This window comes from Pseudoalteromonas sp. EB27 (assembly GCF_001974875.1).
Lineage (GTDB): Bacteria > Pseudomonadota > Gammaproteobacteria > Enterobacterales > Alteromonadaceae > Pseudoalteromonas.
On the sequence record NZ_MTQD01000004.1, the window covers coordinates 1 to 115,343 of the forward strand.

Below are 115,343 nucleotides of genomic sequence, written 5' to 3' on the forward strand. Positions count from 1 at the left end.
CGGATAAAGTACCGTCTCTTCATTGGCTGTACTATAGTTTAGCGAAATTGGGAGGGTGGTATGACAGTAAAAGAAATGGTCGAGTTGGCGTAAAAGCACTCTGGAAGGGGTGGTTGAAATTAGCAGACATGGTCGAATCTGCCGAATTGTTAATATCAATTCAGCAGACAGAAAAGTTGTGATCAAGAGACAGGGATGTAGGTAAGGGGCGTGAGCAGGACGCGGAAGCTTTGCTCGGTTTTTACTTATTCTTACATGGATGTAAGCCAGTAGAATAAAGCAGGAGCAGTTATCGAGCCCACTAGGTTACAAACTTCGCGCCGCGATTAAATCGCCCCTAGATTGAACAAATTTTAATCCTGAAAGGTCAACAGGCCCTTACGGACGTGCTTTAAACCAATTAAGTAAATCTTTAAATTGATCATCACGCGCACTTGGGTGGGTAAGCATATTAATATGATCGTAATCAAAATTATGCCCGTGTTTACGACCGTAAATTCGCATTTGTTGAATGCCAGGCCCAGATTCGTCCATAAATTTTTGAATATCGATTGGTTGAGCTAGTGCTTTGTCTTTTACCGCAGCAATATGAAGCGTTGGCGGTAAATGCAGGCTGTTTAGCGCTTTTGCATAATCAAAATTATCATCAGAATCTATCCATGGCTTCTTTTTAGCCCATTGCATACTTTGATAATGCGACTTTTGAGTTTCGTTATCGCTTCCCCACTTATAGCCCTTAGCATTTAAATAACCATGTTTTTTAGCAAGTAAAGGCGCCATAAAATACCAAATTAAATTGGCTTGTAATAGTTTTTGAGGATGATTATTAAATAAAGAACGCTTAGAGCCAAAATACACACACGCTTTTACATCATTAATATATTGAGGGAAACGTGCAAACGCGCTGTTCATTAATACTCCGCCCCAAGAGTGAGCAACCCAGTAGTCAGGCTTCTTGCCTTCAATCAACTCTATTTGCTTAATAAACGCTGGAATATCTTCTAAAATGGCTTCAGTTTGCCCGTACTTAGCGTCACTTGAAATAACCGGTTTACTATCACCTCGGCCACGTAAATCGGCCACATAACATCTATATCCATGCTCAGCCAAAAAAGGGGCAAGTCCTTTATTCGAATGGGTATAAAAAATTTTACCGTTTTCTACAGCTCCATGCATAAAAAATACGACAGGCCCTTGCTGATTTTCATCGCTAATACGGCGTAAATGAAGTGTTTGTTGATCAGCTAAGTTAATAATTATTGATTGCTGAGAAATCGTCACAGTTATTCCTTTTTATTATTTTCAACTCATCCTACCAGTAATATTAAATATACCAAAGGAAATGTCTGCACTTTACTCATCAGCATTTGTTACAATCACTACATCATATCTGTTGTTAAAATGAAGCCATGAAAGAAAATAAAGCACGTTCAAAATTACACCCTCGTAACCTACATAAAAATGGGTACGACTTCGATTTATTAACAACAGAGCACCCTGCTCTACTGCCCTTTGTTATAACAACACCTGCAGGTACTAAAAGCATTGATTTTAGTGATAACAAAGCCGTTAAAACACTAAATCAAGCTCTTTTAAAAGCACATTATAATATTGATTTTTGGGATATTCCCGAGCACAACTTATGTCCACCTATACCTGGGCGTGTTGACTACATTCATTACTTAGCCGACTTATTAAGTGATGATAATCAACAACAAATACCTTTAGGTAAGCAAATTAAAGTACTTGATATTGGTACTGGCGCTAATTTAGTTTACCCGCTTACTGGTACAAGTGAATATAAGTGGCATTTTACAGGGACTGATATTGATGCAACCTCAGTAAAAATAGCAAAGCAAATTGCTCAGTTTAATGGTTTAAAAATAACCCTAAAACAACAAAAAAACGCATCACATATTTTTAAAGGCGTTATAAATCAAAAGGATTTATTCCATTTAACACTTTGTAATCCTCCGTTTCATGCCAGTGAAGAAGAAGCGACTAAAGGTAGTGAACGTAAATGGAAAAACTTAGGCAAAACACCAAGTAACGCGCTTAACTTTGGTGGCCATAATAATGAATTATGGTGCGAAGGCGGTGAAGTACAGTTTATCTCTAATATGATTAAAGAAAGCGAAGACTTTGCAGAGCAAGTACTGTGGTTTACGTCGTTAGTATCCAAAAAAGATAATATTGCAGCCCTTGAAGAAGTATTAAAAGCCCACCCAATAGCACAATATAAAATAGTTGATATGGCACAAGGTCAAAAAATTAGCCGCTTTATTGCATGGAGCTACTTTGATAAAGAAACTCGTGAACAAATTTGTAGCGAGCTGGCTTAGTACCAATTTTATTAAAAACAATAAAAAGGATAAGGCAATCATGATAGATTTTCGCTCTGATACAGTTACAAAACCAACAAACACAATGCGCGATATTATGTACAACGCACCGGTTGGTGACGATGTATATGGCGATGATGAAAGCGTTAACCAACTAGAAGCTTATGCGTGTAAGCGTTTTAACTTTGAAGCCGCACTTTATTGTAGCTCAGGTACACAAGCCAACTTACTTGCAATAATGGCGCATTGTGAGCGAGGTGACGAATACATTTGTGGCCAAAATGCGCATAACTATAAGTTTGAGGGCGGCGGTGCAGCTGTTTTAGGGTCTGTGCAACCACAGCCTATCGAAAACGATGCTGATGGCAGTATACCTTTTAGTAAAATATCGGCGGCTATAAAACCAGACGATTGCCATTTTGCAAAAACGCGATTGCTTAGTTTAGAAAATACCATTGGCGGAAAGGTGCTGCCTCTTGAGTACTTAGCCCAAGCTCGTGACTTTGTTAACACACATAATCTAGCGCTGCACTTAGACGGCGCACGAGCATTTAATGCCGCAGTTGAGCTAAATGTTGATATCACTGAAATTACAAAACACTTTGATTCAGTTTCTATTTGTTTATCTAAAGGCTTGGGAGCGCCCGTAGGCTCTTTATTAATAGGCTCACCAGCACTTATTAATAAAGCAAGACGATGGAGAAAAGTACTTGGTGGCGGTATGCGCCAAGCCGGAATGCTTGCAGCCGCTGGGCAGTTTGCACTTGAGCACAATATAGAGCGCTTAAAAGACGATCATGCAAATGCACGTTATTTGGCTCAACAATTAAGTGAAATCAGTGGCTTTACTGTCGATATGAGTAACACCACTAATATGGTTTACGCAACATACACTAACAGTATAAACATTGAAGAGATTGCTGAGGCACTTAAACAACAAGGTATATTATTTAGCCCAAGCAAGCAGCTTAGGCTAGTAACGCATTTAGATATTACGCGCGAAGATATTGATACATTTTTAAATGCTTTGTCGGCCCATATTTAACGCGGCTTTATAATGTTTGCGGCATACCGAAACATATCGGTCATTGCCGCCAATTTCTACTTGGTTACCATCGGCTATTGCTTCACCATTTTCATCGGTACGAAGTACATGGTTAGCTTTACGCCCGCAGTGGCATACAGTTTTAAGCTCAACTAACTTATCAGCCCACGCAAGTAAGTATTGCGACCCTATAAATAGCTCGCCTCTAAAGTCATTACGCAGGCCATAACACAATACCGGTATACCAAGTTCATCAACCACATCGGTTAATTGCATTACTTGTTCTTTTGATAAAAATTGACACTCGTCAACTAATACACAATGGCGTTTTTTATCATTGTTGAGTGATTGAATAAGATCAAAAACATCTTTGCTAGCATCAAATACATGCGCATCAGCTTGCAAGCCAATACGAGACGATACTTTACCCACGCCTTGTCTATCATCAATGGCCGCAGTAAGGATGACAGGTTCCATGCCACGTTCTTTATAGTTAAATGCAGATTGTAATAACGTGGTTGATTTACCTGCGTTCATTGCAGAGTAGTAAAAGTATAATTGAGCCATTGCGGTGCCATTTTATAAAAAGTGCGCTTATGCTACCTTAATATTAAATTAATACCAATTTACAAACGCGAATTTAATGAGGTTATTTAGGTGTTTGTAAGTATTTAATATACACAGGTGCACTTTCAAATTTTGATAACCATTGCCACATTTGCAAGCTTAGAGTGCTATTTTCTTCGTAGAATTTTTTTGAAAAAATAAGGTAACCATGGCTGGTTTCGTACGGTGGGTAAATAGGTTTAACATTTTTACTTTTATAAGGGTAACTCGACACTTTTAAGCCATCTACTTGGCATAGATCGACACTCGCCTGCACCACGCCCTTATCTAGCAACTCAAAAGCTTTGCTCTTAGAGAACGTATTATGAATAAAAAATGGTTCTTCTTTTAACGCGCTATTTAGCCCATAGCCATTAGGAATAGCTATCGTAAATGCTTTATTTTGAAATACTTCGCGAGTCTCCCATTCTTTATGAAATTTATAACGCCCTATAAGGCAGCTACCAAATTCACTTACTGCATACTCTTCTTGTAACTTACCTTGTTCATCAACAGGGTAAACAGCAACATTTTCTCGTCCTGTGCGGTAACTTGCAATAACAGCATTCACTCGATTAAATTCTAAATCGTTTAAGCATCTACGCCATGGCTTTCTAACAAATTTAATCTCAACACCATCAATCGCTTTATCTAATAAGCTTAAAACCTCCACTGAGGCCTCAGGTTGATCAATAGGTATAGCCTTATCAACACCTAAAAATAGTGGTGCTGCGTTTTTATCTTCATAACAAAAAAGTAATTCTTTGGCCGTAACGCCATTGCAAAACACAATACACTTCAAAACAAAAATATAAAGTAACGTTCTAATTTTCATAGTGATTTTTATTTATAAACTAAATCTACAGTGTAGTATGTAGTACTAAACATACAAAATATTCGTTAAATTAATTTACATTAATCCTTCGTGTTTCAGCAACCATAGTTTTCTATCAAGCCCACCTGCATAACCCGTTAACTTTGCATTTGCGCCAATAATTCGGTGACAAGGCACTATAATACTGATCGGGTTTTTACCATTAGCAGCACCTACCGCCCTCACTGCTTTTGGGTTATTGAGTTGGTTTGCAATATAACCGTATGTTTGCGACTGTCCAAAAGGTACCGTTAATAATGCTTGCCATACACTGTGCTGAAATACCGTACCGCTTGTATCAAGTGGTACATCAAAAGTAGTGCGACTTTTTGCAAAATACTCTTTTAACTGCGCAGCGCAAATAAGCACCGCCTTGTTAGTGACTTGCTCAAATGGCGTATAAGGGTGTTCAACTGGTGGATAAAACCCAACATAACTCACGCCTTTTTCGGTCGCTTGAATAATTATGTCGTCTATTGGGCTCGAAATTGATGTTTGAATTATCATTATAATTGCTGCCAAAGTTGAAAAGTTAAGTAAGATCGAAAAGGAGCGCAATTAGCAGGCTCAAACGGGTTTGCCGCTGCTTGTGCTTTTTTAACACCTAAATCACCATCAAGTAATATATCGGGTTGGCTTTGTCCTCGCAGCTTTGCATAATTTACTGTCCAAGGGCCAATTCCTTTTAAGCTAAGCCATTCATCTAAATCGTCATTTTCAGGATTTAGTGCACAAAAATGGGCTAAATTGTGCAGTGCATTTTTGCGTGCTTGTGGCATTTTAAAAAAAGCAAAATCACTATCAGCAACAATTTTAGCTGTGGGGAAGTAAACAGCATCACCCTCTTTTTCGCCTAATTCATCAACTAACTTTGTTACTAAATTATGCGCCGCAGTAACACTGACTTGTTGTCCAAGTACTGCCCTTATCCCTGCTTCAAAACTTGACCAAATCCCCGGAAGCCTGAGCCCTTCACACACTGTAAATGCATTATTTATATTAGCGCTTAAATGCATTTGAATTAAATTAATATCGGCGTCTAAATCAAGCACACGGCGTATATTATTTATAACAGGTTGTAAGTACGACGTATTATCTATATTGATAGACACACTAAAGTGGTTTTTACTCGCTATAAATTCAGCGGTAAAACTTCCTTTATATTGCTCACTTGCAAAAGTACGTCCGTAGCTCGTTTGCGTTATCCACTCCATTGGCTTTATCAAACGCCTTTGCAAAAAGCCCTGCAAAGCAGGCCAATTATAAGGCGGCCTAAATGGTAACGTTAATGTGAGTGTTGACGTTGGTTTTTTATCGCTACTACGTAGCTTCGAGGGAGCTATATTTAACTGCTGTAAAAATGCATCATTAAAGCGCCTAATGCTTTTAAAGCCTGCGGAAAACGCTATTTCGGTAAGGGGTAAATGTGTTTCTTGAATCAGCTTTTTAGCAAAGTGACATTGGTTAAATAATCGATATTGCGTAATCGACACACCAAAATACTGCTTAAACAACTGTCTTAAATAACGACTACTTACACCTAAACGAGCTGCTAATTTTTCGCAGTCGTACTCGTCATTTTGATCTATTAACTGTTTTGCTCTAAGTGCAGTCGTTTTTGTACCCTGCCATGCTGCGCTGCCAGGGGCACTATCAGGCCTGCAACGAATACAGGGTCTAAAACCGTCTTGCGCCGCGTTATGGGCAAACTGATAATAAACAACGTTTTTTTCGTGAGCCGTTGGTGCAGGGCAAATAGGTCTGCAATAAATACCGGTACTTTTTACCGCTACGTAAAAAAGCCCGTCAAAACGAGGATCGCGGCTCTGACGTGCTTTTTGCCAATGTGAATTATCCATAAGCGGCTCTATAAATTAACCTTATAGAGCCTAGCTTATACAAAAAAATTCACATTACTAGCCATATTCGGCACTCAACCAATAGCCAATAAATAACGCCTTTGTACTTCTTGCCAATTAATCACATTATAAAAAGCGGCAATATAGTCAGGACGCTTATTTTGATACTTCAAGTAATAGGCATGCTCCCATACATCAAGTCCCAAAATAGGGATATTCCCGTGCATTAAAGGGCTATCTTGATTAGCGCTATTTTGTATAATCAGCTTTTTATCTGGCGTGACACATAACCATGCCCAGCCACTACCAAATTGGCTAATTGCCGCGGCTGTAAATTCCTCTTTAAACTTATCAAAACCGCCTAGTTGCTCATTTATAGCCTGAGCCACAATACCTTCAGGTTTACCGCCTCCTTGTGGGCTCATTACTTGCCAAAATAAGCTGTGATTAAAATGCCCTCCTACATGCTCTTGTACTGCTTTTTGCAGATTACTAGGCAGGCTGTTTATTCCCTTAAGTAATTTTTCAACATTTACGTTTTCATACTCAGTATCTGCTAAAGCAGCATTGGCTTTATTGATATACGTTTGATGATGCAGTGTGTGGTGAATATGCATCGTTTTACTGTCAATATGAGGTTCTAATGCATCGTATTCATAATCTAGTTTAGGTAAAGTAAACGTCATAAATAGTCCTTTTTAGTGCAATTGTTTATTTGAAGGTGTGTTTGAGCTTAAACAAAAATTAACTTGCTCAATCAGTTCTGGAAGAGAAGGGTACCGGCGTGCAAATGACACAAGTTCAGAGGAAGTTTTAATGTAATGATGCTTACTCACTTTTTGTATATCGTAATGAGTATGCTTTGTTAAAGAACAAAGCGTTAGGTGTATTTCGCATAGCCATTTACATGCATTTTCTGGCTGCTGCATAGCTATATAGGTATCAGCTAAATTATGCGACGCAACAACAAGTGCGGGTATACAATGCTCAATAGCATAAATGGCATTGTTATTAATCTGAGCATATAAAAACTGCTGAAGGAGATGATCCGCAAGCGTTTTGGCTAATAAGTATTTATCGCGTGCTTCGAGTAAAGCACCCTGCTCAAATGCATAATTGCCTTGCATTATGTTCGACTGCCAAGGGCTTAATGCTTGCTCAAGATAGAGTAGATCTGGGTGGGGCTGTTTTTGACCTGAGATCATATAATCATCTGCACATTTAATTATTGAGTGTGTATTTAACTTACACACCCAACAACCCAAATGCAAATGATTTTCATTAACTATTTGGCGAAATCTAATAATTCCTGCCCTGCTAAGCGATATATAATCCATTCGTTTTGAGGCTTTGCGCCAATACTGTTGTAAAAATCGATAGCGGGTTTATTCCAATCAAGCACCACCCATTCAAAACGACCACAGTTATTACTAATCGCCTTATTAGCTAAGTGCTTCATAATGGCTTTGCCTGCACCATTGCCACGACTATCTGGGCTTACATATAAATCCTCAAGGTATAGGCCATTTTTACCTAACCAAGTAGAGTAATTATAAAAATATACTGCAAAACCAATTGGCTCATCGCCCTCTAAACAAATTATGCTGTGGGCTGTTGCCCCTTCGCTAAACAAAGTATCTAAAATTGCTTGTTCATCGGTTTTTACCGCATCCGGTTCTTTTTCGTATATGGCAAGTTCGGTAATAAAGTGCAAAATTGTTTTTGCGTCACTTGGTTTTGCATCACGTATTATAACGGGTTGGCTCATTGTATTTTTACCTTAAATATACTGCTCTAATTTATCTTTTAAAATATCTAATTGAATAGGTTTACTCAAATAATCATCCATTCCAGCTGTAATACAACGCTCTTTATCGGAGTCCATTGCATTAGCGGTGATAGCAATAATTCTAATATTTTTGTGTTGTTCACCCGCTAATCCTTTGCGAATAGCCGCGGTTGAAGCAAAACCATCCATAACAGGCATTTGGCAATCCATAAGTACTAACTTAAAGAACCCTGAATCGTGAGCTTTTAATATATCAATTGCCAGTTGACCATTCCCGGCAATCGTAACATCACAATTAAGCTTTTTGAGCATTAATTTAGCCACCTGTTGGTTAATGGGATTATCTTCTACCAATAATATTTGAGAAGACTCCTGTACCTTTTCTTTTTTGAGTGACGAAATATAACCTGACGTAACGAGTGGAAGCGCTTCTCCTGCTCCATTACTCGTAATAACGGACAGTGCAGAAATTAAATCAGCGGTGGTTACTGGTTTAGGGAAATATGCCTGAAAACCAGCATCAGAATAGCGCTGCGCGCCTTCCATACCAGCAATACTAGTCATCATTACAAGTGGCATTGATTTATAATGTTCATGTGCTTTTAATGCTTTACAAAGCTCTATGCCATCCATTCCTGGCATTTGCATATCAAGCACTGCAATATCATACATGCAATTTTCGCTTTTATATTGCTGCGCACACATATCAAGTGCTTGGTGTGCGTCACATGCCAGAACAACTTTCGCGCCCCAGTGTTCAAGCTGCTGTAAAATTACTATTCTATTTGTTTCGTTATCATCAACAACTAAAACAGTTAATTCTTCCATATTAATATTAGGAATATAACGTTCTTTTTGATCTCCCGGTGTTAGCATTATAGAGGCAGTAAAGGTGCTTCCTTTACCTGCTTCGCTAGTGACAGAAATAGCTCCTCCCATTAACTCGCAAAGTTGTTTACAGATGGCAAGCCCTAAGCCACTGCCCCCGTACTCACGCGTTGTTGATGCATCTACTTGAGAAAACGGAGTAAATAATTGCTGTTGTTTGTCTTCACTTATTCCTATGCCTGAGTCTTTTACACTTACAACAAATTCTAAACCTTGAACCACTTTATTAATTTTCGCACTTACCACAACCTCGCCTTTAGCCGTAAACTTAACGGCGTTACTCAGTAAATTAGTAAGTACTTGGCGAATTCGCCCGGGGTCACCGCATAATTGCGAAGGCTCCAAGGCTAACAAATCTAAAATTATTTCAATGCCTTTGTCTTGAGCAGTAAATGCTTGCGCGGCAGCAACTTCGCCAATTAAATCTCGTCCATTAAAGTTAATCTCTTCAAGTTCGATTTTACCAGCCTCGGCTTTAGAAAAATCTAAAATATCGTTAATCACGGCTAATAAAGAATGTGCGCTTGTTTTGGCAATGTCTACTTTTGTCTCTATTGGCTTAGGTAATGATTCTAATTGAACAAGCTCTAGCATACCGAGCACACCATTCATTGGCGTTCTTATTTCGTGGCTCATAGTTGCTAAGAATTGACTCTTAGCAAGCGCTGCATCTTCAGCCTTAACAAGCGCTACTTTTAACTCCTCACTGATTACTTTACGCTGCTGAGAAACTAAAGAGCTTCCCACTAAAGTAGCTAATGATCGAAGATACGTTTCTTCGCTTTGCGTCCAATTGTGGTGCTCGCCTACCGTTTCAGCACACAAAATACCTAAATTACCATCGCCAGTTGCTATCACTGCATCAAGCATCGATTTAATATTTAGTGGTTTTGCATACGCTTCTATAAAATCAGCAGTTGCTGGGTGCGTATAAACATCATCAATAGCTACTAAGTTTTGCTTATAAATGGCGTTATAATATTCAGGGTAGTCTTTAGCAGTTAAAACAGCATTTGTATCTACAAAACCTTGCCCTTTAATGTATAAACTATGACATGTCATCACATCTCGTTTATCGTTAAAAATCCATACCGAAGCGCGAGCAATATCTAGCACTTCACACATAGATTTAACTGCTAACTTTTTAACTTGTTCTACATTACTGTTTTGTACTTCAGGGGCAACAGTAAGTGCGGCTAAATTTTTGTTATACCTGTTTGTTTTTTCGCTTTCGAGTTCAAGTCGCTTATGCGCATCAATACTTTGAAACGAGCCAAAAACACGTATGCATTTTCCATCTCTAAGCTCTGCTTGGCCCATTGATTTAACCCAACGCTCCTGCCCCGAATAAGTTAAAATAATAAGCTCAACACTCCAACTTTCACCTAAAGTCACAGCGCATTCAAACAAGGTACTTATAGTGTCTCGGTGTATTCCTGGTTTATAAAAATCAATTGCGGTATCTATGCTAGGCTCATAACCCTCTGGTACCTCATGAATAACTTTAACTTCATCAGACCAATAAAGCGTATGCGCCTCTAAGTCAATTTCCCATGCGCCAATCTGACCTTGCTTACTCATTGATTCGAGTAAATTTTGCTGACGATTTATTTCTAATTGAGTATTGTAACGATCCGTAATATCTAAAATAAACCCATCTAAATACAATATGTTGCCATCATCTGCGTAAATCGCTTGGCCTTTTTCGTTTACCCAATGCAAGGAACCATCGCGAGCTGTAATTCTATACTCAACAGACCATGGTTGCTTGGCGCCGACACAGCTTAATATTTCAGCTTTTATTTTTGTAGAATCGTCTTTGCATATTAAATCAAAAAAGTTAATGGCTTCGCTATGTATCAACTCATCAGGCGAATAGCCTGTTATTTCACTCGCTTGGTCGCTCATATAAAGCATGCTTAATTTGTCATCAAATTTACATCGATAAATAATGCCCGGTATATTTGATACTAAAGATGCAAACCTATCTCGACTTCCTTGCAGTTCATGCTGTGTAGATTTTTGATCAGATATATCTAAATGCGTACCTATCATACGTTTTGGAGAGCCATCGGTATTCCACTCAACTATTTTTGCAGTATCGAGAACCCAGATCCAATCTCCATTTTTATGCTTCATGCGGGCTTCGCTAACATAATAGTCAGTCTCGCCGGCAAAATACGCTTGAAGTTTTCTCTCCGATATAGCTAAATCATCAGGGTGAGCAAAGGTATACCAAGTATCTATAGTGCATGGTTCAAGCTCGCTGAGTTTGTAACCTATAATCTCGGCCCAGCGATTATTAAATGTCACTTTTTTAGAATCGATATACCAATCCCAAATACCCACGGCTGTTGAGTCAATCACTAGTTGTAACTGTGTTTTGTGCTGTTCAAGCTCCAACTCTTGTAATTTAAGTGCTGAAATGTCGGTACGAATAGCGATATAGTTTTGTGGTTTACCGTTTTCATCTAAAAATGGCACGATGGTCGTATCTACCCAATAAAAATCACCATTTTTAGCTTTGTTACATATTTGCCCGTTCCATATGTCGCCATGTTTAAGGGTTTTATACATATTTTTAAAAAATTCTTTTTCGTGTTTTCCCGAATTTAAAAGGCGATGGTTTTCGCCTATTAATTCATGCTCATCAAAACCACTAATCTCACAAAATTTCTTATTTACAAAAGTGATAGTGCCATGCAAATCGGTTACAGCAACAATTGCATGTTCATCTAATGCGCTTTTTTGTTCAGCTAATTGTTTTAATGCAATTTGAAGTGCCGAACGTTGTTTTTGCAATATACTTTGTTGCTCTGCTTTTACGTCCACTAACTTACGAAGACCTAATGAAAGCTGATTAAACTCTATACTGTCGTTTATTATTGGAACTTTAACCAAATCGCCTTTTGTAATATTTTCAACAATTTTAGCTAAGTCAATTAAAGGCTGAGAAAGCCGGCGACCAAACCACCAAGACAGCGTTAATATAAGCAATAACGCCCCCGTATTAGTCAATACAGCAAGCTGCTTATAATAATTGGCGCCTTGTAGTGCGACTTCTTTTGGTTTTGATACGAGTAGCTGCCAGCCAGATTCATTTAAAAACTCTAATGAATTAATATACCCATATAAAGTGACTTCATTCTTATCACTATAAGTAAAAACACGTTGTGTTGGTGATCCGTTTTGAGAGAAAAATAGTGGTTGGGTATCGTCTGAATTATTACTTTTTTGAATTTTATTTTTGTACATAACATAAAATGTTATGTCTTTATTAGCAGCGTGTATTTTACTTAAATTATTTAATAAGCCGTTTAAATTTATATCTGCGATCAATATTGTTTGTAACTTATTTTCATCATTTAATACCGGCAAGCCAATAATATGATAGTCGCGCCCTGAGGCAGTCATTGACTGAAACTGAATCTTGCCTGTATTTTTAATACCTGTGCGTATGTCGTCAAAGCGCTGCTCTTTAATAACATCAAAAAAAGGTGATAAAGGTCGTGAGTTAACAAGGTTTATATCTATAAGCTCTACATGATTAACGAAGTCATACTGCTCAACAAATTGATTTATTAATTTTTGTTTTTTAGCAGAGCTAATATCAAGTTGTGACCTAAGCAAATATAAATCTTTAACATGGTCTGCAAACCAAATATCAGCAAATTGCTTGCCTATATTATTAAGTTCGTTAAGTTCGGTGTCTGCATTTTGTTTAAGGGTGCGATTTACGTGTTCAAGACTAAACCACGTAAGTATACAAAGTGGCACTAAAGCTATAATTATAAAGGTTATAATTAACTTACTTCGAACAGATTGTCCTTTACCTGTTAATTCACCAAAGTTTAAACCTTTGTCCATGCTTAATACCCAGCAGCTTTTAATCATTTAATATTACTTACATTAATGCACTAAATATATAAAGACGCAAGTTTTGAGCCGTAAACTCCTTAAAAAATCGACATTTAGCGCGACAAACTTAAATTTACGCATTTAAGAAAATACGCCTTTATCATTAACTTAAAATTACGTTCATGTACGCGACAACTTCTGTAGCTGTTTTAAACCACCCATGATATAAGCAATATTCAGTCAATGTATTTGAAGGGATTATGGCAATGGCGCACGATCATTCACATAGTCATGTAGACGAAAACCAAAGTAATAAGCAGCTCACCGTTGCAGTTTTTATTAATGTATTACTAACCATAGCCCAAGTTATTGGTGGGTTATTTTCGGGCAGTTTGTCACTGATAGCAGATGCACTTCACAACTTAAGTGATGCCGCCGCTATATTTATAGCCTTGATTGCACGAAAAATCGGTAATAAACCAGCTGATGACACTCATCACTTTGGCTATAAACGCGCTGAAATACTCGCCACTCTTTTTAATAGCAGTACACTAATAATAATTGGTGTGTATTTAATTTTTGAATCAATTTCGAGTTATTTAAACCCTCAACCAATTAATGGTTGGATAGTTGTGTGGGTGGCCGCAATAGCGTTAGTGATTGATTTAGCAACAGCGTATTTAACCTATCGAGCTGGTGCAAATCACAGTATAAATATAAAAGCAGCCTTCATTCATAACGTATCAGATGCAATGGCATCTATTGTGGTAATCATTGCTGGCACCTTAATTATTTTATATCAATGGTATATTGTTGATTTAATCGCCACTGTACTTATTTCTATGTATGTAATTTATCATGGCATTTTACTTTTAAAACAAAGCTGCAAAGTTTTAATGCAAGCAGCGCCTGACAACATCGACACACACGCAATATCGGATGCTATTAGTAGTAAATTTAATATCGAATCGGTAACCAGTATTAAGCTTTGGCAATTAGACGATAAAGAAAGCTACTGCGAGCTTATTATTAGCACTCAGCAAGCAATTAATTTGCAAGCCATAAAAATATTCTTACACGATAATTATAGTATCGAAAATTGCATAATAGAAATCCAACCAAATACATCACTATTTAATTGAAAACAGCTCGTATTATCATTTACAATATTAGCATTAACTCATAATGAGATACCGTTTTTGAAAATTTGGTTACGTAGAATTCATTTAGGCCTTGCCCTTATTAGCGGACTATTTTTATTAATAGTGAGCTTAACCGGTGCTGTTATGATTTATGCAAAAGACATTCAGCACTTAATAGAACCCGCAAAATGGCAAGTAGCACCACAAGCTACTTTTATGCATTACGATGAGTTGATACAAAATGTACAAACTCAAACTAAGCAAAAAATTACTTTTTTTATGCCAGAGCAAGCACCGAACGCCGCATGGCAGTTTAGATTAGCTAATAAACACTACGCTAGTGTTAATCCCTATTCAGGGAGTGTACTAAACGTCTATGAATCAACCGATACTATTTATGGGTTTGCCCAAGGCTTACATCGCTGGCTGTTGTTTGAAAACAGTAAGGGTGAAAAAACCTTTCGAAATTGGATGTCGGTATGTGCATTGCTGCTGCTAGTAAATGTATTACTTGGTTTTTACTTATGGGTAAAACCAAAAAACAGAGTTAAACGTTTAGCTATAAAACCAAAAGCCAAATTTAGAGTGCTCATGTATCAATTACATACAGTACTTGGTGTTTACTTTTTTATACCCCTTATGCTTATTGCTTTTACTGGCATGGCATTTAACTGGAAAACACAAACTCAATCTGTATTAGAATTTGTAACGTTTAACAAAGTAGAGCAAAGACCTAAAGCGCCAAAAATAATCCCCCTTTCTCAAGCTGTTTTAAATTATAACGAAGCAATAAAAAATGCCGAGAGCGTATTCCCTGATGGCAAAACATATAGAATTTACTTGCCTAAAAAAGATGACGAAGCAATTGCACTGAGAATGCAAAACCCTGGCGAAAGCCATGCTTACAGCTGGGTTTGGACTAACCCATTTACTGGTAAAGTATTAAACTCATTTGACGCCAGTAAAACCAACTTCACAACACAAGCATGGAACTTTAAGTATAAATTTCACATTGGTGATTTTGCAGGTCCTATAGTGCAGTTTTTATGGTTATTAATAGCCCTTTCACTCGCATTTTTTATTGTAAGCGGTGTGTATTTTTGGTTAAAACGCCACAAATGGAAATAAATCTCATTAACACTTGCGTCATTAGTTGATAATAATTACCATTACGCAACTTATTATCAACTAAGACCCTCCCATGTTAAAAACTTCGCTTTGCCTTATTGCTGTTGCAATAAGTGCTAACACGTTAGCAAATGAAAATAATAAAAATGAATACACTTCTGATCAGTTAGAGCATGTGATTGTATCTGGCAGCCGAATATCAGAAAGCATTGACGAAGTACCAGCCTCAATTACCGTTATTAATCAGCAACAAATACAGCAGCATTTAAAAGTAAGCTCAGAGCTGGGGAGTTTACTCGCGCAAATGGTTCCAGGCCTTGCACCTAACACTGGCAGCTCAAGTAATTCAGGACAAACACTGCGTGGTCGCGCGCCATTAATAATGATTGATGGCGTACCGCAATCAACCCCTCTTCGTAATGGTTCATTAGGTGTAAAAACGTTAGACGCAAGCGCAATAGCGCGCATTGAAGTCATAAAAGGAGCAACCTCTATTTATGGTAATGGTGCCTCAGGTGGCATTATTAACTACATAACAAAACAAGCGCGTAGTGATGGTAAACCGGAAGGCGAAATAAGTATTTCAAGTCGCTTTAGCGCTGTTAAGTTAGCAGAAAGTGGCGGCGGTAGAATATCAGCAGCAGTGAACGGTAAACTTGATAAATTAAGCTATCTACTAACAGCAAGCTATGAAGAAAACGGCGTACAACGCGATGCACAGGGCGATATTTTAGGCTTGCAATATGGTTTATCTGATTCTGAAACTCAAAACTACTTTACAAAGTTAAGTTACGATTTTGACGACGAAAAACAACTTCAGTTTAGCTACAACTTTTACAGTTCACAACAAAAAACAGACTTAGGCGATGTGACTGGCGATGGCAATATAGGGGAAAAAACATACGCTATACACGTCCCTTTAGAGCTTCAAAAACAAGGTAAACCGCAAGGCCCAGAAGGCAACGAGAATATAACCCTAAAATATGTTGATTACGCGTTGTTTGAAAACACACAAATGACCCTCGATCTATATAAACAAAATATAGAAAACGTGTTCTTTTTCTCAACCGCGTTAGCGAATCTTGATGAAGGTTACAGCGGTGGTCAATCGGTTATTAAGTCAGATAAACAAGGTGCACGAGCCACGTTTAATAGCCAGTTTGATTTTGAAAATATAACAGCCACCCTAATCTACGGCATTGATGCCTTAAACGATAAAACATCGCAACCCTTAGTAGATGGCCGTGTGTGGGTGCCAGAAATGGACATGGAAAGTATTGCCGGCTTTTTACAAACAAAATGGGTAATAAACGATGATATTATTGTAAAAGCAGGCGTAAGAAACGAAAGCATCGATTTGAGCGTAAGTGACTATCAAACATTAAAGCTGTGCAGAACCGAATCACAATGCTCAGTGCCATTGAGTGTGCGTGGCGACAGTATTAATTACGACGCGACAACCTATAACGCTGGTATAAAATACAATTTAACAGAGGCGTTTAGTCCGTTTTTTAGTTACTCACAAGGCTCTGACATTTCTGATATTGGTCGCCTACTTCGTTCTGCGACCGTTGAAGATATTGCGCTTATTCAAACCCAAGCTTCAATAATCGATAATTACGAAGTTGGTTTTACCTCACAGTTTGAAAACGTGCGTTTTGAATTTGCACTTTACAGAAGTACCTCAGAGCTTGGTACAAGTAGTGAATATAATGAAGTAACGGGTGTTTACGAACCCGTGCGTGCACCACAAGAAATATGGGGTTACGAAGGACTAGTTAACTACACTATTACCCAAGACCTTAAATTAAGTGCTACTTACAGCTATGTTGAAGGTAAAAACACCGAGACAGATGACTATTTAGGCGCAAGCCAAATTAGCCCACCTAAAGCAACAGCTAATGTAACATGGCAAACAAATGACGAACTATCACTTGCAATGAGCTTTTTATACGTAGGCGACAGAAAGCGCTTTGATAAAAACGCACAAGGCCAATACTCCGGCGATCAGGGCCCTGTTAGTAGCTACAACACATTTAACTTAAGTGGCCAATACAATGTTAACGCCAAGTGGAGTGGCTATTTTGGAATAGAAAACCTTTTCAATAGTGATTACTACCCAGCCCGCGCACAAGCATATACTTACGGTGGGTACAACATTAAAGGATTAGGCACAACTGCAACATTGGGTGCTACATACCAATTTTAACAAATAAACACACACTATAGGCATGCCCTGCATGCCTATATGCTTAACCTGAGCTCTGGTTAAGAGATTTACTGACGTATAGAATCATGGAGATATTTAAATTGATTTTCTCTAGCCAGAGATTCTCAGTGAAAACAAGGCGACTTTACGCGTCAATAGCTAGCCTATTGCAAGTAAATTCAACGCAGTTAGCGCTGAAAATAGCTGCTCGAGATAGATTTATTATCCAGAGTTCAGGTTAATTAACAAATCCCACATAAATAGACGTCTCACTTTTTTATTTAAGGCGTCTATTAGATGCTAATGCAAATAAAAAACTGTCCATAAACCAAGCAGTAACGCAAACTTAAATGAGAATCAAAACCAATAGTAACGCAATGATTTTTATAGAGAAAACTTGCAATATAGGCTATTTGTACTACACTACATACAATTGAAATAGTTAAGGCGATTTATCATGAAAGGTAATCAAAAAGTAATCGATGCGTTTAATACATTGTTAGCTAACGAATTAGCAGCAATCGACCAGTATTTTATACACTCGCGCATGTATGACGACTGGGGTTTAAACAAACTATACGAGCGCCTTAACCACGAAATGGAAGAAGAAAAAGATCACGCAGACTGGCTTATTAAGCGCATCTTGTTTTTAGAAGGTGTACCAAATATGACTAAACGCCGTGATTTACTTATCGGTAACGACGTAAAAAGCATGATGCAAAACGATTTAACACTAGAACTTGAAGTAGTTGCGTGTGTTAAAGACGTTATCGCAATATGTGAAGAACAACAAGATTATCAATCTCGTAGCATTTTAGAAAAACTGTTATTTGATACCGAAGAAGATCATGTTTACTGGTTAGAGCAACAACTTGGCTTAATTGATAAGATTGGTTCTGAAAATTATCATCAAGCACAAATGGCTTAGTAGGAGCATAGTATGAAAGGCGATAAAGACGTTATTGCAGCGCTTAATAAAGTACTCGCTAATGAGCTTGTTGGTATTAACCAATACTTTTTACATGCACGCATGTTTAAAGATTTTGGCTTCACTCAACTAGACAAAGCAGATTACAAAGTATCTATTCAAAAAATGAAAAACGCCGATCGTTTAATCGAACGTATTTTGTTTTTAGAAGGTTTACCTAATCTTCAAGACTTAGGTCGTCTGCGTATTGGTGAGAACAGCGAAGAAATGATTGCAGCTAACATGAGTTTTGAACTTGATACTATTGGTGAGTTACAAAGCGCAGTTAAACTGGCTGAAAGCAAAAAAGATTATATTACCCGTGAAGCCCTTGACCACATTTTAAATGAGCAAGAAGAGCAAATTGATTGGTTAGAAACCCAACAATTACTTATTAAAAATACGGGCATTAAAAACTACTTGCAGTCTCAACTGTAAATAGTAACAAGCATAAAAAAAGCAGCTAAAAAGCTGCTTTTTTTATATCTAAATTTTATATGTAATTAAGCAACTTGATCCGTCACATCCGCAATTTGTATAAGTCTGCGATTAAGGATTTTTTTAGTACAACCACAACACTTACCGCATTGGCTGCCTACTTTAAGCTCTTTAGTTAATTCACGCATGGTGGTTGCACCATCGTCAATTGTTTGCTCAATTTTTTTATCAGTCACACCGTGACATAGACAAATATACATGAATACAAACCACTCTCAATTACATTTAGTATGTGCATATTAATCTAAACAAAAATAGTTATCAATTGTTATTTGAAAAAATGTGTATTATTTGAATTTTTTTTTGGCCAGCGCCACTTAAATTGAGAATTCGCGGTAGCTTGAGAATAGTTTGAATTTCAACCAAGGTGTGGCACACAGATTGAGATGTATTAATTAAAGTTCACCTTAAATGTAAGTAAAATTCGGTTTAGCTAAATATTTGAATGGTTGCAAATTGATTACATTAAGGCTTTAAAAACCTTTATGTATAAATACGGAATTTATGGAGCGGTGATTTCCGGTTTGTGCCAATAGCGGTCATTCACGCGTAACTCGTTTCTGCCCCTTTCTGCGTTAGTTTGATTACTCGGTGGCAGATCGAGCCACTGACATCGAAGTACTTTTCCTCATGGGTGGCGATTGAGGGGCTGTGCTCGGAATCTCCCATAGATACGCAAATTGCACTTCAGATATTGCGATCCCAAAAAACGCATAACGATGCGTTTTTTGGTGTGTAGGTGTTGGGTTATAATTGATACTTAGCCTGCCATCTCATAACACGCGCTTTGTCACGATTTTCATAGGCCTGAATCGCTGGTAATAGTTCTAAGTTGAACTCTCTTTCGTTGTCATTAGCTATCGCCGTGAGAAGCATTGTGTACCAGGCTGTAATTCCCCCCTGAGGTGGTGACTTAAACTTTGGAAAGCGAGGAGTAACACCTTCTCCATCTATCCATTCATTTGGCAAATCGGGTCTGAGTATCAATGCTCGTCCAAGACCAATGGAGTCCGCTGCATTTATAGATAAGGCATCTATTACCTGCTCCCGTTTTTTAAAACCGCCAGTCACTACTAAAGGAATACTTGTTAAGCTTTTAGCCTTTATTGCAAAGTCAATGAAGTACGGGCCGCTTGAAGCACTGTCAGAGCTGGATTTTGCTCCAGGAAAATAAGAACCGCCGCTTATCTCAATCAAGTCGATAGACGTTTTATTAAGGATGCGAATAACTTCTAGAGCGTCGTCTTGAGATAATCCTCCTTCTAGTTGATCAGAAGAGTTCATCTTGATGCCAATAGGAAAAGTCCCCCCCACCGCATCTCGGACTTTCTCTATTATCTCTATAACGATTCTGCTACGTGCTTGTATTGAACCGCCATATTGGTCTTTGCGGTGATTGAATAGCGGAGACAGAAATTGGCTAAGCAGAAAACCATGACCTGCATGTATCTGAACACCTGTGAACCCTGTTTTTTTAGCAATCTTCGCAGCTCTGGCATACACATCTGGCAATAAAGATACTTCTTTCTCTGACATACCTGCACATTCAAATTCACTTATCTTAAGAGGTGATGGACCTTTGGGCTGGCTAAGTAGTTTGTAAGCCAGTCCTCCTGCATGACCTAACTGAGGCCATATGTGGGCATCATTAATCGATGCGCGGGAGGTTAACATTTGTAAATCTTTTAGGTTGGATTGATTAGTTAATACCAGGTTTCCTGGTTTTTCAGGGAACCTGGGATCTACCTGCACTTCACCAATGACGGATAACCCAATACCACCCTCTGCCCATCGTTCATAGAGTCGAGACTGAGCTTCAGTAGGGTTCCCTTCACCGTCAGCGAGTGAGTCAGACATTGCTGACTTTATTAGACGGTTTTTGATGACTGCGCCACAAGGGAGCTCTAAAGGAGGATCAAGTAAGTTCGCGGTGTGTAATGGCTGGGTCATATCTACCTCTCGGGGCACCAATACTTATGTACGGTGTTAATTAATAACGGTAGAGACATTGTCCCCGATTTTTACTAAACTAAAAAGATAGCAATAGTTCAAACACTTTTAAATATTATTTAATAATGAATACATCAGATCTCAATCTATTCATACGAATAGTGGAAACAGGCAGCATAACGGAAACCGCAAAACAACTGAGTGTCACTCCTGCGGCAGTCAGCTCTGCGCTTAAAAGACTGGAAAAAAAGTTGGATATACAGCTACTTATCAGAACCACAAGGCAATTAAGGATCACACCTCAAGGCGAACAATTTCTGTTTCATTGTCGCCAGGCATTAGCCAGTTTGGAGCAAGGTCGTATAGCTGCACATCAGACACAAGGTAAGGTGAGTGGTAAGCTAAGGTTGTCCGTTTCATCTGACTTAGGGCGCAATACTCTTTTACACTGGGTAGAAGAGTTACTGGATGAACACCCTTTATTGTCGATTGACCTTACGGTTGGCGATTCAATTTCAGATTTTTTTCTCGACCAAGTTGATATGGCACTTCGTTATGGGAAGCTAGAAGACTCATCGATGGTTTCATTTCATATCGCCACCATGAGCAGGATCACCTGCGCCTCTCCATCCTATATATCTAAACATGGTGAGCTAACGCATCCTAACAGCTTAAAGGAGCATAATTGCTTATTGCACCGTCGAGCTGGTCGTTTATTGAACAGTTGGGAATACGCTGGTCATTCTGGCTCATACAAAGTCAAAGTGGATAGCAATCGAGTCAGCAATGATACTGACATTGTTCGTAAATGGGCTGTTAGTGGTAAAGGGATAGCGTATCGCTCCCAGATAGATGTCCATTCAGAACTTCGGAGTGGGCAACTTGTACGGCTTTTACCAGGCTTTGAATCACCACCTGTTGAGTTAAATCTAATCTGTCCAAGCAGAGAGCAGGTTAGCCCCGCTGTTATTGCTTTTCGGGAACTGCTCAGGAAGAAAGTGGCACAAATCGTTTCGTGATGGTGTTTCGTGGATTAATATACAGTATTGCAGCAAAAAATAATTCACTCCCAAAATCGACCATGCTCGAAACTGTCCAGTTCCGCGCAAACCGACCACCGCTGACAACGGTGGTCTTTGACGTTTTGAGATACGAGAAGTTATCTGAAAGCGGGGTTCTAGGTTATTTACTCTGACGAGCTTTTGTCCAAAAACGAGTTTATCTGACCGTCTGCTTCTCGCTCTTTCCTGACTATCAACTAATTACCAAAAGCCAACTTTATTACTCCCGAATAAAAACTATATTCGATTCTTAATATTTACCGCACAAAACTTTTGTGGAATAATGCCCGCCTCTTAGGGGAGTAGCCCGCTCAGTAATGAGTAAACTTATCAACATAATTGCACCTCAAGTGCATGGTAAGTTTGTAATGTTGTAGCAAGCGTTATCGGCGAGACCTAGGTAGACACTATCCTCATGGCGGGAGATAGTTGTTTGCCTTGGTTTAGTATTCCCGCCTGTAAGAATCAATAATGGAAGTTTTTTTAACCTCAACCGTCACTGTCACACTTGCCGAAATAGGCGATAAAACCCAGCTTTTATCGCTCCTGTTAGCCGCCCGCTTTCGTAATAAAGGCGCGCTTATTCTTGGTATTTTAGCCGCAACCTTACTCAATCATGGTTTATCAGCATGGTTTGGGCAGTGGTTAAGTAATAGTTTTTCTTCTGAATATTTACCTTGGCTTGTTAACATAAGCTTTATTGTAGTTGGCCTTTGGCTATTAGTTCCAGACAAAGACGAAGCTGTAAGTAGTAAATACGATAGCTACGGGGCTTTTTTAGTCGCTTTTGTATTATTTTTTATTGCAGAAATTGGTGATAAAACACAAATAGCGACGGTGTTGCTAGGCGCACAATATCAGTCTGTGTTTTGGGTAACGGTAGGAACCACGTTAGGTATGCTAATTGCTAATGTCCCTGTTATATACGCCGGAAATGCATTACTAAAAAGAATATCTTTAAACACCGTACGTGCTATTGCTGCTTGTGTGTTTGTATCATTAGGTATTTATGGCTTAGTTACAATTTAATAAATATTAAAGCTCGCAACTGTTAATTTAAGTGCGAGCTTTAATTTTTTTCTGCACGTTATTTATGCATTATTTACACAGTAACATCCCTTGGTTTGTGTAATTAAGAGGTTTGAGTTAAAACCTGCAGCTAAATTAGTGACCACAGTTTCAACAAAACCACTTCCCTGAGCACAAGCTAATCCTTCGGAGAGCGGCCCTGCATAAACAAATTCACCCGCTTTGTTAATAATAACAGCAGCAGGCGTTGCCGGAATAATGTGTTTAAGAATTGGTGTTAATTCAACTTCCACAATCTTTATGCCTTTATTCGTAGCAAAAGAAGTTAGCGATGAAATATGTGGCTTAGCCTGTATAGTACACCCGCAGTTTTTTTCTGTTATAAGCACTAAAGACGGCTCACCACTATCAATCCAATCCAATTGCTTTTTAAAATTAATAAACCAATGTTTTTGCATTAAAATTTTTGAGCTATCAAACGGTTTAAGCTGCTCTAATTGAAAATAAACTAACCCTGTAACAACGCAAATAAGCCATGTAGCTATAAGCGAAAATACGAAAGAGTTAGATTTATTTAAACTTGGCAATGCTTTGCTCTAACACATCAATACTTACATCTATTAACTGCACCTTAGCGGTTAACTGCTGCACTATTTGCGTATCTTGGTACTGATTTTGTCGCATAGTATCAGTACTGCTTGCTATTAATTCAGTATTACCTGCCTGCTCAGCTACAACTTGTGCAACTGAATCAGAACTTGAAGATACTGCGGCTATTTGCTCGCTCATTGCTGAAATATTTTCTTTCATTGCAGCACTAATACTTGTTAAATCAACTACAAAATTCACACACTGACTCATTGATTGTGTTGACGTTTTACTATTATTAACAAGATCTTTTAATGTTAGACTAATTTTATCTGTTGTTGCTTTACTATGGTTAGCCAAAGATCTTACCTCATCAGCAACAACAGCAAAACCTCGACCATGTTCGCCTGCACGGGCAGCTTCAATAGCGGCATTTAAAGCAAGTAAGTTTGTTTGCTCAGCAATACCTGATATCTCATTTAGAAGACCTGAAATAACATCACCCGCAGCCACTAAGAGGTTTATTTTTTCTTCAGTATGGTTAAGTAGTGTTAACAGCTCTCTACTTTTAGCATCTGTTTGAAGAACTTCTTTTAATGCGTCGCTCGCAGCTTGTGTAATATGGTCTACTTGACGCTTTAGCACCTCACTTTCTTCTTCTACAAGTTTAAAACCATTAGCAACTTGAGCGCCAGAATTAGCAATATCATCAGTTTGTTGTGTACGCTGCACTGCACCACCGGCAAGCTGATCATGAACATGTATAAGCTCTTGTGAGTTTTTTTGCAGTGATTCAGATTGAGTTTGTACCTGCTTAATAACATCCGATAAGTAATCTAGTAACGTGTTAAAACCTGCTACAGCTTCACTTTTAGTATCATCAGCGCGAAGAGAGAGTTTTATGTTTTCAGGGTCTTTCATTATTTGCTCTGTCGCATAACTTAAAGATAGAGCTGCACGACGTTCGCGTTGCAACATTATGGCAATGTAGCCTGCAACTAACACTTCAACTATTGCGTATCCAGCATGAATAAGCACCGTAGTAAAAGCAAGCCTGTCAGGATCAAATACATAAAATCCTGTATTTTGAGTTTGTAAATAATAAAAAGACAAATGATGAACTGCCACGAATACAATTGCAGTAATAAACACTCGCCACTGTACAAAAACAATTAACATGGGCATTAAAATAAATATTTCAAAATGGACTTCAATCAACCCAAAAGTTTGTTGTATGTGCAAAAAAGAAAACATCATTATGGCTGCAGCTATCACATGCGGGGTAACAGGGCTGTCCCCTTGTGTGTTTAAAAGCCATATAGGTAATAAACACAATGGCAAACCTATCATAAAGGCCTGCGCTAATGTGTCGAAATACAAGCCAATAGCGATAGACTCGACAAACAAAAGACTGAAAATAATTGTAAATAACCGGCCAATACTAGACATAAAAACCTTAAAATTGTTGTTTGCATTGTTGTTTTATAAAGCAGTCTGCAATATACGTGTAAAAACGAGTTTCAGTTCACTGAACACAATAATAAACTACCGACACATCAAAAAGTAATACATTTGATTTACATTATATACATGTGGTCTACTTAATTATAGGCAGTATTTTTTTAAACGTAGGCGTTGCTGCTTTTTTTGTCCATTGAAAAATAACAATTTCAGCGCATGAAATTACCGCACCCGCTTGGCGTAATTGCTCAACTGCCAAGTTTTTATGTTGCGGATTTCTCGAGCCAATACCATCGTGTACGACAATAACCTCAAAACCATTTTCTATTAAATCTAAGCATGTTTGTAAAACACATACATGCGCTTCAGTGCCCACAACAACAACCTGCTTTTTATCATGGCTTTTTAACTTATCAACAAAGCCGAGCTCTGCACATGCACTAAAGTACGTTTTATGAAAATACATAGCATTAGGTAATGTATTTTTAATTTGCTGATTAGTCGCGCCCAACCCTTTGACATATTGCTCAGTTATTAAGACCGAGACGTCGTGAATAATACCTGCCTGCGCTAACTGCAATGTACTTTTTAAAATATTCGGAAAATCTTTAATTGCAGGAGCAAGCAACTCTTGTAAGTCTATTATTAATAATACGCTGTTTTTTACATCAATATTAGATAAAACCACTATACTCTCCTCATGAACATTAACTGTTATCTATTTAGATTAGCTCACTATTTGAAAATAGAACTTTTAACTTTACGTATATTATTTGTAATTAAAAAATAAAAACTTATGCTATATTTACTATCTAGCTAAGTATCATCCTATCCTCCACTGAGAGTGTTTATAAGTGCGTTTGAGCAAAGTTTTTTTTCCTATCACCATTATTTTTTTACTATGCATTCAATGTACTTTTGCATCACAGAACTATGCTCAACAATTACAACGTATTTCTACTGACGAAGGTCTCTCGCAAAGTTACGTTTTGCAGACACAAGAAGACGAAATTGGCTATATTTGGATAGCTACCCAACAAGGTTTAAATCGCTTTGACGGGTATAAAGTAAAAACTTTTAATGGTGGCTTTGGCTTAGATAAACACTATATTTATGCGTTATTTAAAGCCGAAGACGGAAAGATTATCGTTTCAACTGATCTTTCTGGTGCGTTTATAATAGATCCCCTCACTTTAAAAACCGAAAAAATCTATTCAGGTCAAATAGATAAAGAACAAAAGATGTTTTCTCCAATCTCCGCAATGACCCAAAAACAAAATACTTTTTACTTCGCCATAGATGGTCAAATATATACATTTGATGAGACGAGCAAACGCTTTGCACTTAAACTAGCTCTACCAAATGAAGGTGACTACATTAGGTCATTAACGATATATAAAAATACTTTATATATTGGTACAAATGATGGCTTATACACGGCAAATATAGATAATTCAGAACTTGTAAAAATCCCTCTTCATCCCCCTGAAAAAAATACGATAGATAATGTAAACGTCAAATTCTTAAGTGTTGATAATGAATTAGGATTACTTGTTGGTACTGTTGAAGGCATGTATCAATTAGCATTCGATAATAACAAAAATATATCTGCAGCAAATATTACAACTTTAATCCCTGATTATAATATATGGGATTATGCCAATACTGTTTACGGGGAGTTTGTAGCAACCGAAAGTGGATTGTTCAGTTATCACCGCGAAACCAAAGAACTAGAGTTCATTTTAAATTATGAAAAAAGTAAGTTTAATATTAGTGAAAACTCAATCAACGACCTAATGATTGATAAATCGGGTGTACTTTGGCTAGCTTCTAGAACCCAAGGAGTGTTTACTTGGCCAGTCAAAACTCAACGGTTTAAACATATTTTTTTACCTGGGAATAATACTGTTCATGCTGCTTATCAAGATAAAAATAATATTATATGGCTAGGGACCGAAGATGGTATTGCGCGCTACGACCAAGTTACAAATAAAAGTAAAGTATATTTAAGCTCGACCGACTCAAAAGCTATATATGGAGCATCTGCCGTTTATGATATTTTTCCGTCTTCAATTGGCGATAATCAATTCCTTTGGCTTGTTACTTTCAACGGGTTCAAACTTTTTGATAAGCAAACAGGTAAAGTTATTGAAAACCAAGACACAGAGAATGATGTAATTAACCGATCAAACTTATTTGGCTTTTCCCAATTATCTGCAGACACATATGCATTTATGTCTGATGATAACTTTTATCTTTTTAATGAAACAACCGGAAAAACAAGAATTATTAAGGGACTCAAAGAGCAAGTCGACCCTTTATTTTCTTACGCTTTTTATAAACACCTCGACACACATCCTGAAGAGTTTGTGCTTGGTACATCAAAAAGTTTTTTTAGGTACAACGAAAAAACGAAAACTTTAACGACTATATTTCAGTCTTTTAATCCTAAAGAAGATATTTTTTACACTGTAGAAAACTTTTACTTAGACTCAAAACGGAATACTTTATGGTTGGCAACCACCCAGGAAGGCTTAATTGGTGTTGACCCAGTTACTTATGAGAGAAAACACTACATAGGATTAAAAAATTCATTTAATACTGACTCTATCTATTCATTACTTCCTGATCAAAATGGTTTTTTATGGGTAAGTAGTAACAATGGTTTATACCAAATAAACCTAGATACACTCATTGTGGTGAGTTATTCAGTAAAGGACGGATTGAATATAAACCAATTTACTCCTGTAGCTGCAACAACGTTAAATGATGACAGGCTAATTTTTGGCAGTAATGTCGGAGCTCTAGTCTTTGACCCTCTAGACTTTGATGAAGAAGAGTTATTTAAAAAAAATAATGTAGCGATTACCGATATAAATCTTTTTACCAAAGAGCTCAATTATTACCCTCATCAATATCTTAGCCAACCACTTGAGCTCAGTTATGAAGATATGGGGTTGACGGTTAGTTTTTCTAACTTTTCTTACCCCAATATAGACAAAGCGTATTATAAGGTAATTCTTTCAGGGCCAACATCTCTTACATATGAAGACTTACAATCTAATCAAGTGTTTTTCACAAAGCTCCAACCGGGTAGTTACTCACTAAAAATATCAGCACATAATCGCGATGGTATTGTTACAAGCGAAACAGCCACACTTAACATCAACGTAGCCTACGCACCTTGGAAATCGCCCTTTGCTATTGCCGCCTATGTAATTTTAATACTTGCCGTATTGTTTTTCATTTTCTGGCAATACCGCAGCCGCCGAGTTGCAATTGAACGAGCCCATAGAGCCACTATTCATTCACAAAAACAAACAGAACTCGCACTTAAAAATAATAAAAGCGGTGTTTGGGATTATAACTTTAAAGATAATTCTGTAAATACACTTAGAGGAAGTGAGCTAGGTTACTCAGACTTACCTGAACGCGTACACATAGAACAATTTTTGGCGCTAATACACCCTGATGATCGACGTCGTTTTGAAAACCAATGGGAAAACTACTTCAAATACAAAAAACAACAAAACTGGCAAGCAACCTATCGCTTACAGCACAAAGATGGCCATTGGTTATGGTATCAAGATACAGGTCAAGTTATATATGATCCTCAAACAAATGAGCCGTTATATGTTTCTGGCATATATACTAATATCACAGCGCAACGTGCTAACGAGCAACAAGCAAAAATTTTAGGTGAAGCGTTCAGCCAAATAAATGACTGGCTCCTTATACTCGATAAACATTTAATGCCATTTTCTGCGAACAACAGTTTTATTGAAACATTTTCAAATGAAAAAGTAGCCACTAAAATTAGTCCTAAATTGTTCATAAAAGCGATTGGTAAAGATAAGTGTAAAGAGTTTGCTGGTATTTTAAAAAAATTAAAACCGACAGAAAACTGGCAAAGTGATGCTTATATAAAAACAGCGAGAAATAACGAACATCCAATTCATATAAGTGCCACAGCAGTTACAAAAGATACTGCAAGTTACTATGTGGTGGTTATTACAGATTTAACCGAGCAAAAACGTGCTGAAAACGAATTGCGCTATTTGGCTAACTTTGATCCTCTAACGCATCTCCCAAATCGTAGTTTAATGTATCAAAACATTGAAAAAGCGATTAAATATGCCGATGAAAGTAATACACAATGCGCATTATTATTTATTGATTTAGATAAGTTTAAACCTGTTAATGACTCTTTTGGCCACGCAGTTGGCGATAAGCTGCTGTGTAATATTACCCAAAGAGTGAACGGTATGCTCGGCGCAAACGCAAAACTTGGCCGACAAAGTGGTGATGAATTTTTAGTGCTGATTCAAAATATAAAATCGCTTCAGTCTCTTCGCGATACAGTAAGAAAAATTAGTAATGAGTTAGCTAATAAAGTAATTATTGAAGACTTCTCTATTAATATTTCAGCCAGTATTGGCGTTGCTTTATACCCATTCGATGCTGTAACCACCGATTTACTTATCCGTAATGCTGATGTAGCCATGATGCACGCTAAACAAGGCGGGAGAAACGACTTTAAGTTTTTTAGCGATGAAATGAATGAGCTGATAAAACAAAAGTTACTGCTCGAAAATGATTTAAAAGATGCAGTGAAAGACAACCGATTTTTTAATCACTATCAGCCTATCATCGACATAGAAGAAAAAACGATAAATGGCGTGGAGTTACTCATGCGCTGGAACAATCAAGGACAGTTAGTATCGCCTGCACTTTTTATTCCTGTCGCAGAGGAAACCGGTTTAATAGAACTCCTTACTGAGCAAGCATTGCAACGAGCTCTTATTGAACTTGCACCTATACTCAGCGAAAACCCATTGTTTTACATATCTTTAAACTTATCGCCTAAACACATTTTAAAAACAAACATAACCCAAAGGTTAATGTCTATATTAGCGGACTCTCAAGTTAATCCAAGACAATTAAGACTTGAAATAACAGAGAGTATTTTACTAGAAGATAAACTCAAAGCAGCCAAGCAGCTACATAACTTAAAAGCTGCTGGCTTTAAATTACTACTTGACGATTTTGGTACAGGTTACTCGTCACTCACCTATTTGAGCCAATTTCCTATTAATGTTATTAAAATAGATCAAAGCTTTGTAAACAGTATCGGTATAGATAAAGGTGATGAGTCAATTATTAAGACCATTCTTTCATTGGCCGAAAACCTAGATCTTTACTGTATTGCAGAAGGAGTAGAAACGCGCGAACAGATGAACTTTTTAGCTGGAGTTGGATGCAATGTACTGCAAGGTTACTACTTTGCAAGGCCAATGGATGCTAAAGACTTACGTAAAAGCGATTGTTTTAGCAATATCATTGATTTGATTTAAAACATTAAAAGCGTGCTAATCAGTTTTACACGCTTTTATATTAATTTGTATTAATGAATGTGATGGCATTCGTGGCTTTCAATTTGTAATACACTATTGTGTACATTAAATTTTTCAGCTAACAGTTGTTCTACTTTCATACGACATGCTTCATCGTGTTTTTCAATAGTACAATGTTCTTTAAGGACAACGTGTGCGCCTACTACTACACCCTTATATTTTCGCGTAACAGTGACGTTATGGACATTGTGAACATGCTCCATATCTGTAATCTCACTTTCAATATCTGCTACTTTAGGGAGTTTGGCCTTATTTAAGCGTAAACCTTTTATACAACTAATAATGACCTTAACACCGGTAAACAACACGAAAGAGGCGATTAACATGCTCGATAAAATATCGATTACAACCCAGCCTGTGAAATATATAAGAATACCGGCAACAAATGTCGATACTGTCGAAATCAAATCAAAGAATGAATGTAAAAATACCGCGTAAACATTAATACTCGCTTTGCGGCCTTTATATAAAACCCATGCAGCAGCACCATGAAACAAAAAACCAATAGCAGCAATAACCGACATTAAATAACTATTAATAGCCAGCTCATTTCCTTCATGCTGGTGTATATAGCGCTCACCACCTTCATACAAAATAATTAAACTTATTGCTAGATATAAAAACCCGTTCACCAGACCGCCTAGAAGCTCAGCTCTTTGATGACCATCGTTATAGGTTTTAGCAAAATGAATAGCGAGACTTGATGCAATCAGTGCGATGAATAACGAACTATTGTGAACAAACAAATGCCCCGCATCGGCAAGTACAGCAAGCGAATTAGAATAATAAGCACCTATAACCTGAATTACCATAAACGAACACGTAATTGCTAGCGCAATAAGTAACCGACGACGAGAAGCTTGATGTGTAGTGATTTCTGTCATGAAATGCTTGAATAACCTATACTTAAAGTGCAAATAAGCCAAAGATGGCTTAGAGTAGAAAGGGTAATGATATACAGTATCAATTATAATACGTACTGCCCTCAAACGCACTAAAAACTTAGTAAATCAAAAAAAATGTGCTAATAATTAGTAGGTAAAAACAATAAAAATACAATAGATAACAATTTAATTGTGGCTTAAGCACATGGAGAGTTAAGTGAGTAATAACCGACCAGATGAAATGTGGCAAAACATGAAGTTACTGCCATTTTGTATATTACTTTATGATGCCAATGAAGATATATTCAAAGTTAACAGTCAGGCACTGAGTTTATTTGACTTAGAAGAGCAACCACATTTTAAAAAAAACGATTTTGCACATATCACTTTAACCAATCATCACAGTAAAAAAGAACTGTTAATCGAAGATCTATTCTTAGACTATTTTACAGCAAATAATCAATGCCAGTTTGCTTTATCAAAACAAACATCTAAATTACTACTCAATGTAAAATTTTCAAAATTACCTAACTCACATTCAATTATTATCATTGATATATTAAATAACAATGTCGAAGAACAATATGATTTTGATAATATTATTTCGAACATATCAACTGACTTAATTGATATTCAAAACGACGACGTTGATAAGCATATCAACTATGCATTAAAAGCTATTGGTACCGTATGCCACGCAGATAGAAGTTATTTATTTAAGTTTGCCGAGGACGGTAAAACAATAAATAACACTCACGAATGGGTCAATAACGATATACAAGCATTTAAAGACGACTTACAGGACCTTCCAAAAAGCGATCTCCCTTATTTTTTTACTTTAATGGCCCGTACTCACTTATTTAGAGTTAACGATGTAACGTTGTTACCTATTCAAGCAACGAGCGAAAAAATAATTTTTCAGCGACAAAAAATAAAATCAGTACTTTGCATCGGGTTACGTTATGACAAAGAGCTCGTTGGCTTTATAGGCTGTGATTGCGTTGTTCAAAAGAGAAACTGGACTGATTTAGACCTTATTCGCCTAAGGTTAGTAGGTGAAATGCTTGCTAATGCTTTCAAAAATTTAAATTACAAGCAAGAGCTACAAAAAACTCAGCAGCAACTCATTAATGCTAACCATAAACTCAACAAGCAAGTTAATACTGATGGCCTTACAAACATTGCTAACAGACGCTGTTTTGATCAAACTTTAAAATGCGAAATAAAACGCGGCGCACGTAATAAAGAACCCATTAGTTTAATAATGTGTGATATTGATTTTTTTAAGCGTTATAACGATAACTATGGGCATCAGCTCGGTGACGAAGTGTTAAAACAAGTTGCCAAAGCGCTGCATGATCTTTGTAAACGTGAAGGTGATTTAGCCGCTCGTTTCGGTGGTGAAGAATTTACGATAATTTTACCTGCAGTCGACACAGATCATTGTCAAAGGTTTGCTGTTCTTATTCAGGAAAAAATCGCAGAACTCGCAATTGAACATAACTTTTCAAGTGCTAGTAATTACCTCTCTTTGAGTATTGGATTTTATAGCCTTATACCCAATCAAAAAACAACATCTAAAGAAGTAATAACTAACGCCGACATAGCCCTTTATAACGCAAAAGAAACAGGCAGAAATAAAATAGCCAGTTTTTAGAAAACCGACTAAGTCGGGGCGCTACAGTGAGTTTTAGTGGTTAAAAGTTCACTGTAGTGATAATCTATACACGCTGAAATTATAAACAATACAACCACTCAGCGTTTAATTATTATAAGGAATGTTTAAATGGATCCAGTCACACAAATTCTCGATATGGTTTTTACTGTTGAGGCTTTTTTACTTGTTTTTGTTATCGTGCTTTTAAAAAGTAGCGTTAAATTTGTACCACAAAACCGCGCCTGGTTAATCGAACGTTTTGGTAAATACCAATCAACTAAAGAAGCCGGCCTTAACTTTATTATTCCATTTATTGATAGAATCTCGGCTGATCGTAGCTTAAAAGAACAAGCTCAAGATGTACCATCGCAGTCAGCTATCACTAAAGATAACATCTCACTTATAGTTGATGGCGTACTGTACTTTAGGGTACTAGACCCATACAAAGCAACGTATGGCGTTGACGACTATACGTTTGCAGTGGTACAACTTTCGCAAACAACGATGCGTTCAGAATTAGGTAAAATGGAGCTTGATAAAACATTTGAAGAGCGTGATTTACTTAATACCAACATTGTTGCAGCTATAAACCAGGCATCTGAGCCTTGGGGTATTCAAGTACTTCGCTACGAAATTAAAGATATTGTGCCACCTAACTCTATTATGGAAGCGATGGAAGCACAAATGAAAGCTGAGCGTGTTAAGCGTGCTCAAATTTTAGAGTCAGAAGGTGACCGCCAAGCAAATATCAATGTTGCTGAGGGTAAAAAGCAAGCGCAAGTACTTGCCGCTGAAGCCGACAAAGCCGAGCAAATTTTACGCGCTGAAGGTGAAGCAACAGCAATTACAACTGTTGCTGAAGCACAAGCAAATGCACTTATTAAAGTTGGTGAAGCTGCAGATACCGAGCAAGGTCAAAAAGCAATTCAGCTAGACTTAGCAACTAAAGCAATTGCAGCTAAAGAAGCGATAGCTCGTGAGTCATCAATTGTATTACTGCCAGACAACGCGACAGATGCAAGCTCAATGGTTGCCCAAGGTATGGCAATTATTAATAGTTTAAATAAAAAGAATTTGGGTTAATAACTAAATAAAGAGGTTTGTATGGATTTTATTACGCAAAATTTACCGCAAACACTTATGGTACTTGGTATTGTTGCTTTAATAATAGAAGTAGCAGTACTTGGCCTTTCTACATTTATTTTGTTGTTTTTTGGATTATCGTTATTCCTCACAGGATTATTAATGAGTTTTGGTATTTTACCTGACTCATTAACAACAGCCCTTTGGAGTAACACAGTTGTAACAGCGGGCTTAGCCGTTGCACTTTGGAAACCATTAAAACAAATGCAAAATCGCGTAGATAAGAAGCAAGTGAATAGTGATTTTGCTGAACTTACTTTTGTACTTACTAGCGATGTAACAGAACAAGGTTTAACTACCCATCAATATTCAGGTATTAGCTGGAAGCTTAAAAGTGAGCAACCAATTATCGCAGGTACTGAGGTTGTAGTAACCAAAAAAGAAGTGGGTGTTATGTGGGTTACGCCTAAAAGCTAATCATCACTTTAAATACAAGCACTATGTATAATAAATTACAGTAAAACGGGCGGCTCAAACTGCCCGTTTTTTATGCCTGAGATTTGAAATACAGTGCCTTGTTCACTAGCAGTATTATTAATCGTTTCATCAAATGCCGATGTTACAAGTAAAAACTCAGCATTTTCACCACCAAATGCAGTGCATGTCGGTTTTATTGCACAAAGCTTGATTGTTTTAATTAGCTCACCGCCTGGGGATAAACATATAACACACCCCATTCCCCACACAGCTAGCCACAAATTACCTAATTGGTCGGTTACACAGCCATCGGGGTCAACATCAGTATCATTAAATTGATAGAAAACACGTGGCTCAGAGCAAGGTTCGCCAGTTTGCTCATCCAAATCTAATACATAAATACAACTCGTTAAAGAGTCGCAGTAATAACCGCGTAAACGTGGCTTATCAAAGCACAATCCATTTGGGATACTCAAACCACTTACAACGACTTTAAGCTGGCGTTTATAATAACGGTATATTTTACCATCAGCTTTTTTAGCATTTACGTCCATTGTACTTAACCAAAAGCCACCCCATGGATCAGCGCGGCCGTCGTTTGAACGCCTATTTAGCTCTGTATTTTCAATATTAAAAATAAGATGGCGAGTGCTCGAATTAATATGGTATTTGTATAAACCTGTACTTGTACCTAGCAACAAGTGCTGCTCATCAATCCACGCTATTGCACTGAGTGTATCGGGCATATTAATTGTTTTTAGTTGGCTTTCGCTGTGTATTTTTTTGCTTAAAAGTAATTTTTTATTTATGTCGACCCAAAAAAAAGTATTCAGCATAGGGTGCCAAAGAGGACTTTCTGCAAGCTGATTCTGTGTGCTTTCAAAAATGGTTACGCTAGGGTCAAACATAAATACTTATTCTTTATTATTAACAAAGCCTTGTAACCCAAACCTTACCAGAAAACAGTTGATTTCGCGATGTGTACCTGGCTTTAATTTATTAACACGCCCTAGTGACTGCAAAATCAATATCATTGCACCACCGGCTAATTTTAAAGTTGGGCGTACCACTAAAAAAGTTTGAAATACTTAATAGTGGTTACAACATGGGAGTTAATACTGCAAAGGCCTTTTTAGCTAAAGATCTGCATTATTTAACCTAATAATTGCGGTGCTTTACCTGCAATAACTGCGGTTAGTAAACCAGCTAACATAGCTCCCACAACGGTGCATATTGCACCGCCTAAAATACCGTAAACACTCATAAAACATATCAGCGCTAAACCAAATAGCAGTGTACTTAAAAATGTTTTAACCAATAATGTAAGTGTGTTTTTGCGTATATTGAGCATCATTAATAGTAAACTCACCATCGCAATTGTAATTAGTAGCTCGTTCATGCGGGTTGTACCTCAACTTGTAATTTTTGTGTGTTTTTTATTTTTAAGGCACCAAACATACACGCGATACCCACCACCATAAAGCTTATATCTACTACCGCAACAAGCGAGCTATTAAGGTTAATAACATTGCTCACGCCAAATACGATGTTAAGCGGCAGCACCAAAGCAAGCGAAGCGCCGCATAGTAAAAGAGTCAGCTTAAAGTAGTTTTTATAACCTATGGGTAATACACTTAAGAGTAACCATGCCAACCACGTATAAAAGAACACGGGTCCAAAAAAGCTATTTTGCGCCACACCAACAACGCTATAATTAAGTACAACTTGCACAGGAAATAGCACAAAGCTTGCTAATACCAAGCCACCACAACTGCCTATAATAAAGCGATTCCAGCGTGCATATGCCTGCATACTCAGTGAAGGACTACTGCCACGTGTACGCTTTGCTAGCCACATCATCATGCCCGAGATAGGTAAAAGCGCAGTACTTAAACCAAGTAATACCCAAAGCAGTTTGACAAAGACCCCTGCAAAGTTTCCAAAGTGCAGCGGAAACATCAGCTCAATTACTTTTATTGAAACACCTGAAATATCACCAAAACTACTCATCGACTGTACAAACTCACCATTGCCTTGGTAATGCAGTAACTGAGAAGCAACAGCCTCGCCACCTAACAAACGCAAATATACCTGCGCATTCGCATCGTTATGCGCCATTATTGTGACATCTCTAATTATTGCTTCAGGGTAACGACTATGAGCATGCTCTAAAATAGTGTCTATTTTTGTAGGTTGCTTAATGTGGCTAACTACAGGCTCAGGAATGGCGGTAAACGTTTCTATTAACTTATCTTGATCGCCACCAAAGCTCACAAAGGCAGCTGCTGGTAGTAAAATAATGGTCGCGAGCCCTAAAAATGATCCTGTAAAACCAATCACAATATTAAATACGCTGCCCCAAATACCTATAACCTTATGAGCATCGCTTATTGCAATATCTAACCCTTTATCTCGCCTAAACGTAAAGAGCTCTTTTATCAATTTGCGATGAATAAACAAGCCTGTCACTGCACTTACTAAAAGCGTTAAACCTAAAAACCCAGTGAGTATTAACCCAATTGGTCGCCCTAAATGCAAATCTGCATGAAACTCACCTATATAAGTTGGCGCATCGGTTTTTTTATTGGCGTAAAACTCTTTACTAGGCCCATAGTAAGTATTTTCCAGCACCAGTGTATTGGGATGAAATTGAAATACTCTAGCCACCTCTTGGTCGTAATTTTCATCGCCATGGTGAGATTCAAATACCAACGTTAATAAATGAAAGTTATGCCCACTTGGTAAAAACACATGAATGTTTTCGCCAAATTCACTAGGTACTTGTTTATGATATTCGTTTACTAATCTATTAATTTGCGCGCTGGCAACGTGTTGGCTAGATTGTAGTTCTGGATTAGCCCATATTTTTAACTCAGGTCGCGACAGAACTGCTAACGCCCCACTAAATGCAACAATAAATAGCAGCACCGCAGTAATAATTCCTACCCAGCTATGTAATAAATACAGCTTTTTTAAAGTAATCGACTTCATCCCTGCCCCTGCGTTAACGCCCAAAAACTCAATAAACCATGTAATACACACAATGCAATCATGACTACAAAAGGTTGCCATACTTTTTGCGCCAAATACGCATAAATAAACAGCGCAGTCCAAATAACAGGAAAGAGTAAAATAGGTAGTAATATTTGTTCATTCATTTGAAACGGTAAATAGGTTGTCATACCCGGAATCATTATTACCGCTGTAACTAGCGCTAATACACACGCAATTAAGTGCCTTCGCCGTGTAGCTGTAAACGTTTTTTTATTATTCATTATTCGCTCAATAAATTTGCCCAAATATATACAAAACAGCATATGCAAATGATAACAATTACCATTATATTGTGCATTTAATGTTTAATGCAATTTATTAAACAAATTAAGTCTAAAAACACTGTTGGTTTGCCTTAAGAGCTTTTATGCTACGCCTCGCAATTTAGGTACGCAGTAATGCGTCATTTCAGTTAAGCCGAGTTCGGGCTTTTTAATTTTTCAGGAAGCAGTAAACCGTGGATATAATTAACGCGATTATTTTAGGTATTATTGAAGGTATAACAGAATTTTTACCCATATCATCAACTGGGCACTTAATTGTAGCGTCAAAGTGGTTAGGCATTGAATCAACAGACGCTAACCTCGCCTTCGAAGTAATTATCCAGCTTGCCGCCATTTTAGCGGTACTAGCCAACTATAAAGATAAGTTTAGCCCTAAACATTTCAATTTATGGGTGAAAGTTGCCATTGCATTTATTCCTTTGGGTATTATTGGTTTTATATTTAGTGATGTAATAAAAACACTGTTTAGCGTACCAGTAGTAGGTGTTATGTTTATTGTAGGCGGTGTGATTTTTTTACTATTAGAGCGCAATTATAAAGAGGCTCAATGCACAACTACCGATGTAACCCAAGTTACTTATAAACAAGCCCTTTGGATTGGCGTAGCACAAGTATTTGCGTTAATTCCAGGGACTAGTCGTGCTGGAAGTTCTATTGTTGGTGCCATGTTATGTGGTTTAAACCGAAAAGCCAGCGCTGAATTTTCATTTTTACTTGGTTTACCTGTACTTGCAGCAGCCTCAGGGTACGACTTACTTAAACATTACCAACTGTTTAGCTTAGATGACCTAACTGCCCTTGCAGTTGGCTTTTTAACGTCTTTTATAGTCGCTTATTTTACTATTAAACTATTCATACGCTTTCTAGAAAATTTCACTTTTGTTAGTTTTGGTCTTTACCGAATCGTATTTGGTGTTATTTTATTAACTATAGCCTACACATAAGAGAACATTATGACCGAAAAAATAAACGAAGAAGCACTCCACGCACTTAAAATAGCCTTTACTTACATGCCTAAAGCGATTGAAGTGACAAAGTATGAATATGGCGAGCGCTACCAAAGCGTACTTGATCACATTGAAGCTGTACGTGAAACGCTACTTCTTAACGATGTAGACCCGGAAGAAGTTGGCGGCGATATAAATCCTGAGTACACACCAAACTCAACCTACTAAATACAAAACACTGAGCATTATATAATCATCATTACACTCAGCGTTATATTAATGCTCTATTATTCTACAAAACATAAGGTTATAAATTTAAAGTGTACACATCAGTTTTAGTTATCATCGATAAAAACTGCTAAACTTACTTGGTAATTAATAAATATGCCTTTAATTGGCTTTTATATTGTATAAATTGAACAAAAGCTTACGGGGTGTTTTCTTTTGAATTTTTTAAGACGTTTTCACGATATCGTTTCGAATCAGTCGTTTGATTTTCAAACCAAAATCAATAAACTTTTAATCTTTGGATTAGAAGTATTCGAGCTAGAGCTAGGCATTATTAGTAAAGTAGATGAAAACAGTTATACCGTTTTATATGCCATAACCCCCGACAACTCACTTTTACCCGGTACTGTGTTTGACTTACAAGGCACCTATTGCGTACATACGCTATCTGCTGGCTCCGCACTTGCTTTTCATAAAGCCTCTCAAAGCGCAATTGCAAACCACCCCTGTTATATAAACTTTCAGTTAGAGTCTTACATTGGCGCGCCAATAAAAATTGGTGATAAAATATTTGGTACCGTCAACTTTTCATCCGCAAAAGACTCTCTCGCTTTTAACGATGATGCTTACGACTACATCGAATTATTTGCGCAATGGCTAGGCTCGGAATTTGCTCGCGCACAAACTAAAGAACAACTCATAAAAAATAGTAATACCTTATTAAAGCTTGAGCACGTTGCAAATATAGGCACCTGGGAAGTTGATTTAATCTCTGACAAAATCACCTGGAGCGAACAAACATACCTCATACATGAAGTAGATGAACAATTTCAACCACAAATGAATTCTGCAATCGAGTTTTATAAAGAAGGCCCAAGTCGTGAAGGCATTACTCGCGCTGTAGAATTAGCCATAGAAAAAGGCAAAAAATGGAATTTAGAGCTAGAGGTTATAACAGCTAAAAACAACCATTTGTGGGTGGCTACTTTTGGCGAGGCTGAGTTTGAAGGCGAGCGCTGCATAAGGTTATTTGGCACCTGCCAAGATGTAACCGAGTCAGTCAAGCTTCGAGAAGAGCTTAAACAAAAGCAAGCTCAAGCAGAGCGCTTACTTGAAGACAGAAGCATGCTCTTTGCTAAAATCAGCCACGAATTAAGAACCCCTCTTAACGGCATCACAGGCATGCTAACCACATTAATTGATGAACATAGTGAAGAAGTACGTGCTGAAAAAATAAAAATAGCACTTAGAAGTGCTGATATTTTGCTCAGCATTATTAATGAGGTGCTCGATTTTTCTAAAATTAATCATGGTGAGCTAAAGCTAGAGCCTACTGACTTTTTGTTAAAAACAATTTTTACCGATTTAACTTCTTTATACACACCACTATTTAAAAATACGCATGTAACGCTACAAGTAAATAATACAATTGATGATAACTGCTGGGCTTTTAGTGACAATACTCGACTAAGCCAGATTGTTTCTAATTTATTGAGTAATGCACTTAAATTTACTGAAAATGGTTCAGTTACACTAAACACCAGCCTTTCTAAAGTTAAAGCTAAGTTAAGTTTAAACATTGAAGTGTCTGATACAGGCCGCGGAATGAGTAAAGGCTTTTTAGAGTCATTGTTTTCTCCTTTTTCTCAAGAAGTAGACGCTAAAAATTCAAAAGGTGGCACAGGCCTTGGGCTTGCAATAGTAAAAGAGCTTGTTGAATATATGGGCGGCAAAATAAAGGTAAAAAGTACACCTAATAAAGGCACTACGTTTTTAGTAAATATTCCTATAGAGCCAGGTAAAGAGCAAAAACAAGAAAGCCTTAAATCAAACTTAGACACTAACGGCAGTGACTTATCTGTACTTGTTGTTGATGATAACGACATTAACAGATTAGTTTTACATGCCTCGCTAGATAAGTTGAATATTAAAGCAGACTCAGCCGTTGATGGCCAAGATGCAGTATTAAAATGTCGCCAAAAACATTATGACCTTATTTTTATGGACTGCGTAATGCCCATACTCGATGGATTTGAGGCAACAAAACAACTTAGAGCGGAAAATATCTGTCCAGGTGAAGAAACTTACATAGTGGCTTTAACAGCAAATACCTCATCACAAGACAAACTGGCCTGTAAACAAGCTGGCATGGATATGTTTATATCAAAACCTTTTAAGTTACCAATACTCGAAAAAGCAGTTATTAATGCGCTTGAGCATACGGCTAACGTTAGTTAACGTTTATAGTTAACTTATTGGTTAAATAAGGATATAAAATGAAAAGTATAATAAGAACAATACTATTTACGGTGCTTTGTTTAGCAATATTTAAAGGCGTTTCCACTGAGCAATGGGGGTCATCAATAACGGTAATTATCGTATCAGGCATATTGCTGTTAGTTACATTCATCAGTGCTAAGTCATCACGTGGATCATCAGCTTATACTGGCAGTGACTCATCAGTTTCCTCTAGCAGTAACCCATCGCACTCTCATACACATTGTAGCGGCGGTGATTCTGGCGGTGGGTGCGATTAGTTAATACGCTTCTTAATATTCGTATTTATATAGAACAATATTTATAGAGAGAGTATTTTGCCTAAGATTAAAATTGCTAAGTTCTGGCGCTCGATCGAAGCATTAGGAGAAATTGGTGCTCGAATCCTTGGCCTAGGATTAGTCTATCTGATTTTCTCATTTATAGGACAAGAATTAATCGGTGAGCAGTTCAAAAATGATGTCCTACTAAGCTTAGTCGTTTTACCTGCAATTTATGTCCTGAAAGATTCTCATAAAATATTGGAAGCAGTTTTTGTAAAAGTTCTTACTAAAGACTATTCTATAACCGTATTTAGTGGAATACTCACAAGAAGAGAAGACAAACTAGGTTTCAAAAGCGTTGAAAATGTAGAGCAAGTCACAACAATTTTAGGTCGTATATTTGGTTATTCAACCATATTTTTATATGCCTACGGTAGCTGGGTTAGAATCCCTTTTATTAAAGATCCTGAAAACCTCAGAGCTTGGCTTGAAGAACGTATACCAGATTAACCTAGTTTATAACCAGACATAAAAAAGCCGCCTTTGGAGAAGGGCGGCTTGGGTTAACAAACAGCTATGGGTGTAGCCTTGCTGTTATATCAAGAGAGTTTTTACTAATTACATTAAGCAGCGCTTTGATCAGCTTCTTCAGAGTGGCGAATTAAATAATCAAATGCACCTAAACTTGCTGTTGCACCGCTGCCCATTGCAATAATAATTTGTTTAAACGGAGTGTTGGTTGCATCCCCCGCGCCATAAATGCCTGGTAATGAAGTTGCGCCTTTAGCATCAATCAGTATTTCACCAAATTTGCTTAATTCAATGTCGCTATCTTTTAACCATTCTGTATTAGGTATTAAGCCTATTTGTACAAATATACCGGCAAGTTCAAGCTCTTTGCTCTCTCCCGACACTCTATCTGTGTACATTAAGCCAGTTACTTTTTTACCATCACCAAGTACTTCGGTTGTTTGTGCACTTTTGATAATAGTAATATTAGCCATGCTTTTAGCTTTACGAATAAGCACTTCATCAGCACGTAATGTGTCTGCAAATTCAAGTACCGTAACGCTTTGCACAATATTAGCTAAATCGATTGCCGCTTCTATACCTGAATTACCACCGCCAATTACGGCAACAGGTTTACCTTTAAATAAAGGACCATCGCAATGTGGGCAATATGCCACACCATGGCCGCGATATTCTTGCTCCCCTGGTACGTTCATTTCGCGCCAACGTGCACCGGTGGCAAGTACGAGCGACTTAGCTTTAAGTACTGCGCCATTTTCTAGTGTAATTTCGTAGCCATTGTTATAACCAAGTGCCGCTGCACGCTGATTATGCATTACATCTACATCGTATTCTTTAACGTGCTCTTCAAGCTGGGCAACCAACTTTGGCCCCTCTGTCGCCTTAATCGAAATAAAGTTTTCTATTGCTAATGTATCTGCAACTTGTCCACCAAACCTGTCGGCAACAATGCCTGTATTTAACCCTTTTCGTGCTGAGTAAATCGCAGCCGATGCGCCCGCAGGCCCGCCACCAATTACAAGTACATCAAATTTATCTTTTTTACTTAGCGATTCAGCTTGGCGCTGTGCCCCTTTGCTATCTACTTTATTGAGTATGTCGGTAAGGCTTAGTGCACCTTGGCTAAATGGTTCGCCATTTAAATATACAGCCGGTACAGCTAAAATATTTCGCTCTTCTACCTCACTTTGAAATAATGCGCCATCAATCATGGTCGCTTTAATATTGCTGTTTGTCGCTGCCATAGTATTAAGTGCTTGGACTACTTGCGGGCACGTTTGGCAACTTAAACTTATGTATACTTCAAAGTTGAGTTCTTGAGTGAGCGATTGTATTTGCTCAATGTCTTCGCTTTTAGCTTTACTTGCGTGTCCGCCAGTATGTAAAAGTGCTAACACTAAGCTTGTAAATTCGTGGCCCATAGGTACGCCTGCAAACGTAATATGAGTGTTTTTAATAGGTGAATGTACAACCATCGACGGGCGACGCGCGCTTGTATCTGGGTTGTTTATTACCGTAAATTTATCGCTCAGTGAAGCTAAATCGTTCGCTAAGCTTTCTACTTCTGCTGATTTTTTGCTGTCATCCAAGGCAATAAGCAGCTCAACAGGTTGAGTAAGCGATTCAAAATGGCTTTTTAATTGATTTTTTATGTTGTTATCTAACATGGCTTAACCCTTTTAGGAAAATTTAAACAGCAAGCCTCCCATGCCAAATAATGCATGTGCTTAAACAAGTATATTGATATAGGAGGCACCAACAAACGGATGTTCGTTGATTTAAGGGCAGTTACCTGCCCTCATAGTAGGAATAAATCTATACTTAGATTTTACCAACTAGGTCTAGTGAAGGTGCAAGTGTGTCTTCACCTGGCTGCCAAGATGCAGGACAAACTTCACCGTCGTGAGTTGCAATGTATTGTGCAGCTTGTACTTTACGAACTAGTTCTTTAGCGCTACGGCCAATACCTAAATCGTGAGTTTCGATAATTTTAATTTCGCCTTCCGGGTTCATTACAAATGTTCCGCGAAGTGCTAAGCCTTCTTCTTCAATCATTACGCCAAAGCTACGAGTAATACGTCCTGTTGGGTCGCCAATCATTGGGTAAGTAATTTTACCAATTGTGTCTGACGTATCGTGCCATGCTTTATGAGTGAAGTGAGTGTCAGTAGATACTGAGTAAACTTCTACGCCCATCTCTTGAAGTTGTGCGTAATGATCTGCAACATCGCCAAGTTCAGTAGGACATACAAACGTAAAATCAGCTGGGTAAAAGAAGAAGATTGACCATTTACCTAGAACATCTTTTTCAGACAATTCTACAAAGTCACCGTTGTGGTAAGCGGTTGCATTGAATGGTTGTAATTTTGTATTGATTAATGAAGTGCTCATGGTATTTCCTCATCTATATTTAATGTATTTAAAAAGTAATCAACGCTTTCGTTTAAAACGACCTTCTGCGTTGGCTTGGTTAATACAATAAGGCCAATGGGAAATTAAATAAAATTGATTGTTTAGATTAAAACAATCGGTTTTTTGGATTGAACTATATAATCTCTTTTACCGTAAGCATTAGTTGAATTGTAAACGCTGGCGAATTATTAAGATCGCTAATCGCAATACTGCTACAATAGCCGCGCTTCAAATAAGTCATTAAACATAAGGCACGCCGTAATGGAAAAATTTTTTAACCACATACAACTAGGTTACTTAGGCTTAATCCCATTTTTAGGGTGTGTGGGTTGGCCACTTATGTTTGGTAGTAATAGCCTTAACTTAGAGTTTTTTACTTTTTACAGTATCGCCATTTTAGCATTTATGGCAGGTAACTTGTGGCGCGCCGGAGAGCAAAGCTATAGCAATGCAATTAAAGCGGTATTACCTGTTATCCCAGTTCCATTTTTATCATTTTTACCTGTTGAGTGGGCACTGGCTTGGCTAGGTGCTAGTTTTTGGTTGGTACTTATATTTGAAAAGGCCACTCCACAATGGCAAACCTACCATAAAGATTATCAAAAAATGCGTGTAGTACTTACCTCTGTTGTGTTTGTTTGTCACATTCTTACTATTGGTATGAGTATTTATCCTAAATAGCAGCTGTAAACTTAAATGTTGCACAGTAATAAGGTAATATCCGCGCACTGCTATTTGAGGACACACCATGATTGACCAATTACGCCAACAACTCGATGAACTTGGTGAAAACTACGTAGAAAAAAACGCGGCATTTAAAATCAAAGTGATCCCATTTTTTTGTGCTATTCGCATTAAAAAAGATCATAAAAGCGAAGGTCGTTTGAGTTTTTATTCAAGTCAATTACTCGAAATTTTCTTGGTTGTCTTATTTTTGCTATTCGGTTTAATGCTTTACGATACAAATGCAGGGTTTACCCACGGGCCTATTCATATTGCCTTTGCCATTTTAATTACCTTTAATCTTATTATTAAACAAATCGCCATTGAAGGATTAAAAACACGCCTTGCTTTTCATCGTTTACTTGCAGCGCAGTCTCAAAAAAGTACGCCTGATGCCGATAACACACCAACTAAACCATTTTAATTTATGTATTTAAATCCCCAATGGCGAATACTCACCGTAGGCGATGGCGATTTATCGTTTTCGAACGCTATTTACACTCATCTATCGCCAAAAGCTTTGGTTGCATCCACTTACGATGACCAAGCTACTATTGAGCAAAAGTATCAGCACAATGCACTTAGCAACTTAAAAGCGCATAACGTTGAGGTACTTAATGGTTTTGATGTAACAAATCCCGCGTGTTGGCAAACTCTAAGTGAAAACCAGCACAGCTTTGACGTGGTTATTTTTCAATTTCCGCTTATACCCGCGTTTGTTGGCCGTGAAGCGTTTGAAAACAACACGCGCCAAACCAGTATGAACGTATTAAACCGCGCTTTACTACACCAATTTATTAAATACGCTAACGAATACGCCCTTGATAAAAATGGTCCAATGCTGTGCTACATCACTTCAAAGGATGTAAAACCTTATCGAGAATGGAATATTGAAGGAAGTTTAAATAATGGTTTAACCGCTGATTATTTAGGCCAAATCCCATTTGATATTAACCATTTTGAAGGTTATAAAATTCGTAATGTTGACCGTGATAAACACGTAAAAGACACCAGCGGTATCACTTACGTTTTCAGCCAAAAAGGTATTAATACACACACTAGCGAATTAAGTTCACGTCTTACAAAGCCTGCATACTTAACATCTAACCATTGCCCCCTTTGCCGCGTTGGACCTTATATGGCAAGCGAGGACGAAATCAAGCATCTAAATGCTAAAAAGCATCAGCAAATGCTGCACCTTGAAAGCGATTGGCAACAATGGCTAAATGAATTTTATAGCTAATTAATAGCCCTACTAAAGTTGATTCAATTAAACATTTGCCTGTTTAATCAAATCAGCCGCTTTTTCAGCAATCGCAATTACAGGTGCATTTGTGTTGCCGGTAATAATGGTAGGCATAATCGACGCATCGACTACGCGTAAGTTACTTACCCCGTGTACTCGCAAATTAGTATCCACCACTGCCATTGGATCTTGCCCCATTTTACATGTACCAACTGGGTGATACTCGGTATCTGCCGTTTGGCGTATAAACTCAATTAACTGATCATCATTATTTATATCAAGCGGGTAGATCATTTTACCGCGTATGTTATCAAAAGCTTTAGTTTGCATAATAGCGAGTGTTTTTTTAAGGCCAGCAATCATTACAGCTAAGTCGTCTGGGTGGCTTAAGTAATTAGGGTCAATAAGTGGAGCACTACGCGGGTTGCTGTCGGCTAATGTTATAGTACCTCGGCTTTTAGGGCGCATAATACTGCTGTGTATACTGTAACCATGCCCAGTGTGTAATTTACGACTATGATCGTCCACCAGCCCAATCACAAATTCTAGTTGCACATCGGACGCTGGCGAGCCTTCAAATAATTTAATAAACGCGTGCGACTCTGCAAAGTTACTGGTTAATCGCCCTTCTCGCCTACTAAACCAGTTAACGCAGCCTTTAATAATGCTCGCAATACCAAGTGGGCTTATACCAAATGTACCCTTACTTGTTTTTGATTTATAAAGTGGCACTACCGTTAAGTGATCTTGTAAATTAGCGCCAACACCTTCAAGTACGTGCTCAACTTTAATGTTATGTGCGCTTAGCTGAGCTTTAGGGCCAATACCTGAAAGCATTAATACCTGCGGCGAATTAATAGCGCCAGCACTAAGTATTACCTCTTTTTTAGCACGTAAATTAATAACCTCTTTATTGCGCTCTATTTGCACGCCTTGCGCTATGCTATTGGTTATATTTACTTTATTAACGTGGCTATTGGTTAATACCGTTAAATTGGGGCGGTTTAAATGCGGTGTTAGATATGCTTTTGCTGCACTACAACGCTCGCCATTGTGCTGAGTTACCTGCGATAAACGTGCACCACTTTGCTCTATGCCATTTATATCGTCGCTTAAATTAACGCCCTGCTCAGCACAGGCATTTAAAAAGTATTGGTTTATATTGCTTGGATTATTTAGCTCTTGTACATGTAGCAGGCCTTTTGTCCCGTGCAGCTCATTATTTATAAAGGTTTTATTATTTTCAGCTTTAATAAAGTACGGGAGTAAACTATCAAAATCCCAGCCTTCATTACCAAGCTGCGCCCAATTATCGTAATCATACTTATTACCTCTAATATAAACCATCGCATTAGTAGAGCTCGAGCCGCCCAGCACTTTGCCACGCGGCACAAAACCACAGCGGTTATTAAGCTCTTTTTGTGGCACCGTATTGTAATGCCAGCTATTTATGCCATAAGGCACACTCGCTGCTATGCCTGCTGGCATTTGTACAAATACACTGTTATCACTACCGCCTGCTTCAATTAAGCACACACTTACATTTTTATCCTCAGACAATCGCGATGCCATAACGCAGCCGCCACTACCTGCGCCAATCACAATGTAATCAAATGTTGTATTGTTCATGGTGTACCTTAATAAAAGTGTTAAATGGCCTTAACAGTAATAGTGCATAGAAAAACCCAACAAAACTTGATATTTTTAGACATCATTTATTTGAGGTTAACCATGAGCAGCCTAATCAGAGCCACGTCATTACAAGGTATAGATACGCTAATTAGCGAATTTGGCGGCGATCCGCATGAAATAATGCAAAACTGTAATATTAATAACGTTGACTTTAAAAATCTCGATAACCAATATTTACCTTATCGAGATTACGCTGGGCTATTAGAATACTGTGCTTTTAAGTTCAATTGCTCTAGTTTTGGCCTTAAGCTCGCAAGTAGACAAAATTTTGATATTTTAGGGCATATTGCAATAGCAGCCAAAAGCAGTACTAATTTAGGTGATGCACTTACTTGGGTTATTAAATACCTTCATTTGCACAGCCCTGCACTTAGCTTAAACTCACACCCATTAGAGAATGATAAAAGCGTATTTTTATCATTCGAAATTAATTTAAAACCATTACCGCACATAAGCCAAGTAATTGAGCTCACCATTGGTTTAGCACTGGCTGTTATTAAAAAGCTGAGTAATAACCGCTGCAAACCAATTAATATATTTTTACCAAAAAAATTAAGTACTAATACTCGTGCCTATAACACTTACTTTGGTTGTAACGTTATAGAGCATCGCAACAGCGCTGGTATTGTAATCTTAAAAAGTGATTTAACTCTTGAGCTTGATCACCCTGAACTAAATAAAGTACAAGCAGCGCTAAACTTCTTGGCAAAAAACAAAGAACACACCCAACCATTGCCCAACCAAGTTAGTGCACTAATTAGGCCTATGCTTCCTATTTATCAATGCAGTAACCAAACTATTTCAGCTGCACTGGGTATGCACCCGCGTACTCTGCATCGAGAACTTATCAAACATAATACGAGCTTTGTAAAACTTAAAGATGCCACTCGCCGCGCTTTAGCTGAACACTACTTAGCGCAAAACCAATTTACAATATCGACTATATCTGAGCTTTTAGGGTATCAGGAGCAAGCAACGCTAAGTGTTAATGTAAAACGCTGGTTTGGTTGCTCTCCTAGGGCGTGTCGAACTTTGTGGATTGAAATTTGTTCAATCTAGGGGCGATTTAATCGCGGCGCGAGGTTTGTAACCTAGTGGGCTAAGTAAAAATCGAGCAAAGCTTCCGCGTCCTGCTCACGCCCCTTACCTACATCCATGTAGGCAACAAAGAGTCAATCGTCCCTAGAAAGAACCCATAGGGCAGCGCATGTTTGGCCTTTATGCTGCGTTATCGCCTATTTATAGGGAATAAACACACTACATAGGCTCTGCCTTGCCTAAAAACCAAACACACTGCTGTAAATTCAACCACCAAAGATCAACACGCCCTAAAGCATATAGAACTAAAAAAATGTTAAACTAAACACTCTTATTATTTTTATTTAAGCTAAGGAGTGAGCATGAACTTTGTTATTGTTGGCACCAATTTTATTAGCGACACACTGTTAGCCGCTGCAAATACGTTAAACGATTTTAATTTATATGGGGTGTGCTCGCGCGCAGTATCAAGCGGTGAAGCGTTTTTAGCAAAACACCCACAAAATACACAAGCAAAAATTTTCACCTCAATCGAGCAAGTTTGCCAAGATCAAAATGTTGATGCTGTCTACATAGCCGCCCCTAACAGCTTACATAAACAATACGCTGTTATGTGCCTAGAAGCAGGTAAACATGTCCTTGGCGAAAAACCATCAGCAGCCAATTCTAAAGAGCTTGCAAGTATTATAGCTACAGCAAAAAAGCATCAGCGCCTATACATGGAAGCCATGATGACCACTCACTTGCCTAACTTTGCAGGCCTACAACAGGCAATGGAAAAAATTGGCACACCACGTAAATATATTGGCCAGTACAGTCAATATTCATCACGTTACGATAAATACAAAAATGGCGAACGTCCAAATACGTTTTTACCCGAGTTTGCTAATGGTGCTTTGGTTGATTTAGGGATTTACCCACTGTATTTATTAATTGCACTTTGGGGAGCGCCGCAAAGCGTGAGTGCCAGTGGCATATTACTTGATACAGGTGTAGATGGTGCGGGCGATGTATTACTAAACTACGCAGATAAACAAGCCGTTATTAGTTACTCCAAAATATCGCAAGGCGACAACATAACCGAAATACAAGGCGAGCTTGGACGCATACGTATAGAAGCTGTATCGCAACTAAAAAAGATTGAGTTTATTGCTAATAATGGTGACGTAGAGGTTATATCCCAGCCATTTGATGAGCAGTTTATGAAATACGAAGTTGAGCATTTTATGTCATTAGTGAAGCAAAATATTTTTGAGTCACCCGTTAATACACATATTTTAGCCAGTAACGTAATGAGCGTTCTTGATGAAGCGCGCAAACAGCTTGGGGTTGTGTACCCTAACGACTAATTAAATAAAATATGGGCGTTAACCAACGACAGTTAACGCCCAGAAGAAAGCTTAAATAGCTCTCGTACAACGACACATTTTACAAAACACTTTTAAATAATAGCGATCCCCATCCGTGGGCAATCAAATACTTCTACAACAAACTTAACACTGACAACCTAAACTCGGTTTATTACCAATATTTATTATTCAATAACCTTAAAGCTAACCTAACACATAAAAACATTACCAATCAAGCTGGCCAATTGCATTATTTTGAACTAAATTGGTAATACAAGAATACAACCATTGGTGTATAGTGGTTTTTAACCATAACATCGCGTTAGAATTTTGACATAATAGTGAATTTTGAGGTAACCTCTGGTATTAACAGTTGGTTTTGACTTTTAGGCCCCAGAGGCCATTATTCCTTAAGGTAATGAAGGTAAAGTATGGGTAATCGTCGCTTATTTTGGCGCATAGTTGATAAAATTGAGTCTTTAATAAATCAAGGCGAATTTTCTGCTGGGAGTCGTTTACCACCTGAACGTGAACTTGCAGAAATGTTTGATGTAAGTCGCCCTACCATTAGAGAAGCTATTATCGCATTAGAAGTACGTGGCCGAGTTGAAGTTAAAACCGGTTCTGGTGTATACGTAGTAGAACAAAAAAATACATCTATAAAATCAAAAGAGATCAGTGCATTTGAACTTACGCAAGCGCGTGCATTAATTGAAGGCGAAATTGCCGCTTTAGCTGCTCAAAGCATTACAGAAGAAGAATTAGAGCAACTAAATAAAACATTAATCGCCATGGAAAAAGGCCTTTATGTTGAGCAAGCTGACCGTGAGTTCCATGAAATAATTTCGCGAGCAACACGCAATAAAGCACTTGAGTTTGCAGTATCTAACTTGTGGGATTTACGTTTAACAAACCCACAAATTGTTGCTGACTATAGTAGTGTATGTAAAAACAATAACGAATGCGTTATGGACGAACACACCGCTATTTATACAGCCCTAAAGTCTCATGATGCAAATGCAGCTCGCAGCGCAATGCACAAACATTTTAACCGCTTAATTAATGCTTTATTTGATGCCGTAGAGTCGCGCGCACTTGAAGAAATTAAACGCAAAAATAATGAAAAACGAGGCCTTTACTCTCTTGATGGCTTAGTTAATAAAAGTGCCCATTAGGGCCTTTTAACCAACTGATTAAAGTTAGCAAGCACCTGTTTGCTAACTTTACCTCTTACTTTATCAACCCACCCTATTTAATATTATATTAATTGCACTATTTTTGGTCGCAAACACTTACCTATAAATTTAAAAAAAGATACTATGCCGCCATTAATATCGGGCGGGTTTAGCTTTTATACTCCCTGCATTACATAACTAATTGATAGAGTTACTCAACTCAAGGATAAAAATGCGAGCATCTTCAAAAAGTTATTTACTGGCTATCGTGTGTGTACTGCTTGCAATGATGACCATTCAAACGGGCGCGTCATTTGCAAAACAGCTTTTTCCTATTGTTGGTCCTGAAGGTACAACTGCCCTTAGGCTTGGTTTTTCTGCCCTAATACTTTGCTTAGTGTTTAAACCTTGGAAACACTTACCTACTTCTGGTAATCGTATTTCTATAATTGTGTATGGTTTAAGTTTAGGCGGCATGAACATTTTGTTTTATTACGCCATTGAACGCATTCCACTTGGCATAGGTGTAGCGCTTGAATTTACAGGCCCACTGGCCGTTGCCTTATTTTCATCGCGCCGTAAACGTGATTTATTTTGGGTTGCCTGTGCTATTGCCGGTATTTTGCTTTTACTTCCTGATATGAGCGGCCAAGACAGCCTTGATCCATTGGGTGTTGCACTTGCTTTAGGTGCAGGAGCTTGCTGGGCTGCTTATATATTATTTGGTAAAAAAACGGGCACACAAAGCTCTGGTGGAGCAACTGTCGCATTGGGAATGACCGTTGCCGCTATAGTGCTAGTACCTTATGGCGGTATTTTACAAAGCGCCGCGTTTACATGGGAAATTATCCCATTGGGTATTGGCATTGCTATTTTATCAAGCGCATTGCCTTACACACTTGAAATGGTTGCACTGCGTAACATGCCCTCGCAAGGATTTAGCGTAATGATGAGCTTAGAGCCTGCAATAGCCTCGCTCGCGGGGTTTATTATACTGGGTGAGTTACTTACTTTATGGCAGTGGCTCGCTATTTTACTTGTGATTGTTGCATCTGTTGGTAGCTCGTTTTCAAATGCAAAAAAGCAGGTTGCTTAAGTAAAAACTGTAATCGACTAATTCTAAAAAATAAAGCCACCGCATAAGCAGTGGCTTTTTTGTAGCAACGTAATTAGCTTACCGTCTTACTTTGCTTTTTAGTTGTAACCAAATAGCCAATCAACGAAATAAGCGGCATACCCGTAGCAACCAGTGCAATACCTGTCCAACCACCCGCTTCATATAATGGGCTGGCAATAAGCGAGCCTACTGCGCCACCTACAAATATACTCGTCATGTAAATAGCGTTTAAACGCGCACGGCTTTGTGGCTCTAGTGCATACACTGCACGTTGTCCGAGTACCATATTTGCTTGCACAGCAAAATCAATAAACACACCGGTTAATGCCAAAATTACTATCCCGTAAGGTAACTCAAATAAACTTGGTAAAAAGCAACCAGCCGCTATAACTTTTGCAAGTAACGATACCTGGTGTGTATAGCCCTTATCTGCCAAACGCCCAACAATGGGGGCAGCTACAGCACCTGCAGCACCCACTAGTGCAAACAATGCTATTTCTGATTGGGATAAACCATACTCACGGGCAAGCACAACCGGTACGCTTGTCCAAAATAAGCTGAACGATGCAAACATTAATGCTTGAAAAAGAGATCGTTGGCGCAGCACTGGTTGGCTTATCATTAACTGTTTAAGCGATTTTAATAACTTAAAATACGTTGTTTTATGGGTAGGTTGCCTGCTTGGAATAGCAAAATAAATTACGCCTGCAATAAACACCATACACCCTGCTGCAAAGTAAAATACAGCACGCCAACCAAAGTGATCGGCTATTAAGCTCGATATAGGTCTTGCCAGCAAAATACCTAACAACAGGCCAGCCATAATATTGCCTAAGACTTGCCCGCGTTTTTCGTCAGACGATAAATGCGCAGCAAGCGGAATTAGCACCTGAACAGAAACCGAGCTAATACCTATCATTAAACATAAAATAAGCATTACATTAGGTGAGTCAGCAAGTGCAGTCCCCACTAAGCTTAAAAATGACACACCAAGTGTGATCAACATGAGCTTTTTATTTTCAACTAAATCAGCTAAAGGCACTAAAAAAAACAACCCCAAAGCGTAGCCTATTTGTGTAAGCGATACGATAAGGCTAGCACTGTGTGCACTTAGTCCCACCTCTGGGGCGAGTAACTCAATAATAGGTTGAGCGTAGTAAATATTGGCAACAATAAGGCCACAACACAAAGCAATAATAGTAACGAGTGTATTGCTAAGAGGTTGTGGTGAAACGCCTGTTTGAGTCATGTGTGTCTCTACTTTATAAAAATAATAAAACCCAACCCGCAAACGCGGGTTGGGTTTTGCTTAGGGCGTGTTTTATTTAATTGGAGATGGCTGCCCATGTGGGCTTGAGCGTAAATACTGTTTAGGTGCTGTTACTGTAGCGCCAAGCTCTGCAGCTGCATGCCAAGGCCAATGCGGGTTATATAAAATGCCACGCGCAAGTGCTACGCCATCGGCTTGCTGCTCACTAATAATATCTTCGGCTTGCTGCGCCTCAGTAATTAAACCCACCGCTATAACAGGCATATTCACAGCTTCTTTTATGGCTGTTGCAAACGGCACCTGAAAATTAGGTTTAACAGGTATTTGTTGATCAGGGCTTAGGCCCGCCGTACTTACATGAATAAAATCACAGCCGAGTTCATCAAGCGCTTTACTAAGCACTATCGATTGCTCTAAATCCCAGCCACCTTCAACCCAATCGGTTGCCGAAATACGCACACCAACTGCTTTTTCACTAGGGAATACCGCTCTTACTGCTTTAAACACATCAAGCAATAAGCGCATTCTGTTTTCTAGGCTACCACCGTAGTTGTCATCGCGCTTGTTTGAAAGTGGCGACAAAAACTGGTGTAACAGGTAACCATGCGCACCATGTAGCTCGATTAAATCAAGGCCGAGTTCATCAGCGCGTTTAGCTGCACTTACGAAGTCTTTAATTAATGAGTCAATATCAGATTGGCTCATTGCTTTTGGCACTGGGCTTTTATCGTCATATGCAATTGCCGAAGGTGCGAGCGTTTGCCAGCCATTTACGTCATCAGGTGCAATCGCATCGCCACCGTCCCATGGCTTTTCAGTTGATGCTTTTCGCCCAGCATGTGCTAACTGAATGCCAATAGGCATAGGGCTGTATTGCCTTACTGCTTTTAGACTTTTATCTAACGCTTGTTGTGTTTCGTTATTCCAAAGCCCTAAATCGCCGTAGCTAATACGCCCTTCTGGGTTTACTGCTGTTGCTTCTAAAATAAGTAACCCGGCACCGCTTAAGCTCAATTGGCCTAAATGAATAGTGTGCCAATCGCTAGCAGCGCCATTGTTTGCTGAATACTGACACATGGGTGCAATAATAATACGGTTATTTAACGTTACTTGCCCAAGTGATAAAGGCGAAAATAGTTGGCTCATTGTTAATCCTTAAAAAACACGCACAAAAAAGTGCGGACAAAATAAAAAAGAGAATACGAAGCGGCAATCAAACACGCCCACTCAAAAGCTTATGCAGTCACTTATAATTACGACTATCACTCATAATGGGGATAAAAACACACTTTAATAGTGCTAATAAAAGTATAAGTAATGACATTATGAAATATTAATTTTTAATGTAATAATCTGTTTAACGAGCACGTCATAACACCAGCTTTAAAACATGAATGACTATTTACCTTTAAACAAGGGTGTAATTTTTAACCTAACTGTACCTAATTCCACTAAGCTATTGCTTGTATTGCCTATTAACCAAATAAAAACCCTGAAAATAAGCCATATTTATTCTATAAAAGTGAATTAAAATTCAATTTAAATATTCCCAGCTACTTCACTCCCTGATAAACTGCTTAACTTAATTTACTAATGTAAAACATTTGAACTGGGGATCACTTTTTATGTTTAAACCAAGCTTGTTAACCTTGGCTATTTCGAGCGCTGTTTCTAGCGTATTTTTATTACCAAATGCCGCTCTTGCTCAAGAAGAAGTTGCCGCTAAAAACAAATCACTCGAAGTAATCGAAGTTACAGCAACAAGGCGTAGCGGCTCTGTGCAAAATGCACCGCTAAATATTACAGCGCTTGATGCAGATATTATGAAAGATCAAAATATCAGTGAGCTTGCGGATGTAGCACGCTGGGTACCTGGTTTAACAATTACCGATCAAGGTGGCCGCTCAGGCTCACCTATTATTGTTCGTGGTTTAAATACAAATTCTTCTGGTCCATCGTCAGATGGCGGCACGGTATCTACTTATATAAACGAAATTCCAGTTTCGGTAGATATGCGCTTAGTAGATATTGAGCGCGTTGAAGTATTAATTGGGCCACAAGGCACCCTTTATGGTGCAGGCACATTAGGCGGTGCAATTCGTTACATGCTTAAACAGCCTGAGCTTGATTTTACATCGCTTGAAGTTTACGGCGACCTATTTCAAACAAAAGAAAGTGACTCTTTAGGTGGCGAAGGCGGCTTTATATTTAACCTTCCTATTATTGAAGATAAATTAGCAGTTCGTGCAAGCTTAAACGTATATGAAGATCCGGGTTTTATCGATTACGGTTATGTAGTGCGTGAGCCTGGCGTATCGTTGCCCGATCCAGATTGGAGCGACAGCTCAGCAGTTAATAACAACCTTAAAAATGTAAAAGACGCCAACGGCGAAACCACCACAACAGGTCGTATTTCTGTACGTTTTAAACCAAATGAATCGTTTGAAGGTACGCTTAACTACTTTTACCAAAACCAAGACAGCGAAGGCCGCTCGATTGTTCATTACAACAGTCTTAATGCAAACAACGGTTTAAGCGACGTAATAGGTAAATACGAGTCAGCTTATCGCTTTGAAGAACCTCGCGAGAAAAAAGATCAATTACTAAGCCTTGAACTAAAAGCCGACTTAGGTTTTGCAGAGCTAGTATCGGCTACTGGTATTTCGAGCTTTGATGCCGACGGCCAACGCGACCAAACAGACTTGCTTATTCGTCTTGATTACGGCTATGAAGAGTTTCCTTCGTTTTCAACGTTTACCCGTGAAATTGACGAAGAAGATACCTTCACTCAAGAAATTCGCTTAGTGTCTCAAAGCGACAGCGACTTTAACTGGATTGTAGGTGGCTTTTACAACAAAACAGAAACCGAAGCATCAAGCAGAGAGTTTACGCCTGAGTTTGACCAATTCGCTGTTGATAACTTTGGTGGCGCGCAGCTAAGACCTGACTCGTTAGAATACTTAGAGCTTACAAAAAGTACCGTCACTGAGTCTGCACTATTTGGTGAAGTGGGCTACCAAGTTACCGAAAAATTAGATATTACCATTGGTGCCCGTTTTTACGAATACGATGTAGAGTCGCAAGCTGCTTTTGACTTCCCACTAGCAAATACATTGTATAATGGCGCAGGTCCTGATGAAATAACCGTCGAATACGAAAAAGACGAAGCAGACGATAACGGTAACTTATTTAAATTTAATGCAAAATACCAGTTTACTGACTCTGTAATGGGCTATGTAACAATCAGTGAAGGTTTCAGAATTGGCGGCTCAAACGGTTTAGTGTCTTGTCCTGATCCAATTGTTGAGGATCAACAAACAGGCTGTGGCAAACCTGACGAATTATTATATGAAGCAGACACCACAACAAACTACGAGCTAGGCTTTAAAAGTACATGGTTTAGAAGCCAACTACACTTTAACGCCGCGTTATTTAACGTAGATTGGGATGATGCGCAAATCACGGGCGCTACAGATATAGGCCAATTAACATATATTTCAAACGCAGGCAGCGCTAATGCAAAAGGGGTTGAAATATCAACTCGTGCAATTTTATCTGACTCGTTCTCGGTTTATGCAACTTATGCCTACACAAAAGCAGAGCTAACATCAGACGCCCCATTTTTGTTTAACGCCGATGGCACCGGTGGCGCAGAAGATGGCGACCGTTTACCTGGTTCACCTGAAAACCAATTTTCGATGGGTGTAAACTATCAAACAGATGTGTTTAACGACAAAACGCTTGATATTAACTACGGTTTAACCGCGCAAAGCGATGTACTTTCAAGAGTAGGGCTTCGTGATAACGGCGAAACACTACCAGGTTACAGCTTAAGTAATATATCAGCTAAATTAACGGCTGATGCATGGTCAACTACGCTATATGTTGATAACCTATTCAACAAATACGCGGTTACATCCGTTCGTCGTTCAGATGCAGATATAACATCAGCTAATGGCGCCGACATACAACGTAACTACGGCCATTACATTAATCGCCCGCTTACGGTAGGTGTTAAATTTAACTACAAATTTGAAATATAATTTAAGCGACTTTTAAACAGTCTCACTTTTTAAATACTGTTTTAAGGCTCAAATTTATTTGAGCCTTTTTATTTTCTTTTACAAAATAATAATTACCAAAACCATGCAGCCAAATTTAAAGCAACTTCATCAAAGCGCAATACACTCCCTAAACCAAGGTAAAATAGAGCAAGCACACAAAGCCCTAGTGGAGTTAGTTACACTCAAACCAGACTTTGCTGATGGGTATTTTTTGTTAGCTATGGTTAATTTAACTGTTGGGCAAATACACAAAGCAATAAAGCTCATCGAAAAAGCCCTCACCCTTGGCCAAAGTATTGAATACACCGCGCAACTTGCTAAATGTTACGCACTTACTGGCGAATTACAAAAAGCAAAAAACACCGCACTCTCGGTGCCATTAAAACAAATAACTAAAGCACTTGATGCCGACACACTCGGCGTTGCACTTACTCAAGCAGGCATTCACGAACAAGCACTTAACTACTTTGAGTGCGCTATTAAACTGGCTACAGCAGCTAACAAAGCTCAACCACCGTTTTATTATAACTACGGTGTAAGCGCTAAGTTTTTAGGACTATTTGATAAAGCCCAACACGCTTTTGAAAATGCCATAGCGCTTAACCCGCTGCACCATCAAAGTCATTTTGCATTAAGTGATTTAACTAAAGTAAGTAGGCAAAAAAACCACATTGAACGCTTAAAAAACGTGTTTGAGCAAGTAACGCACCCCGATACAAAACTACATATTGGCCATGCTTTAGCAAAAGAGTATCAAGATCTTGGTGAGTTTTCAGAGGCTTTTACCGCGTTAGAGCAAGGTAAAGTAGCAAAACGTGCTGTGCAGCCGTTTGATCATAAAAGCTCAACTGAGTTATTTGAACATATTAAACGCTTAAGTGAGCAGCATAAACAAGCGCTAACACAAGGTAACCCAACGGCCGAACCTATTTTTGTATTAGGCATGCCCCGCTCTGGCACCACATTAGTTGAGCGTATTTTATCGAGCCACAGCGACGTGCAATCAGCCGGTGAATTACAAGACTTTGGCCTAAGTGTTAAAAAGCTAAGCCAAACGCAAACACCGCATGTACTCGACACTCAAACACTCAGTAAAGCCTACGAGCTTGATTTTAATCAGCTTGGGTCAACCTATTTAAACGCTACACGCGTAATAACAGGCAGCCACAAACACTTTATTGATAAGCTCCCGTTTAACTTTTTTTATATCGATTTAATAACCAAAGCACTGCCAAACGCTAAGATTATTTGCATGCTGCGCGACCCTATGGACACCTGCATTGGTAACTACCGCCAGTTATTTACCATTAATAACCCCTACTACGCGTACTCGCTCGATTTACTCGACACCGCTAAAATTTACAGCCGTTTTTACAAACTAATGCAGCACTTTAGTACCCTGCACAGCAATATAAAATTAGTAAAATACGAAGAGTTAGTCGCACAGCCCGAGCAACAAATTAAAGAGTTAGTCAGCTTTTGTAACTTAGATTGGCAAGCACAATGTATAGATTTTCACTTAAACACCGCACCGGTTTCTACTGCCAGTAAAGTACAAGTACGCCAACCACTTAATAATAAAGCAATTGGCCGCTGGAAAGCATTTAGGCCCCATACTGATGAAATTGAAGAGTACCTTTTAAAACAAGGTATTAGTATTGAGTAATGGTTTTATGGCTTGGGAGTTAAAGGGATGGACTTAGGGATAATACGCTTTGTGCTAGCGTAGGTCGAATAAGCGAAGCGCCATCCTACACTGTAAAATACCTTGTCATTTATTATCAACATTTTATGTTGTCGAGTGGTTGAGCGGACCTTCATTATTCAGTCAATTCAAGAGGAAAAGACCAGGTTGTACATACTGGTAGAGTGAAGGTATCAGCTAAAATTCGTCTACAATGAATGCCTACGCAATGAGTGCAAAAAGTTAACACTCACTGCTGTAAAAGTTTTACGTTGACCCTGCCCCAGTATGAAAAGTTCACTTTCGGGTAGTTAAACCGTGTATTGACGTTTACACAACTCACATTTACACCCAACGTGCTGGTCACTTTGTCCCGTCTAAAACCGCAGCGGGACAAGAGATACGCGCCAATTTTATTTGACTATTAACACTGGGCAACTAGCTTTATTGGCGATCGTTTCTGCAACGTTAACATTCAAAAAATGAGAAAGTCCGGTTCTTCCATGACTGGCAATTACCACCATTCCTATATCACCACTATTAGTCTCATCTAAAATCTCATTAATAGCATCACCATGTCGAATAACCGTTTCAATCTTTAAATCAGTATTCAACTGACCTAATAGCTCGTGCATTTTACTCGCCGCAGCGTCTTCCATATTTTTAGCTAACTCTTGGGGAGTTATCGCAAGGATCATATAATTCTCATTATCTGAAGGCTGATCAACAATGTGTAAAATACGAATGCCTACTTGATATAAATATGCCATTTCAATGGCATATTGCAAAGCATGTGATGCAGTATCAGAAAAATCCGTAGGCCATAAAATATTACCTGTGCGCATATTATTCTCCTTCACAATTTAAAGTCATATTTTTCAAGGATATTACCAACTCCATAAGAATGGACTCGGCTCCATCTCAGCAAGTTAAGTGTAGTGAGTATTAAAGGGTTATCTATTGATTACGATCAATAAATAACAATTAGGCACTAAAAGTAACAATACCTCATCAATTTATGCTTCTTGATTTGGCTGTGATTGCGGGGTTTATTACTCTGGTTGTCGTTGTTGTTTTTTTTATAAGATAATCAATATTTGGAATAATTGGGGCTGATAGACAGTTTTTCGCTCACAGATGAACTCACACATAAGCAGTCATTGATGACCCCTGATGTGTGAAGTCCAGATTTGACCTTATTCGTTCTTGAATTGGATCATATAAACAGTAAACAAGCCAGTGCTTTAATTGGAGTCGCACCAATAAACAAAGAAAGTGGGCGATTTAAAGGTCATCGAAAAACACAAGGTGGACGACCGCAAGTGAGAACCGTTTTGTACATGGGAATGATGTCAGCGATGCAATCAAACCCTGCTTTTAAAGCAACATATCAGCGGTTATTAGCCGCAGGGAACCTCAAAAGTTGCCATTATTGCATGTATTAGAAAGATGATTGTTATCTTAAACTCAATGCTAAGAGATGGTGTTTTATGGGAAGCGCCAAAGTTACAAATTAACTATTGACGACATACTCTCTTGGTATATACCTTTTAAAAATTTTAGATTACTCAGGCTTAAATGCATCACGTAACGTACGAGGAACACTATTAAACCATGATGAAACTTCTTGAGGAAGATTTTTGGCGTCTGGTTCAATACGATATAGAGTACAATCTTCCCCTACATTTCCAGGGAGTTTTAATAACTGTTCTTCAAATTGTTCAAGTTCAGGCAAACTACAATAAGAGTAAAGGTGATCATTGTTGTAAAAAGTCTTAGGAGGAAAAGTTTGTTTTATTAACATACTTAGCGGAATAGTTTTTGAAGTTGTGTCTTTAAAGTAAGTTGGTAAGTCTAGTTTTATAAATATTAAGTCATTTTTTATATCAATGATGCTTTGTTCAGTCATGAATTTATTCCTTTAATTATTCAAATTTACAGCAATATTTGCCAAGGTATATAACGCCTCGCTCACCAGAATTTTGGGAGCAAAGCGAGTAAAGTTTCTGTGTGTAGCGACTTGTTATATTTTTTGTACACCCATTTCGCTATAAAAACTATTCTCTATTTCATTAGCTCTACTGCCATTAATCTTTGAGTAATCAAATTTATATTTTAACTCCATGGATGCTAACTGAACAGCAGAATGAATAAGTTCTAAATCAATTTCAGCGCCAAAATGATATAGCTCTTTCATAATTGTTGTGTATTTTGATGCATAATATCTAACAAAATAATGCTCGTCACTTAGGTTGTTAATCTCTAATAAAGCAATTACGTATCGTTGTAATCTTAACGTAAGGCTTTGTGTATAAGTTCGATATATTGCGTGTTCTTCCCTAACTCCAAACTTTATTAAGTGCGGAACAATTTCGTCAATTTTTAGAGTTGGATTAGTTATCATCGAAAAATGATGACAAACTTCTGATTTTCTCGGATGAGTTAAGTTCGAACTTAATAAATTTCTAACGTCTTGAGCTGGAAAAGTAATTGATAAAATATCTTTGATTTCTTCTTCACATTTGTTTAGCTCACTGCTCAATTGACTAAAAACAAAAGCTATCCTCGTTCGGTTTAAATTGTGTACAACAGCCCAAAGTGAAAATAATGCAACTGCTGCTGAAATACACTTTATAGGAAAAGAAAAAATCGTCGTGAAGTTGGTGAAACCATTTGAGCTAAAACTAAATTCTAGAGATCCTTCATTACAAAGGATTGAGAAGTAACTTATTATCGAGATTGAGAAAATAGTGAACATTAACCAAAAGATGGTTTTCTCAACTAAACCTAGATGATTTTTTTAATGCTTCCTTTCAAGGATTGTGCTCCGAACTTCTTAGAAAATATAACAGCTTATTGAACACCATTTTGGTGGTTATAACACAGCAAAACGGCGTATGTTACATACCATGATAATTTCACTAATAATTACCTTTGTAAACAAGCAATTAAAACAGCTAGAAATTAAGCATGTTATTTTGCCCCAAAACGGCGTTTAATAATGTTATTGGACAAAATTAGATTTCCACACAAAACACAGGAATAAATTTAACTTTTTCAGTGTCCGGTTATCGCTCTAAGCCAACTAATAGCTACATGCAATTTGCAGATACTCAATACTCTAAAGCAGCATAATTGCACTAATATTAGTTACAAATCGTTACTCGAATACACACTTAAAATAGGGAATTTATAATCGGCAAACGATACAGTTACCGATTGTGTTTCGTTACCTTTAAAACCGAGTTTAAATTCAATTGGCATGAATCGGCTGCCGTCAGCAAAAAGTGCAAGTATGTGTTCCTCGCCTAATTCTCGATTGCCTGACGATAAGTTAGTAAGTGTTATAACAGCCCAGCGTTCGCCCTCTTCATTGCTCATTAATACATAATTAACGATTTTAAAATCCCCTTTTTTAGGGGTTATGTTGCTATCGTTTGCAAACGATAAGTGCATGCTATTTGGTACTGCACGGTCAACATTTAGCGCGTTGATAGAGTCAGCTTGGGTTGCCCACGAAAGCACCAATAAAATAATCACTAAGACTTTATTCAATGTTAGTTCCTTTTTATTACCTAGTAAATTACCTAATAAATTACGTAACAAATTACATAACAATAACTGTTTAAATTATATTCGCATTCCATACCTATTATGTAAACAAACAATCATCGCAATTTTACCCAGCGCTTTGGCTGCGCCACTACAGACTAAGCGCTCATTCAGTGTGCTTGCGCTACTTTAGGGTAATAACGAGTGATAAGAGTAAATAATTCAAAGCTAACTTAAAGTGAAAAGCGCGATTAAACAGGAGTATAAACGTATGGCAAGCACACATAAAAACTCAACAATGGGTTTATCTGATCCCAGTAATAGCATTCAAGTAAGAGGGGCACGCGTTCACAACTTAAAAAATGTAGACGTTGATTTACCTCGTAACGCATTGGTTGTTTTTACAGGAATATCGGGCTCTGGAAAATCGTCGCTTGCGTTTGGAACGCTGTTTGCTGAGTCGCAGCACCGCTATCTTGATTCAGTATCGCCTTACGCCCGAAGGTTGATAGATCAAGTTGATGAGCCCGATGTTGATTCTATTGAAGGGCTACCGCCTGCAGTTGCTTTGCAGCAGCAACGCGGCGCACCGTCGGTTCGTTCATCAGTTGGTAGCATAACAACTATTTCTAACGCGCTACGCATGCTTTACTCTCGTGCTGGCGATTATCCCAAAGGGCAGGGTATTTTGTATGCCGATGCATTTTCGCCAAATACGCCACAAGGTGCGTGCCCAGAATGCTCAGGGATCGGTCGAGTGTTTGAAGTAACCGAAAAGCTACTTGTGCCAGATGATACAAAAACTATTCGCCAGCGCGCCATAGTCGCGTGGCCACCAGCATGGCAAGGTAAAAATTTAAGCCGAATTCTTACTTCCCTTGGTTATGACATAGACACGCCTTGGAACAAACTTTCTAAAAAAGCACGCGATTGGATTTTATTTACCGACGAAACACCTACTGTGCCTGTATATCCAGATTACACCTATGAGCAAACACAAAATGCGATAAAAAATAGCGAAGATCCAAGCTACATGGGAACTTTTTCAAGCGCTAAACGCTTTGTTTTACAGTCTTTTGCTACTACCCAAAGCCCGCGTACAAAAAAGCGCGTATCGCAGTTTATGCAAATATCGCAGTGCCCTACTTGCCAAGGTAAAAAATTAAAACAAGCATCGTTAAGTGTTAAATTTGCAGAGCTCGATATTGGCGAGCTATCTCAACTTACATTAAACGAGCTTGCTAAAAAGCTAAGTAACGCCGCTAATACCAAAGTAAATAAAAATACAAAGAATCCAGAACAAGCCATTGTTACGCAGCGCATTGCCAGCGATATTCTCACCCGAATTGAAGCGCTAACCATGCTTGGTTTAGGGTACTTGTCGCTTGAGCGCACAACGCCAACGCTCTCACCCGGAGAGCTACAACGATTGCGACTTGCCACACAAATTCGTTCTAAACTATTTGGTGTTGTTTACGTGTTAGATGAACCTTCAGCGGGTTTACACCCTGCCGACACTCAAGCCTTGCTAAAAGCACTCGATGAGCTAATAGCGGCTGGCAATTCTGTATTTGTAGTTGAGCACGATGTTAGTGTTGTTAAACATGCCGATTGGATTGTTGATGTAGGCCCTGATGCAGGTGTGCATGGTGGCGAGATTATTTACAGTGGCCCTGTTGAAGGGTTAAGAAAAATAAAAAACTCGCACACCGGTCGTCACCTTTTTGCTAAAAACACCAGTCAAGAGTCTACTCAAAACAGCGCGCAAAAAAAGGAGCAAAGGCAGCCTAAAGCGTGGTTAAAATTGGCTGATATTGAGCGTAACAATCTTAAAAAACTCAATGCAGAATTTCCACTGGGTGTTATGACAACCGTTACTGGGGTTTCGGGCTCTGGTAAATCAAGCCTAGTAAGCCAAGCGTTAGTAGAACTTGTTTACGAAGCGCTTGGGCAAAAAGTAATACCGGAAGCGCCAACCGACGAAGCCGACCTACTCGAACAAGAGCTGCAAACACACACCAGCGGACAAATTATTGAAGGTATAAATAATATAAGCCGCCTGATTACCGTCAATCAAAAAGCGATTGGCCGTACCCCTCGATCAAATTTAGCTACCTACACGGGTTTGTTTGATCATGTGCGTAAACTATTTGCTTCAACCCAAAAAGCAAAAGAGCGCCGTTATGATGCTGGTCGCTTTTCATTTAATGTTGCTAAGGGTCGCTGTAAAAACTGTGAAGGCGTTGGCTTTGTAAGTATAGAACTACTGTTTTTACCTAGCGTTTATTCACCTTGCCAAGTATGTCATGGTAAACGTTATAACGAGCAAACACTTGAGGTTACATATCGTAATAAAAACATAAGCGATATCCTCAATTTAACGGTTGAATCGGCGTATACCTTTTTTGAAAATGAACCTGCGATACTGCGAGCACTCGATGCACTTATGCAAGTAGGTCTTGGGTATTTGCGTTTAGGACAACCTGCAACTGAGCTTTCTGGCGGTGAAGCGCAGCGTATTAAATTAGCAACAGAGCTTCAACGTGCGCAGCGCGGTAACACACTTTATATTCTTGATGAGCCAACTACAGGTCTGCATCCATCGGATGTATCAATGTTAATGTCGCAGTTAAATAAATTAGTTGATGCTGGCAATACCGTTATTATGGTTGAACACGATATGCAAGTAGCCCGAAATAGTGACTGGGTGATTGATGTAGGCCCTGGTGCTGGTGAAGAAGGCGGCTTAATTGTAGCGCAAGGTTCACCCGAAAAAGTGGCAAGCGTAAAGGCGAGTAAAACCGCACCATTTTTACTTAAATAGTTAATGGGTGACGCTTTTAGTTGTATAAAAGCGTCATCTATATATGGTAGTTAACGCTGAAAATAACGGCTTGAGATAGATTAATTATCCAAAGTTCAGGTTTACTAATACATCCCGTTTTTATCTTGGTAACCAATCTGAAATAGCTTTACCTATTTCATTCGGCGAATCTTCTTGAATATAGTGAATACCGCTTACGGTTACCTCAGTTAGGTTTGGCCATGTGCGCACAAAGTCTCTTGCGTAACCAACTAAAAAAGCACCCGGTTCAGCATTAATAAATAGCTTTGGAATATTGTGAGAGTTAGCTAAATAGCTCGCATAGCTTTTAACTAAAGCCACGGTATCGGCAGGCTCTCCAGCAATGGGCAGTTGGCGGGGCCCTGCTAAAATTGCACGGCGATCTTCTCCTGCATTTATAAAGGGTCTACGATACTCATCATGCTCTGCCTGCGTTAATTTGCGTGCAATGGTCGCTGGTAATATTGTTTCAATAAAAAAGTTGTCATTAAGCACCATTTTTTCACCCTCAGCTGAGCGCATAGTGCCAATGGGTCCGTGCAAATCTTTAGGAAAATCGTCCCATGTTGGAAAGTCAGTAACAATTGCTTCCATAAACGCAATTGCTTTTACAGCATCACGATGTGTATTAGCCCAGTTAAAACCAACGCCTGAATCCCAATCGTGCAGCACCAAGGTAACGTTATTATTTACACCCAACGCTTCTAAAAGTGCAAATGTGTATTTGCTGTTTTCAGCAAGTGAGTAGCTGCCCTCATGGGTGTTATCTAACTTTTGCGAATCTCCTAATCCAATCATATCGATAGCAATTAAACGCCCTTTTCCTTGCAAATAGGGCATAACGTTTCGCCAAAGAAAGCTAGATGTAGGGTTACCATGTAAAAACACAATAGGATCACCTTCGCCTTCATCTATGTAGGCCATTTTTTTATCTAATACAGTTTTAAACTTTTTTGTATAACGTAATGTTTCTGAATCATTTTTCATTTAATTATATCGCTCTATTCAACTGATGAGCTGGCGGTAAATCCTCGCTCATCTAATTTGTGTAATATTCGAAGTAGATTAACTAATTTCGAGTTAATATACATGACTGAGTCACACAATAAATGAGAGCGCTTAATTTGCCACTATATTTATATGATCGAATCACATATAATTAAGTTTATGAAAAATGAAAAATATATATCAAATTTAATCGGCACGTTTGCTACTTCTGTTTCTAATGACATTGAAAAACAGATTGCCGAATTAGGCGGGCGAAGCCTAAGCCACGAAGCGGCACTGGTCACTATTTACAATCATCCGAATGAAACCATTGATGTACTAAGCAAGGTTTTAGGCTTAACGCATTCTGGTGCAGTTAGATTAATAAATACACTTGAAAAAGAAGAACTTGTAGAAAGGCGAAAGTCAGTAAAAGATGCCCGCTCTGTTGTTTTATGCGTAACGGATAAAGGAAGTAAAAGGGTTGAACTAGTACTAAGCAGCAGAGAAACAGCCACCTCTAAAATACTAAACAACTTTAATGATGAACAAAAACAAAGCTTTTTAAGTTTGATAGAAATAGCACTTAGCAGCCTAACAAGCGAGCAGATCGAGGCACGTAAAATATGCAAATTATGTAACGAAGGTGTATGTCGTAAACAAGGCTGCCCGGTAGAAAGTGCTATTAAATAGCTCATATAATGCTGAGCTATTTAAAATAAAGCCCTATTAAACATCTCTCTTAATATTTAATTAAATGACAAAATATTTAACGTTAGACGATGTTAAATTATTTTTCTAAACAAAGAATGCGTATTAGCCCAATGCTAACCACACACCTACTGCAACCATTAAGCTACCGGCAATACGGTTCATCCATTTTATATTATCGCCACGAGCTAAAAATAAACGTAAGCTTTTACCGCCTGTTGCGTAAGCTAACATACTTAAAAACTCGGTGGTCATTATAACGCCAAGCAATACTAAAAGCTGAGGGGCTACAGCATGCTCAACACTAATAAACGGCGGTAATAACGAGATCATAAACGCCCACCCTTTAGGGTTAGCAATTGCGGTTACAAAACCTTGCGTAAATAACGACTTTCTACTTACGTCACTTGGTTTTGAGGTATCGACCGACATTTTTCCTTTGGCTCGCCACATATTAAAGCCTATATAAATTAAGTACGCACCGCCAACCCATTTTAAAATAGCGAACGCATCTGGGTAATTTAGCATTACGCTTGCAACGCCTAATACCGCAGCTATAGCAACACTTGCTACACCTAACAGCTCACCTATCATCATCCATAATGTGCGGCGCACGCCAATGCTCATACCGAGTGTCATGGCAAGGGTCATACACATACCTGGCGTTATCGACACAAAAAAGAAGGTAGGAATAAAAACCGCAAGTGCTGCTACATCAATCATTAATTTACTCTCATATTAAAAGCAAAAACGCGGCTATAAGTAGCCGCGCTGTTGCTTACTCTGGTTATTACTATTGCCCAGCACTTACCACGGGTTCAGTAATAACCTCTACTGGCTCTGCTGTATCATTTAACAAATACTTATCTAACCACTGTTCTTGTTCCCACAATACATGCAATAAGCTTTTACGCGCACGGTAACCATGTGCTTCATATGGGAGCATCACTAAGCGAGCATCTTTACCTAAACCTTTTAGGGCTGCGTACATGCGCTCACTTTGCATTGGGAAAGTGCCGTGAGATTGAGGGTGGATCTTCTTGCACCCCACCCCATATGTAAAAAGCATCTATTGCCCAGTACTTACCATTGGTTCAGTAATGACCTCGACAGGCTCTGCTGTATCATTTAACAAATACTTATCTAACCACTGTTCTTGTTCCCACAACACATGTAATAAGCTTTTACGCGCACGGTAACCATGTGCTTCATAAGGGAGCATTACTAAGCGAGCATCTTTACCTAAACCTTTAAGAGCTGCGTACATGCGCTCACTTTGCATTGGGAAAGTGCCCGAATTAGGATCTTCCTGACCGTGGATCATTAGCATTGGTTCGTTAATTTTTTCAGCGTGAAAAAACGGCGACATATTAGCGTACACACTTTGTGCTTGCCAAAAATCACGCTCTTCTCCTTGAAAACCAAACGGCGTTAATGTGCGGTTATACGCGCCACTGCGGGCAATACCTGTTTTAAATAAATCGCTATGAGCCAATAAGTTAGCAACCATAAATGCACCGTATGAGTGCCCTGCTATGGCTATTTTGTTTTTATCGGCAATACCTTTTTTAACCAATACATCAACAGCTGCTTGTGCGCTGGATACTAGCTGCTTTCTAAAGTTATCGTTTGGCTCACTGCCATCAATACCCACTATTGGCATTTTAGGGTCGTCAAACACGGCAATCCCTTTGGCAAGGTAAGGCATAGGACCCCAATAGCCAATGTAGGTAAATGCGTAAGGCGACTCGCGAACTTGCGATGCTACGGCTTTATCTTTGTATTCAAGTGGGTAAGCCCACATAAGTACAGGTAACGGGCCTTGTGTTTTATCGTACCCTGGTGGTAAATAAAGCGTACCCGAAAGCTCAACACCGTCGTCGCGTTTATAACGTAATTGCTCTTTAGTTACCCCTTTAAATGCAGGATACGGATGCTCAAATGTCGTTAATTGCGTTAGCGTGTCGTTATCTAAATTGCGTATAAAAAAGTTAGGTTGCTCAGTTTTAGATTCACGAATAGTAATAAATCGCTCACCTTCGTCGTCAAGCAGAGCGCGTACACGCTCGTAGTATGGCGCTTCTGATTGCCATAAACGCTTGCTGCTATTTGTTTTAACATCGTATTGATCTAAAAACGGCACATTACCTTGCTCTGAAGCACCATTACCGCGCAGGTAAATATAACGCCCGCCTACAATTTTAATCACGTTTGCGCCTAAATCGTTGCGCTCGTAAATTGCATTACCTGGATCTTTATACGCGTCGTTGTAACTACGCTCTGAAAACAAAACGCGGTTTCTGTCGGCATTTCGTGGCTGTACTATGTAAGTACGTACTTGGCGATCGCTAAAGCGCCAGTCTGTCAGCATTGCTACGTTTTCGTTGCCCCACTCCATTCCTGCATAACGGCGTTCTACTTTGGCAAATAATTTAGGCTCGCGTTTAAATGGTGCACGCAAGCTGTATACATAATCATGATGCTCAACGTCAGTTTTCATGTCGCCGCCATCTTGCGCCTCGGCCCAAATAACTTCAGCGCCCTGATCGGCTCGCCATTCAAAATTACGGCGGCCTGTGCGTACACTGTCGTAACCTTGTGGAATGTTATCGGCAAGTGGTTGTTTTGCCAGCTCTGCTAATGCATAGCCGCGCATGCCCCATATTTGCCACGTGCTTGCAAAGCGGCTGTAAGGCACTTGATACGAAAACGGCTCATTAATACCGGCGACTAATATATTGGTAGAATCAGGTGATACCGAAAATGATTTAAATAAAGAAGGGCTACCTATTGCTTGAGTATTACCATCAAGCGTTACGTAAGCCAATTGCCCTTGGCCGTAAAATTTAAATTGTGATTCATCAAACGGGCTTGTTAATAAATTTTGGTAAGTACGTGCAGGCGCTTTTTCGCCAGTACTTTGTTGAATAACAGGCACTACATTTTGGCTGTTATTTTCAAGCCTTGACTTGCCAAAGTTAACAGCGAGGTTTGCAACAATGGCGCTGCTATCTGGCAGCCATTTATATGGTGATGCAGTTAGTACCGAATTTAATGCAGCACTAGTTAACTCTTTTGCTTGTTTGGTTTCAACGCTGTAAAGCCATAAATTGGCTTGGGCTGGTTGCTCAACAATAAAGGCTAAATATTGACTATTAGATGACCATTTAGGTGAGCGAATAATGCCATTAGGTAAGTTGTTAATGCTAATAACTGATCCGCTTTGAACATGCTTTAGCTCCACGGCACTAAATTTGGCACTCACACGAGAGCGCGAAAAATTAGCGGGGTTTAGCTTAATACCAGCAAGCTTAAGCTCTTCTTTTGCAAGTTCATCAAGGGTTACTACACGTTTGCGTTCAAAAAGCGCTAACCACTGGCCATCGCTCGATAAGTAACTAGTGGGTGCTAACTTAGCGTCAACCAATGCTGCAAGTTCAGGTGATGGGGTTTGATAGCCCTGCTCGGCGTAACTTGTTGGTACTAATGCCGCACAACAAATAAAGGCAACTAACAGCCTAAAAGCGCTCATGTTTTTATCCTTTTGTTATTTTTTACTCTTATAAGCGTATATAAACACGTTTTGCTTTGTTCATAAAGTATTAAGGTAAGTTAAACACCTCTAAAAGATGACTTAATAGTGCTGATTAAGCTAAACTACAGCGCTATTTATTCACCACTGCGGTACTTAAAATACAATGCATAACAAAGCCAAATCAGTCACTATTTTTGATGTTGCAGAGCGTGCTGGTGTATCAAAATCAACCGTATCTTTGGTACTTACCCAAAGCGATAAAGTGGGCAATAAAAGTAAACAAAAAATACTAAAAGCGATTGATGAGCTTGGTTACGTTTATAATCGTGATGCCGCTGCTATGCGCTCAAAGCGCTCAAATTTAGTGGCCATAGTAATAAACGATTTAACTAACCCAACTATGGCGCAACTTACTACCAGCCTACAACTTTTGTTAAACGAAAGTGGCCTACAAGCCATGATTGTAAGCAGTAATAATAGTCTTGAACTACAAGCAAACGCAGTTAAAAACTTAAAAGAATACAACGCTGCTGCATTTATTATTTGCCCCGTTGCTAATACTTGCTCCAAATGGCTTGATACGCTCAGCGCGCAACACAAAGTAATTACCGTAATGAGTGAAGTGCCTTTTAGCGCAGCTCCTTGTGTATTACCCGACTATAAAAAAGCCAGCCACGTAGCCAGTATGCATTTGCTCGCACAAGGCGTGACAAACATTGCATTTATAGGCAGTGAACTTACTTTAAATGATTCACAAGCACTACAAAGTGGCTTTAATACCGCTTGCGCGCAGCACAGCATTAATCCATTAGCCCCCATTCACTGCGCAGTAAACACAGCCCTTAGCGCTAAAAATGCATTTATAGAAGCATATAAACATAACCCAACATTAAACGCAGTGGTGTGTTCAAACGATATTATTGCTCAAGGTGTTATTGCCGCTATTAACTCATTAACTCATCACTGTATTAAAGTAGTGAGTTGCCACCATATTCCTAATAGCGCGGTTATAAATAATCACTTAACCACCGTGGCTATAAGTACAACCGATATAGCCAAGCGGTGCCTTTTAATACTGCAAGAGCTACTACAAAATACAGCCCCGCCAGTAAAAACACTGGTAAATGTAAACTTACAAATTAGAGATTCTAGCCAATGAAAAAAGTGCTGGTAATTGGCTACGTATGGCCAGAGCCAAATTCGTCTGCTGCGGGAACGCACATGATGTCGTTATTAAATGCATTTAGAGCGCAAAACTGGGACGTTGAATTTGCAACGCCCGCGCAGCGCACCGATCACATGGTAAACCTTGACGACTTCGGCATAACCAGCCAAAGCATTGCATTAAACTGCGACAGCTTTGACGAATACGTTAAAGCCTATAATCCAGATATAGTCATGTTTGACCGTTTTATGATGGAAGAACAATTTGGCTGGCGCGTCGATAAGCATTGCCCACACGCAATTAAAATTTTAGATACCGAAGATTTACAGTGCCTACGTAATGCTCGCCACGAAGCGTTTAAAGGTGAGCGTGACTTTACAACCAGCGATTTACATTCAGACATAGCAAAACGCGAAATTGCCGCTATTTTACGCTGCGACCTGAGCTTAATTATTTCAAGTTATGAAATGAGCCTGCTAAACAGCGTATTTAAAATAGAGCCAAGCTTATTACACCATTTACCGTTTATGGTTGACTTAAGCTCACTGCCTACAAGTACAAAAAAGTTTGAGCAGCGCCAGCACTTTATGACAATAGGTAACTTTAGACACGCGCCAAACTGGGATGCTGTACTTTACTTACAAAAAATATGGCCACTTATTCGCAAGCAACTCCCAAAAGCAGAACTACATATTTATGGCTCTTACCCACCACCAAAAGCCACGGCACTAAATAACCCTAAAACCGGTTTTTTAATAAAAGGCTGGGCTGATAATGCGTTTGATGTAATGCAAAGTGCGCGTGTATGTTTAGCTCCACTGCGCTTTGGTGCAGGCATTAAAGGTAAATTGCTTGAAGCCATGATAATGCAAACACCCAGCGTTACCACTAACATTGGCGCAGAGGGCATGCATAACGATTTACCATGGCCTGGTAAAATAGCCAACACAGCCGATGACTTTGCCAACGCTGCCATTGAAATGCACAACAATCAAAGTGACTTTGAACAAGCGCAGCAAGATGGTAATACACTCCTTAATACGCTGTACGATAAAGCCCAATTAAGCGCTGCGTTAATCCAAAAAATTGATTCAATAAGTTGCGATTTAAGCGCTCATCGCGAAAAAAACTTCACAGGCCAAATGCTCAAACATCATACAATGCGCAGCACTCAATACATGTCGCAATGGATAGCTGAAAAAAATAAAAAATTAGATTAAAAATGACTAGACACACACCAATTAGTGTTTAAAATCGCGCCCATCAAACGTGGGCAGTTTTAGCTGTATTGTCTATATTTTTAGCTTAGTTATCGCAATATTTGGTCCAAAAAGATTTGAAAACTGCAACCTTTACAGAAAAACGCAAATTTATCGTTAAATTGGGTAAAATGCTTCACAAGTATGGCACCCCAGCCTACCGCCTAGAAGCCCACCTAATGGAAGTGGCTACTTACTTAGGACTTAAATCGTCATTTGTTATGTCGCCAACCTCTGTAACGTTTGTTATTTGGACCGATGGCCACGAAGATGAGTACACCCACGTTGCACGTGTAGACCCTGGCGATCACGATTTAGGCTCACTTGCCGACACCGACGACCTTGTAAACCAAATGCTTGACGACAAGCTAAGTTTACAAGAAGTTGATGCGCAGCTAGACGCAATTTTTGTGATGCCAAACCCATATAATAAATTAACAACGGGCGTTGCCTTTGCAACTTCTGGCGGTGCGTTTGCTATGCTAATGGGTACTAGCTGGACTGATGTTATTTGGTCATCGCTGCTTACTTTAGTCGTTTATGTGTTTGTGCTTTGGTCTGGTCGCTCAAAACGCGTAGCTCACATGCTTGAGCCATTAGTTGCCATAATATCAGCAGTACTTGCCTGTGCAGTAAGCGTGTATATAACGCCTGAAATAAATATACGCTTGGTAGTACTTTCGGCCATTATTGTATTTATACCCGGTTTAGCACTTGCGCTTGGTTTAGCAGAGCTTGCAGCACGGCATTTAGTGTCGGGCACAGCAAGGGTAATGGACTCGTTTATGCTGTTGTTTAAACTGTATTTTGGTGGTTTTATAGGTATAGGTATTGGCTTTGCACTCTTTGGGCAAGCCGACTTTGTACAACCTGAGCCATTACCAAAATGGACCGCATGGCTGGCTATATTTTTACTTTGTAGCAGCTTAATCGTGATTTTTAGAACCAAACTTAAGCATGCGGTTTGGTCTATTGCATCAGGCTTTATAGCGTATGGCACCAGTATTGGCTCGGCTATGTATCTTGACTACACGTTAGGTACGTTTGTGGGTGCTTTATCGGTGGGTATATTTAGTAACTTGTTTAACCGCGTTGCTAATGCGCCAGCTTCTATTGTGGCCATGCAAGGCTTAATTGTATTAGTACCAGGTAGCAAAACCTATATTGGCTTAAACTCACTCATTGAAGGCCAAGACTTTATATACGCAGAACACATAGGCCAACAAACGTTTTTAATATTTATGTCGCTTGTTGCAGGACTAATATTTGCAAACGTCGCCCTACCGCCTAAAAAGAGTTTGTAAGTGATACTGAGCGCTCGCTTTACTTTGATTGAGTAAAGCGAGTGAAACATTAAGCTCAATCAACTACCAAGTAGCAATACTGCCAATGCTAAGTGTTTTAGCTCATTACATTGCACTTGAGTGAGCTCAAAAGCATCGTAGTGATTCCAACACTATACTAAAAAACCTTACATTTTAATCATATCCTACTTCTAATTTACACTTCCCTATTGAGCCAAAATACTCAACAGGGAAGTAACTCAACTAACGTGACCAGTTAGTTTTGGCAAGCTCTACAATCTCATTACCTTTGCCATTTATCAGCGCTTTCATCATGTAAACACTAAAGCCTTTTGCTTGCTCTAATTTAATTTGCGGCGGCATTGAAAGCTCTTGTTTTGCGGTATCGACTTCTAAAACAACAGGTCCTGAGTGGTTCATCATCTCATTCATTGCCGATGGTAATTTTTCAGGGTCGTCCACATGAATCCCTTTTAAGCCACAGGCCTCTGCAATTTTAGCAAAGCTTGGGTTTTCTAAATCGGTATCGCTTGATAAAAACCCACTGGCTTTCATTTCCATAGCCACAAAACTAAGTGAGCGATTATTATAAACAACAATCTTTATTGGTAAATTAAGCTGTTTAAGCGAGATTAAGTCGCCCATTAACATCGAAAAGCCACCATCACCACACATTGCAATGACTTGGCGGTCTCTATCTACAGATTGAACCCCCATTGCCTGCGACATGGCATTTGCCATAGAACCATGATTAAACGATCCAATTAAGCGGCGCTTTCCATTCATTGACAAATAACGTGCAGCCCACACTGTTGGCGTACCTACATCACAAGTAAAAACAGCATCGTCAGCCGCTTGCTCGTTGAGTAAACGTGTTAGGTATTGCGGGTGAATTAAATTTTGCGAGGTTTTGCCAGTAGCTAGTTCATCGAGATCTTGTCGAGACTCTTTGTAGTTTTTAACACTTTTTTCTAAGTGCGAACTGCTCCGTTCACCTTTAATATAATCAAGCAGAGTGGTCACTGAATTTTTGGTATCCCCTAACACGCCACAGTCAATTTGCACGTGTCGCCCGAGTGACGCGGCCTGATTATCAATTTGCAATATGGTGATATTTTCGGGATAAAATGCACGATAAGGAAAACTAGTACCAATCATAAGTAATGTATCGGCTTCTTGCATTGCATGATAGCCCGACGCAAAGCCAATGAACCCGGTCATACCAACATCGTAAGGGTTATCGTACTCAATAAATTCTTTACCACGCATAGCATGCACTATCGGTGCTTGTAATTTTTCGGCTAGCGCAACAATTTCGTCGTGGGCATCCTTACAACCAGCGCCGCACAATAAGGTTACTTTTTTACTTTTATTAAGGTGAGTCGCCATTGCTTCAATATCAGATAAAGCGGGAGTATGCGTTGCTGGTTTTGGCACGTTCCATTTTGGCTTAATAGCTTTAGGCATATCTTTTAATGCAATGTCGCCAGGTAGCACAAGTACACTCACGCCTTTGTTTAATATTGCTTGTCGCATTGCGGTTTCTAGCAGGTATGGCATTTGCTCGGGGCTCGACACCATTTCACAATACACACTGCATTCTTTAAATAATTCTTGCGGATGGGTTTCTTGAAAATAACTACTGCCAATTTCAGATGAAGGAATATGTGCAGCAATTGCTAATACTGGTACATTATTACGCTGGCAATCAAATAGACCATTAATTAAATGAAGGTTACCTGGGCCGCAAGAACCCGCACATACCGCAAGCTCGCCTGATAAATGCGCTTCGCCACCGGCTGCAAATGCGGCAACTTCTTCATGTCGCGTTCCTAGCCATTCAATTGTTCCCATTTTTCGCAGACTTTCACTAATGCCGTTAAGTGAATCGCCAGTTACTCCCCAAATACGTTTTACGCCCGCTTGTTCGAGGGTTTTAGTGATAAAACTTGCGATATTTTGACTCATAATATAGAACTCCTAAATATTCAGTTATTCTGTAAATTGATTTCTCGTCTCTGATCTATCAGGTAAGTCATCGTTTCGAAATGCGCTCAATTATTGAGAATCGATAAGCTTAAATATTTTGATAATGATAGATATATTACTACTGAGACTTTACTAACAAACGATACTCCTAGGTTTGCTACGCCTCATACTGATACATAAAACATGAATGTCCGCTTTAAAGTGTTTATGAATATGCGGGTGCGAGATTTTTAGTGGCTTAACTATGAATATGTTATTATGCGCTCAATTATTTTACTGAATGCTTTTCTCATACTTCTATGTCAAATTCTGCTTCTTGCTTTACATTATTTTCTCAAAATATTGATGCTCTCGCGCTTCCTGAAAAGTTTACTTTCCCTTTTTATTACGAGCCGCAACCATTAGCTGTAGCAGCCACTAAACAATTACAGCAACAACTTGAAACGTTAGCGCATTTAAAAGCAGAAAATGCAGGTAAAATGTTTGGGGTTTTAGTGGTGCAAAATGCTAAGCAACAATTAGGCTTTTTAAGCGCTTATTCGGGGCAAATTGAAGGTGATAAAGGCAATATTAGCTTTGTGCCGCCTGTTTCTAGCATGCAGCTGCAAGACGATAGCTATTTGGCTCAAAGTAAAATAATTAACGATATTAATGCTCAAATTGAGCAATTAGAAAATAGCGAACAACTGCATGAAGTTAATAGCAAACTTGATGATGCAACACAGAGCTACCAGCAAGCGCTATTAGCTCAACAGGCAGTAATGCAAGCCGGTCGTCAGCAACGAAAAACACAACGTACCGAAGGTGAATTAGAGCTTAGCGAAAGTGATTTTGAGCAGTTAAAAAATAAGCTTGCAGGGCAAAGCATCGTAGAAAAAAAGCAACTGCTGGCACTTAAAGCCTATTGGCAAAATATAATCGAGTCACTGCAGCAAACACACATCAATATTTCTGATGAAATTGCTCATTTAAAAAAGCGCCGTAAAACGCTTTCTAAAAGCTTACAAAAAAAGTTATTTGCTCAGTACCAGTTTTTAAATGCAAATGGTGAAACTACAGACTTAAATGCCATATTCGCAGCATTACCTGAGCACACTCCTCCTTCGGGTGCTGGCGATTGTGCAGCGCCTAAATTATTACAATACGCCTATAAACATGACTTAAAGCCACTTGCTATGGCTGAGTTTTGGTGGGGAGCAGCACCTAAATCAGCAATTAGGCAGCATAAAAACTACTACCCTTCTTGTTACAGTAAATGCCAACCAATACTTGGGCACATGCTAAAGGGTTTAGATGTTGAAGATAACCCGCTACTTATTAACCCAGCTCAGGGTAAAGATTTAAGTATTGTTTATAAAGATGACGACTTACTTGTGGTAAATAAGCCCGCTGAGTTTTTATCTGTGCCTGGCGTAAATATTGAAGACTCAGTTTATATGCGAATCAAAACGCAGTTTCCAGAGGCGTCGGGCCCACTAATTGTGCACAGGTTAGATATGTCGACTTCTGGGTTATTGATGATTGCACTTAATAAACGCGTGCACAAAGCACTGCAAAAGCAGTTTATTGAACGCACCATAGATAAACGTTATGTAGCATTAGTTAATGGTAACGTAGCTGAGGATAGCGGAGTAATTGATTTGCCCTTAGTGCTCGACTTTGATGATAAACCGCGCCAAATGGTGTGTTACACACACGGTAAGCCATCACTTACTACCTGGCAGGTTTTAGAGCGTAACAACAATATTACCCGATTACAGTTATACCCTAAAACAGGGCGAACTCATCAATTAAGAGTGCATTGTGCGCACAGCTTAGGTTTAAACATGCCAATTATAGGCGACACACATTACGGGCAAAAAGCCGAACGATTACATTTACATGCAGAATACTTAGCATTTACTCACCCTATTACGCTTAAACGATTAGAGTTTGAAGTAGCCGCAGATTTTTAATAAAACACTTTGCTATAACAGCTATATTATTCAATGTGTTGGTTTTTATTAAATTTAATTGATATTGTTTGTGGTCTTTTTCTTCAATGATGAGTATAAAAAACTGTTCAAACCCAAGTTTATTAAGCACTGTGAATAAGTATTTCAATAATAAAAATAAATCAGCAAAGGATTAACATGGCTAACAATACACAAATAAAGATTTTAGGTAATACTTTATGGGCAAAGTATATTGTTCTCCTTTTATTTTTACTTTTTAGTAAACTTGCCTCTGCTAACGGCGTTTCATTAAATGCAACTTCACATGCGCTAGACTTTGAAACAACTCAAACTCTCATCAATAACATAAAACTAAATGAATTAGACTATCTTCAAAATGAAGACAAACTCACTCAAGCGTTTAAAATAAGCAAAGATCAAAATTGGGAAAAGCTTCATCTAGAAGCGGCCGCTTTGTATGCGGAGTTACTTTTTAGACAAGAAAAATACGCAGCATTAAATACTCACTTATCCTATTACTTAAAGAACAAAGAGTTACCAAACCAAAAAAGTGTGTATTTATTATTTCTCGAATCACAACTCAAGTCTCTAGCGAGGGATGCAAACCCAGCTCCAGCACACACGCTAGCCACAAAATTAGAAGAGAGCTTGCAACAGCATTCATCTAAAGAAAAAATTATTATTTTACGAGCACTTGCTTACTATTACACCGATACTGATGCATTGAAAAAGACCCTAAATGTTGCACTAGAAGGGCTAGAATTAGCATTAAAAGATGACGACTCAGCATCTCAGGGATACTTTTTTAGAAAAATAGCCGATGCATATAATTATCTAAACGAAAAAGACAAAGCCGTATATTATGCAAAAAAAGCGGTTGCGGCATATGAGCAAACACAAGATGGGCTTTTTACCTCAAAAGCATATTGGAGCTTAGGCAATGTATTGCTGGAGATTAAGAAACCTAAAGATGCCTTAATATACCTAGACAAAGCATTGCTCTATTTCAAAAAAGTTAATATGCAAAAAGGCTTAACCTTTGCTCAGTACTCAATTGCTAGCATTGAGTACTTACAAGCCAACTACGATAAAGCTTTAACTTTAACTAAAGAGAACATTGAGCTTGCTCGTTCTGCAGGTGTTTATGATATGCAACTCGCATCGCTCATTTTGTTAGCTGACATATATATAAAACTAGATTTACTTGATCAAGCAAATGAAGCAAACGATGAGGTGTTTTTAAAATTAGATAAATTCAGCCGCAGTATTTATAAAGCCGATTTTTTAAGTAAACGCTATGAGCTAAAACGACGCCTTAACCACACTGACGAGGCTTTTGAAGCAATTGAACAAAAGCTCCTTTATACAAAAAAACACTACGAAGCAACCAGTGAAAATAATATAAAAACACTACAGATACAGTTTGAAGTAAAAGAAAAAGAAGAAAAAATACAGCAACTAGAGTACGCAAAAGATATTAGTGAGCTACAAGCTAAAGAAGAATATCATCAAAAAATAATTTGGCGACTTAGCGCTGCTATTGCGTTTATTTTAGTGATTGCTTCGTTATTTTTATTTTATCGACAAGCTCGACAACGTCAAAAGTATCACGATATTTCATTAACAGATTACCTAACAAATTGCCCTAATCGCAGAGGAATAATGCGCGCAGCAGAAGCAAAACTTGGTGAAGGTAAAATGACTATAGCAATTGTTGACTTAGACTACTTTAAAAAAGTTAACGACCATTTTGGTCACGATGTTGGCGATTTAGTTCTTATTGCCTTTGCAAAAGCTGCAAGAGAAACACTCTGTGATGATCATCAGTTTGGCCGTTACGGCGGCGAAGAATGGTTATTTGCACTAAATACGGCTGATGAACGAATAATTCGCGATATATTTAACCGACTCGCCATTAGCTTCGCCGAGCATTGCAGTAATATAGAAGACTTTCCTACAGATATAAAAATCACTTTTAGTGCAGGAGCCTCTGTAAGTAGCCCTTTAAAAAGCACACTAGATATTCTTATTAAGCATGCAGATAAATTACTTTATAAAGCAAAAGAAAACGGAAGAAACCAAGTCGTAGTTGATTAAATAAACACAGCTAAAAGTATTGGCTCACTTACTTGACTAAAGTTCGTCTAAAACCATTTGTTTAATTTTATGTGCTTTTACAAAATGATCTAATTTATGGGTGTGTATCCACCAAGTAGCAGCTTCCATAAGTAGCTCTGGATCGTCGTTTTTATTGGCAAAAAATGCATAAAAAGAAAGCCCTACATTTTCGCCTTTAACTGCTATTTTTTTATCGCATACGGTAATTATTTTTGCTCTTAGTTCTTCCCTCATACATACCTTATTTAGTTATATTTTTACTGTATATGTACTATTGAAATACACCATTTAAAAAGCTAACGATTAGCTGCAAAAGGCTTCTATCAACCAAGCCATGATTCTCAAGCTCTTTATTAGGCGTATTTACTTTTGCAGCTTTGCATTCATTATCTAATGTTTCATTTTTACGTGTATCGGTTTCGTATGCAATATCTGCTTGTTCCATACATTTTGCCGAGCCTGCGTAAGGCTGCGCCGCACAAGCGCTTAGTAATAAAAAAAGTGGAATTGCTATCAATAATTGCTTCATAACTAATCCTATTTTTACGCAACTTATTTACTTTAAATTACAGTTGCAAGTTAGCCTATTTACTTTTCTACCACCATTACAAAAAATTCAAAAAAGAACGTACCGATGGCATCAAAAAAAGTGTTATTTTTTTCATCCTTTTTAATTTGTGCGCTAATGCATTGATTGTAAACCTGTGAGCTTGTTTGAGCGCCATTTCGATCAACCATTTCAGCCTCTTCAATGCATAAGTTAGGGTCAGAACGCGGGGCTGTACTACATGCACTCAGTAAAGCGCACAGCAATAATGCGGCGACGGGGCTTTTTATGTTCATCCTTAAACTATCCTATTAAGTTAACGTGCTACCTGCATTTATGTGTGAGAGTAATATATAGGTTGTACCCAAATAACACTGACACTTTATCACTGCAATAAAATAAACAACCAGTAAATATTTGTAAGGTTCTGTAGGAATTTATACTCACTTTTATAATTGAACTGCGCGAAAGCCTGAAATTATTGCATTCATATCACTGTAAAATTTACAGTGATCGCAGCCAAAGAATAAAAAATTAAATTAAATTTATTAAAATACAATAACTTAATATTTGGCATTTAGTTTGCTAGTTAATGATATAAGCAAATAAATTGTAAAAGGACTAGTTATGAATATTTTTGAGGCACTACGTCATGACCATGACAAACAACGAGAATTGGTAGATGCGCTTATTCAAACACACGGCGACACAGAGCAGCGCCACACGCTAATGGATGAGCTAAAAACAGAATTAGAAAATCACGCAAAATTTGAAGAACGTTACTTTTATAACCCACTTATGTTTGATGACTTAACTCATGAAAAAGCGCGCCACAGCGTAGCTGAACATCACGAAATTGATGAATTAATTGAACAACTTGAAGATACCGAAATGAGCTCGTCTGCATGGTTAGTTGCAGCTAAAAAGCTACACCATTTGGTACATCATCATTTAAGTGAAGAAGAACACGAAGTGTTTCAATTAGCGGGTAAAGCACTTACCGAAGGGCAAAAAGAGAGCCTTGCTGAGCAATACAACGACGCTATGCATTAGTTGTAAACACGCAAACCGACTTCCACACACTCCCTGTGTACTTATTGGTTATAAGCCTTATGGCTTATAACCAATTTTTTTGCATGTACTTTATTACTTTACAGTAAATTTCACGTCTTGGTCGCGTAATAAGTAAAGTGCAAAACACGCAGCCCACATTGGCCATGCAGTAAAGAATAATAAATTATTAAAGCCATCTATGTACTGGTTGTAAGAAGAAAGCGTAGATAAGCCATGCATTACAAAAATGATACCGTACGTTATACGCTTTTTAATACCTGCTAAAAATGCTAAAACAAGCACTAACTGCACCGCACCAATAATGTAAGCCACTATATCTGTAGAGCCACTAATACCGTAAAAATGTTCAAAAATACGTGCGCTATGCCCAGGATTAACAAACTTATCGAATGTCCACATAACCATTACAATAAACACGCCTAAACGCAAAGATAAAAGTGACCACTGCAAACGGTTTTGCACATCAGAATTCATTGAACCTGTCATAAAATTTCCTTAAATGAATATTAATAAACGTAGAAGTAACCTAGACCGTATAAGTTATTTTTTATTTCAAAAATTTTTAATTAAATTCATTAGTTAAGCCATGCAGTACTAAAAGTGAAGCTTATTTAAGTAATTTAAAAATGCTGCATAAAAGTTAACTCTTTTAAAATGTTAGCAGGTTGAAAGTAGTCTATAATTAAAAATTCTATTAAAAGCATATATTTACATTCAGTCTAGTACAATCGCTGTATTAATATTTTATCAACTAATAAAACAATACTACTTAATTACCATCTTTATAATGCATCTGTTTTGTTATGTTCTAAAAAACAAAAAGAATCAAAATTTTACTGAAAGTTATTTTTAATCCTTTCGGTCTTTATCGCCAACAACATTTTAACCGTAGAGAGAAAACGTTTGAAACACGCATATTTAGCACTTTCCCTAGCCACCATATTAAATACACCACTTAATGCTTTTGCAGCCGAAGAATCAAAAACAGCAAAAGAAGGCGCAATTGAGCGTATTGAGGTGGCAGGCCAAGTTATTAAATCTCAAGGTCTTTCGGTTAAAAATGCCACTGTAGACGGCCCTTTTGGCGACAACTTAGCTCTACGAGATATAGCCCGTTCAGTAACACCAATTTCAAGCGAGTTAATAGAACAACTCAATATTACGACTTTACAAGACGTACTTGCAGTCAGCCCTAATACCTATTCAGCCAGTGGTTTTGGGGCACCAAGTTTACCTACTATTCGTGGGCAACTAGGTGAGCTTTTCCAAGATGGTACACGCCGCCAAGCAGGTAATAATGGCTTTGGTGTGCCGTTATCGTTCAACTCTATAGAACAAATAGATGTAGTAAAAGGCGCGCCACCGGTATTATTTGGTTCAAGCCAACGCAACGGTGGTTTTGTAAACTTACATTCTAAAAAAGCATCAACTGACGACAGTAAAGGCAAAGCAACGGTATCTGCAGGACGATGGGATCAGTACAGTGTTTTAGTTGATTACAGTGCACCTATAGTAAAAGACAAAGTAGGTTTTAGAGTAAGCGCTGAACACATTGATAACGGCAGTTACTACGACTTTTCGGGCACGAAAAGCGACAGCCTATTTGCAGCACTTAGGGTGTTACCTGATGACAAGAGCAGCTGGGATATTAACTTTGAGTTATACCAAGTTGAATTTACCGATAACGCAGGTATTAACCGCCCTACTCAAGCGCTAATAGATAATGGTCTTTATATTACCGGCCAAGGCGTGCAAGTAAATGGCAGTACAGTTCCAGCGGCAGGTTCTATTGTTTCACCTACTGGGCAAGTAAAAATAGACCGTAGTACAGTACTTACCGACCCTGACAATCAAAACGAAGCCACTACTTATTTACTACACAGTATTTATAAGCGTGAACTTTCTAGCAATGCATCAATAAAAAACATTACGTATTTTCAGCACTTACAACGCGAAGAAATTGCACAAAATAGCTTTGTTGAAATTATAGATGGTGCCGATACCGCGCAGAACCGTACCGAACTGACTTACCAATGGAGCAACGAACAGCAAACAATTTTTGCTTTTGATGTGCGTTACAACCGCGTGCTAGGCTACAGCCAATTTACAACAGAAGCCGACCTACCTATTGATTTAACTGGCCCAATTTCAAATCGCCGCATTCCTTTAACTGATACACAACAAGCGCGTTTAATTGAAATTAGTCCAGGTGTATTTGTATCCCCTGGTGGTCAGTACGATATTAATAACGATGGCAGCGGCGACTTTAACTTATCAGACACTACCGATTCGCGCTCATGGCAAACGGGTTTTGCTATTCAGCAAGATTCAGATTGGACAGATAAGTTTCATACAAGTGTTGGCTACCGCATTGATTTTTATGACGTAGACGCGCACGACCCAATAGCACCAGAGGGTGAAATTGCAGCGAGCGATAGCATTAACGATAAGCTACATTCGGGGCAAATAAGCTTTAATTACCGATTAAACGGTGATTACACCACTTATGGTGCAGCAAGTTACAACGAAGCCACATCAAATAGCATGGCTGGCGGCACGTCTCTTGGTGGTGGCAACTCGATTAGCGCACAAAACTTTTCAACCGAAAATACCTTAGTTGAATTTGGTTTGAAATACGCACCAACCGACAGTGATTGGTACGCCGATGGTGCAGTGTTTAGCCAACGTCGTAGTTTACGTAATCGCGATGGTAGTAATACCGGCATTCGTACTACCGGCTTTGAAAGCCAAGTATTTTATGATGCTTACCCTTATTGGTTAAGTGCCGGCTACAGCTATATTGATGCTCGCTACGATAATTCTGCAAGTAGCCAAGACTCAGCACAAGTCGCTGATGCATTTGACAACTCACGTCCAGATATTATTGCAGGTACCAGTGTTGGCGCACCTAGCTTTACCGCGTTTGCACCTTCAAACCGCCAAGTTCAGGGCATCCCTGAGCAATCTTTCAGCTTTAACGGAAATTATTCAATTAATTCGAAATGGCAAACGGGTTTTTCAGGTCTATATACAAAGAGTTACCCATTAGACTTTTTGGCGACAGTAAAAATTCGTGATCAGTACACCCTAAACGTAAATACTAGCTATGCTTTTACGCCTAATACCAAGTTACGATTAGATGTGAACAACGTGACGAATCAAAAAAACTGGCGCCCAGTATTTGAAGGCGGTTACTTTGGTGCAACTTTAGCTTTTCCTGAGTTGCCAATTAACGCCAAGTTAACCCTTACGCATAGTTTTTAAGAGAGAGAACATGATTAAAAAAATATTTCTATTATTGATTGCAGCGGCCGCCGTCGGCCTGTTCTTTCATTTTGACTTACACCAACTACTTACGCTTGATGGCTTAAAAGGATCGATGGATCAGTTTAACCAATACAAAGAGCAGTCACCGTTACTCGTTATTGGTGGGTTCTTTTTACTATACGTAGTAGTAACTGCTCTCTCTTTACCAGGCGCCGCTATTTTAACACTTGCCGCAGGTGCATTGTTTGGCTTAGTTGAAGGCTTATTGGTTGCATCTTTTGCCTCAACTATTGGCGCAACACTTGCCTTTTTAGTATCGCGTTACTTACTACGTGACACTATTAAACAACGTTTTCCTGAGCGATTAGCCGCCATTGATGCAGGCGTTGAAAGAGAAGGTGGATTTTACTTATTTACGCTTAGATTAGTGCCGGTGTTTCCGTTCTTTTTAATCAACTTACTAATGGGTGTTACTTCAATAAAGTCTTGGACTTACTACTGGGTAAGCCAAGCAGGTATGCTCGCCGGTACATTTGTATTTGTTAACGCAGGTACGCAACTGGCGCAAATAGAGAGCTTATCTGGAATTTTATCATTCAACTTAATCTTATCATTCGCTTTATTGGGCATTTTCCCATTCATTGCTAAAGGAATCTTAAACGTGTTTAAAAAACGTCGCGTATACAAAAACTACACTAAGCCTAAAAAATTCGATCGTAACATGATTGTTATTGGTGCAGGCGCAGGTGGTTTGGTAACAAGTTATATTGCTGCTGCTGTTAAAGCAAAAGTAACCCTTATTGAAGCGGGCGAAATGGGCGGCGACTGTTTAAACTACGGTTGTGTTCCAAGTAAAGCAGTTATTAAAAGCGCTAAAATTGCAGAGCAAATTCGCCACGGTGAAAACTACGGTCTAGAAAACGCAACACCGCAGTTTTCGTTCAAAAAAGTAATGGCACGTGTACACAAAGTAATTGCCGATGTAGCACCACACGACAGTGTTGAGCGCTACACCGACTTAGGCGTAGATGTTGTAAAAGGTTACGGTAAATTAATCGACCCGTGGACTGTAGAAATTAAACTTAACGACGGTGGCACGCAAACACTCACCGCTCGTACTATTGTAATTGCAACTGGTGCACGCCCATTTGTACCGCCACTACCTGGCATTGAAGAAACAGGCTATGTAACAAGCGATACATTGTGGAATAAATTTGCAGAGCTGGATGAGGCACCTAAAAAATTGGTAGTACTAGGTGGCGGTCCAATTGGTAGCGAATTAGCACAAAGCTTTGCTCGTTTAGGTTCAAGTGTTACGCAAATTGAAATGAGCGAACGCATCATGATCAAAGAAGACCTTGAAGTGTCTACTTTTGCTCACGAAGCGTTAACCGAAAGTGGCGTTAATATTTTAACATCGCACCAAGCACTTCGCTGTGAAACGCGCGATGGTAAAAAATATATTGTTGTTAAGCATGACGACAAAGAAATAGATATTGAATATGACGAGCTATTATGTGCCGTTGGTAGAAGTGCGCGTCTTAAAGGTTATGGCCTTGAAGAGCTGGGCATAGAAACAAACCGTACTGTTGTAACTAACGAATACTTGGAAACGCTATACCCAAATATTTTTGCAGCAGGCGATATTGTAGGTCCATACCAGTTTACACATGTGGCAGCCCACCAGGGTTGGTATGCAGCGGTAAATGGCTTATTTGGTAACCTTAAAAAGTTTAAAGTAGATTACCGTGTTATTCCGTGGACTACGTTTATTGACCCAGAAGTTGCACGTGTTGGCTTAAACGAGCAAGACGCAAAAGACAAAGGCATAGATTACGAAATTACTCGCTTTGAATTTGAAGAGCTAGACCGCGCAATTACCGACAGCGCTACAAAAGGCTTTATTAAAGTGATTACACCCAAAGGCAAAGACAAAATACTCGGTGTTACCGTGGTGTCTGAACACGCTGGCGATTTGATTGCTGAGTTTGTACTGGCAATGAAACACGGCTTAGGCCTTAATAAAATACTCGGTACTATACACAGCTACCCTACTTGGGCTGAAGGTAATAAGTACGCAGCAGGCGAGTGGAAACGCGCTCATGCACCTGAAAAAGTGCTTAACTTGCTTGAAAAATACCATACTTGGCGTCGAGGTTAATTATGTTTAAAACACCTCTAAAAGCATTACTACTTGGTTCGGCTTTAGTTGTAACATCGTTTACAACGTCATTTTCGGCCCAAGCCCAAAACATGCACGATAGCTGGAATGCATTGTTAAATAAGCATGTTGTCGCTATTAACCATAATCACAGTACTGAGGTTGATTACGCTGCCATAAAACGTGAGCATGCACAGCTAAAAACGTATTTAGATTCGTTAACGGCTGTAACGCAAAGCGAATTTGACGCATGGGAAAAGCCTAAGCAACTCGCTTTTTTAATCAATGCTTATAATGCGTGGACTGTTGAACTTATATTGACAAAGTACCCAGATCTTAAATCAATTAAAGACTTAGGGAGCTTTTTTAGCTCACCATGGAGTAAAGAGTTTGTGCCATTACTTGGCAAAACTCGCAGCCTTGATGATATTGAGCATGGTTTAATACGTGGCAGCGGTAAATACAACGACCCTCGCATTCACTTTGCGGTAAATTGCGCGAGTATTGGTTGTCCAGCGCTTCGAGAAGAAGCGTATACAGCCACTGATTTAGAAAGCCAATTGCAAGAGCAAACGGTGCGCTTTTTATCAGATATGACACGTAATATGGCTCAAGAAAATACGCTAAGCGTGTCTTCAATATTTAAGTGGTACGGCGATGACTTTGAAAAAGGCTTTAGAGGTGCAAACACGCTACAGCAGTTTTTCTTGCAGTATCCTGATGCCCTTAAACTGATACCCGCTCAGCAAAAAGCACTTAAGAATGATGACATGAAAGTTAAATTTTTAGACTACAACTGGGATTTAAATGTTCGCCATTAAGTTTTGGCAAACACTGACGCGATACAGCTTTTGCTGTGTCGCGTTTTGCGTTTGTGCAATCGTAAATTTAGCTGTTTTTTCGAGCACTGCGTTTGCTAATCCCGTTATTAACTCAAATAGTAAAAGTAATTTAGTAATTAACACACAACAGGGATCTCGCTGGCAACAAGTTCAAACACTTGGTCGCAATCAAGATGTATACTTTTATGCATGGGGCGGCGACGCGCAAATAAATGCCTATATTCAATGGGCAGCGCAGCAAGTTAAAACTAAGTACAACATTAACCTAGTGCATGTAAAATTAAGCGATACCAGTGAAGCAGTAAGCCGTGTACTTGCCGAAAAATCAGCAAACAATAACAACCAAGGCAGCGTAGATTTAATGTGGATCAACGGGGCTAACTTTGCCACCATGCGTGAGCACTCTCTGCTTTTAAAAGAATGGGCTAATAAACTCCCCTACTTTGCATTAACCGATCCGGCTAACAACCCTGCTGTAACCTTTGACTTTGGTTTACCTACCAATGGTATGGAGGCTCCATGGGGGCAAGCGTCACTTACATTTTATTACGACAGCATTGCAATAAATGGTAAGGCAAACAATAAATTGCCGACGACATTAAACGAATTATTAAACTGGAGCGCGCAAAACCCTGGTCGCTTTAGCTACCCAAAGCCGCCTGACTTTTTAGGTATGAGCTTTTTAAAATACGCCTTAGTTGTACTGCACCAGCAAAGCAGCGAAAACATTAAAGCGCAGCTAAACCAACCAGCTACAACTAAAAATACAGCGCAAGTGTTAAACCCACTGTGGGACTTTTTAGATAAATTACACCCAACTCTTTGGCGTGGTGGCACTCATTTTATGCAAAGTGGTGCTCAAATGCGCCGCTTAGTAGACGATACAGAGTTGAGTTTAGCCTTTACTTTTTCTGCACCAGAAGTACCGGCTGCTGTAAAACGCTATGATCTACCAAACAGCATTCGCAGCTATGCAATGAGTGATGGCAGTTTAAGTAATACCCATTTTGTGGCAATCCCTTACAATGCAAGCCACCAGCAAAGTGCGCAATTAGTGGCTAATTTTTTAATGAGCCCTGAGGCGCAAGCTGAAAAACAAAAAGCGCATATATGGGGCGATAAAAGCGTACTTATTCAATCAACATTAACGCCTGATCAGCAAGCCTTATTTAAAACAGCTAAACCGCATCCAAGTGCACTGCCTTTAAACAGTATTAAACGCACATTGAGCGAACCTCATCCAAGCTGGGTAAACGCCATTATGCAAGGTTGGCAAACCCGTTATGGAGTAAGCCAATGAGCGTCATTTCAAAAAGTGTACCAGTAAATACCAAAGCAACAACGCAGTGCAGCACCGATATGTTTACGCGCATTGTAAAATTTAGCCCGCGATTTTTACTCGCTTTACTTATATTACCCGTACTTGGTGGCTTAATTAGCGTATTGCTGCCAGCCTTTGGTTATGCGCCCGTACTTGAGCAAACAACGTTTAGCTTGCAAGGTTTTAATGCCCTTTGGCAAACACCTGGCCTTACCCAAATGGTTACCTTAAGCGTTGCAACGGGCTTAATAAGTACTTTGCTTGCATTTATCATTACCTTAATGATTTTAGCTGCGTTTTTTAACAGCCCGTGGCTTAACCGAATTCAGCGTTTATTGAGCCCTATATTAGTTATACCTCATGCCGCCGCCGCTATTGCGGTGGGGTTTTTAATTGCCCCTTCAGGTATGATTTCACGCTTAGCGTCGCCTTGGTTAAGCGGCTGGGAACTTGCGCCAAACGGCATGTTTCCGCATGATTCGTTCGGTATTAGTATTATTTTAGGCTTAACACTCAAAGAGCTTCCCTTTTTATTATTAATGGCACTGGGCGTACTTGCTCAACCTGAGCTTGGCAAAAAATTACGCCAACAACATAAGGTTGCGCTTAACTTGGGTTATTGCCCAATGACGGCCTTTTTTAAAGTAATACTGCCAAGTCTTTATCCGCTGCTGCGTTTACCCCTTTTAGCCGTGCTTGCCTATGCAAGTGCCAGTGTAGAAATGCCACTCATTTTAGGCCCAAATACACCACCCACGTTGGCCGTTGCAATAATGCATTGGTTTAACGATGTTGATTTAAACCTGCGTATTAAAGCCTCAGCAGGTGCTTTATTACAACTGGCTGTTACAGGCGGGTTGTTAGCCCTTTGGCTTGCCGGAGAAAAAGCCATAAAAGTATTATTTAGCGACTCGCTCACTAATGGGGTGCGTGAATACGGCGGATTTTATTGGCAAAAAATAACGGTCGTACTCACCGCATTAGTAATTAGCTTTATACTATTGTCGCTTATTGGTTTAGTTATGTGGTCGGTTGCAGGTTTTTGGCGCTTTCCAGAGGCAATGCCTGAACAATTTACACTACTGCATTTTAAAAGTGCGCTAATGCAAATGGGCAGCCCGCTTTTTAATACGCTAGCAATCGGTTTAGTAACCACGCTATTTGCCATTATTCTTACTTTATTGTGTTTAGAATCAGAGCAGTTGAGTGATAAACCTATTTCTCGTTTTACCAGTTTAATTATTTACTTACCGTTATTAGTGCCCAGTATTGCCTTTTTATTTGGGCTAGTATGGATACAACAATTGGTAAATAACCAAGCCGCATTTTTTAATGTAGTACTTACGCATTTATTATTTGTGCTGCCTTATGTGTTTTTGTCACTTGCGAGCAGCTATAGACGTTTAGACCCTCGTTTCGCTCATGTTGCAGCAAGCTTAGGCGCAGCGCCATGTAAGGTGTTTTTTAAAGTAAAACTACCTCAGTTGTTTGCCCCTATTTTAATTGCAGCCGCACTGGGCTTAGCTATTAGTTTTGGACAATACCTCCCCACGCTTTTAGCTGGCGGCGGGCGCATAGCCACAATAACAACCGAAGCCGTTACGCTTGCCAATGGCGCAAGCAGACGCACCAGTGCCGTGTACGCTATTATGCAAATGGTGTTACCGCTTATTGGATTTATACTGGCATGGGGTTTACCTAAATATTTTTTCAAAAGTGCACGTGTTTAAACGTGCACATATGTAAAGCACCCATGTTTAACACTATCAGGGTTAAGGTTTTTTAATGCAGTCATCGTTACAGATTAAAAATTGTCAGCTTTATCGCCAAAATGAACTGTTACTTAGCTTAAACGAGCAAGTTAATGGCGGTGAAATTCTGACTATTATGGGCCCATCAGGCAGTGGTAAATCAAGCTTATTAAATTGGCTTACGGGTACTTTACCAAGTAGCTTTAAGGCTAATGGTGAGGTGTGGCTTAATGGTCAAAATATCGATAACACCCCTCCACACTTACGCCATATTGGAGTGCTTTATCAAGACGCTTTATTGTTTTCGCATTTAACTGTTGCTGGTAACATTGCCTTTGCAATGCCCAAAGGTAATAAAAAACAACGCCTTGAAAAAATAGAACACGCACTTGAAAAAGTCGGTCTTAAAGACATGGGTAATCGTCACCCCGATAACCTCTCAGGTGGGCAACAAGCCCGTGTTGCATTATTACGTATGCTGCTGAGCGAACCTAAAGCCATTTTACTTGACGAACCCTTTAGCAAACTCGACACCCAACTGCGTGTTGATACACGCGAACTCGTGTTTAGCCAAATACGCGATCATAAGCTACCTGCAATTATGGTTACTCATGATCATAGCGATGCCGACGCTGCAAATGGCAAACTCATTACTTTAAGTAGCGCACTTTAATACATGACTTTAATGAATAGTTTTAAACGCATAAGGCAACAAACATGCTAGACAAATTTATCACCCCTGTAATTAAGCCACTGTTAACACCTGTGGTTATGCTTATGCATAAACGCGGCATAACCGCCGATCAGCTAACCGTGGTTGGCTTTTTAGTTGGCTTATTAGCAGTGCCATTACTGGCGTTTGAAATGTGGTACGGCGCATTAGTTGCCATTGCTTTAAATCGAATTTTAGATGGACTTGATGGCGCATTAGCACGCTATGCAAACCAAAGTTCAAGCGCTGGTGGCTTTTTAGATATCACACTCGACTTTTTATTTTACGCGGCTATTCCGCTTGGCTTTATTTTGGCAAACCCTGAACAAAACGCGATAGCGGGATCGTTATTACTTGCTACTTTTATTGGTACGGGTTCAAGCTTTTTAGCTTTTGCGATTGCCGCCGAAAAATTTAAACTCGAAAAACCGCAATTTAAATATAAAAGCTTTTACTACTTAAACGGCTTAACCGAAGGCACTGAAACAATAGCGCTATTTATTGCATTTTGTATTTGGCCGCAGCACTTTGCGGTTATGGCGAGCATTTTTGCTATTGCGTGTGGCATAACTATTTTTACCCGTATACATGGCGGTTATCACACACTTAAGCAACAAGAAGCCGATGCTAACAAAGCAGCTGAAAACGTGCCTAGCAGTTCAAATTCTGAGGTAATAGATGACTAATGAAGTATGGTGGCGCTTAGGCTTCTTTTTTAGCATTTTAGTTATAATGATGCTGCTTGAAGCGCAAAAACCAGCGCGCAAATCACCAATAAAAAGCAGTACACGTTGGTTTGCTAACTTTGGGTTAGTGTTTGCTTCATCAGTTGTTGCGCGCTTAGTGGTTCCCATTGGGCTAACCGCCGTAGCACTTTACAATCAAGAGCACGGCATAGGCTTATTTAATCAAATAGCTCTACCAAGCAGTTTAATTATTATATTGAGCATACTTTTACTCGATATATTAATTTATTGGCAACATAGGTTATTCCATAACGTGCCTATTTTATGGCGCTTACACCGTGTACATCACGCCGATGCACACGTAGATACCAGTACAGGGCTGCGCTTTCACCCTATTGAAATTGTACTGAGCATACTTATAAAATTCATTGCAGTAACTGCCCTTGGCGTACCTGCCATTGCAGTACTTATTTTTGAAATAACACTTAATGGTTTAGCACTATTTAATCATGCAAATATACGCCTACCTAATGCCATTGAAAAGCCGCTGCGTTTAATACTAATGACGCAAATATTGCATCGAATTCACCATAGCCAAGTGGTTAGCGAAACTAACTCAAACTATGGTTTTAGTGTAATTTGGTGGGATAAATTATTTGGTAGTTACAAAGGTAAAGCTAAAAAAACCGACGCAGATATAAATATTGGCTTAAAAGAATACCCAAGCCAAAACCAAAATGCGTCCCTTTTGGGGTTACTTACAATGCCTTTTAAAAACAAGTAAAAACAAGCATATTTTATCTCATACAATACCAATCCACTTAAAATTGCTTTTATGTAGATTGGTATAAACAAAATACTCCTTAAATACTATAAATATACCTGTAACTAACCTTTTAATTGTTAAGTCCTTTCCTACTTTTTTGACGTAAAAAATATTCCGCTCACGCTCCCATCAAAAAACACAAACAACATAACTAATTGTATAAACTGCAATTTATATACAATCTAAAATTGGTAAACTGGTCTTACCGTAAACTAATTGTAAATAAAATAAACAAATATGTTGACCATTTGCGTACTCCACAATATCATTTGTAAGCGCTTACAAAACACATATCAAAATGTAAGCGCTTACAGCATGAAAAAACAAAGCTCAAAAAACAATTAATCTGACAATAATCTGTTGAAACCGGGGTTCAGTTATGAACATTGAAACAACGCACATTACACGTTTACTTGCCGCTATCTCTTTAGTTACGTTAGCTGGCTGTGGTGGCGACTCTGCCACTAAATCAAATTTTGAAAATGTAGATGCCTCTGAGCCAGTTTCAGATTGGCAAATGGTTTGGAGCGACGAGTTTGAAGGCTCAGCCATTGATACAAACAAATGGAACTATGAATTAAACTGCGATGGCGGTGGTAACAACGAGAAACAGTGTTACACCGACAGCGAGCAAAATGCATTTATTGCAGACGGTGTGTTAAACATTGTTGCCCTACCCGCTGAGGAAGGTGCAGAAAAACCTTACACTTCAGCACGCTTAAATACGCGTTATAACGCCGACTTTACGTATGGCCGTTTTGAAGTGCGCGCCAAACTTCCATCAGGACAAGGTAGCTGGCCAGCATTTTGGATGCTACCAACTGATGAGGTTTACGGCACTTGGCCTCGTTCTGGCGAAATAGATGTTTTAGAATCAGTAAACCTTAAAACACCAGATGAAGATGGCGGTATAGAGTCTAGTATCCACGGCACCCTTCATTACGGACGCGCGTGGCCAGATAACAGCTATACAGGTAAAGAATACAAATTCCCTGAAGATACTAATCCAGCAGATGACTTCCACACGTATGCTGTTGAATGGCAAGAAGGTGAAATTCGCTGGTACGTAGACGGTTACCTTTATGCAACTCAGCGTCAATCTGAAGTTCGTACTAATGCAAGTGGCGAGGCTGTAGGTCTAAAACATCGTGGCTGGTTTGCAGAATATTTTGAACAAGGTTCTGGCGAGCTTGAAACTCACTGGGATAGCGCACCATTTGATAAAGACTTTCACTTATTACTAAACCTAGCAGTAGGTGGTGACTGGCCTGAAAACGTAAATGATTTAGGTGTAGATGCTAGCGCATTTGAAAATGGCCAAACCTTTGCTATTGATTACGTACGTGTTTATCAATGTGCATCGAACCCTGAAACAGGTAAAGGCTGTGAAACTATTCGCCCTGGTTACAATAGCCTAGATGATGCTTTGCTTGAAGGCGATGCACCAATTCCTAGCCCACCTTCGACAGGCATTGCAACACCATTAACTATTTTTGGTGAGTCATTTAATCCAAACTGGCCTGCATGGGATTGTTGTGGTGGTTCTACTCCCGCTATTGTTGCAGATGAAACCCAAGGTGATGTAGTTGAATTTGTAGTAGGTGCAGAACCCACAGTAATGGGCTTTATTAGCCGTGAAATTTTTATTACTGACGAAGCAGGAAAAGCTAGCCCATTTGATGCATCTCCAATGCTGGATGAAGGTTACGTTCGCTTTAAAATGAAAGTAACAAGTGCACCAGGCACAGCTGATGCAGCTTGGCTTGTAAAACTTGAAAGTAATGAAGGTTCTAGCGCACTAGAAATGCCAATTACAGATAGTCTTGAAGGCGTAAGCCCTGTTGTTGGCCAATGGCAAACTTATACATTTTTACTAAAAGATTTAGATGCTGCAGATTTAGATATTAGCGCAATTGATGTGATCATGGTGTTTCCAGCATGGGGCGCAGGTGAAGGCGCTGTTTATTTAATTGACGATGTTGAGATTACTCAAGATAACTTAGGCGTATCACCTGAGCTTACTATTTTTGAAAATGAGCAAAATCTAGCATGGCCAATGTGGGATTGTTGTGGTGGCTCAACCCCAGTTGAAGCCATGGATGATGAAGAACATGGTCTAACCGCAGAATTTAGCATTGGTGCAGAGCCTACTGTAATGGGCTTTAATAGCCGCACATCGTCAGGTGGCGCAGGCGAATCGTTTGATGCTAGTAGCATTTTAGATGAAGGTGTTATTCAATTTGATTTAAAAGTAACCTCAGCGCCTAGCGATCCAGCTACACCGTGGTTGTTTAAAGTTGAGTCAAATGAAGGTGACTCTGCAGTAGAGCTTGAATTAACGGCAAGTGTTGAAGGCGAAGCACCAGTTACTGGAGAGTGGCAAACATATACATTTAAACTCTCTGATCTTGCAGCTGCTGGCTTAGATGTAAGTACTATAGATGTATTAATGATTTTCCCAGCATGGGGTGCAGGTGAAGGCTCTGTTTACCGTGTAGATAACGTTAAAATTTATAATCCAAATGCAGCGCCAGCTGCAACGGGTGAGCTTACTGTATTTAAAGATGCAGCGGCCGAGCAATGGAGTATTTGGGATTGTTGTGGTGGCTCTACACCAACAACAGAAACCGATGATGACGCGCATGGCGCAGTAGCGCAATTTAGCATTGGTTCTACTGCTACAGTAATGGGCTTTATAGCTGATGAAGACGTATCGTTTGATGCCTCTGCAATACTTGACAATGGTGCAGTTCAATTTGATATGAAACTAGTCTCTGCGCCTTCAAATATTGATGCTCAGTGGCTATTTAAAATTGAATCAATTGGTACATCAAGCGCAGTAGAGCTTGCTTTATCAAGCAGTGTTGAGGGCCAAGCACCTGTAACGGGCGAATGGCAAACATACACCTTCCCTCTTCAGCAATTGTTTGATGCAGGCTTAGACATTAGCGCATTAAACGTAATTATGGTTTTTCCTAGCTGGGACATGGGCGATGGCGCGCTTTACCGTATAGATAACGTGATTATTGCAAATCCATAAAACACACACCAATGGGCGCTTAGCGTCTATTGCTACACAACAACATTTTATAAAGCAGAGCTATTATGAACACATTCAATTTTAAAAAGAGCCAACTTGCGGCTTCTGTGTCTCTCATCATTGCTGCGAGCACATTAAACACAGCTATCGCTGCAGAAGCAGACATATCAGCAAAGCCTGATGTAGAAATTATTGAAGTAAAAGGTATTCGTGGTTCACTTATTCGTTCTATGGATATGAAACGCGACTCTTCGGGTATTGTAGATGCTATCTCGTCTGAAGAAATGGGTAAATTCCCAGATACAAACTTAGCAGAATCATTACAGCGTATTACCGGTGTATCGGTAAGCCGCGCTAACGGTGAAGGTAGCCAAATTACAGTACGTGGTTTTGGTCCAGAGTTTAACTTGATTACCTTAAATGGCCGCCAAATGCCGGGCACAGGTTATACACGCTCGTATAACCTTGAAAACGTTGCCTCTGAAGGCGTAAGTGCGCTTGAAGTGTTTAAAACAGCTCGTGCAGACGTGCCAAGCGGTGGCTTAGGTGCAACGGTTAATATTTCTACTGCGCGACCTTTTCAAAAGCCAGGTCAAAATTTTTCGGCAACCGTTAAAGCAAACCACGACTCGTCGAACGAAGCTGGCGATGACGTAACACCAGAGTTTTCTACTGTTTACAGCAATACCTTTGTAGATGACACTTTTGGTTTCGGTTTTTCATTTTCGCACCAAGAGCGTGACTTTCAAAAACAAAGTGCCAATATTCAAGGCTGGCAGGCAAACGTAGACTTACCTGAATTAGATAGCAGCAACGTAGTTGATAACCGCACAGATTCTGCAGGTAACTACTACTTCCCTAAAGACATGAACTACTCTATTGAAGATGTAGAGCGTGAACGTACAAATGGGCAAGTTACTTTTCAATACGCACCGGTCGATGGCTTTGTAGCAACACTTGATTACACAGCAAGTAAAGCTGTAACCGGCTCTCAAAGCATTGGTTGGGGTATTTGGAACGACTTTGGTAGCAATATAAATGGCTACGAACTAGATGAAAATGGCACTGCAGTATATGCAGACATTAGCGGTAATGACGCGTCATTCACAGCTAATAAAGGCACTACAGAAGTAAAAGCCCGCTCTCTTGGTTTAAACCTAGATTGGGAAATTAGCGACACGTGGCACGTAGAGCTTGATTACCACGACTCTAAAAACGAAACCGATAACGGCGCCGACAACGGGCTGGGAAGTGCAGGCCAAGTAATTTTAGGGTCTGATCAGCTAGCTAATAAAATTTATGATTACCGCACGGGCGAAGTACCTAGTGCACAAGTTAATTGGTTAAATGGCACAAGTGAATTAACGCCTGGCGAAATTGATTCAAACTTTAGTCAGTTTACTCACTCGCCGGGTGAATCAAACATTGAACAATTACAGCTACACACAACATGGTATAACGAAAGCTATGACATTGGTTTAGTTAAAGTTAAATTTGGCGCATCACGTACAGAACAAAACACAGGTGGTTACACCGCTTGGAGTGGTTTAGTAGGTGGCCCAGGTTTTAACCCATCATATACAGAAATATTCCCAGACGGCATGTTTACCCGTAATGATACATCAGGCCTTTTAGATCAGTTTGATGGCGGCGGCAGTGACTTACAACCTGGTTACTACTATACCTATGACTTTGACGAAGCTGTTGCACGCCAAATTGCTTACTTAACGGCAGATGTTACAGGTGGCGATGCATATGCCGCTAATGCATACGCAGACGGAATAGATAGCGAGAGCTACGTAGAAGAAATCACTAATAGCTTTTATGTTCAATCAAGCTGGGAGTTTGACGTAAGTAACTACTACGTAAAAGTAAATGCAGGCCTACGCTATGAGCAAACAGACGTAACCAGTACTGTACGTCAACGCGTTGAAGATCAAGTTAACTGGATCAGCGCTTCAGAGTGGATCATGCAATACGCTGCGGGCGGCGATGATAACTTCTTAGAACAACAAGGTGATTACGATGTTTTACTACCTTCAATCGACGTAAGTGTTGATTTAACTGAAGACGTAGTAGCTCGCGTATCTTGGGGTAAAACAATGTCGCGTGCACCACTAGGTAATTTAGCCGGTGGCCGTAGTTTAACAGGCAGCCCAAAACCGGGTTCTCGTACAGGTAGCCAAGGTAATACAAACTTATTGCCATTTGAATCAACAAACCTTGATTTATCACTTGAGTATTACTACGCAGAAGGCAGCTACGCGTCTGTTGGTTACTTTAAAAAAGACGTTGATAACTTTATTCAAACCACCATTACGCAAACTACTATTGATGGCTTGCACGATATTTTAAACGGCCCTCGTTACTTACAAGCCGTAAGCGATATTGAATCACGTGGTGAGCAAGCAACAACCGACGCTATTTTTGCACAAATGATTGCCAGCGGTTACGGCAATGCAAATGGCGTTATTGAACCAAACAGCGACGATCCGCTAATTACATGGAATATTAGCCAGCCACAAAACACCGACAGTAAATCGGTAGATGGTTTTGAAGTTGCAGTTCAGCACTTAATTGGCGAAACCGGTTTTGGTATTGGTGTTAACGCAACATTTGTAGATGGCGACGTTGAATTTGATAGCGAAAGCCTTGATCAACAAGCACCGCTTACAGGCTTAAGTGACTCAGCTAACTTCCAAGGCTTTTACGAAAAAGACGGCCTATCAGTTAAAATTACTTACGCATGGCGCGACTCGTACCTAATTGGTGTTGGCCAAGCGCAAGGTTCAGCTGATGCGCCTCCGCAATATGCTAAAGCGTATGGCCAATGGGATATGAGCGTTAACTACGATGTAAACGAAAACGTAACGGTATTTTTTGATGGCATAAACTTAAATAATGCCACCGAAGAGGGTTACGGACGTTACGAAGAGCAGTTCTTATTTGCTAATCAGTACGGTCCACGTTACTCAATTGGTGCCCGTTACACGTTCTAACTAAATTTCCTTTAGTAAAAAATGCAAAAAACCGCTCACTGAGCGGTTTTTTATTGTCTAAAGTTATAATTTTTTAATAAATGGTACCAATCTGTTTATATAGGATCTATTTAACGTTAAGAAAATTACGCTAGAACTAGACAAAAATTTTTGTACCTAGTTGTTCTAAATAAAAATTTCAGCGACGTTATAGTGCAATTTAATTCACTAAATTGCTCAAAGATACATGCCGGTTGGTATGATTACATATACATACCGCCCGATACCTCAAGTCGTTGGCCTGTCATCCAACGGTTTTCGTCCGCTAATAAGTTAGCAATCATAGGCCCTATATCGTCTGTTACACCAACTCTGCCCATTGCCGTTTGTGATGTAATAAACGCATTTACTTCATCGTTATCACGAACGACGCCATTACCAAAGTCGGTTTCAATTGCACCAGGGGCTACAACATTTACCGCAATATTTTTAGGTGCAAGTTCTTGAGCTAAATACCTTGTCATTACTTCTATTGCACCTTTGGTCATTGCATAAGTAATATGACCGGGTAATGAAAAACGCGTTAAACCACTTGATAAATTAATAATACGACCACCGTTTTTTATAAAGGGTAACAACGTTTGGGTAACAAAAAATACTCCCCTTAAGTTAATATTTACTAACGTATCAAAAGTTGATTCACTTGTGTCTGCAAAACTGCTAGTAAGCCCCACCCCTGCATTATTAATTAAGTAATCAAACTCACTTTGTTGCCAATGAGTCTGCAGGACATTTTGTAGTTGCTGTGCAAAATCCTCAAAGCCGAGCATATCACTTACATCTAATTGCAATGCAACCGCTTTAGAGCCTAGATCCTGTACTTGCTTTACAACCTCTTTTGCTTCTTTTTCATGACTACGGTAAGTAAAAATGCAATCGATACTTTGCTTTGCAAGGCAAAGCACCGTGCTTTTACCAAGCCCACGATTACCACCGGTGATCACTGCAATTCGTTTGTTCATTGTTATATCCTGTTGAAAATAAAAGCGGGGAGTTAAATAACTTCCAAGCCAGTATATTTTTTCAAGCAACAAAGATAAACAGGCTGAAAAGAGTTACACTGTTCAAAATAAACGAACAATAAACGGTATTATGAAAGACCTAAACGCAATACGTATTTTTATTAAAGTAGCGCAACTCAGTAGTTTTTCTAAAGCAGCAACAAGCTTAAATCTTCCTAAGTCAAGTGTATCGCAAGCAGTAACCATGCTCGAAAGTACATTAAATACGCGTTTATTACACCGTACTACACGCACTGTAAATATGACTTCAGACGGTGAGCTATTTTATCAACGTGCATTGGGAATTATCAGTGACGCTGACGATTTAAAAAATTTATTTGTAACTGAGGATAAAGGTTTAACAGGCAGAATACGTGTAGATATGCCACAAGCTGTTAGTCGAGATACCATAATTCCAAACTTAAGTTCGTTTTTAAAAATGCACCCAAATCTTGATATAGAACTTGGCAGCTCCGATAGACGAGTAGATGTCATTAAAGAAGGATTTGATTGCGTAGTAAGAGTGGGCGAACTTACCGACTCATCGTTAATTGCTCGGCGATTAGGAAGCTTTAAAGTTTTAAATTGCGTAAGCCGTTATTATGTAAAAAATCATGGTTTACCTAAAACTCTAAAAGATTTAAAAAATCATTACATTGTTCGCTACAGTCAAACACTTGGTATCCCTGATCCGGGTTTCGAATATTTAGATAGCAATAATCAATTGCAATCAATGACGATGAAAAGCCAGCTTACTGTTAACTCCTCAGAGGCATATTTAAGCGCCGCACTAAATGGCTTTGGGCTTATTCAAACCCCTATTCATGGTATTAGTAAACATTTGGAATCTGCCGAACTTGTCCAAGTTTTGCCTCAATACGCTATGCCCGACCTACCAATCAATATTTTATACCCGAATAGGCGTCACTTACCTAAACGAGTAAGTGCATTTATGCTTTGGCTTGAAGAACAATTGAGTGTATTTACAAAGTAATAACCTAGTTGCTCGCTTGAGTTACTAATACAAGTTACAGATTTTTAATCTGCTCAAGCAACACATTAGTTGTCCAATCAATGCCGTTATACGCAATATCTGGCTTGTAGTAAGACCCTGCCCCTCGCGCTCTGTTTACGTATACTTTGTTAGGTACAATCACTTTCCCCAACCCTGAAGGTAAATCAGCTAAGCGTACTTCCATATACATAGAATCAGCACTGCTTGGCGCACCGAATAATGTTGTATTTTCAAAAAGCTTAAACTTATCAAGCGCATCTAAACAAGCACTGGCGCACTGCGGCGGAACAATAACAAACACCTTGGTTTTAAAGTCACTAGTTAAAGGATTTTGTGGCATATTATTTAGCGTATTAGTTTCTTGTTCTACATAAAATGGGGCATCATTTTTAAGTGATAAAGCCATACCAGCAGCTACGGTTTTAAGCGTTTTCAGTACTTCGGGTTGATCTTTTACAACACCAAATAAAGACTCTACATAGTCAATATTATCTTTTGATGCTCTCCACCACACTTGCGTGTTTTGAGAAGTATCATTTACTTTTTGTTCTACTACTTTTTCACCCCATAATTCTTTAGCTATTTGTAAGCTCCAGTAAGATGAACCACCTTGGTTATGGCGCAAATCTAATACCACGGCTTTTGCATTAAGTAACTTGCTACGTTGATGTTGTATTTTTTCAAACACTTTATTGTATGCAGCTGTTTGTTTATCTGTTGATGAAAAGCTAGGCATAGCAATCCAAGCAATGTTTTTTTCAGGCCACGTTAAATCAATGGGAAGCTCATCACCGTTATAAGCATTTTCTAAATACTTGCTTGCTGACTTAGGCCTTACTGACCAATTTAATACGTGTGTATAGGTATCGCTATTGGCTTTAACAAATTCACATTTTTTTAGAGGGGTTAAAAATGGATTGCCCTCGTCAATTAGTAACCGCCAACCTTGCTGCCACCTATGCCCAGGTTGTGCAACTTCACCATGAAACTTAAATATTCTCTCACGCATTAAGGTATCGGTACTTTGCCCATCACATTGGCTTACAACGTCGCCTTTGCTAATATTGCTGGTTTCGCTGTAATACACTTTTAGCGCATCACCTCGCCATACAGTTCTAAAGCCCGGCCAGCGGCGCGCGGGTCTATCTACGCTTGAAAACGCACCAGCGTGACCATCTTGTAAAATAGTGCTAAAGCGCGCAATTGCCGCTACATGCGCCTGCGGCCCACTCGCTTGAGCCGACAATGTAAGTGCCTCCGCTTTTGCTTGATTTAATAAATCAAGGAAAGTTGGGTTATTACTATCAAACATACCAGGGTGATTATGTGCGGTAATACTATAAGCCGCGTTAATATCGCGCTCTGTTATGCTGCGCCACTGCTCAGGCGTGGCTGGTAATGCTTGGTTTTTAGCTGCATTAACAATAGGTGATATTAGAAAAGCAGCGAGTAATACATAGTTGGTTGTTGTTTTTTTTATAGTCATAAAAATCCATTTAATTATTTACCAAAATAGAGCTGCGGTAGGAGTAACTTTTATACTTTGTAATTATTGTTTAAATTCAGGCTTTAATAACCCATAGCACCTCAAGTCATGAAACTCATTTTTCCAGTAACCACTTGCTCGGCGAATACCTTCTTCTTTGAAGCCTAGCTTTTTCAAGACCGACTCTGAGGCAAGATTGCCAATCATAGTATCTCCTTGAATTCGGTATAGTTCACCGAATAGAAGTTGATTTGAGAATGCAGCATTAATAACCTCATGTAATGCTTCAGAGGCAAACCCACCCCCCCAATACTCAGAAGCTATTTCGTACCCTATGCTGGCATTTTTCATCTTTTGGTTCCATGTATTAAAGCCGCAAGTGCCAATTAACTTACCTGTAGCCTTTAGACGAATAGCCCATCGAATACCAATATTCTCAGTGAAGCGAGCATTGAAAAAATCAATTAATTTAGCTGATTGAGCTTCTGACTTATAAGCCTCTATATCGTAAAATTTAACAACTTCTGCATCTGAATAGATATTTAGAAGTGCTTCACTATCGCTTGCTGATAAGCTAGTAAGTATCAGACGTGCTGTTTCTAGCTCTGGGAAATTCATAAGCTCTCCGTGCCATAACCGAGTTTACAAAAACACCCGCGTTAAATTCATTCTATTTGTGCACAAACCATAGCTGAGTTCCTATTTTGGTTCAATTGCTACTTTCTGTTTTTTAACCTAGCGAGCTCTCTTGATTTAATTTTTAGCACTTTAATTTTAGCGCCATACCAATTAGCCATAGGTGCTGCAGCAATACCGTGTATTAACGTGCTCATCCACACTGCATTAATCGCAACTATAAGTATTGAGTGGCCGTATTCACCTAAAATATCTTTAGAAATAATAAGTGCAAAAAGCGCTGTGGCAAGACCTCGAGGTCCAAAAAACCCCATAAACACTTTTGTTAATACTTTAGCTTTTGTACCAATTAGCGATAGGTAAATAGCAAGAGGGCGTACAATAAATATACTCACTAAAATATAACCAACTACGGGGAAGGTTAAGTGCTCTATAGCTGAAGGCAGTAAACCAAGCCCAATAATAACAAACGAAGACCATATTAACATTTGCCCTTCGCTTTCAGTAAATTGGTATATAAATCGGCAATGCCCTTTTACACTATTACCAAAAGCTAAACCTGCAACAAACGCTGATATAAATCCATTTCCACCCATTAAAGTAGCCATTAAATATGATGTGCCGGTAAGAGCTAAAACGCCAATCCCTTCATATATAGTCGATGATATTTTTTTTGACTCAGAGTATAAAAATAAACGTCCGCTCGAGTATCCCATTAATGCACCAACCAAAATACCTATAAATATTTGGCTAAATCCAAACACTAACCATGACATTTCATTTTCTTGAGAACCGGTTTCCATAGCAACTATACTGGCAAAAAATAAAATAACGGGTAATGCTAGCCCGTCATTTAAACCACTTTCAACAGATAGACTTTGTCGCTCGTTTAAAGGTACGCTCTCATTACTAACAACCGCTTGACCTAAAGCTGCATCAGTAGGTGCTAAAATTGCCGCAACTAGGGCTAGCATTGCCCAAGGCCACTGTGGGAAGAATAAATAAGCAAAGCCTGTACCAATCAAAATACTCAACGGCAAACCTATCAATAGCATTCTTAGAGGCCACGTATTTTGCCTTTTTAATCTTCGTAGGTTTATTTGTGAAGCATCTAAAAACAATAATACAACTAGCGATATTTCTGCTATTAAATATACGGTTTCATGTGCGTCTCCAATACTAATAAACCCAAGTTGAGAAACCGCAAAACCAATACCCAAAAATACCATTGGTGCGGTAATAATGGTTGTGGACAGCTTTTTAGCTAGCATAGCGTAAGCACTAACTGAGAAAAGAAGAATGAGTAATCCTATTTCCATTGGGAAATCCTATTAGGCATGGCTTGGTATTTTTATTAGAAAATATCAGGGTTGGGGTTAGCTATATTAAATCAGCACAATTTATTGAGTAAATTTGTATAAGTGTATTTTTAACTTTAATCTAAATAATAACCGGCACCTAAGTGATATTAGCGTGCCGGTTACGTTTAACGTTTAATATATAAAAGCTTACTTAGCACTTGCACGTTTTGCGTCTAATCCAAGCAACTTATCAATAGATAAAAAGCCAGGTCCACGAGCAAATATCACTAATAATGAAACAGCCCACCACGAAGCAGGATTAATCCAATGATCGAGTGTAGGAAAAACTGCAAGCTGGATAAACAGCGTCATACCAATAAGGCCTAACGCTGCAAAGCGAGAAAACAAACCGATAATCAGTAATATTGGAAGTAACACCTCAACAACACCAGCAACTACAGCAAGCGTTTCAATTACTTTTACAAGAAATGAGCCATCAACATAATCTAAGGTTTGAGGATTACAAAGCTGCAAAGCACCTTCTCTAACTGGATCAGGACAGAAAAATTCATATTTAAATAGGTCGTATTTATCAACATTAAATTGTAAAAAGCCATCCCATTTGCTCAATCCCGAGTCGAGGAATACTTTAGCAACCATAAAACGAAGAAAAAACAGTGCTATAGGTTCCAAGAACCGCGATAACTGTTCTCCCATCTGCACGTACAGTTGTTGTATTTTTTTTATCATGCCCATATTTATTCCTACTCTTGTAATATGTACTAATTGATTTGGATTTCTAATAATTCATTTTGTAAGCATGCTGTAAAAGCATCACTCACTTCAAAGTGTTCATCTACCGTTATTGCTGCATCAAAAGCTTCACCTAAAGACCTACCTGTACCCTGTAGAGCCTGCATAAGTGCAACTTCTGCGATAGAAAGAGACCGGGCTTGCACCGCACCTTGCAAACGCCATAACATAATAAAATCCTCAGCAGAGGATTTAGTTACAACGCCATCATTATTATTTGTTTTTAGCGAAATCCATTCTAAAAAAGCGCCTTCACTCACACTAAGTAACAGTACGCTGGAGTTAACCTTTACATTAAGTTCAGTAAGCTCAGTACCTTGTTCCATTAGTTGAGTAACATATTCTATAGTTAAAGTTTCAGTTGAATCAGCGCTCATCAAACTCATTAGCCACGCGTAATCTAAATGCGCAATATCAACTAAGTTCATATATAAATTTGATGCACTTTGCTGATTTTCAGTAACTTCTAAAATATGTTTATTTTCAATTTCACCATCTTTAATCAAATCAGTTACAAAGCCAGGAAAGCTTAGTCCGTATCCCACCAAAGTGCCCTGCTCTGGCGGAAAACGGTCAACATAAAGTCGTGCCATTTTACGAAAGTTCTCACTACCTACTTTTTTTTCACACATAGGAAAGTTAGCTATTAATGCATCAACACAGCCTTTATAAAACCCGTTACGATACACAGCTAACCTTTTAATATGCGATGGATTTTCGCAAAAATGCTCCATTTCACTTGGATCGCCCGTTCGCAAATAGCGAGTAAAAGCATCAATATATTGGTTGGTACTCATCAGCGAACCACTTCTTTATGAGATATATTTAAGCGACTTTGTAGCTCACTTTGATTCAAATAGCTTTGCGCAGTTTCCCGCTCGATCATAAGCTCTTCAAACGATGGAATATTCGCATCTCGCTCAACAAGTACTGGTCGCTGACCAAATATCTCAATTGCTTGTTCTAGCAAACCCCATACAGGAGTCGCTACCGGTGCTGCATGGCTGTCTATCAGTAATGACTGACCAAGAGCTGGATCAGGATCGTGCCCTGCAATATGAATTTCTCCAACAAGCTCAGCAGGGATCTGCTTTAAATAATCAAGCGCATCAATACCCGTGTTTTTACTACTTATGTATAAGTTATTAATATCGATAAGTAAGCCGCATCCAGTACGCTTCGCTGCCTCAACTAAAAATTGAGGTTCATCCATATCACTTATAAAATCTAAATAGTTACTTGGGTTTTCAACTAAGATTGACTGGCCAATGCCCGTCTGGTAACAATCAATACCATTAATTAAAGACTCAAGTGCATCTTGGGTGCGAGGTAACGGCATTAAGTCTGCAAAATATTTGCCATCCGACTTAGACCATACAGCGTGTTCAGATACCAGCACTGGCTGAAATTCATCAATTAGCGCTTTTACCCGTTTAGTATGAGCAAGCATAGCTTTATGATCAGAGCCTAAAGAGCCGCCAACACCATGAAAACTAATATCAAAGTTTTCACGTACAGCTCTCAAATAATTTAACCGAGGACCACCTGCCACAAAATAATTTTCTGTATGCACTTCAAACCAAAGATTATTATTTGTAGATGGCAGCTCTACGGGTAAAGCTAAAATGTCGTTAAGATGTTCTGGTTTTAAACTGAGACCCGCGCCTAATTGCTCCCCAGCAACAATGTGCTGGGGAAAACTTGCTTTATTAACCTTCAAGCGAACCTTTTCCATTAGGAGTTACAATTGATTCACACACGCCTTTAGGTGCATATGTCCATGCATTAGCTTGGAAGTCTGTCGTTGAAGTGCCTTCACAACTTGTTCCTGCACCTGCTTTACAATCGTTTTCACCCGCTAAAGCAATACCAAAACATTTATCTTTACGACCGCGAACTTTATCACCGGCTACCCAGCCTTTAAATTGCTCTTGTACTTTTGCTGAAGCACCTTCTGCAACAGTTAATTGACTATTAGGACCAGCTACTGCGCCTGCGCTTAAAACTGCTGCTGATGCGCCGATTAATAAAGCCTTAGTTAAATTTACTTTTTTCATTTTTATGCTCCGGATTAAAATATTTTTTCTTGTTTTATCAATGATTGTTAATAATACCAATCCGCAATAATACTTAATCATTTTGCGGGGCTAAACGTGTCGCTACCTGCGTTAAAAAATTCTCATTTAGAACAACTAAATAGCGAATTTTTTGCCTAGCTATCAACACGTTTTTCCATACTCAAAATAAATCACTTAATTAAGCGAATTGGTATAAAAACACTCATATTTTGATAAACAAGCACAATGGAGATAAGCAATATCGCCGTTTTATCAATTTAATAGACCTATCGTTGTTATAAAAACTTTCAGATTATTTGCTTACAACGAAAAAACAACTGTAAACAAGAAGTAAATATAGTGGGCTAAGCAGTTAATACAAACATTAGAAAAGCTAACCTAATTATTTTGATAATAAAGAAGCTTGAAAAAGTCCATATTTAGATGGTTGAATGCATTGCGGCACTTTATTCTGGTAATGATCTACAAATAGAAATTTACTCAACTGAGGAAGGATAAAAATATTATTTAAAGGCTCCTTATATTTACACCACTCTATACTCGCTAAATTAGCGTTTTTTAAGTAGGACTCGTAAACACCGTCATTATAATGTTATTTTTTGCAACGCTAAAATGTTGGACTATATGGCCGTTACCAACGGTTGATTGCCTATAAAAAAAGCGCTACAAATAGGTAGCGCTGGCATTATTACTTAATGGTTGTTTATTTAAAGCTTAGGCTCTTTATTTAAAAGAAGCCGAGCGGATCTTCGCTGTAGCTCACTAATAGGTTTTTAGTTTGCTGGTAGTGCTCCAGTGCGAGTTTGTGCGTTTCGCGCCCTATTCCTGATTTTTTATAACCACCAAACGCAGCGTGAGCTGGGTACATGTGATAACAGTTAGTCCACACTCGCCCTGCTTCTATTTTGCGACCCATACGATAAGCACGATTCATGTTTCTGCTCCACACACCGGCACCTAAACCAAACTCAGAGCTATTGGCAAGCTCGAGAGCTTCGGCTTCATCTTTAAAGGTCGACATTGAAATAACAGGGCCAAAAATCTCTTCTTGGAACACACGCATATCGTTTGTGCCCTTTAATAACGTAGGTTGTATGTAGTAACCACCGTTTAAGTCATCACTTAGCTGCTCTACATTACCGCCAGTGAGTACTTCAGCGCCTTCTTTTTTGCCTATTTCAATGTAGCTCAGTATTTTATCAAATTGCGCTTTTGAAGCTTGTGCGCCAACCATAGTTTCGCTGTCTAGCGGGTTTCCGCGTTTAATTTTTAAGGTACGTTCGAGTATTCGCTCAATAAACTGCTCGTAAATGTCTTCTTGAATAAACAACCTTGATGGGCACGTACACACCTCGCCTTGGTTGAAGTAAGCAAGCACGGCGCCTTCAATAGCTTTGGATAAAAACGCATCGTCTTTTTCCATTACATCATTAAAAAATATATTAGGTGATTTACCACCGAGCTCGACCGTTGAAGGAATAATATTTTCAGCAGCGCATTTCAAAATATGTGAGCCCACAGGCGTTGAACCCGTAAATGCAATTTTAGCGATACGCTTGCTTGTTGCCAGTGCTTCACCCGCTTCTTTACCAAAGCCGTTTACTATATTTAATACGCCTGCAGGGAGTAAATCGCCAATTATCTCCATTAAAACTAAAATAGAAGCTGGTGTTTGCTCAGCCGGTTTTAAAATTACACAGTTACCTGCAGCAAGTGCTGGCGCTAGTTTCCAGGCGGCCATTAAAATAGGGAAATTCCACGGAATAATTTGCCCAACCACACCTAGTGGCTCGTGAAAATGATACGCAACGGTGGTTGCGTCTATTTCACCTATAGTGCCGTCTTGCGATCGTAGGCACCCTGCAAAGTAGCGAAAGTGATCTGCCGCTAGCGGAATATCAGCAGCGAGTGTTTCACGAATTGCTTTACCGTTATCCCATGTTTCGGCAACAGCTAGTAACTCTAGGTTTTGCTCAATTCGGTCGGCTATTTTTAGCAGTATGTTACTTCGGTCGGTCACCGACGTTGTGCCCCATTGCTCTCGCACTGCATGCGCTTTATCGAGAGCCAGCTCTATGTCGTCTTTGTCTGAACGCGGTATTTGGCAAAATACCTTACCGTTTACTGGGCTTATATTATCAAAGTATTGGCCATTTACTGGCTTCACCCACTCTCCGCCAATGTAGTTCCCGTATTGTTGTTTAAAGTTTACGAGTGCGCCATCGCTACCTGGATTTGCATATATCATGTGTGTGCTCTCTTTATTGTTGTTAGCTAAAGGTCGAACATTTATATAAAACAAAATGCTTTATATTTAATCAATGTTGATTGACATTAAACTAACAAGTACCTAAAAACTTGATTAGCTGTCCACAAAAGTTGTCTGTGAGTCCAAACTAATAAAAACCTAAAGGATTGATATGCACACATCTCAGTTAAACAAAAAACGCCAACAACTTGATGTATTAATAGAAAATAAAGTCACATTCGCTGCAGATAGCAGTGAGTTGAGTATTTACGACACGTATCAAAGCGCGCAAAAGGTAGCACTGCACTCAAACGAGCTGCTGTTTTGTGCCATGCTTAGCGGCAAAAAGGTAATGCACGTAGAAAGCAGCCAATACCATAAAGCATTTTTACCACACGAGTCGTTTGTATTAGCGCCAGAGCAAGGTGTTTTAATTGATTTTCCACAAGCATCAATGCACGCCCCAACCACCTGTTTAGCCATTGAAATTAGCACAGATAAAATAACGAGCGTGGCGAATGCACTAAACATGCAGCAAAATTTTGCACACGATGGCTTATTTGAATATGTACCTCAGTTAGTGCATACCCAACATAATATTCAAACGCAGCAATTATTAGAGCGCATGGTGCATTTATTTAGTGAGCAAGGCGCACAGCGACATTACTTGATTGATTTGTCGTTGAACGAATTGATCACCCGTTTATTACAACAACAAAGCCGCGAGCTATTGCTAGCTAGCTGCGATAAGCCACGCCTTAAAACAAAAGTGAGCGATGCCCTGCTTTATATTGAAGAACACTTAAGTGAAACGCTCGACATAAATACCTTATGCAAAATAGCATGTATGAGCCGAAGTAAGTTTTATCATCAATTTAAACTCGCATTTGGCACTACCCCAGCCCTTTGGCAGCAACAGTTAAGACTAAAAAAAGCGCGTACTCAATTACTACAAGGCCATGCAATTAGCCAAGTGTGCTTTGATGTTGGATTTAATAGCGCGAGCCACTTTAGTCGCCTATTTAAACAAACCTTTGGCATTGCGCCTAAAGAATGCCGACATTAGCCCTAAAATCTTATTTTTTTACTTTGCTAACGCCCTGAATATGTTAGTTTATTAACATGAGTATTGAGTAAAGAATTGGTATGAGTAAGCAAACCCGCTGGACCCTAAAAAGTATTGCTAAAGAGTTAGGTGTGTCTAACGCGACAGTATCTAATGCGTTTAATCGCCCTGATCAGCTATCGGCTAAACGCCGAGACGATATTCTTGCAGCGTGTAAAACTTTAGGCTATTACGGGCCCAATAAGGCCGCGCAATCGTTGCGTAATGGCACATTTAATATTGTCGCTTTAGTGCTGCCCGATAGTGTGGAATACATGGTGTCGGACCCTGTGGCTAGTAGCTTTATGCGCGGTGTGACCTCAGTGCTTGAAAAAAACGGCATTAATGTTTTATTGTTTTCAGGTAATAGCGATAACCTTAATAACGTGGTCGACTTTGTCGATGGCTTTATTTGTTATGGCCGCCCTCGTAATAACGCGTTAGTAGAGCAGTTAAAAACAGTGTCTAAACATGTAGTGACAATTGATTTTGATATTGCTCGCAATGCCTCTGTAAATATTAATAACGAGCAAGCAAGTTACGAAATAGCTAAACACGTACTGCATAATCAAAACGATAAAGTGGCTATATTAGGGCTTAGATTACTTGATGAAAACGTATTATGCCGCGTGTATGAGCATCACGAATTTGAAACCGGACAATCTATTTCGCATCAACGTTTACGCGGGTATCAACGCGCTTTAAGCGAGGCAAATATTACGGTGGCTGACGATCGCATTTGGAACATTCCTGAAAGTAGCGAACGTTTTGCCAATATTGCTGCAAAAGAAGTACTTAGTGCATCACCGCGTCCTAACGTTATAATTTGTATGAGTGATTTAATTGCCCTTGCCACAATGCGAGAAGCAATAAAACAAGGCATAAAAATAGGTGAAGAACTGCGTATTGTGGGCTTTGATGGTATTGATGAAGCAGCCCGGTTTGTACCTCGCCTCACCACTATTCATCAAAACAGCCAAGAAAAAGGCGTTATAGCCGCCGAATTATTTATTTCTAAAGAAGAAAAAACTCAGGAAGTCAGTTACGAATTAGAGATTGGTGCGAGTAGTTAGCTTACAAGCCTTGTAATCGTTTTATGTGTTAAAAAGCCAAGTTTAAGTAGCTTGGCTTTTGTTTTACATGGCGTTTGTAAATTACTTTTATAACATTAAGCTAAAAATGAATTTAAGTTAATCGTTGTTTCTTCATCTCCGTTTACTTGCGTAATAAGTGCATGGCGCAATTTAAAATCAACAGTGAGTGAAATAGTTTGCTCATCTAGTTGCCACGATAAACAACACATACTGCCTTCACCTTGGGCACTAAATTCACCTGCAAACGCGGGGTGTGAATTGCGAATTTTAATTAATTCAATTAAACCTTTTACTACAGGCTTATTTAAGGCTTTGTCGATTATATTTGCATCTAAATATGGGCGGTTAATATCACGGCCTACATTTGTATTAGCTAATAGCTCCATGTCGTTTTCGCAAGCAAATAAGCCGCCGTAATATACTTGTGGTACACCTGGAGCAAAAAATTGAATTGCACGCGACAGTAAGTAATCAAAGTCTTTCGCGCCTAATGCGTTGTAGTACGTACAGTTAACTTGATATAAGTCGACATTACTCGCCGCAGCGCCCGTAGCTTGGCGGCTTTGGTTGTTGCTGTTGGCGTGCATTGTTTCTACGAGGTTATCAATCTGCTGTGCATTTAATAGCCCTGGTTTGTCGCCCATTGGACCTGCGTCAATAATGCCAATACCGTCGTGTGTATCAAGTACAGTTAAGCAATTACGTGGCGAAATTTGTAACCATTTGAGCAGTGCATCTACATCGTTGTTAAATAAGCTGTGTAAAATAAGCGGTGGTAACGCAAAGTCGTAAACCATATTTACGCGTTTTGCCACTTCTACCTGAGTTTGATAATGGCTATGAATTTCTGCAATGGTTTCCATGCCTAAATCGTTTGCTTGCTTAGATAAGTTATCTAGGTAGCCAAACGTTTCATCAAGCATAAAGCAGTTAGTGCCAGCTTGCTTAATGGCGTAACCCGCTGCATCTAAACGAATAATATTTACATTGTTAGCCGAAAATTTAGTAAGTACATTATTTAAATACGCAACACCGGCTTCTACTTTTACGTTTATGTCAATTTGGTTATCGGTAAAAGTGGTCCAAAAGTCATACGTTTTACCATCACCACATTTCATAGGGGTAAAGCAACTACCAGGACGTGGGCGGTAAATTGCTTTTTGCTCAGCTTCACTCATACCATTTGGAAATACATCATCTTTGGTTAAAAACAAATCCCAAAATTCTGATTGCTTACCCTTTGCTAGTAAATCTTGAAACTGAAAAGACTGCGCCGATACATGGTTAACAATTAGGTCTGCCATTAAATCGAGATCTTTACCTAATACTTGTATGTCTTCCCAAGTGCCTATTCTAGAATCAACTTCACTATGATCAATAGGGTCAAAGCCAGCATCGCTGCCATCAATAGGATTGTAAAATGGCAATAAGTGCACACCACCAAATACGCCTTTTAAAGGGCCGTTTAAAAGTGTAGTTAGCGCGCCTATATTTTGGCCAGTGATTCGATCAGCATATGTGATCAATTGAACTTTATTCTTCATCATTGTGTGATTACCATGTTGAAACTTAATCGATTAAGATATATCTTTAACTAGCGAGTAAGAATTTACAAGTAATTTTTAATAATTTTACATACAAATTTCGTGGCTAACGTAATACTACAGTAAGCAACTGACTGACTTACGAAGTGTTAATAGAGAATTTAACGAGGAATA

Annotated in this window: 95 protein-coding genes and 3 pseudogenes; 51 read left to right on the forward strand and 47 right to left on the reverse strand. The window is 39.0% G+C overall.

From position 1 onward, the window contains the following. A pseudogene (locus BW142_RS05565) lies at positions 1-182 on the forward strand (IS4 family transposase); the annotation flags it as partial. Between the two features lie 196 nt (positions 183-378). Here the strand turns inward: BW142_RS05565 and BW142_RS05570 are convergent. Continuing rightward, the gene (locus tag BW142_RS05570) at positions 379-1,281 is read right to left on the reverse strand and encodes an alpha/beta fold hydrolase (protein ID WP_076924189.1); all 903 of its coding nucleotides are present in this window, start codon (positions 1,279-1,281) and stop codon (positions 379-381) included. A gap of 128 nt (positions 1,282-1,409) precedes the next feature. On the opposite strand from BW142_RS05570, the gene rlmF reads away from it, so the two are divergent. After that, positions 1,410-2,342, forward strand: a complete 933-nt coding sequence (gene rlmF, locus BW142_RS05575) for a 23S rRNA (adenine(1618)-N(6))-methyltransferase RlmF (RefSeq protein ID WP_076924190.1) — start codon at positions 1,410-1,412, stop codon at positions 2,340-2,342. 40 nt (positions 2,343-2,382) lie between these two features. Continuing rightward, the gene (gene ltaE / locus BW142_RS05580) at positions 2,383-3,387 is read left to right on the forward strand and encodes a low-specificity L-threonine aldolase (RefSeq protein ID WP_076924191.1); all 1,005 of its coding nucleotides are present in this window, start codon (positions 2,383-2,385) and stop codon (positions 3,385-3,387) included. Here the strand turns inward: ltaE and BW142_RS05585 are convergent. The 8 genes from BW142_RS05585 to BW142_RS05620 all read right to left on the reverse strand — a co-directional run bounded on the left by BW142_RS05585 (position 3,361) and on the right by BW142_RS05620 (position 13,270). Next, on the reverse strand, positions 3,361-3,954 hold the full coding sequence (locus tag BW142_RS05585; RefSeq protein ID WP_007582344.1) for a thymidine kinase: 594 nt from the start codon (positions 3,952-3,954) through the stop codon (positions 3,361-3,363). The two genes, ltaE and BW142_RS05585, sit on opposite strands and share 27 nt — an antisense overlap. 82 nt (positions 3,955-4,036) lie before the next feature. Further along, positions 4,037-4,828: an amino acid ABC transporter substrate-binding protein gene (locus BW142_RS05590; protein ID WP_076924192.1), complete on the reverse strand. Its 792-nt coding sequence runs from the start codon at positions 4,826-4,828 to the stop codon at positions 4,037-4,039. Positions 4,829-4,903: 75 nt separating this feature from the next. Continuing rightward, the gene (locus BW142_RS05595) at positions 4,904-5,374 is read right to left on the reverse strand and encodes a methylated-DNA--[protein]-cysteine S-methyltransferase (protein ID WP_076924193.1); all 471 of its coding nucleotides are present in this window, start codon (positions 5,372-5,374) and stop codon (positions 4,904-4,906) included. Next, positions 5,374-6,726, reverse strand: a complete 1,353-nt coding sequence (locus BW142_RS05600; protein WP_076924194.1) for an AlkA N-terminal domain-containing protein — start codon at positions 6,724-6,726, stop codon at positions 5,374-5,376. The genes BW142_RS05595 and BW142_RS05600 overlap by 1 nt, the downstream gene beginning before the upstream one ends. 74 nt (positions 6,727-6,800) lie before the next feature. Beyond that, complete coding sequence (locus BW142_RS05605) at positions 6,801-7,412, reverse strand: superoxide dismutase (protein ID WP_076924195.1); 612 nt, start codon at positions 7,410-7,412, stop codon at positions 6,801-6,803. Between the two features lie 12 nt (positions 7,413-7,424). Continuing rightward, positions 7,425-7,931, reverse strand: coding sequence for a hypothetical protein (locus tag BW142_RS05610; RefSeq protein ID WP_076924366.1), 507 nt, complete (start codon positions 7,929-7,931; stop codon positions 7,425-7,427). Between the two features lie 80 nt (positions 7,932-8,011). Next, positions 8,012-8,494, reverse strand: a complete 483-nt coding sequence (locus tag BW142_RS05615; RefSeq protein ID WP_076924196.1) for a GNAT family N-acetyltransferase — start codon at positions 8,492-8,494, stop codon at positions 8,012-8,014. A 12-nt stretch (positions 8,495-8,506) separates the two neighbouring features. After that, positions 8,507-13,270, reverse strand: a complete 4,764-nt coding sequence (locus BW142_RS05620; RefSeq protein ID WP_076924367.1) for a PAS domain-containing protein — start codon at positions 13,268-13,270, stop codon at positions 8,507-8,509. Between the two features lie 257 nt (positions 13,271-13,527). On the opposite strand from BW142_RS05620, the gene BW142_RS05625 reads away from it, so the two are divergent. From BW142_RS05625 to bfr (BW142_RS05645), 5 genes are all read left to right on the forward strand, one after another. Beyond that, on the forward strand, positions 13,528-14,403 hold the full coding sequence (locus tag BW142_RS05625; RefSeq protein WP_076924368.1) for a cation diffusion facilitator family transporter: 876 nt from the start codon (positions 13,528-13,530) through the stop codon (positions 14,401-14,403). A gap of 57 nt (positions 14,404-14,460) precedes the next feature. Next, positions 14,461-15,531, forward strand: a complete 1,071-nt coding sequence (locus BW142_RS05630) for a PepSY-associated TM helix domain-containing protein (protein ID WP_076924197.1) — start codon at positions 14,461-14,463, stop codon at positions 15,529-15,531. 73 nt (positions 15,532-15,604) lie between these two features. Beyond that, the gene (locus tag BW142_RS05635; protein WP_076924198.1) at positions 15,605-17,740 is read left to right on the forward strand and encodes a TonB-dependent receptor; all 2,136 of its coding nucleotides are present in this window, start codon (positions 15,605-15,607) and stop codon (positions 17,738-17,740) included. Positions 17,741-18,197: 457 nt separating this feature from the next. After that, positions 18,198-18,668 carry a bacterioferritin gene (gene bfr, locus BW142_RS05640; protein WP_002958985.1) on the forward strand — a complete coding sequence of 157 codons (471 nt, stop codon included), beginning with the start codon at positions 18,198-18,200 and terminating at the stop codon, positions 18,666-18,668. Between the two features lie 12 nt (positions 18,669-18,680). Then, positions 18,681-19,145 (forward strand): bacterioferritin, encoded by a 465-nt coding sequence (bfr, locus tag BW142_RS05645; RefSeq protein WP_024593101.1) that lies wholly within the window; start codon positions 18,681-18,683, stop codon positions 19,143-19,145. A 65-nt stretch (positions 19,146-19,210) separates the two neighbouring features. Here the strand turns inward: bfr (BW142_RS05645) and BW142_RS05650 are convergent, their stop codons facing one another. Next, entirely contained in the window at positions 19,211-19,405 is a 195-nt protein-coding gene (locus BW142_RS05650; protein ID WP_002960627.1) for a (2Fe-2S)-binding protein, read from the reverse strand. 547 nt (positions 19,406-19,952) lie between these two features. Further along, positions 19,953-21,155: an NADH:flavin oxidoreductase/NADH oxidase family protein gene (locus tag BW142_RS05655; RefSeq protein ID WP_076924199.1), complete on the reverse strand. Its 1,203-nt coding sequence runs from the start codon at positions 21,153-21,155 to the stop codon at positions 19,953-19,955. Positions 21,156-21,280: 125 nt separating this feature from the next. Between BW142_RS05655 and BW142_RS05660 the strand changes: the two genes are divergently transcribed. Together BW142_RS05660 and BW142_RS05665 are read left to right on the forward strand one after the other, a co-directional pair. Then, positions 21,281-22,174 (forward strand): LysR family transcriptional regulator, encoded by an 894-nt coding sequence (locus BW142_RS05660; protein ID WP_076924200.1) that lies wholly within the window; start codon positions 21,281-21,283, stop codon positions 22,172-22,174. 513 nt (positions 22,175-22,687) lie between these two features. Beyond that, the gene (locus BW142_RS05665; protein WP_076924201.1) at positions 22,688-23,245 is read left to right on the forward strand and encodes a TMEM165/GDT1 family protein; all 558 of its coding nucleotides are present in this window, start codon (positions 22,688-22,690) and stop codon (positions 23,243-23,245) included. 62 nt (positions 23,246-23,307) lie between these two features. Here the strand turns inward: BW142_RS05665 and BW142_RS05670 are convergent, their stop codons facing one another. The 3 genes from BW142_RS05670 to BW142_RS05680 all read right to left on the reverse strand — a co-directional run bounded on the left by BW142_RS05670 (position 23,308) and on the right by BW142_RS05680 (position 25,982). After that, positions 23,308-23,832, reverse strand: a complete 525-nt coding sequence (locus BW142_RS05670) for a DUF6436 domain-containing protein (protein ID WP_076924202.1) — start codon at positions 23,830-23,832, stop codon at positions 23,308-23,310. Beyond that, positions 23,816-25,282 (reverse strand): methyl-accepting chemotaxis protein, encoded by a 1,467-nt coding sequence (locus BW142_RS05675; RefSeq protein ID WP_024600566.1) that lies wholly within the window; start codon positions 25,280-25,282, stop codon positions 23,816-23,818. The genes BW142_RS05670 and BW142_RS05675 overlap by 17 nt, the downstream gene beginning before the upstream one ends. A 148-nt stretch (positions 25,283-25,430) precedes the next feature. Beyond that, positions 25,431-25,982: an isochorismatase family protein gene (locus BW142_RS05680; RefSeq protein ID WP_076924203.1), complete on the reverse strand. Its 552-nt coding sequence runs from the start codon at positions 25,980-25,982 to the stop codon at positions 25,431-25,433. 166 nt (positions 25,983-26,148) lie between these two features. Here BW142_RS05680 and BW142_RS05685 point away from each other — a divergent pair, with 166 nt between their 5' ends. Further along, positions 26,149-30,648 (forward strand): EAL domain-containing protein, encoded by a 4,500-nt coding sequence (locus BW142_RS05685; protein WP_076924204.1) that lies wholly within the window; start codon positions 26,149-26,151, stop codon positions 30,646-30,648. A 50-nt stretch (positions 30,649-30,698) separates the two neighbouring features. Here BW142_RS05685 and BW142_RS05690 read toward each other — a convergent pair whose 3' ends face one another. Next, positions 30,699-31,592 carry a cation diffusion facilitator family transporter gene (locus BW142_RS05690; protein ID WP_024600569.1) on the reverse strand — a complete coding sequence of 298 codons (894 nt, stop codon included), beginning with the start codon at positions 31,590-31,592 and terminating at the stop codon, positions 30,699-30,701. 217 nt (positions 31,593-31,809) lie between these two features. Between BW142_RS05690 and BW142_RS05695 the strand changes: the two genes are divergently transcribed. The 3 genes from BW142_RS05695 to BW142_RS05705 all read left to right on the forward strand — a co-directional run bounded on the left by BW142_RS05695 (position 31,810) and on the right by BW142_RS05705 (position 34,809). Beyond that, positions 31,810-33,249: a diguanylate cyclase gene (locus BW142_RS05695; RefSeq protein WP_076924205.1), complete on the forward strand. Its 1,440-nt coding sequence runs from the start codon at positions 31,810-31,812 to the stop codon at positions 33,247-33,249. A 129-nt stretch (positions 33,250-33,378) separates the two neighbouring features. Beyond that, positions 33,379-34,332, forward strand: coding sequence for a slipin family protein (locus BW142_RS05700; RefSeq protein WP_076924206.1), 954 nt, complete (start codon positions 33,379-33,381; stop codon positions 34,330-34,332). A 21-nt stretch (positions 34,333-34,353) separates the two neighbouring features. Beyond that, complete coding sequence (locus BW142_RS05705) at positions 34,354-34,809, forward strand: NfeD family protein (RefSeq protein WP_076924207.1); 456 nt, start codon at positions 34,354-34,356, stop codon at positions 34,807-34,809. A 35-nt stretch (positions 34,810-34,844) separates the two neighbouring features. Here the strand turns inward: BW142_RS05705 and BW142_RS05710 are convergent, their stop codons facing one another. Then, a complete protein-coding gene (locus BW142_RS05710; RefSeq protein WP_076924208.1) occupies positions 34,845-35,717 on the reverse strand; it encodes an SMP-30/gluconolactonase/LRE family protein in 873 nt (290 codons plus the stop codon). Between the two features lie 100 nt (positions 35,718-35,817). Between BW142_RS05710 and BW142_RS20825 the strand changes: the two are divergent. Beyond that, positions 35,818-35,971, forward strand: a pseudogene (locus BW142_RS20825) (DUF6363 domain-containing protein); the annotation flags it as partial. On the opposite strand, the gene BW142_RS05715 reads toward BW142_RS20825, so the two are convergent. The 3 genes from BW142_RS05715 to BW142_RS05725 are packed head-to-tail and all read right to left on the reverse strand — an operon-like array spanning position 35,963 to position 38,084. Further along, positions 35,963-36,208 (reverse strand): hypothetical protein, encoded by a 246-nt coding sequence (locus tag BW142_RS05715; protein WP_024600572.1) that lies wholly within the window; start codon positions 36,206-36,208, stop codon positions 35,963-35,965. The pseudogene BW142_RS20825 and the gene BW142_RS05715 overlap by 9 nt on opposite strands. After that, the gene (locus BW142_RS05720) at positions 36,205-37,800 is read right to left on the reverse strand and encodes a PepSY-associated TM helix domain-containing protein (protein WP_171972313.1); all 1,596 of its coding nucleotides are present in this window, start codon (positions 37,798-37,800) and stop codon (positions 36,205-36,207) included. The genes BW142_RS05715 and BW142_RS05720 overlap by 4 nt, the downstream gene beginning before the upstream one ends. Then, positions 37,797-38,084: a hypothetical protein gene (locus BW142_RS05725; RefSeq protein WP_024600574.1), complete on the reverse strand. Its 288-nt coding sequence runs from the start codon at positions 38,082-38,084 to the stop codon at positions 37,797-37,799. Before BW142_RS05725 ends, BW142_RS05720 begins: the two co-directional genes overlap by 4 nt. A gap of 236 nt (positions 38,085-38,320) precedes the next feature. On the opposite strand from BW142_RS05725, the gene BW142_RS05730 reads away from it, so the two are divergent. The 5 genes from BW142_RS05730 (at position 38,321) to BW142_RS05750 (ending at position 42,372) form a co-directional block, all read left to right on the forward strand. Then, on the forward strand, positions 38,321-39,091 hold the full coding sequence (locus tag BW142_RS05730) for an undecaprenyl-diphosphate phosphatase (protein WP_076924210.1): 771 nt from the start codon (positions 38,321-38,323) through the stop codon (positions 39,089-39,091). Positions 39,092-39,100: 9 nt separating this feature from the next. After that, the gene (locus BW142_RS05735) at positions 39,101-39,322 is read left to right on the forward strand and encodes a penicillin-binding protein (RefSeq protein WP_076924211.1); all 222 of its coding nucleotides are present in this window, start codon (positions 39,101-39,103) and stop codon (positions 39,320-39,322) included. Between the two features lie 216 nt (positions 39,323-39,538). Next, positions 39,539-41,560: an ATP-binding protein gene (locus BW142_RS05740; RefSeq protein ID WP_076924212.1), complete on the forward strand. Its 2,022-nt coding sequence runs from the start codon at positions 39,539-39,541 to the stop codon at positions 41,558-41,560. Between the two features lie 38 nt (positions 41,561-41,598). Then, complete coding sequence (locus tag BW142_RS05745) at positions 41,599-41,859, forward strand: hypothetical protein (RefSeq protein WP_076924213.1); 261 nt, start codon at positions 41,599-41,601, stop codon at positions 41,857-41,859. Positions 41,860-41,916: 57 nt separating this feature from the next. Next, a complete protein-coding gene (locus BW142_RS05750) occupies positions 41,917-42,372 on the forward strand; it encodes a PH domain-containing protein (protein WP_076924214.1) in 456 nt (151 codons plus the stop codon). Positions 42,373-42,485: 113 nt separating this feature from the next. On the opposite strand, the gene ahpF is transcribed toward BW142_RS05750, so the two are convergent. Together ahpF and ahpC are read right to left on the reverse strand one after the other, a co-directional pair. Continuing rightward, entirely contained in the window at positions 42,486-44,060 is a 1,575-nt protein-coding gene (gene ahpF / locus BW142_RS05755; protein ID WP_076924215.1) for an alkyl hydroperoxide reductase subunit F, read from the reverse strand. A gap of 154 nt (positions 44,061-44,214) precedes the next feature. Further along, entirely contained in the window at positions 44,215-44,784 is a 570-nt protein-coding gene (gene ahpC / locus BW142_RS05760) for an alkyl hydroperoxide reductase subunit C (RefSeq protein WP_008134426.1), read from the reverse strand. A gap of 282 nt (positions 44,785-45,066) precedes the next feature. On the opposite strand from ahpC, the gene BW142_RS05765 reads away from it, so the two are divergent. The 3 genes from BW142_RS05765 to BW142_RS05775 all read left to right on the forward strand — a co-directional run bounded on the left by BW142_RS05765 (position 45,067) and on the right by BW142_RS05775 (position 46,771). Beyond that, positions 45,067-45,486: a DUF3429 domain-containing protein gene (locus BW142_RS05765; RefSeq protein WP_076924216.1), complete on the forward strand. Its 420-nt coding sequence runs from the start codon at positions 45,067-45,069 to the stop codon at positions 45,484-45,486. Positions 45,487-45,553: 67 nt separating this feature from the next. Further along, positions 45,554-45,952: a hypothetical protein gene (locus tag BW142_RS05770; RefSeq protein ID WP_076924217.1), complete on the forward strand. Its 399-nt coding sequence runs from the start codon at positions 45,554-45,556 to the stop codon at positions 45,950-45,952. 3 nt (positions 45,953-45,955) lie between these two features. Further along, positions 45,956-46,771: a class I SAM-dependent methyltransferase gene (locus BW142_RS05775; RefSeq protein WP_076924218.1), complete on the forward strand. Its 816-nt coding sequence runs from the start codon at positions 45,956-45,958 to the stop codon at positions 46,769-46,771. Positions 46,772-46,798: 27 nt separating this feature from the next. Here the strand turns inward: BW142_RS05775 and BW142_RS05780 are convergent, their stop codons facing one another. Next, positions 46,799-48,403, reverse strand: a complete 1,605-nt coding sequence (locus BW142_RS05780; protein ID WP_076924219.1) for a GMC family oxidoreductase N-terminal domain-containing protein — start codon at positions 48,401-48,403, stop codon at positions 46,799-46,801. Between the two features lie 102 nt (positions 48,404-48,505). Between BW142_RS05780 and BW142_RS05785 the strand changes: the two genes are divergently transcribed. From BW142_RS05785 to BW142_RS05800, 4 genes are all read left to right on the forward strand, one after another. After that, positions 48,506-49,525, forward strand: coding sequence for an AraC family transcriptional regulator (locus BW142_RS05785; RefSeq protein ID WP_076924220.1), 1,020 nt, complete (start codon positions 48,506-48,508; stop codon positions 49,523-49,525). A 341-nt stretch (positions 49,526-49,866) separates the two neighbouring features. Continuing rightward, positions 49,867-50,853, forward strand: a complete 987-nt coding sequence (locus tag BW142_RS05790; RefSeq protein ID WP_076924221.1) for a Gfo/Idh/MocA family oxidoreductase — start codon at positions 49,867-49,869, stop codon at positions 50,851-50,853. Between the two features lie 431 nt (positions 50,854-51,284). Next, a complete protein-coding gene (locus BW142_RS05795) occupies positions 51,285-52,028 on the forward strand; it encodes a FadR/GntR family transcriptional regulator (RefSeq protein WP_024600585.1) in 744 nt (247 codons plus the stop codon). A gap of 232 nt (positions 52,029-52,260) precedes the next feature. Next, positions 52,261-53,124 (forward strand): DMT family transporter, encoded by an 864-nt coding sequence (locus tag BW142_RS05800; RefSeq protein ID WP_076924222.1) that lies wholly within the window; start codon positions 52,261-52,263, stop codon positions 53,122-53,124. 73 nt (positions 53,125-53,197) lie between these two features. Here the strand turns inward: BW142_RS05800 and BW142_RS05805 are convergent, their stop codons facing one another. Together BW142_RS05805 and BW142_RS05810 are read right to left on the reverse strand one after the other, a co-directional pair. Further along, entirely contained in the window at positions 53,198-54,394 is a 1,197-nt protein-coding gene (locus BW142_RS05805) for an MFS transporter (protein ID WP_076924223.1), read from the reverse strand. A 72-nt stretch (positions 54,395-54,466) separates the two neighbouring features. Continuing rightward, complete coding sequence (locus tag BW142_RS05810; protein ID WP_076924224.1) at positions 54,467-55,561, reverse strand: NADH:flavin oxidoreductase/NADH oxidase; 1,095 nt, start codon at positions 55,559-55,561, stop codon at positions 54,467-54,469. A gap of 479 nt (positions 55,562-56,040) precedes the next feature. Between BW142_RS05810 and BW142_RS05815 the strand changes: the two genes are divergently transcribed. After that, the gene (locus BW142_RS05815) at positions 56,041-58,458 is read left to right on the forward strand and encodes a TonB-dependent receptor (protein WP_076924225.1); all 2,418 of its coding nucleotides are present in this window, start codon (positions 56,041-56,043) and stop codon (positions 58,456-58,458) included. Positions 58,459-58,561: 103 nt separating this feature from the next. Beyond that, on the forward strand, positions 58,562-60,145 hold the full coding sequence (locus BW142_RS05820) for a tetratricopeptide repeat-containing sulfotransferase family protein (protein WP_076924369.1): 1,584 nt from the start codon (positions 58,562-58,564) through the stop codon (positions 60,143-60,145). A gap of 431 nt (positions 60,146-60,576) precedes the next feature. On the opposite strand, the gene BW142_RS05825 is transcribed toward BW142_RS05820, so the two are convergent. Then, on the reverse strand, positions 60,577-61,008 hold the full coding sequence (locus BW142_RS05825) for a universal stress protein (protein ID WP_076924226.1): 432 nt from the start codon (positions 61,006-61,008) through the stop codon (positions 60,577-60,579). Positions 61,009-61,371: 363 nt separating this feature from the next. On the opposite strand from BW142_RS05825, the pseudogene BW142_RS05830 reads away from it, so the two are divergent. Beyond that, positions 61,372-61,687 (forward strand): annotated as a pseudogene (locus BW142_RS05830) (transposase); the annotation flags it as partial. 40 nt (positions 61,688-61,727) lie between these two features. Here the strand turns inward: BW142_RS05830 and BW142_RS05835 are convergent. The 3 genes from BW142_RS05835 to BW142_RS05845 all read right to left on the reverse strand — a co-directional run bounded on the left by BW142_RS05835 (position 61,728) and on the right by BW142_RS05845 (position 63,718). After that, positions 61,728-62,072, reverse strand: coding sequence for a hypothetical protein (locus BW142_RS05835; protein ID WP_076924227.1), 345 nt, complete (start codon positions 62,070-62,072; stop codon positions 61,728-61,730). A gap of 114 nt (positions 62,073-62,186) precedes the next feature. Then, positions 62,187-62,921 carry a hypothetical protein gene (locus BW142_RS05840; protein WP_076924228.1) on the reverse strand — a complete coding sequence of 245 codons (735 nt, stop codon included), beginning with the start codon at positions 62,919-62,921 and terminating at the stop codon, positions 62,187-62,189. A gap of 392 nt (positions 62,922-63,313) precedes the next feature. Further along, complete coding sequence (locus BW142_RS05845; protein WP_083707560.1) at positions 63,314-63,718, reverse strand: hypothetical protein; 405 nt, start codon at positions 63,716-63,718, stop codon at positions 63,314-63,316. Positions 63,719-63,986: 268 nt separating this feature from the next. On the opposite strand from BW142_RS05845, the gene uvrA reads away from it, so the two are divergent. Continuing rightward, on the forward strand, positions 63,987-66,539 hold the full coding sequence (gene uvrA, locus BW142_RS05850) for an excinuclease ABC subunit UvrA (protein ID WP_076924371.1): 2,553 nt from the start codon (positions 63,987-63,989) through the stop codon (positions 66,537-66,539). A gap of 120 nt (positions 66,540-66,659) precedes the next feature. On the opposite strand, the gene BW142_RS05855 is transcribed toward uvrA, so the two are convergent. Next, positions 66,660-67,547, reverse strand: coding sequence for a haloalkane dehalogenase (locus BW142_RS05855; RefSeq protein ID WP_076924229.1), 888 nt, complete (start codon positions 67,545-67,547; stop codon positions 66,660-66,662). A 180-nt stretch (positions 67,548-67,727) separates the two neighbouring features. Here BW142_RS05855 and BW142_RS05860 point away from each other — a divergent pair, with 180 nt between their 5' ends. Continuing rightward, positions 67,728-68,240 (forward strand): MarR family transcriptional regulator, encoded by a 513-nt coding sequence (locus tag BW142_RS05860; RefSeq protein WP_076924372.1) that lies wholly within the window; start codon positions 67,728-67,730, stop codon positions 68,238-68,240. Positions 68,241-68,363: 123 nt separating this feature from the next. On the opposite strand, the gene BW142_RS05865 is transcribed toward BW142_RS05860, so the two are convergent. The 3 genes from BW142_RS05865 to BW142_RS05875 form a co-directional block, all read right to left on the reverse strand. Continuing rightward, positions 68,364-68,981, reverse strand: coding sequence for a LysE family translocator (locus BW142_RS05865; RefSeq protein ID WP_076924230.1), 618 nt, complete (start codon positions 68,979-68,981; stop codon positions 68,364-68,366). Positions 68,982-69,051: 70 nt separating this feature from the next. Next, complete coding sequence (locus tag BW142_RS05870) at positions 69,052-69,327, reverse strand: hypothetical protein (RefSeq protein ID WP_143475908.1); 276 nt, start codon at positions 69,325-69,327, stop codon at positions 69,052-69,054. After that, entirely contained in the window at positions 69,328-71,790 is a 2,463-nt protein-coding gene (locus tag BW142_RS05875) for a prolyl oligopeptidase family serine peptidase (protein ID WP_076924231.1), read from the reverse strand. Between the two features lie 166 nt (positions 71,791-71,956). Between BW142_RS05875 and BW142_RS05880 the strand changes: the two genes are divergently transcribed. The 3 genes from BW142_RS05880 (at position 71,957) to BW142_RS05890 (ending at position 75,521) form a co-directional block, all read left to right on the forward strand. Then, positions 71,957-72,952 (forward strand): LacI family DNA-binding transcriptional regulator, encoded by a 996-nt coding sequence (locus tag BW142_RS05880; RefSeq protein ID WP_076924232.1) that lies wholly within the window; start codon positions 71,957-71,959, stop codon positions 72,950-72,952. After that, positions 72,949-74,178, forward strand: coding sequence for a glycosyltransferase (locus BW142_RS05885; RefSeq protein WP_076924233.1), 1,230 nt, complete (start codon positions 72,949-72,951; stop codon positions 74,176-74,178). The genes BW142_RS05880 and BW142_RS05885 overlap by 4 nt, the downstream gene beginning before the upstream one ends. A 116-nt stretch (positions 74,179-74,294) precedes the next feature. Next, complete coding sequence (locus BW142_RS05890) at positions 74,295-75,521, forward strand: threonine/serine exporter family protein (protein WP_076924234.1); 1,227 nt, start codon at positions 74,295-74,297, stop codon at positions 75,519-75,521. 243 nt (positions 75,522-75,764) lie between these two features. On the opposite strand, the gene poxB is transcribed toward BW142_RS05890, so the two are convergent. Then, positions 75,765-77,489, reverse strand: coding sequence for a ubiquinone-dependent pyruvate dehydrogenase (gene poxB / locus BW142_RS05895; protein ID WP_076924235.1), 1,725 nt, complete (start codon positions 77,487-77,489; stop codon positions 75,765-75,767). Positions 77,490-77,809: 320 nt separating this feature from the next. Between poxB and BW142_RS05900 the strand changes: the two genes are divergently transcribed. Together BW142_RS05900 and BW142_RS05905 are read left to right on the forward strand one after the other, a co-directional pair. Further along, entirely contained in the window at positions 77,810-79,465 is a 1,656-nt protein-coding gene (locus tag BW142_RS05900; RefSeq protein ID WP_076924236.1) for an RluA family pseudouridine synthase, read from the forward strand. A 177-nt stretch (positions 79,466-79,642) separates the two neighbouring features. Then, entirely contained in the window at positions 79,643-81,562 is a 1,920-nt protein-coding gene (locus BW142_RS05905; protein ID WP_076924237.1) for a GGDEF domain-containing protein, read from the forward strand. Positions 81,563-81,598: 36 nt separating this feature from the next. On the opposite strand, the gene BW142_RS05910 is transcribed toward BW142_RS05905, so the two are convergent. From BW142_RS05910 to BW142_RS05920, 3 genes are read right to left on the reverse strand one after another with little or no spacing between them, the layout of a single operon-like run. Continuing rightward, entirely contained in the window at positions 81,599-81,817 is a 219-nt protein-coding gene (locus BW142_RS05910) for a DUF6500 family protein (protein WP_024600489.1), read from the reverse strand. Positions 81,818-81,854: 37 nt separating this feature from the next. Beyond that, entirely contained in the window at positions 81,855-82,112 is a 258-nt protein-coding gene (locus BW142_RS05915; protein ID WP_076924238.1) for a hypothetical protein, read from the reverse strand. Positions 82,113-82,171: 59 nt separating this feature from the next. Further along, complete coding sequence (locus tag BW142_RS05920; RefSeq protein WP_076924239.1) at positions 82,172-82,426, reverse strand: hypothetical protein; 255 nt, start codon at positions 82,424-82,426, stop codon at positions 82,172-82,174. 331 nt (positions 82,427-82,757) lie between these two features. Here BW142_RS05920 and BW142_RS05925 point away from each other — a divergent pair, with 331 nt between their 5' ends. Continuing rightward, positions 82,758-83,183, forward strand: a complete 426-nt coding sequence (locus BW142_RS05925; RefSeq protein ID WP_008134499.1) for a hemerythrin domain-containing protein — start codon at positions 82,758-82,760, stop codon at positions 83,181-83,183. A 93-nt stretch (positions 83,184-83,276) separates the two neighbouring features. Here BW142_RS05925 and BW142_RS05930 read toward each other — a convergent pair whose 3' ends face one another. Beyond that, positions 83,277-83,690, reverse strand: coding sequence for a hypothetical protein (locus BW142_RS05930; RefSeq protein ID WP_002960120.1), 414 nt, complete (start codon positions 83,688-83,690; stop codon positions 83,277-83,279). Positions 83,691-84,107: 417 nt separating this feature from the next. Here BW142_RS05930 and BW142_RS05935 point away from each other — a divergent pair, with 417 nt between their 5' ends. The 10 genes from BW142_RS05935 to BW142_RS05980 all read left to right on the forward strand — a co-directional run bounded on the left by BW142_RS05935 (position 84,108) and on the right by BW142_RS05980 (position 100,809). Then, positions 84,108-86,468, forward strand: coding sequence for a TonB-dependent receptor (locus BW142_RS05935; RefSeq protein WP_076924240.1), 2,361 nt, complete (start codon positions 84,108-84,110; stop codon positions 86,466-86,468). Positions 86,469-86,478: 10 nt separating this feature from the next. Then, positions 86,479-88,632: a bifunctional TVP38/TMEM64 family protein/FAD-dependent oxidoreductase gene (locus BW142_RS05940; protein ID WP_076924241.1), complete on the forward strand. Its 2,154-nt coding sequence runs from the start codon at positions 86,479-86,481 to the stop codon at positions 88,630-88,632. A gap of 2 nt (positions 88,633-88,634) precedes the next feature. Further along, positions 88,635-89,453: a DUF547 domain-containing protein gene (locus BW142_RS05945; RefSeq protein WP_076924242.1), complete on the forward strand. Its 819-nt coding sequence runs from the start codon at positions 88,635-88,637 to the stop codon at positions 89,451-89,453. After that, positions 89,440-90,774: an ABC transporter substrate-binding protein gene (locus BW142_RS05950; RefSeq protein ID WP_076924243.1), complete on the forward strand. Its 1,335-nt coding sequence runs from the start codon at positions 89,440-89,442 to the stop codon at positions 90,772-90,774. Before BW142_RS05945 ends, BW142_RS05950 begins: the two co-directional genes overlap by 14 nt. Next, on the forward strand, positions 90,771-92,525 hold the full coding sequence (locus tag BW142_RS05955; protein WP_076924244.1) for an ABC transporter permease subunit: 1,755 nt from the start codon (positions 90,771-90,773) through the stop codon (positions 92,523-92,525). The genes BW142_RS05950 and BW142_RS05955 overlap by 4 nt, the downstream gene beginning before the upstream one ends. Positions 92,526-92,580: 55 nt before the next feature. Next, a complete protein-coding gene (locus tag BW142_RS05960) occupies positions 92,581-93,219 on the forward strand; it encodes an ATP-binding cassette domain-containing protein (protein WP_076924245.1) in 639 nt (212 codons plus the stop codon). A 44-nt stretch (positions 93,220-93,263) separates the two neighbouring features. Beyond that, a complete protein-coding gene (locus BW142_RS05965; RefSeq protein WP_076924246.1) occupies positions 93,264-93,944 on the forward strand; it encodes a CDP-alcohol phosphatidyltransferase family protein in 681 nt (226 codons plus the stop codon). After that, entirely contained in the window at positions 93,937-94,728 is a 792-nt protein-coding gene (locus BW142_RS05970) for a sterol desaturase family protein (protein WP_076924247.1), read from the forward strand. The genes BW142_RS05965 and BW142_RS05970 overlap by 8 nt, the downstream gene beginning before the upstream one ends. Before the next feature lie 421 nt (positions 94,729-95,149). Continuing rightward, positions 95,150-97,810: a glycoside hydrolase family 16 protein gene (locus BW142_RS05975; RefSeq protein WP_076924248.1), complete on the forward strand. Its 2,661-nt coding sequence runs from the start codon at positions 95,150-95,152 to the stop codon at positions 97,808-97,810. Between the two features lie 65 nt (positions 97,811-97,875). Beyond that, positions 97,876-100,809, forward strand: a complete 2,934-nt coding sequence (locus tag BW142_RS05980) for a TonB-dependent receptor (RefSeq protein WP_076924249.1) — start codon at positions 97,876-97,878, stop codon at positions 100,807-100,809. A 242-nt stretch (positions 100,810-101,051) separates the two neighbouring features. Here the strand turns inward: BW142_RS05980 and BW142_RS05985 are convergent, their stop codons facing one another. Then, the gene (locus BW142_RS05985; RefSeq protein ID WP_076924250.1) at positions 101,052-101,810 is read right to left on the reverse strand and encodes an SDR family oxidoreductase; all 759 of its coding nucleotides are present in this window, start codon (positions 101,808-101,810) and stop codon (positions 101,052-101,054) included. Between the two features lie 130 nt (positions 101,811-101,940). On the opposite strand from BW142_RS05985, the gene BW142_RS05990 reads away from it, so the two are divergent. Continuing rightward, positions 101,941-102,843 (forward strand): LysR family transcriptional regulator, encoded by a 903-nt coding sequence (locus BW142_RS05990; RefSeq protein ID WP_076924251.1) that lies wholly within the window; start codon positions 101,941-101,943, stop codon positions 102,841-102,843. Positions 102,844-102,877: 34 nt separating this feature from the next. Here BW142_RS05990 and BW142_RS05995 read toward each other — a convergent pair whose 3' ends face one another. The 8 genes from BW142_RS05995 to BW142_RS06030 form a co-directional block, all read right to left on the reverse strand. Beyond that, positions 102,878-104,350 (reverse strand): S41 family peptidase, encoded by a 1,473-nt coding sequence (locus tag BW142_RS05995; RefSeq protein ID WP_076924252.1) that lies wholly within the window; start codon positions 104,348-104,350, stop codon positions 102,878-102,880. Between the two features lie 63 nt (positions 104,351-104,413). Further along, positions 104,414-104,968 carry a GNAT family protein gene (locus tag BW142_RS06000; RefSeq protein WP_076924253.1) on the reverse strand — a complete coding sequence of 185 codons (555 nt, stop codon included), beginning with the start codon at positions 104,966-104,968 and terminating at the stop codon, positions 104,414-104,416. 98 nt (positions 104,969-105,066) lie between these two features. Continuing rightward, on the reverse strand, positions 105,067-106,305 hold the full coding sequence (locus BW142_RS06005; protein WP_076924254.1) for a sodium:proton antiporter: 1,239 nt from the start codon (positions 106,303-106,305) through the stop codon (positions 105,067-105,069). A gap of 189 nt (positions 106,306-106,494) precedes the next feature. Next, the gene (locus BW142_RS06010; RefSeq protein WP_076924255.1) at positions 106,495-107,043 is read right to left on the reverse strand and encodes a DoxX family protein; all 549 of its coding nucleotides are present in this window, start codon (positions 107,041-107,043) and stop codon (positions 106,495-106,497) included. Between the two features lie 26 nt (positions 107,044-107,069). After that, positions 107,070-107,897: a DNA-binding domain-containing protein gene (locus tag BW142_RS06015; RefSeq protein ID WP_076924256.1), complete on the reverse strand. Its 828-nt coding sequence runs from the start codon at positions 107,895-107,897 to the stop codon at positions 107,070-107,072. Then, positions 107,897-108,835 carry a DUF692 domain-containing protein gene (locus BW142_RS06020; protein WP_253188799.1) on the reverse strand — a complete coding sequence of 313 codons (939 nt, stop codon included), beginning with the start codon at positions 108,833-108,835 and terminating at the stop codon, positions 107,897-107,899. Before BW142_RS06020 ends, BW142_RS06015 begins: the two co-directional genes overlap by 1 nt. After that, complete coding sequence (locus BW142_RS06025) at positions 108,810-109,157, reverse strand: DUF2282 domain-containing protein (RefSeq protein WP_076924258.1); 348 nt, start codon at positions 109,155-109,157, stop codon at positions 108,810-108,812. Before BW142_RS06025 ends, BW142_RS06020 begins: the two co-directional genes overlap by 26 nt. Before the next feature lie 748 nt (positions 109,158-109,905). Further along, entirely contained in the window at positions 109,906-111,426 is a 1,521-nt protein-coding gene (locus BW142_RS06030; RefSeq protein WP_007584266.1) for an aldehyde dehydrogenase family protein, read from the reverse strand. A gap of 172 nt (positions 111,427-111,598) precedes the next feature. Here BW142_RS06030 and BW142_RS06035 point away from each other — a divergent pair, with 172 nt between their 5' ends. Together BW142_RS06035 and BW142_RS06040 are read left to right on the forward strand one after the other, a co-directional pair. After that, positions 111,599-112,492: an AraC family transcriptional regulator gene (locus BW142_RS06035; protein WP_076924259.1), complete on the forward strand. Its 894-nt coding sequence runs from the start codon at positions 111,599-111,601 to the stop codon at positions 112,490-112,492. A gap of 80 nt (positions 112,493-112,572) precedes the next feature. Further along, positions 112,573-113,604 carry a LacI family DNA-binding transcriptional regulator gene (locus BW142_RS06040; RefSeq protein ID WP_024591929.1) on the forward strand — a complete coding sequence of 344 codons (1,032 nt, stop codon included), beginning with the start codon at positions 112,573-112,575 and terminating at the stop codon, positions 113,602-113,604. A 95-nt stretch (positions 113,605-113,699) separates the two neighbouring features. Here the strand turns inward: BW142_RS06040 and gtfA are convergent, their stop codons facing one another. Next, on the reverse strand, positions 113,700-115,172 hold the full coding sequence (gtfA, locus tag BW142_RS06045) for a sucrose phosphorylase (RefSeq protein ID WP_076924260.1): 1,473 nt from the start codon (positions 115,170-115,172) through the stop codon (positions 113,700-113,702). Positions 115,173-115,343 lie beyond the last annotated feature (171 nt).

What these genes read in the sequence shown, in the direction of transcription:
- BW142_RS05860 (WP_076924372.1), top strand. Translation starts at nt 67,728, where the DNA reads ATGAAAAATGAAAAATATATATCAAATTTAATCGGCACGTTTGCTACT.
- BW142_RS05615 (WP_076924196.1), bottom strand. Translation starts at nt 8,494, where the DNA reads ATGAGCCAACCCGTTATAATACGTGATGCAAAACCAAGTGACGCAAAA.
- BW142_RS05965 (WP_076924246.1), top strand. Translation starts at nt 93,264, where the DNA reads ATGCTAGACAAATTTATCACCCCTGTAATTAAGCCACTGTTAACACCT.
- BW142_RS05905 (WP_076924237.1), top strand. Translation starts at nt 79,643, where the DNA reads ATGGCTAACAATACACAAATAAAGATTTTAGGTAATACTTTATGGGCA.
- gtfA (WP_076924260.1), bottom strand. Translation starts at nt 115,172, where the DNA reads ATGATGAAGAATAAAGTTCAATTGATCACATATGCTGATCGAATCACT.
- BW142_RS06040 (WP_024591929.1), top strand. Translation starts at nt 112,573, where the DNA reads ATGAGTAAGCAAACCCGCTGGACCCTAAAAAGTATTGCTAAAGAGTTA.
- BW142_RS05675 (WP_024600566.1), bottom strand. Translation starts at nt 25,282, where the DNA reads ATGTCTAGTATTGGCCGGTTATTTACAATTATTTTCAGTCTTTTGTTT.
- BW142_RS05880 (WP_076924232.1), top strand. Translation starts at nt 71,957, where the DNA reads ATGCATAACAAAGCCAAATCAGTCACTATTTTTGATGTTGCAGAGCGT.
- BW142_RS05605 (WP_076924195.1), bottom strand. Translation starts at nt 7,412, where the DNA reads ATGACGTTTACTTTACCTAAACTAGATTATGAATACGATGCATTAGAA.
- poxB (WP_076924235.1), bottom strand. Translation starts at nt 77,489, where the DNA reads ATGAGTCAAAATATCGCAAGTTTTATCACTAAAACCCTCGAACAAGCG.
- BW142_RS05985 (WP_076924250.1), bottom strand. Translation starts at nt 101,810, where the DNA reads ATGAACAAACGAATTGCAGTGATCACCGGTGGTAATCGTGGGCTTGGT.
- rlmF (WP_076924190.1), top strand. Translation starts at nt 1,410, where the DNA reads ATGAAAGAAAATAAAGCACGTTCAAAATTACACCCTCGTAACCTACAT.
- BW142_RS05790 (WP_076924221.1), top strand. Translation starts at nt 49,867, where the DNA reads ATGAACTTTGTTATTGTTGGCACCAATTTTATTAGCGACACACTGTTA.
- BW142_RS06010 (WP_076924255.1), bottom strand. Translation starts at nt 107,043, where the DNA reads ATGGGCATGATAAAAAAAATACAACAACTGTACGTGCAGATGGGAGAA.
- BW142_RS05815 (WP_076924225.1), top strand. Translation starts at nt 56,041, where the DNA reads ATGTTTAAACCAAGCTTGTTAACCTTGGCTATTTCGAGCGCTGTTTCT.
- BW142_RS05900 (WP_076924236.1), top strand. Translation starts at nt 77,810, where the DNA reads ATGTCAAATTCTGCTTCTTGCTTTACATTATTTTCTCAAAATATTGAT.
- BW142_RS05975 (WP_076924248.1), top strand. Translation starts at nt 95,150, where the DNA reads ATGAACATTGAAACAACGCACATTACACGTTTACTTGCCGCTATCTCT.
- BW142_RS05960 (WP_076924245.1), top strand. Translation starts at nt 92,581, where the DNA reads ATGCAGTCATCGTTACAGATTAAAAATTGTCAGCTTTATCGCCAAAAT.
- ltaE (WP_076924191.1), top strand. Translation starts at nt 2,383, where the DNA reads ATGATAGATTTTCGCTCTGATACAGTTACAAAACCAACAAACACAATG.
- BW142_RS06025 (WP_076924258.1), bottom strand. Translation starts at nt 109,157, where the DNA reads ATGAAAAAAGTAAATTTAACTAAGGCTTTATTAATCGGCGCATCAGCA.
- BW142_RS05995 (WP_076924252.1), bottom strand. Translation starts at nt 104,350, where the DNA reads ATGACTATAAAAAAAACAACAACCAACTATGTATTACTCGCTGCTTTT.
- ahpF (WP_076924215.1), bottom strand. Translation starts at nt 44,060, where the DNA reads ATGTTAGATAACAACATAAAAAATCAATTAAAAAGCCATTTTGAATCG.
- BW142_RS05955 (WP_076924244.1), top strand. Translation starts at nt 90,771, where the DNA reads ATGAGCGTCATTTCAAAAAGTGTACCAGTAAATACCAAAGCAACAACG.
- bfr (WP_002958985.1), top strand. Translation starts at nt 18,198, where the DNA reads ATGAAAGGTAATCAAAAAGTAATCGATGCGTTTAATACATTGTTAGCT.
- BW142_RS05980 (WP_076924249.1), top strand. Translation starts at nt 97,876, where the DNA reads ATGAACACATTCAATTTTAAAAAGAGCCAACTTGCGGCTTCTGTGTCT.
- BW142_RS05765 (WP_076924216.1), top strand. Translation starts at nt 45,067, where the DNA reads ATGGAAAAATTTTTTAACCACATACAACTAGGTTACTTAGGCTTAATC.
- BW142_RS05885 (WP_076924233.1), top strand. Translation starts at nt 72,949, where the DNA reads ATGAAAAAAGTGCTGGTAATTGGCTACGTATGGCCAGAGCCAAATTCG.
- BW142_RS05785 (WP_076924220.1), top strand. Translation starts at nt 48,506, where the DNA reads ATGAGCAGCCTAATCAGAGCCACGTCATTACAAGGTATAGATACGCTA.
- BW142_RS05625 (WP_076924368.1), top strand. Translation starts at nt 13,528, where the DNA reads ATGGCGCACGATCATTCACATAGTCATGTAGACGAAAACCAAAGTAAT.
- BW142_RS05780 (WP_076924219.1), bottom strand. Translation starts at nt 48,403, where the DNA reads ATGAACAATACAACATTTGATTACATTGTGATTGGCGCAGGTAGTGGC.
- BW142_RS05665 (WP_076924201.1), top strand. Translation starts at nt 22,688, where the DNA reads ATGGAAGTTTTTTTAACCTCAACCGTCACTGTCACACTTGCCGAAATA.
- BW142_RS05820 (WP_076924369.1), top strand. Translation starts at nt 58,562, where the DNA reads ATGCAGCCAAATTTAAAGCAACTTCATCAAAGCGCAATACACTCCCTA.
- BW142_RS05770 (WP_076924217.1), top strand. Translation starts at nt 45,554, where the DNA reads ATGATTGACCAATTACGCCAACAACTCGATGAACTTGGTGAAAACTAC.
- BW142_RS05600 (WP_076924194.1), bottom strand. Translation starts at nt 6,726, where the DNA reads ATGGATAATTCACATTGGCAAAAAGCACGTCAGAGCCGCGATCCTCGT.
- BW142_RS05635 (WP_076924198.1), top strand. Translation starts at nt 15,605, where the DNA reads ATGTTAAAAACTTCGCTTTGCCTTATTGCTGTTGCAATAAGTGCTAAC.
- BW142_RS05585 (WP_007582344.1), bottom strand. Translation starts at nt 3,954, where the DNA reads ATGGCTCAATTATACTTTTACTACTCTGCAATGAACGCAGGTAAATCA.
- BW142_RS06015 (WP_076924256.1), bottom strand. Translation starts at nt 107,897, where the DNA reads ATGAGTACCAACCAATATATTGATGCTTTTACTCGCTATTTGCGAACG.
- BW142_RS05910 (WP_024600489.1), bottom strand. Translation starts at nt 81,817, where the DNA reads ATGAGGGAAGAACTAAGAGCAAAAATAATTACCGTATGCGATAAAAAA.
- BW142_RS05925 (WP_008134499.1), top strand. Translation starts at nt 82,758, where the DNA reads ATGAATATTTTTGAGGCACTACGTCATGACCATGACAAACAACGAGAA.
- BW142_RS05855 (WP_076924229.1), bottom strand. Translation starts at nt 67,547, where the DNA reads ATGAAAAATGATTCAGAAACATTACGTTATACAAAAAAGTTTAAAACT.
- BW142_RS05805 (WP_076924223.1), bottom strand. Translation starts at nt 54,394, where the DNA reads ATGACTCAAACAGGCGTTTCACCACAACCTCTTAGCAATACACTCGTT.
- BW142_RS05660 (WP_076924200.1), top strand. Translation starts at nt 21,281, where the DNA reads ATGAATACATCAGATCTCAATCTATTCATACGAATAGTGGAAACAGGC.
- BW142_RS05875 (WP_076924231.1), bottom strand. Translation starts at nt 71,790, where the DNA reads ATGAGCGCTTTTAGGCTGTTAGTTGCCTTTATTTGTTGTGCGGCATTA.
- uvrA (WP_076924371.1), top strand. Translation starts at nt 63,987, where the DNA reads ATGGCAAGCACACATAAAAACTCAACAATGGGTTTATCTGATCCCAGT.
- BW142_RS06005 (WP_076924254.1), bottom strand. Translation starts at nt 106,305, where the DNA reads ATGGAAATAGGATTACTCATTCTTCTTTTCTCAGTTAGTGCTTACGCT.
- BW142_RS05705 (WP_076924207.1), top strand. Translation starts at nt 34,354, where the DNA reads ATGGATTTTATTACGCAAAATTTACCGCAAACACTTATGGTACTTGGT.
- ahpC (WP_008134426.1), bottom strand. Translation starts at nt 44,784, where the DNA reads ATGAGCACTTCATTAATCAATACAAAATTACAACCATTCAATGCAACC.
- BW142_RS05825 (WP_076924226.1), bottom strand. Translation starts at nt 61,008, where the DNA reads ATGCGCACAGGTAATATTTTATGGCCTACGGATTTTTCTGATACTGCA.
- BW142_RS05690 (WP_024600569.1), bottom strand. Translation starts at nt 31,592, where the DNA reads ATGACAGAAATCACTACACATCAAGCTTCTCGTCGTCGGTTACTTATT.
- bfr (WP_024593101.1), top strand. Translation starts at nt 18,681, where the DNA reads ATGAAAGGCGATAAAGACGTTATTGCAGCGCTTAATAAAGTACTCGCT.
- BW142_RS06000 (WP_076924253.1), bottom strand. Translation starts at nt 104,968, where the DNA reads ATGAATTTCCCAGAGCTAGAAACAGCACGTCTGATACTTACTAGCTTA.
- BW142_RS05950 (WP_076924243.1), top strand. Translation starts at nt 89,440, where the DNA reads ATGTTCGCCATTAAGTTTTGGCAAACACTGACGCGATACAGCTTTTGC.
- BW142_RS05745 (WP_076924213.1), top strand. Translation starts at nt 41,599, where the DNA reads ATGAAAAGTATAATAAGAACAATACTATTTACGGTGCTTTGTTTAGCA.
- BW142_RS05610 (WP_076924366.1), bottom strand. Translation starts at nt 7,931, where the DNA reads ATGATCTCAGGTCAAAAACAGCCCCACCCAGATCTACTCTATCTTGAG.
- BW142_RS05930 (WP_002960120.1), bottom strand. Translation starts at nt 83,690, where the DNA reads ATGACAGGTTCAATGAATTCTGATGTGCAAAACCGTTTGCAGTGGTCA.
- BW142_RS05800 (WP_076924222.1), top strand. Translation starts at nt 52,261, where the DNA reads ATGCGAGCATCTTCAAAAAGTTATTTACTGGCTATCGTGTGTGTACTG.
- BW142_RS05650 (WP_002960627.1), bottom strand. Translation starts at nt 19,405, where the DNA reads ATGTATATTTGTCTATGTCACGGTGTGACTGATAAAAAAATTGAGCAA.
- BW142_RS05915 (WP_076924238.1), bottom strand. Translation starts at nt 82,112, where the DNA reads ATGAAGCAATTATTGATAGCAATTCCACTTTTTTTATTACTAAGCGCT.
- BW142_RS05870 (WP_143475908.1), bottom strand. Translation starts at nt 69,327, where the DNA reads ATGCTTTTTACATATGGGGTGGGGTGCAAGAAGATCCACCCTCAATCT.
- BW142_RS05810 (WP_076924224.1), bottom strand. Translation starts at nt 55,561, where the DNA reads ATGAGCCAACTATTTTCGCCTTTATCACTTGGGCAAGTAACGTTAAAT.
- BW142_RS05715 (WP_024600572.1), bottom strand. Translation starts at nt 36,208, where the DNA reads ATGAACGAGCTACTAATTACAATTGCGATGGTGAGTTTACTATTAATG.
- BW142_RS05725 (WP_024600574.1), bottom strand. Translation starts at nt 38,084, where the DNA reads ATGAATAATAAAAAAACGTTTACAGCTACACGGCGAAGGCACTTAATT.
- BW142_RS06035 (WP_076924259.1), top strand. Translation starts at nt 111,599, where the DNA reads ATGCACACATCTCAGTTAAACAAAAAACGCCAACAACTTGATGTATTA.
- BW142_RS05835 (WP_076924227.1), bottom strand. Translation starts at nt 62,072, where the DNA reads ATGACTGAACAAAGCATCATTGATATAAAAAATGACTTAATATTTATA.
- BW142_RS05970 (WP_076924247.1), top strand. Translation starts at nt 93,937, where the DNA reads ATGACTAATGAAGTATGGTGGCGCTTAGGCTTCTTTTTTAGCATTTTA.
- BW142_RS05775 (WP_076924218.1), top strand. Translation starts at nt 45,956, where the DNA reads ATGTATTTAAATCCCCAATGGCGAATACTCACCGTAGGCGATGGCGAT.
- BW142_RS05735 (WP_076924211.1), top strand. Translation starts at nt 39,101, where the DNA reads ATGACCGAAAAAATAAACGAAGAAGCACTCCACGCACTTAAAATAGCC.
- BW142_RS05720 (WP_171972313.1), bottom strand. Translation starts at nt 37,800, where the DNA reads ATGAAGTCGATTACTTTAAAAAAGCTGTATTTATTACATAGCTGGGTA.
- BW142_RS05920 (WP_076924239.1), bottom strand. Translation starts at nt 82,426, where the DNA reads ATGAACATAAAAAGCCCCGTCGCCGCATTATTGCTGTGCGCTTTACTG.
- BW142_RS05795 (WP_024600585.1), top strand. Translation starts at nt 51,285, where the DNA reads ATGGGTAATCGTCGCTTATTTTGGCGCATAGTTGATAAAATTGAGTCT.
- BW142_RS05590 (WP_076924192.1), bottom strand. Translation starts at nt 4,828, where the DNA reads ATGAAAATTAGAACGTTACTTTATATTTTTGTTTTGAAGTGTATTGTG.
- BW142_RS05710 (WP_076924208.1), bottom strand. Translation starts at nt 35,717, where the DNA reads ATGTTTGACCCTAGCGTAACCATTTTTGAAAGCACACAGAATCAGCTT.
- BW142_RS05595 (WP_076924193.1), bottom strand. Translation starts at nt 5,374, where the DNA reads ATGATAATTCAAACATCAATTTCGAGCCCAATAGACGACATAATTATT.
- BW142_RS05840 (WP_076924228.1), bottom strand. Translation starts at nt 62,921, where the DNA reads ATGTTCACTATTTTCTCAATCTCGATAATAAGTTACTTCTCAATCCTT.
- BW142_RS05620 (WP_076924367.1), bottom strand. Translation starts at nt 13,270, where the DNA reads ATGGACAAAGGTTTAAACTTTGGTGAATTAACAGGTAAAGGACAATCT.
- BW142_RS05940 (WP_076924241.1), top strand. Translation starts at nt 86,479, where the DNA reads ATGATTAAAAAAATATTTCTATTATTGATTGCAGCGGCCGCCGTCGGC.
- BW142_RS05990 (WP_076924251.1), top strand. Translation starts at nt 101,941, where the DNA reads ATGAAAGACCTAAACGCAATACGTATTTTTATTAAAGTAGCGCAACTC.
- BW142_RS05865 (WP_076924230.1), bottom strand. Translation starts at nt 68,981, where the DNA reads ATGATTGATGTAGCAGCACTTGCGGTTTTTATTCCTACCTTCTTTTTT.
- BW142_RS05655 (WP_076924199.1), bottom strand. Translation starts at nt 21,155, where the DNA reads ATGACCCAGCCATTACACACCGCGAACTTACTTGATCCTCCTTTAGAG.
- BW142_RS05700 (WP_076924206.1), top strand. Translation starts at nt 33,379, where the DNA reads ATGGATCCAGTCACACAAATTCTCGATATGGTTTTTACTGTTGAGGCT.
- BW142_RS05945 (WP_076924242.1), top strand. Translation starts at nt 88,635, where the DNA reads ATGTTTAAAACACCTCTAAAAGCATTACTACTTGGTTCGGCTTTAGTT.
- BW142_RS06020 (WP_253188799.1), bottom strand. Translation starts at nt 108,835, where the DNA reads ATGGAAAAGGTTCGCTTGAAGGTTAATAAAGCAAGTTTTCCCCAGCAC.
- BW142_RS06030 (WP_007584266.1), bottom strand. Translation starts at nt 111,426, where the DNA reads ATGATATATGCAAATCCAGGTAGCGATGGCGCACTCGTAAACTTTAAA.